Source organism: Cronobacter turicensis (assembly GCF_041222865.1).
Taxonomy (GTDB): domain Bacteria; phylum Pseudomonadota; class Gammaproteobacteria; order Enterobacterales; family Enterobacteriaceae; genus Cronobacter; species Cronobacter turicensis.
In genome coordinates this window covers 1-115,343 of record NZ_CP165997.1, presented here as the reverse complement: position 1 = coordinate 115,343, position 115,343 = coordinate 1, and the positions used below count along the sequence as shown (strand labels likewise).

Below are 115,343 nucleotides of genomic sequence, written 5' to 3'. Positions count from 1 at the left end.
CGTGTAGCGCACGTCAAAGGCGTCGTCGCGCCAGCCGGTCTTTTGTACCGGCAGCACGCTTTGCAGCGTCTGCGTGGAAGGGTGATAACGCAGCCCCGCCGGTTTGCGCTGCGCCAGCGCGTTTAGCACCGCCAGCAGCGGCGTCGCCGCACGTAGCGGATGAATCGCGAGCGTAATGCCGCCGCCGCACGGCAGCACGATATCGAAATAAGGCGAGCCTTCGCCATATTTCACCAGACGGTCTTCGCCGCAGACGATCGCCTCCAGCGCCTCGTAAGCCGCTGCCGCCTCCACGCAACCGCCGGAAACAAAGCCGCAATATGCGCCGTCATCGCGCACGGCCATCTGCGCGCCCAGCGCACGTGACGAGCCGCCGCGGATTTCCACCAGCGTGACCAGCGCCGCCGCCATGCCTGCGCGAAGCGCCTGCGCCGCAAATCGCAAAATCGCGGTGCTGTCGTCGGTCAGGAACGCCGCTTCAGGTCGCGCCTGTTCTGTCAGCAGGGATTGTTGCAGCACCTTTTCTCATCCTTTTGTCAAACTGCGATACGGTTCGGCTGGCGACGCGCGGCCGCCAGCCGTCGCGTCCTCAGGCGAACTCTGGCAGCCCCTCAAGCAGCTTATCCAGCGTGATGGGGTAATCGCGCACGCGCACGCCGGTGGCGTTGTAAATGGCGTTCGCGATAGCGGCGCTGACGCCGCACAGGCCCAGCTCGCCCACGCCTTTGGCTTTCATCGGCGACGACACCGGATCGGTGTCTTCAAGGAAAATCACCTCCTGCGTCGGGATATCGGCATGCACCGGCACCTCATAGAGCGCCATGTCGTGATTAACGAAAAAGCCGCGCCGCGTATCGACGAACAGCTCTTCCATCAGCGCCCCGCCAAGCCCCATCGTCATCGCGCCGATGACCTGGCTGCGCGCGGTTTTCGGGTTGAGAATGCGCCCGGCGGCGCAGACCGCCAGCATCCGGCGCACGCGCACTTCACCGGTGTTGGCCTCAACGGCCACCTCGACAAAATGCCCGGCAAACGTGGACTGCTGAAACAGTTTGTCGAGATCGCCATATTCCATGGTGTCTTCAACGGTCAGCGTGCCGTCAGCAGCCGCTTGTGCAAGCGCCGCGATGCGCCCGTCGCCCTGAATGTTGCCATCGAAAAATTCGGCGCGATTAGGGTCAAAACCAAGCTTGTTGGCTGCGGCTTCGCGCAGTTTGACGCACGCCGCGTACACGCCCGCCGTGGAGCTGTTCGCGCCCCACTGCCCGCCCGAGCCGGAAGAGATGGGATAATCGGAATCACCCAGGCGCACGGTTACGCGCTCCAGCGGCACGCCCATCATTTCGGCGGCGGTTTGCGCGATGATGGTGTAGCTGCCGGTGCCGATATCCGTCATGTCCGTTTCCACGGTCACCTGGCCCTGCGCGTCCAGATGCACGCGCGCGCCCGATGGGGTCACCAGGTTATTACGAAAGCCCGCCGCCATACCGAGCCCAATCAGCCAGTCGCCCTGGCGCACCTGCGCCGGTTGCGGGTTGCGCTGATCCCAGCCAAAGTGCGCCGCGCCGGTACGCAGACACTCCACCAGCTGACGGCGCGAGAAAAAGCGCTCCGGGTGCGCCGGGTCGACTTGCGTGTCGTTGATGATGCGAAACTCCACCGGATCGATGCCGAGTTTTTCGGCCATCTCATCCATGGCGATCTCCAGCACCATCATGCCAGGCGCTTCGCCGGGCGCGCGCATGGAGTTGCCTTCGGGCAGATCCAGCTCCGCCAGCCGCAGGCCGGTATGGCGGTTCGCGCCCGCGTAGAGCAGCTCCGTCTGGTTGGTCGCAGTCTCCGTCGGGCCGCCAGGCAGGTTGCCGGACCAGCTTTCATGAGCGATCGCCGTGATACGCCCGTCGTTGCGCGCGCCGATGCGCACCCGCTGAAGAGTGGCCGGGCGGTGGGTGGTGTTATTGGGGATAAAGGGGCGCGGCAGCATCACTTTCACAGGGCGCTGTGTTGCGCGAGCGCCAAGCGCCGCCAGCACCGCGTCGCTGCGCAGAAAGAGTTTGCTGCCAAAGCCGCCGCCGATAAACGGCGAACGCACGCGGATATTTTCAAGGGGGATATCGAGCGTTTTGGCGAGATCGCCGCGCCACCAGTTAATCATCTGGCTGGACGTCCAGAGCGTGAGTTTATCGCCCTCCCACGCGGCCATGGACGCATGCGGCTCCATCGCCATATGGCTTTGATCCGGCGTGGTGTAGGTGGCATCGAGCTGCACGGCGGCGCTTTCAAAAGCGCTTGCGAAATCGCCGACGATTTTATCAGGCGTATCGTCCGGCGGCGTGGTCACCGACGGTTTTTCCTTCGCGAGATCGTAACGCCCCGGCGCTTCTTCATATTCCACCGTAATCAGCCCGGCGGCCGCGCGCGCCTGTTCGAAGGTTTCCGCCACCACCAGCGCGATAGCCTGGTGATAATGCTCGATTTCCGGGCCGCCCAGCAGCGTGGCGGCGTTCATGTCGCCCTTACCGGGCACGGCGGCGTTTTCCGCCGTCACCACGGCCAGCACGCCGGGGGCCTGTTGCGCCGCCTGGATATCCATCGCGACGATGCGCCCTTTGGCGATGGCCGATCCCACCACGTGGCCGTAGGCGGCGTTCGGCGCTTCATCGTGCCACTCATAGGCGTAAGTGGCCTGGCCCGAGGTTTTCAGCGGGCCGTCGATGCGATCGCGCGGCTGCCCGACCACGTTCTGCTGGTCGATCGGGTTTTCTGTTGCCGGTTTTTCAAATTTCATCAGCCTGCCCTCGCTTGCGTCAGTACCGAGGCGATGGTGCGTTTCGCCAGCACCAGCTTGAATGCGTTTTCCGCCGTCGGCTGCGCATCGGCGAACAGCGCGTCACAGACCGCCTGCGCGCCGTGGGGCACCTGCGCATCCGCGCCCTCAAGCCGCCAGGGTTTATGCGCCACGCCGCCTACCGCCACACGTCCGGTGCCGTCTGGCTGCACAATCGCCGCCACCGACACCAGCGCGAACGCGTAAGAGGCACGGTCGCGCACTTTGCGGTAGATATGCGTCCCGCCCGCGGGCGGCGGCAGGGTGACGGCCGTAATGAATTCGCCGGGCTCAAGCGCCGTTTCCAGATGCGGCGTATCGCCAGGCGCGCGGTAAAATTCCGCGACCGGAATGCGGCGCGCCTGGCCGTTCGGGTTGATGGTTTCCACCACCGCGTCCAGCAGGCGCATGGCGACCGCCATATCGCTCGGGTGCGTGGCGATACAGGCGTCGCTCGCGCCTACTACGGCTAACTGGCGACTGTAACCCTGCATGGCGGCGCAGCCGCTACCGGGCTGGCGCTTATTGCACGGCTGGTTGGTATCGTAGAAATAGGGACAACGGGTGCGCTGTAACAGGTTTCCTGCCGTGGTCGCGCGGTTGCGTAACTGCCCGGACGCCCCGGCCAGCAGCGCGCGTGAGAGCACGGCGTAATCGCGGCGCACGCGTTCATCTGCCGCCAGATCGGTATTGCGCACCAGCGCGCCGATCCGCAGCCCGCCCTCTTGCGTGGGTTCAATCGTGTCCAGCGCGAGATCGTTGACGTCAATAAGATGCACCGGCGTTTCTATCTCCAGTTTCATCAGGTCAAGCAGGTTGGTGCCGCCCGCGATGAATTTTGCGCCCGGCGTGCGCTGCGCGCTGGCCGCCGCCTCTGCGGGCGTCGCGGCGCGTTCGTAAGTGAAAGCTTTCATGAGGATCCGCTCCCGGCGACATCTTCGATCGCAGCAAGAATATTGGCGTACGCGCCGCAGCGGCAGATATTGCCGCTCATCCGCTCGCGGATCTCATCGGCGGTCATTTCCGGGGGCGAGACTAAATCGTGCGTCACATGGCTTGGGATGCCCGCGTCGATTTCTTTAAGCATCGCGACCGAGGAGCAGATCTGCCCCGGCGTGCAATAGCCGCACTGAAAACCGTCATGCTCCACAAACGCCGCCTGCATCGGATGCAGATTCTCCGGCGTTCCCAGGCCCTCAATGGTGGTGACGTCGGCATCCTGGTGCATCACCGCCAGGGTCAGGCACGAGTTCACGCGCCGTCCGTCGATAATGACCGTACATGCGCCGCACTGGCCGTGATCGCACCCTTTTTTGGTGCCGGTGAGCGCCAGATTCTCGCGCAGCGCGTCCAGAAGCGTCGTGCGGGTGTCGACGTCCAGTTGCCGGGTTTCGCCATTCACCTTCAGCCTCAGCGCGACATATTGCGGCGGCGGGCCGCCTGCATCGCGCAGATGCCCGTGGTGTGTTTCATCGCCGTGGTTGCTCATGCCAGGCCTCCAGTATTGTCAAAGTGAAAAGATCGTCGCCGCTGCGATGCCGCGCGGCTTTTTTTATAACGTAGAGTTAATAATAGACGGCGCTGACGCGCTGGCAGGGGCCGCTAAAAAATTGCCGCCCGCCGCCGATACCTCTGGTATCGTGAATTCCCCCGAAGCCGCCTGAACCTGACGCTATGATTTCCATCTGCATGATCGTGAAAAACGAGGCAAAACATCTTGCCGACACACTGGCCACCGTCGCCGCGCATTTTGACGATATCGTGATTGTCGATACCGGCTCGCAGGACGACACCAGAGCCGTCGCGCGGCGCTTTACCGACAAGGTGTATGACTTCGCGTGGGTGGACGATTTCGCGGCGGCGCGCAACGCCTCGCTGGCGTACGCCCGTTATGACTGGGTGCTGGTGATTGATGCCGATGAATCCATAACGGCGGTAGATATTCCAGCGCTACAGGCGCTTATCCATGCGCACCCGGACGGCGTCGGGCGCGTGGAGCGAATTAACTACATTGATGAAGGCGACGGGGTAACCACCCTGCGCGAGCGGGTGTCGCGCCTGTTCCCGAAGGCGCGTTATCACTATCAGGGCGTGATCCACGAGCAGGTGACGCCACGTGAAGGCCACATGCCAGGCGAGAGGTTCCCGGCGCCCTTGACGCTCGATCACGTCGGCTATAAAAAAGCGGTGTTGCAGGAGACGGATAAAATCACCCGCAATATCCGCCTGCTGGAGCGGGCGTTGCAGACGCAGCCGGACGATCCTTATCTCTGGTTTCAGCTTGGCAAAAGTCATTTTCTCAAACGCGACTACGCCCCGGCGACAGACGCGTTTCGCAACGCGCTGAGTTATGAGCCGAATGTGGCGCTGGAGTATGTCGAAGAGCTGGTCGAAACGCTGGGCTATGCGCTGATTAATCAGGGCGACTACGCGGCGGCTCTGAGCATTCTCGATTACGAACGCTGGTATACCTCCGCCGATTTTCTGTTTCTTAAGGCGCTGATTTTGATGAATAACGGCCAGCTACAGGCGGCAGTAGACACCTTTTTACACTGCACCCGTATGCCGGAGGGCAGCAAAGCGGGCGTGACCAGTTTTAAGGCCTGGTACAACATCGGGGTAATTCTTGAAATCTCCGGCATGACGGCGGATGCGCAGACGTTTTATGAGGAGTGCGGCGAGTATCCCCCTGCGCGGGCAGGCCTGGCGCGACTGAGCGCCTGACGCTACGCCTTTTTCGCTTTCCGGCTTCCGGTCTCTTTCAGCGCCTCGACTACCATTGAAAAGGCCGGAGAAGGCTGCTTTCTGCTGGGATAATAGAGGTAATAGCCGGGAAACGGCGCACACCACGTCTCCAGCACGCGCACCAGATTGCCGGCATTAAAATGATCGTCGAATTCCCCTTCCGGCAGAAACGCGATGCCCAGCCCGTCGAGCGCGGCATGAACGATATGCGATGACGTGTTAAATATCAGCTGGCCGTCAACGCGCACATTTACCGGCCCGTCCTTATCGTCGAACTCCCAGACATACAGCCCGCCCGCGCTGGTCATGCGCAGGTTAATACAGTTGTGATGCACCAGATCGTGCGGCGTTTGCGGCACCGGATGCGCGGCAAAGTACGCTGGCGACGCGGCGGCGGCCATCCGCATCGGCGGGCCAATCGGCACCGCAATCATGTCTTTATCGATAGTGCCGCCCAGGCGCACGCCCGCATCGAAACGGTCTGCGACGATATCCCGGAAACCGTGGTTCGCGTCAAATTCCATCTGAATATCCGGATAATCGCGCAATATCGGCGTGAGTTTCGGCAACAAGAGCGCGTGCAGCACATGCGGGTCGCAGGTAATGCGCACCTTTCCGGCAGGCTTATCGCGCAGCGCGCTCAGCATATCGAGCTCCGCTTCGATTTCATCAAACCGGTTGCCGATGGCCTCCAGCAAACGCTCGCCCGCGGCAGTGAGCGAAATACGGCGCGTCGTGCGCGTCAGCAAACGTAACTTCAGCCGGTTTTCCAGCCCGGCAATCGCCTGGCTTAACGCCGACTGCGTCACGCCAAGTTGCGCCGCCGCGCGGGTAAAACTGCCCTCACGCGCCACAGTCACAAATGAAAACAGATCGTTCAGGTTGCGTTTCATCGCCCGTGTTCCTGCCTTGATTTATTAGCCACACTAATAACGGTGTTCAGTATTCATTAGCTAGTCACCCTACCGTACCCGTGTAAAACTTTCAGCAACAATCCGTTCTGACCTTGCGATGCTCGCTTACGCGCCGCTTCTCTTTACGGTGCCAAACATCTGCTGCGCCCGATGTTTGGCACCCAATAACACCACGGTTTTCAGCCATGCGCCGCGTTTTCACGGCGCCTGCGCTGGCGTGCGCCCCATGCAACGCGTCAGACCATTACGTATAACGCTACAGGGCCTGTTGACGATGACGAACACCCCCCATGATGACACCGGGCCGCGCGCTTACTGGAGCGGCGTGCTGGCAATGACGCTGTGCGCCTTTGCGCTGGTGGCCTCGGAATTTATGCCGGTGAGCCTGCTGACGCCGGTATCGCGTGATTTAGGCGTCAGCGAAGGGCTGGCGGGCCAGGGGATCGCGATTTCCGGCGCGCTGGCGGTGCTGACCAGCCTGTTTCTGTCACGGCTCGCCGGCAATCTCAACCGCAAGGCGTTGCTGCTGGGGTTGACGCTGCTGATGGCGCTGTCCGGCGTCATCATCGCGCTTGCGCCCGATTACCGCACCTATATGGCGGGCCGCGCGCTGATCGGCGTGGCGATCGGCGGGTTCTGGTCGCTCAGCGCCGCGACGGCGATTCGGCTGGTGCCGCGTCATCAGGTGCCGCGCGCGCTGGCGATTTTCAACGGCGGCAACGCGCTGGCGACGGTGATTGCCGCCCCGCTCGGCAGCTGGCTCGGCGCAGTTATCGGCTGGCGCGGCGCGTTCTTCTGCCTCACACCGATCGCGCTGTTCGCCTTTATCTGGCAATGGCGAAGCCTGCCTGCGATGCCTGCGCAGGGGCATAACGGGCGCGCTGGCGGCGCGCTGCGCCAGCCGCTGGTGATCGCGGGCATGGCGGCCTGCGGGATTTTCTTCATGGGCCAGTTCGCGCTCTTTACCTACGTGCGGCCGTTTCTGGAGACCGTCACCCGCGTCAATGTCTCCACGCTGTCGCTCATTTTGCTGGCAATCGGCGCCGCCGGGTTTAGCGGCACGCTGCTGATTGGCGGCGCGCTGCGCTCGGGATTCTACCGGACGCTTATCGCTATCCCTTTTTTAATGGCGGTGATTGCCGTCGCGCTGACGGGAGTTGGCCACAACCTGTCGCTGGTCGCGGCGCTGCTGTGCGGCTGGGGGCTTATCGCCACCGCCGCGCCCGTGGGCTGGTGGACCTGGGTCGCCCGGACGCTGCCTGACAACGCCGAGGCGGGCGGCGGCCTGATGGTGGCGGTTGTCCAGCTTTCCATCGCGCTCGGCTCCACGCTTGGCGGGTTCGCCTTCGACCACAGCGGCTGGCGCAGCGCGTTCTTTCTGAGCGCCGGGCTGTTGCTGCTGGCGGCCCTGCTGGCAGCCATCACATCAAAACAGGATGCCCATCCTGACATCTGAACCGTAATCCGGCTGAAAACTGAGGAGTTTCGTTATGCAAATTAACGCTATTGGCGCGCTTTCCGCCACTCAACCACTTGAACCGATGGCGATTACCCGCCGCGAGCCCGGCGAGCACGACGTACAAATCGCCATCGCGTATTGCGGCGTTTGCCACTCGGATATTCACCAGGCGCGCGCCGAATGGGCGGGCACGTTATTTCCCTGCGTACCGGGCCATGAAATCGTCGGCCGCGTCACCGCGATCGGCACGAAAGTAACCGGTTTTACGCCCGGCGATCTGGTGGGTGTGGGCTGCATCGTCGACAGCTGCAAACACTGCGAAGAGTGCGATGAAGGGCTTGAGAACTACTGCGATCATATGATCGGCACCTATAACTTCCCGACGCCGGACGCGCCAGGCCATACGCTCGGCGGTTATTCACAGCAGATTGTCGTTCATGAGCGCTATGTGCTGCGCATCCGTCATCCGGAATCCCAGCTCGCCGCCGTCGCGCCGCTGCTGTGCGCAGGCATCACGACCTATTCTCCGCTGCGTCACTGGCAGGCTGGGCCTGGGAAAAAAGTGGGCATCGTCGGCATCGGCGGGCTCGGGCATATGGGCATCAAACTGGCGCACGCGATGGGCGCGCAGGTCGTCGCGTTTACCACGTCAGAATCCAAACGCGACGCGGCGAAAGCGCTGGGCGCGGATGAGGTGGTGGTATCGCGCAATGCCGATGAAATGCAGGCGCACGCCAAAAGCTTCGATTTCATCCTGAACACCGTGGCAGCGCCGCACAACCTGGACGCCTTCACTGCGCTTTTAAAACGCGACGGCACGATGACGCTGGTGGGCGCGCCCGCGTCGCCGCATCCGTCGCCGGAAGTCTTTAACCTGATTTTCAAACGCCGCGCTATCGCGGGTTCGATGATTGGCGGCATTCCGGAAACTCAGGAGATGCTCGATTTTTGCGCCGAACACCATATCGTCGCCGACATTGAGCTTATCCGCGCCGAGGACATTAACGCGGCATGGGAGCGCATGATCAAAGGCGACGTGAAATACCGCTTTGTCATCGATACCGCCACGCTGGCCTGACGCTAAACCCGCCGGGCGGCGCCATCGCCCGGCCTTTTTGAGGATAACACCATGAAAGCTTTTACTTTGCTGTTAGGTCTGCTGGCCAGCGCGTTTGCCGCGAGCGCCGCCGATATGTCGCGGGGCGCTGATAACTTTTATGAGAGCGACAGCGTCACCCGTCAGAAAGTGACCTTCAAAAACCAGTACCAGATGAAGGTCACCGGCAATCTGTTCATGCCGAAAGAGATGAATCAACACGCCAGAAATCCGGCGATTATTATCGGCCACCCGATGGGCGCGGTGAAAGAACAAAGCTCGAATCTTTACGCCCAGAAGCTGGCGGAGCAGGGCTTTGTCACGCTCGCTATCGATCTCTCCTTCTGGGGCGAAAGCGAAGGCCAGCCGCGCAACGCTGTTTCGCCAGATATCTATGCGGAAGATTTCAGCGCCGCGGTGGATTATCTCGGCACGCGTCCGTTCGTCGATAAAAACCGCATCGGGGTGCTGGGCATCTGCGGCAGCGGCAGCTTCGTCATCAGCGCGGCCAAAATCGACCCGCGCATGAAGGCCATTGCCACGGTCAGCATGTATGACATGGGCTCGGCGAATCGCAACGCGCTTCACCATTCATTAACGCCTGAGCAGCGCCAGAAAATTATTGCCGACGCGGCAGCGCAGCGCGAGGTGGAGTTCACAGGCGGCGAAACACGCTATACCAGCGGCACCGTGCATAAAATTGATGAAAACACTTCGGCTATTGAGAAAGAGTTTTACGATTTCTACCGCACGCCGCGCGGTGAATTTACGCCGAAAGGCTCCACGCCAGCGCTCACCACGCACCCGACGCTTACCAGTAACGTGAAGTTTATGAACTTCTATCCGTTCAACGATATCGAGACGATTTCGCCGCGCCCGATGCTCTTTATTACCGGCGATCAGGCGCATTCGAAGGAGTTTAGCGAAGACGCCTATCGTCGCGCCGCGCAGCCGAAAGAACTCTACATCGTGCCGAACGCGGGCCATGTGGATTTGTACGATCGTACCGATCTCATCCCGTTCGCGAAGCTGACCTCGTTCTTTAAAGCTAACCTGAAATAATCTTGAATAACCACGAACGGGGCGGCTTCACCGCTTTTCGGCGCACAACGCCGCCTCTTCGCCGCAAAAGAGGAGTTAAATGATGACTGATATTTACCATTGTGGTTCACAGGCGTCTTACGCCGGCCCCCAGGACTGGTTTACCGGTACGGTGCGCGTCGATCCGCTCTTCCCGGCGAATGCTCCGGCGCGCGCCAGCGGCGGCAGCGTCACGTTTGAACCGGGCGCGCGAACGGCCTGGCATACGCATCCACTGGGCCAGACGCTTATCGTTACCGCCGGTTTCGGCTATGTGCAGACCTGGGGCGAGCCCGCCCGCGAAATTCGCCCCGGCGATGTGGTCTGGATCCCGCCGCATGAAAAACACTGGCACGGCGCCAGCCCGACCACACCGCTGACGCATATCGCGATTCAGGAAGCGCAGGACGGCAGCGTAGTGGAGTGGCTGGAACACGTGTCCGACGAGCAGTACGGAGAGCGCGGTTAAGCATTGCCAAAGGCCTGCGTTTCTGACGCAGGCCTTTACAAAAAAGCTTATCGGCGGGGAAAGGCCAGGTATAATCCGCCGCAGCGGGAACGGCCCGCTCTCCTTTCCTTTACCACAAGGACGTCTCGATGAACGCGCCCGCCGACAGATTTCAACATACGCTGCTTTGTATTGCCGTCGGGCTGGCCTGGTTTATGCTGCCGATGGTGGTGTCGATGCTGCCGGGTTATATGCGCATTTACCGCGCCGGGTTCGCCACGCCGCTGCTCTATTTCATGTTCTGGCTGCCATTCGCGCTGTTTTGCTGGCAGCGTTACCAGAAGCGCTTCGGCCTGCTGCCTGTGGGCGGGCTGAGCGTGCAGTCGTTGGTATTGCCGGGGCTGGCGCTGCTGGCGCTCTCCATCATTCATGGACTGTTCGGCAGGCAGGAGCCCTGGAGCGCGACGCTTTCGCAGATGTCATCCCTTAACCTTGCGCTCACGGCGGTCTGCATCTGCCTGCTGGCGCCGGTGGTGGAAGAAGTTATCTGCCGCGGCTTTTTGCTGAATGCGGGCATCGGCTGGGGGAAAACCGGCCAGACGATCGCGATGGTCGGCACGTCGCTGTTTTTCGCCATCGGCCACGCGCAGTATCAGATGCCCACCACCTTCGTCTGGCTGTTTGTTTTCTCGATAATTCTCTGCCAGGTGCGCCTTCACACTGGCAGCCTGCTGGCGCCCATCGTGCTGCATTCAGCGACCAATATTATCGGCATGATGGCGGCGCTGAAGCTCTCCTGATCAGGCCGCCGGGAACCGCAGAATAAAGCGGTTCCAGCCCGCCTCATGGTCTACTGTGGTTTCCCCTCCGTGCAGGCGCGCGATCGCCTGCGTGAGCGCCAGCCCAAGCCCGGTGCCGGGCGTGGCGCGCGCGTTATCGCCGCGCCAGAAAGGCAGAAACAGCTTTTCCGCCTCCTCGACTGGCGCGCCCTGGTTGGCGACGCTTAGCACGGTTTCGCCCGCCTCCTGAACGGCCACGATCCGCACCTCGCTGCCCATAGGCGCGTGGCGAAGCGCATTCGTCAGAAGATTAGTAAGCGCTCGCTGGAGGAGCAGACGATCGGCGAAAATCGCCCCGCTCGCCTGCACGCGAAACGTAATGTTCTGCTCCTCCGCCAGGGGCTCCAGAAAATCGGTCAACGGATAGATAAACGGCTCAAGCGCCAGCGACTCGCGCTTCAGCGCGATGTTTTGATGATCGGCGCGGGCGAGAAACAGAATGTTTTCAATAAGCCGGGTCATCTGCTCCAGCTCCTCGATATTCCCGGCAAGCAGGCTCTGATACTCCGTCACGCTGCGCGGGCGTTGCAGCGCGACCTGATTTTGCCCCAGCAGAATGTTGACCGGCGTGCGCAGTTCATGAGCGAGATCGTCGGCAAAACGCGTCAGCCGCGCAAAATCCTCCGCCAGCCGGTGACGCATGGTATTGAGCGCCTCGCCGAGCGGCAGCAGCTCGCGCGGCAGGGTCTCCAGACTGAGCGGCTGTTGCAGCGTCTCGCTGCCGGTGCGGGCGGTGGCCTCGCTGAGGCGGGTAACGGCGCGCAGCCCACGGCGGATAAGCCACGGGCTGAGCAGCGCGGCGGCGAGCGTCGCCAGCAGACACACCATCAGGCTTTCCCGACGATATTGCGCCAGCATTTGCGCGCGCTCCTGCGCCACGCGCGCCACGGTGATGATGAGCGGGCCGCGGTCATCGCTTGCCGTCAGCGCCAGCGCGCTGATAAAAACGCCATCGGGCCGCTGCCAGCGGTGCAGCGCCTGCGCGTTAACGCTCCGTCCTGGCGGCACCGGCGCAAGCGTCGGCAGCGTGACGCCCGCCTGGTTGATATTCACCAGCGTCTCGCCGTCAGCGCGCTTTATCAGCAGCAGATCCTGGCGGGTATCCAGCATCCGGTTGAAAAAGAGCGGCAGCTGGCGCGGCTCGGCGCCGTCCGTCAGCAGTTGCCGCAACTGGGAGGCGCGGTTCAGCAGCGTCTGATCGTCGCGCCAGACAAGCTCGCCGCTTAACGAGCGATAGAGCGACACCCCGGTGAGGCCGCAGGCGAACGCCACCAGCAGCGTAAAGATGAGCGTCAGGCGCAGCGTTAATGAGGGGCTACGCATCGCTCTGCTCCGGCGCGTTGAGGCGGTATCCCATGCCGCGCACGGTTTCAATCAGCTTAAGCGGGAACGGATCGTCGATTTTTTTGCGCAGGCGACGGATGGCGACATCCACCACGTTGGTTTCGCTGTCGAAATTAATACCCCAGACTTCGCTGGCAATCAGCGTGCGCGGCAGAATTTCTCCGACGCGGCTTGCCAGCAGCCACAGCAGGGTAAATTCCTGACGGGTTAACGCGATCCGCTCGCCGCCGCGGCTGGCGGCGTGGCGCGCGGTATCAAGCGTCAGATCCGCCACCTGCAGCGTCGCGGCGGCAGGCGTATGACGACGCAATTGCGCCCGCACGCGCGCCAGCAGTTCGGCGAAAGAAAAGGGCTTCACCAGGTAATCATCGGCCCCCAGCTCCAGCCCTTTCACGCGATCGCTTACCGCATCTCTGGCCGTCAGGCAGAGCACCGGCGTCGCTTTGGCGGTGCGCAGCGCGCGTAATACCTGCCAGCCGTCGAGGCCCGGCAGCATGATATCGAGGATGATCAGCGCGTAGTCGTGCTCCAGCGCCAGATGCAGGCCATCGCGCCCGTCGGCGACGGCGTCCACCACCAGCCCCGCCTCCCGCAACCCTTTTTCGAGCCACGCGCGGGTTTTATCGTTGTCTTCAATCAGCAGCAGTTTCATGGCGACAGTCTCGCAAAGAACACAGGCGCTGCCCAGCGGCGATGCGCCGGATGACAAAACTGTCATCTTCGCGTCAGGCGTTTTCGCCCGCGCGAGTGGCAGGATAAGCGCACAACCACTTAAGGAGGAATGATGATGAACCGTTTTCAAACGCTTGCCGCCGCTGCCCTTTTCGCCCTGCCGGGCCTGGCGCTTGCCGCGCCGGCGAATTTACTGAGCGTGCATGTGCTGAATGAACAGACCGGCAAACCCGCGCCGGGCGTGGTAGTGAAACTGGAGAAAAAACAGGGCAATGCGTGGCAGCCGCTGAACCAGGCGACGACCGATAAAGACGGGCGTATCAAAGCGCTCTGGCCGGATGCGCCTGCCGCCGCGGGCGACTACCGCGTGACGTTTGAAACGGGCGACTATTTTGCCGCGCACAAGCAGTCCAGCTTCTTCCCGGAAGTGCCGGTGGTGTTCCATATCGATAACACCGACGAGCACTACCATGTGCCGCTGCTGCTGAGCCAGTACGGCTACTCCACCTATCGCGGCAGCTGAAAACCGGGCGGCGGGCAGCAGAGAATATTGCCCAGAAAGACGAGCAGCGGCGAGGATTCCGTCTCGCCGTAGTAGTCCACGTCGGGCAGCGCGTACAGAAAGCGAATTTCGCTGATGCCGCGCTCGCACAGCTGTTCTCCCGCCGCGCGGGTTAAAAACGCGAATTGCGGGTCGAGCGCCGGGTTATGCGGGTGAATCGACCCTTTCTCGCCTGGCGTCGTGCCATACCAGAGCGCAATCGCGTCGTCGGCGTACCCCTGCGCGAAGCCGAAATCCTGCAAAAAGTGGCGCCCGCAGCCGGGCGCGGGCAGCGTTTCCCGCAGCGCCTGGACGTCGTCCGTCGTGGAATACCAGACCGCAAAATGCATCGTCGCCATAATGGCCTCCGCGTCGCGTTGCTTCAGAGTTTACCTAACAGCCGGAACCAGCCGTAATCGAGCGGCAACAGGAAAAGAAAGGTGACTATCGCCAGCGCCAGGCAGAGCTTCATCCCGGCGCGCGCCGGGACGTTGCCGAGCGCCATCGCCACGACAATTGGCGACGCCTGGTATGGCAATAGCGGCGTGGAATACCCCAGCACCTGGATCATGATGGTCGAGAGCAGCGGGAAACCGGTGCTGCGCGAAAAGCTCTCCGCAAGCGTGGTATAGAGCGCCGGAACGCCGTTGGCCGTCATGATGAAGTTGAGCGCCGTCGTAATGCCCGTGAGCGCGGCGAAACTGGTAAAGGGGCGCTGCGGATCGAGCGGCATGACGTGTATCAGCGCGGTACCGACCGCGTTGCCGATGCCCGTGTGGGTCACAGTGGTCGCAAGCCCCAGAATACCCGCCACGTAGATGCAGGTGCGCATGTTGACGCCGCTTGCGAATTCATCGCCGGTAATAAACCCGACGCGCGGCAAGAGCGTGATAACCGCCGCCGCCAGCCCCGTCCACGCCGGGCCGATCCCGTGCCAGCTTTCGGTGACCCACAGCGCCAGCACCAGCAGCAGCAGCCAGCCGAGGCGTTTTTCCGCGCGGCTCATTGGCGTCGCGGCGGGCAGCTCGCGCGGCGGCTGCGGCTTGCCGGGAAAGAACCAGCAGATGAGCGCAATCAGCACTGCGCCCTTGAGCAACCCCAGCACCGGCGTATGCAGCAGCAGATAGGGCAGATAGTTGAGGTGAATGCCGAAAGAGCCTTCCGCCGCGCCGCTCATCACCAGATTGGGCACGTTGGCGGGCAGAATAGTGGCGGAGAGCTGGAACGTGCCGAAGCCTACGGCCAGCGCCAGGCCGTACCAGCCGCGGGTATTTTCTTCGATACCGGCGCGTTTCGCCATCGCCGCCACGACGGGCATCAGCAGCGCGATGCGCCCCATGTTCGACGGCATGACGAACGCCAGCGCATAACTGAGCAGCACCACGCTCGCCACCATCTGCCACCAGGAGTCGGTCAGCCGCGCCGAGAGCGCCCGCGCCGCACGATCCGCGAGGCCCGTTTTACGGATAGCCACGCCAAGCACGAAGCCGCTGAAGACCAGCCAGAACGCCGACGACGCAAAGCCGCCGAACAACACCTCCGGCGGCGCGATTTTGGCTATCATCGCCACCGCGAAAAAGAGCAGCGCCGTGATGAATTCCGGCAGCAGGGACGTCGCCCAGAGCACGATGGTCAGCAGAATAATAAGGGAGGGTAAGAGCAGCGGATGCGCAAGCCAGACGGACATACCTGTCTCCTGATGAAATTTTCAGCAAGTCTACGGCGCGCCTGACGTTAAGTAAACGTTATGGCGTGCCCTGGTTAAGCAGCGCGCAGTCGTGATCCTGAAGCTCTTCGCTGTGCGCCAGGTTCAGTTGCAGAAGCTGACGGTGGGTGGCGAGCAGGACAAACGCGCCATCTTTGAGCGGCGCCAGCGCCAGCGAGTAGCGCCCCATATGCTCGCGCGCCTCCGGCACCTCTTCCGCCAGCATCAGGAACGGCGAACGCCGCGACAGCTCTTCGCCTGTGATACGGCGCGCCAGATAGTCGTGACCGCGAAGGTTGCCCGGGAACGGCTGCCAGCGGCTGCCAATGGCGTTCACCGCGGCGTCAAGCTGCGCGCGCACGTCCGGGCGCAGGCAGGAGATGTGAATGTGCAGATGATTCTGGGTGCGGCCCAGCGTGGAGTTGATGGTCAGCGAGACCGCGCTGTCGGGCACCGGGCTGCCGCGCTTTTCGCTCATCCAGCGGCGCGCCTGCCACGCCTGCCAGAAAAAGTTGGGCGTGTTATCTGAAAGCAGGAGCGGGCTTTCAATGCCGTTGATTTTCCACAGGGGCATCAGCAGGTATTGCAGCGGGCCGTTGATATCTTTCAGCACGGCATATCCCGCGGGGAGGTTCACCTGGACGCAGGGCGCCGGATCCTTGCGTTCACGCTCGCCAGGCAGGCACTGCTGCGTCACGATGCGCCTTAACACGTCCGGATCGTCCGGCAGGAAATGACGCCACGCCACCAGCGCGGCCAGCGCCAGTACGGCAATAAGCGCAACGGTAATACACAGCGCTCGCTTCATGCTTCGCCCTTATTAATTCTGAAAACGCAAAGCGTAGCGTAAAACGGGTCGAAGCGGGGGTTTATTACGTGGAGAAGGCGGGCCACATCCTTGTGGCCGGGGTATTTAACGCTGGCTTATCTGATCGAAAGTGCCGCCGTTCGCAAAGTGCGTTTGTTGCGCTTTGGTCCAGCCGCCGAACACGTCATCAATCGTGAAGAGTTTCAGTTTCGGGAAGGTGCTTTCATATTTCGCCGCAACTTGCGCATCGCGCGGGCGGTAGAAGTTTTTCGCGGCAATCGCCTGGCCTTCCGGCGAGTAGAGGTATTTGAGGTAAGCTTCGGCCACGGCCTGTGTGCCTTTCTCCTGCGCGACTTTATCGACGACCGAGACGGTCGGCTCGGCAAGGATAGATTCACTCGGCGTCACGATTTCGAATTTGTCTTTGCCAAGCTCGTTGGCGGCCAGCAGCGCTTCGTTTTCCCAGGCGATCAGCACGTCGCCGATGCCGCGCTCAACGAAGGTATTTGTCGCGCCGCGCGCGCCGGAATCGAGCACTTCGACGTTCTTATACAGCGCTTTGACGAAATCCTGAGCTTTGGCCTGATCGCCGTTGTTGTGATGCAACGCGTAGCCCCAGGCCGCCAGGTAGTTCCAGCGTGCGCCGCCGGAGCTTTTCGGGTTCGGCGTGATGACCGATACGCCCGGCTTCACCAGATCGTTCCAGTCTTTAATTTGCTTCGGGTTGCCCTTACGCACGAGGAACACGATGGTGGAGGTGTACGGCGCGGAGTTGTCCGGCAGGCGTTTGATCCAGTTTTTATCAATGCGCCCACGTTCGGCGATCGCGTCCACATCATAGGCCAGCGCCAGCGTCACGACATCCGCTTTGATGCCGTTAATGACGGAGGTCGCCTGCTTGCCGGAGCCGCCGTGCGACTGACGGACCACGACGTTATCGCCGGTCTCTTTTTTCCAGTGCGCGCTGAATGCTTTGTTGTATTGCTCATAGAATTCGCGCGTCGGATCGTAAGAGACGTTTAACAGCTGCACGTCTTTCGCCAGTACGCTTGCCGAAGCCAACAGTAAAGTAATGCCCACGCCCCACTTATTCATCGCACGCTCTCTTTAAATATTCAGATGTGAATTGCAATAAAAGCAGCGTGCCAGAAAGCGCGGCGCGGATTAAAGAATAAAAAAAAATTGGCTATAACTGCGAGGAATAACGAAGACAAAAGAAACGCCCGGCCGCGTTAGCGTACCGGGCGCATAACGAGCGGCTTAGTAGAGCTTTTTCGCGCAGTCCAGCCAGTCGCCTTTGAACGGACGCTTCATGTTTTCGATAGCGTCGATGATGTCGTGATGCACCATTTTTTCGTTCTGAATGCCGACGCAGCGGCCGCCGTAGCCCTGCAGCAGCAGTTCAATGGCGTAAGCGCCCATGCGGGAGGCCAGGATGCGGTCATAAGGCACCGGCGAGCCGCCGCGCTGGATGTGGCCGAGAACGGTGGCGCGGGTTTCGCGTTTGGTTTCGGTTTCGATGTATTTCGCCAGCTCATTGATGTCGCAGATGTGCTCGGTGATCGCAACGATAGCGTGTTTTTTGCCTTTCGCGATGCCCGCTTTGATTTCAGAGACCAGATCTTCGCGGTTAAATTCAACTTCCGGCAGAACGATAAATTCGCAACCGCCCGCGATGGCTGCCGCCAGGGTCAAGTCGCCGCAGTAACGGCCCATCACTTCGACGATGGAAATACGCTGGTGCGAAGAGGAGGTGTCACGCAGACGGTCGATCGCCTCAACCACAGTGTGCAGCGCGGTGAAATAACCGATGGTGTAATCGGTGCCCGCGACGTCGTTATCGATGGTGCCCGGCAGACCGATGCACGGGAAGCCCATTTCGGTCAGGCGTTTGGCGCCCATGTAGGAGCCGTCGCCGCCGATAACCACCAGCGCATCAAGGCCGCGTTTCTTCATGTTCTCGATAGCCACGGCGCGGATATGTTCTTCGCGGAATTCCGGGAAACGCGCGGAACCCAGGAAGGTGCCGCCGCGGTTGATCATGTCGGAAACGCTGTAGCGGTCGAGCTGGATCATGCGGTCTTCATACAGGCCAAGATAGCCGTCGTAAACGCCGAACACTTCCAGACCTTCTGTCAACGCCGCACGGACTACACCGCGGATGGCGGCGTTCATGCCTGGCGCATCACCGCCACTCGTCAACACACCGATTTTCTTAATCATGACTACCTCTGAACGTAGAATGCAAAAGGAATACTTTCGCCGGAAACCGCCTGCGCAAGTGCGACAGGTGATCGACTATTGCTGCAAATAGTATATCAACAGCTTCCTGCTGAATTGATTCAGGTCAGCCCTCGTGGGGGTGGTATATACAAAAAATGCCTGACCGAACCACGCCTTTACAACGAATGCTTAGCGCTCAAATTGCCCTTGCTGAAAACGCGGGACGACTGAGCATGGGTCCTGATGAATAATGACGTCCGACCCCGGAAACCGGAACAGGATCGCCTGCTCCACCTGTTCGGCGATAAGGTGCGCCTGAACGAGCGGCAAGTTGTCTTCCATTTCGAGATGAAGCTGGATAAAGCGGGTCGGCCCTGACTGCCGCGTGCGTAGATCGTGCGCGCCACGAACGCCTGGCCAGGCGGCGATAATATCGACAATCGCCTGGCGCTCGTCATCGGGGAGAGCCCGGTCGAGCAGCGACTGTACCGCTTCATAGCCCATCCGTAACGCACTGTATAAAATCCAGACGCCAATCCCGAGCGCGAATAACGCGTCGGCGCGGCGCAGGCCATACCATGAGAGGGCCAGCGCCACCAGAATAGCGGTGTTCATCATAACATCAGACTGATAATGAAGCATATCCGCCCGCACTGCCTGGCTGCGTGTTTTACGCACTACCCAGCGCTGGAACGTGACTAACATCAGCGTAGTGACCAGCGCCGCCACCGTCACGACAATCCCGACCAGCGGCGCGCGCATAGGCTCAGGCTGAATGAGATGCTGGATACCGGTCAGGAAGAGAAACAGCGCCGAGCCGGAAATAAACATGCTTTGTGCGAGCGCCGCCAGCGATTCCGCTTTCCCATGCCCAAACGTATGTTCTTCATCGGCAGGCTGAAGCGAATAGCGCACGACGAATAAATTCGTGAGTGACGCAGCGATATCCACGAGCGAATCCACCAGGGCGGCGAGAATACTGACCGACCCGGTATACCACCAGGCGAAGATTTTGATGATCAGCAATAAGGTTGCCACAAGCGTTGCGGCGAGCGCCGCCCGGCTGACCAGGCGAGCATAGTCATGATTCATAACGACTCCTGCAAAGACATGTTGCCAGTATAACTAACCGTTCGCAGGATTTGATGAAATTCGTCTGACGCATGCTGGTAATGAAGGTCACGGCATAGCGAAAAAGGGGCAAAAAAAACCCCCACATCATGTGGGGGAAGACAGGGATGGTGTCTATGGCAAGGAAAACAGGGTTTACTGGTTACTACGGGTACTGCTACTAAAGAGCGGCAGCGCAGACTGGCGCTGCATTTGCGCAACCTCACGGAACTGCTCCATGCGTTGCTGATGTTTCTTGTTCAAAACCGCTTGCTGCTCGGGCGTTAACAGGCGATACATCTGGTTTCTCACCTTCGCCATTTCGACCTGACGAGCCACTTGCTCCTGGGCCATTTTCTCCGCCTGAGCGCGCACTGCGTTTTCATCAAAATTTTCTGCGGTGACCAGCCTGTGCATGGCCTCCATTTCGCTAACATTAACAGGGGGCTGCTCATGTCGCGCTCGTTGCATCAAATCGCGCATTTGCTGGCGCTGATGCTCTGTTAAGTTAATGCCGTCAAACATATGGCTTTGCACACTGTTGCGTTGCGTCAGCATTTCCGCTGGATGCCAGCTTTCGTCCGTCGGGACCTGTGCTGCCTGGCTGGTTAACGCACCGACAGCCAGCGTTGAGGCCATGACGGCGGCGGTAACTTTGCGCATCACTGACTCCTGGAAACTTATGTGCTGCGGTTCAACGAAATCCAGTCTACGATTCGGGCTGCAAACATGCGTCAGGGGGTGTAAAACAACGTAAAGTCATGGATTAGCGCGCCTTGATGACGTAATTTCTGCCTCGGAGGTACTGAAAATGAATAAAATCCTGTTAGTTGATGATGACCGCGAGCTGACTTCCCTGTTAAAGGAATTGCTCGACATGGAAGGGTTTAATGTCCTCGTTGCCCATGATGGCGAACAGGCGCTTGACCTCCTGGACGACAGCATCGACCTGCTTTTGCTCGACGTGATGATGCCGAAGAAAAATGGCATTGATACTTTGAAAGAGCTTCGTCAGACACACCAGACACCCGTTATTATGTTGACCGCGCGCGGCAGCGAGCTGGATCGCGTGCTTGGCCTTGAACTGGGCGCAGATGACTATCTGCCGAAACCGTTTAACGACCGCGAACTTGTGGCCCGTATTCGCGCTATTTTGCGCCGCTCGCACTGGAGCGAGCAGCAGCAGAACAACGACAACGGTTCGCCGACGCTGGAAGTGGACGCGCTGAGCTTAAACCCGGGCCGCCAGGAAGCGAGTTTCGACGGCCAGACGCTGGAGCTCACCGGTACGGAGTTCACCCTGCTCTATTTGCTGGCGCAGCATCTGGGTCAGGTGGTTTCGCGCGAACATTTAAGCCAGGAAGTGCTCGGGAAGCGCCTCACGCCGTTCGATCGCGCCATTGATATGCACATTTCTAATCTTCGTCGCAAATTGCCGGAGCGCAAAGACGGCCATCCGTGGTTTAAAACCTTGCGCGGACGCGGCTATCTGATGGTTTCCGCTTCATGATAGGCAGCCTTACCGCCCGCATTTTCGCCATTTTCTGGCTGACGCTGGCGCTGGTGTTAATGCTGGTGCTGATGCTGCCTAAGCTCGACAGCCGTCAGATGACGGAATTGCTGGAGAGCGAGCAGCGTCAGGGCACGATGATTGAACAGCACGTCGAAGCTGAACTGGCGAGCGACCCGCCCAACGATTTGATGTGGTGGCGGCGGCTGTTTCGCGCTATCGACAAGTGGGCGCCGCCGGGGCAGCGTCTACTGCTGGTCACCAGTGAAGGTCGCGTGATCGGCGCTGAACGCAACGAAATGCAGATCATTCGCAACTTTATCGGCCAGTCTGATAACTCCGATCATCCGCAGAAGAAAAAGTATGGCCGCGTGGAGCTGGTCGGGCCGTTTTCCGTGCGCGACGGCGAGGATAACTACCAGCTTTACCTGATTCGCCCGGCGAGCAATTCGCAGTCCGATTTTATCAACCTGCTGTTTGACCGTCCGCTGTTGTTGCTTATTGTCACGATGCTGGTCAGCTCGCCGCTGCTGCTGTGGCTGGCGTGGAGCCTCGCGCGTCCGGCGCGTAAACTCAAAAACGCCGCCGATGAAGTGGCCCAGGGCAACCTGCGCCAGCACCCGGAGCTGGAAGCCGGGCCGCAGGAGTTTATCGCCGCAGGGGCGAGCTTTAACCAGATGGTGACGGCGCTGGAACGCATGATGACGACTCAGCAACGGCTGCTTTCTGATATCTCTCACGAACTGCGCACGCCGCTCACGCGCCTGCAACTGGGCACCGCGCTGCTGCGCCGCCGTAGCGGAGAGAGCAAAGAGCTTGAGCGCATCGAAACCGAAGCCCACCGGCTCGACAGCATGATTAACGATCTCCTGGTGATGTCGCGTAATCAGCAGAAAAACGCGCTGGTGAGCGAGACCATGAAGGCGAATCAGCTCTGGAGCGAGGTGCTTGATAACGCCGCGTTTGAAGCCGAGCAGATGGGCAAATCGTTTGAAGTGACCTATCCGCCTGGCCCGTGGCTACTTTATGGCAACCCGAACGCGCTGGAAAGCGCGCTGGAGAATATCGTGCGTAACGCGCTGCGCTACTCTCACAGCAAGATTTCCGTAAGCTTCGCGGTGGATAAAGAAGGCATTACGATTAATGTCGATGATGACGGCCCGGGCGTGAGCCAGACCGATCGGGAACAGATTTTCCGCCCGTTTTATCGCACCGATGAGGCGCGTGACCGGGAATCCGGAGGTACGGGGCTGGGCCTCGCTATCGTGGAAACCGCCGTGCAGCAGCATCGCGGCTGGGTGAAGGCAGATGACAGCCCGCTGGGCGGCCTGCGCCTGACCATCTGGCTGCCGCTCTATCACCGCTCCTGACAGAGCCCTCCCCGCGCGGGAGGGCTTTGCTTCTCCTGCGCCCGCTGTTTTTACCCACAGGCAATTCTGGTATTCTGCGCGCCTCTGCACAAGGGGAGCCGTATGCTGAACATCGTCCTGTTTGAACCTGAAATTCCGCCCAATACCGGTAATATCATTCGTCTTTGCGCCAATACGGGCTTTCGCCTGCACATTATCGAGCCGATGGGTTTTACCTGGGATGATAAGCGCCTGCGCCGCGCGGGGCTGGATTATCACGAATTTACCGCCGTGATGCGCCATCGCGACTATGCCGCGTTTCTGGAAGCGGAAACGCCGCAGCGCCTGTTCGCGCTGACGACCAAAGGTACGCCCGCGCACAGCGCGGTCAGCTATCAGGACGGCGACTATCTGATGTTCGGCCCGGAAACGCGCGGGCTGCCCGCCTCGATTCTGGACGTACTGCCGCCTGAGCAGAAGATCCGCATCCCGATGATGCCGGACAGCCGCAGCATGAACCTCTCAAATGCGGTATCCGTCGTGGTGTATGAGGCCTGGCGGCAGCTCGGCTATCCCGGCGCGGTATTGCGCAGCTAAGCGCAACCGCCAGAAACAACAAAGCCGCGCGGTGCGCGGCTTTTTAATGCGAAACCCTGACGGGATCAGATGCCGTCGCCGTACTCAAACCCCTGGTTGATGCCATTGAAGTGTTGATCCATATCCATCGACGGTTTGTCGCTTTCAGGCTTACCGACAATACGCGCCGGCACGCCTGCGGCCGTGGTGTGCGGCGGCACCGGCTGGAGCACCACCGAGCCCGCGCCGATTTTCGCGCCGCGCCCGACTTCGATATTGCCAAGAATTTTAGCGCCTGCGCCAATCATCACGCCTTCGCGGATTTTCGGGTGACGATCGCCGCTGGTTTTACCGGTACCGCCCAGGGTCACCGACTGGAGAATAGAGACGTCATCTTCCACCACGGCGGTTTCGCCGATCACAATGCCGGTCGCATGATCGAGCATGATCCCGCGGCCAATGGTCGCGGCCGGGTGAATATCAACCTGGAAAGAGACCGACACCTGGTTTTGCAGGAAAATCGCCAGCGCCTGACGGCCCTGCTGCCACAGCCAGTGGCCGATGCGGTGGGCCTGCAGAGCATGAAAACCTTTAAGGTAAAGCAGCGGCGTGGAGTATTTATCCACCGCCGGATCGCGGGTGCGGACGGCCTGGATATCGCACGCGGCGGAAGCGATCATTTCCGGGTCCGCCCGATAGGCCTCTTCCACGACTTCACGAATAGCGATCGCCGGCATAATCGGCGACGCCAGCTTGTTTGCCAGCATGTAGCTTAATGCGCTACCCAGATTTTCGTGCTTCAGTAATGTCGCATGGTAAAAACTGGCCAGCATCGGCTCACAATCGGCCAGCTGACGGGCTTCGGCTTTAATATTCTTCCACACCAGATCCAGTTCTTCACACGGCATTGCTTTCTCCAGACAAACAAACAGCGGCCGACAAAACGGTTTGTCGGCTCGTATCAATCATTACGGGCGCTCGTCCTTACTGGCTGCTTCGCTCATCCTTGCGGGTACGGCCCAGCAGCGTTAATGCTGCCTCGCGCGCATTTTTTCCGCAATAGAGTACCTGATAAATTTCCTCGGTTATTGGCATTTCCACGCCAACACGCGCCGCCAGCTCGCGCACCTCTTTGGTGTTGCGATAGCCTTCCACCACCTGACCGATCTTCTCCTGCGCGCTCTGCACGTCCATTCCCTGGCCGAGCATCATGCCGAAACGACGGTTACGCGACTGGTTGTCGGTACAGGTCAGCACCAGATCGCCGAGACCCGCCATTCCCATAAATGTCGTCGGATCAGCGCCCAGCGCCGCGCCCAGACGGGACATCTCGGCAAGGCCTCGTGTAATCAACGCCGTACGGGCATTGGCACCGAAGCCGATGCCATCAGACATCCCTGCGCCGATAGCGATAACGTTTTTCACCGCACCGCCGAGCTGCACACCAATGAAATCCGGGTTGCTGTAGACGCGGAAACTTTTGCCGCAGTGCAGAAGCTGCTGGAGATCGTCTGCGAATTCGTCATCCGTCGCCGCCAGCGCAATCGCCGTCGGCAGGCCTGCCGCCAGCTCTTTGGCGAACGTCGGGCCTGAGATGACCGCGAGCGGGATAGTATCGCCTAACGCCTCGCGCGCCACATCCTGCAACAACCTGCCGGTTTCCGCTTCCAGGCCTTTTGTTGCCCATACCACACGGGCATCCGGACGCATCAGCGGTTTAATCTGGCGCAGCACCTGCCCAAACACATGGCTTGGCACCACCACCAGAATGTTGCGGCTGGCGGCCAGCGCAGTGGCTAAATCGCTCTCAAGGTGAAGCGTGTCGGGGAAAGGCACATCGGGAAGGAAAGCCACATTGCAGCGGTCAGCCTGCAGCGTCGCGATATGCGCGGGATCATGACCCCACAGCACGACGTGATGGCCGTTTCTTGCCAGCGTGATGGCAAGAGCGGTGCCGTAGGAGCCGGCACCGATGACTGTCATTGACGCATTAATGGTGTTCATCAGGCATCCTGATGGTTTGCCGCGCCTTCAGCAGCCTGCTGCTGCAGATAGTTCATGAACAGCGCGTCGAAGTTAACCGGCGCAAGGTTCAGCTGCGGGAAAGTGCCGCGGGAAACCAGGTTGGTGATGCATTCGCGAGCATACGGGAACAGGCTGTTCGGGCAGTAAGCGCCGAGGCAGTGCGCCATCTGAGTGCCTTCAATGCCGGTAATGTTGAAAATACCCGCCTGCTGCACTTCACACAGGAAAGCGGTCTCTTCGCCCAGCGACGCGGTGACCGTCACGCGCAATACCACTTCGTAGACATCGTCAGCAAGCTGGCTGGACGCAGTATCCAGATCCAGTTTCACATCCGGCTGCCAGTCTTTCTGGAACACGTGCGGCGCATTCGGTGCTTCGAAAGAGATATCTTTGGTGTAAATGCGCAGAAGCTGAAAATTCATTTCAGTGTTGTTTTGTTCTGACATGAGCGAAAACCCTTTATATGTAATGTCCTTAAATATGCCTTCACGGCAAAAGCGCACTAGCCCAGCAGAGGATCGAGTCCGCCGCGCGCATCCAGTGCATGCAGGTCGTCGCAGCCGCCGATGTGCTGACCGTCGATAAAGATCTGCGGTACAGTGGTGCGGCCACTACGCTGAATCATCTCTTCCCGTTTGGCGGTATCGCCATCAATGGGCAGCTCGAGGAAAGCGGCGCCTTTGCTGTTCAGCAGGGCCTTCGCACGATGGCAATACGGGCAGGTTGCTTTGGTATACATTTCGATATTAGCCATGTCGTTACCTCTTTATGAAAATTATTTACCACGCACCAGCGGCAGGTTTTCACCACTCCAGCCAGCGACGCCTTCTTTCAGCACAAACACCTGTTGAAACCCGGCGTTGGTCAGCGCAGTCGCTGATTCCTGTGCCGACAGGCCGTTGCCGTCAACCACGATAACCGGCTTCGCTTTATGCTTGTCCAGCTCGCCGACGTTGTTGGCTTTGATATCGGCAGGCAGCACGTTCATCGCGGTGGCGATATGGCCTTTGCGGAAGTCGTCGCGCTGGCGAATATCCACTACCACGGCATCTTCTTTATTAATCAGACGCGTCGCTTCACCACGCGTAATCACCTTCACTTTAGAGGTCAGGCTCTTGAAAGTGGTGTAAATCACCGCCGCGAGTAACGCAATCCACGCGATACTAAGTATGGGGTGGCGGCCAACGAATTGCATAATTTCTTGCATGGGGGGGTCAAACTCCCGACTCAGTAAAAAAACCAGGTGAGGAGTATACCTGCGCGCTGTGTCAATTACAGCCAGTACAAGGAAGGTTGTGCGTTTTCTGCGGCGCGTTACGTAAAAAAGGATGAAATGCGCCGTTGCGCTTACACGCCCCGGCCTGTTCTTTGATCTTCTGCGGCTATTTGCCCTCAGGCGGTGTAGTAAAGTTACGCCAATTTTTTCGTCTTTGACGCATGAGGTTCTGCAATGTCGCTTACTAAAAAACCTGTCGTATTAGTGATTCTGGATGGCTACGGCTACCGTGAAGACAACCAGGATAACGCTATTTCCGCCGCCAAAACGCCCGTGATGGATAGCCTGTGGGCAAGCCGTCCGCACACGTTGATTGATGCTTCTGGTCTTGAGGTCGGCCTGCCTGACCGCCAGATGGGCAACTCGGAAGTGGGCCACGTCAACCTGGGCGCCGGACGCATCGTGTATCAGGATCTCACGCGCCTGGATGTGGAAATCAAAGAACGCACTTTCTTTGAAAACCCGGTACTGACCGCCGCGGTGGATAACGCCGTCGCGGCAGGCAAAGCCGTACATATTATGGGCCTGGCGTCGCCGGGCGGCGTACACAGCCATGAAGATCATATTCTGGCGATGATTGAACTGGCCGCCGCCCGCGGCGCAGAGAAAATCTACCTGCACGCGTTCCTGGATGGCCGCGATACGCCGCCGCGCAGCGCGAAGGCCACGCTTGAGAAATTCGCAGCGAAATTTGCCGAACTGGGCAAAGGCCGCGTCGCTTCCATTATCGGTCGTTATTTCGCCATGGATCGCGACAACCGCTGGGACCGCGTAGAGCAGGCGTACGACTTGCTGACGCTGGCGCAAGGCGAGTATGAAGCGCCAAACGCTGTGGCAGGCCTGGAAGCCGCTTACGCGCGCGATGAAAACGATGAGTTCGTCAAAGCGACGGTGATTCGCGCCGAAGGTGAAGCTTCTGCCGCGATGGAAGATGGCGACGCGCTGATTTTCATGAACTTCCGCGCCGACCGTGCTCGTCAGATCACCCGCGCTTTCGTCAACCGCGATTTCGATGGCTTTAGCCGTAAAAAAGTCGTGAAGTTCGGGGATTTTGTCATGCTGACGGAATATGCGGCAGATATCCGCACCGCCTGCGCTTACCCGCCAGCCTCGCTGCTGAATACCTTCGGCGAGTGGATGGCGAAACATGACAAAACCCAGCTGCGCATCTCCGAAACCGAGAAATACGCGCATGTGACATTCTTCTTTAACGGCGGCGTGGAAGAGCCATTCCCGGGCGAAGACCGTATTCTGATTAATTCGCCGAAAGTCGCGACCTACGATCTGCAGCCGGAAATGAGCTCCGCCGAGCTTACGGAAAAACTGGTCGGCGCCATCAGCAGCGGCAAGTATGATGCCATTATCTGTAACTACCCGAACGGCGATATGGTCGGCCACACCGGCGTATTTGACGCGGCTGTCGCGGCGGTGGAAGCGCTCGATAACTGCATCGCGCAGGTGACCCGCGCCGTTGAGGCCGCAGGCGGTCAGATGCTCATCACCGCCGACCACGGCAACGCCGAACAGATGCGCGACCCGGCAACCGGCCAGGCGCATACCGCGCACACCAACCTGCCGGTGCCGCTGATTTACGTGGGTGATAAAACAGTGAAAGCGGTAGACGGCGGTAAGCTTTCCGACATCGCGCCGACCCTGCTGACGCTGATGGGCATGGAAATCCCGCAAGAGATGACTGGCAAGCCGCTGTTCATCGTGGAATAATCCCTCCCCATGAGGGGAAAGGCGATTTTTTCAATGACATGGGGCAACAGGCCGTTTCGGTTCTCACTCAAGCCCCTGCTTTACGCCAGCGCGCTCAGCGCTGGCGTATTGTTATGCCCGCTTTCCGCCCACGCGGATGACCGCGATCAGCTTAAATCCATTCAGGATGATATCGCCGCCAAAGAGCGCGCCGTGCGCCAGCAACAGCAACAGCGCGCGAAACTGCTCGCCCAGCTGAAAAGCCAGGAGCAGGCGATCGCCGCCGCCAGCCGCAAGCTGCGCGAAACCCAGAACACGCTGGCGGATCTCAATCGCCAGATAGCCCAGATGAACGACTCCATCGCAAAGCTTGAGAAGCAAAAAGCGGCCCAGGAACGCAACCTGGCGGCCCAGCTTGATGCGGCGTTTCGTCAGGGGCAGCACAGCGGTCTTCAGTTGATCCTGAGCGGCGAAGAGAGCCAGCGCGGCCAGCGTTTACAGGCCTATTTCGGTTATCTCAACGAAGCGCGTCAGGAGACCATCGCCCAACTCAAGCAAACGCGCGAAGAAGTCGCCACGCAAAAAGCGGAGCTTGAAGAGAAGCAGACGCAGCAGCAGACGCTGCTGTACGAGCAGCAGGCGCAACAGGCGAAGCTGGAGCAGGCCCGCAACGAACGTAAGAAAACCCTCGGCGCGCTGGACTCTTCCATTCAGGAAGGACAGCAGCAGCTAAGCGAACTGCGCGCCAACGAATCGCGCCTGCGCGATCGCATCGCCCGTGCGGAAGCGGCGGCCAAAGCCCGCGCCGAGCGCGAAGCGCGTGAAGCCGAACAGGTTCGTTCCCGTCAGAAAGAGGCGACGCGCAAAGGCACCACCTATAAACCTTCCGACAGCGAGCGTTCGCTGATGGCGCGTACCGGCGGGCTCGGCTCGCCGAACGGCCAGGCATTCTGGCCGGTACGCGGCCCGATGCTGCACCGTTATGGCGAACAGCTGCAAGGTGAACTACGTTGGAAGGGTATCGTTATCGGCGCCAGCGAAGGCACCGAGGTGAAAGCCATCGCCGACGGGCGCGTTATCTTAGCCGACTGGCTGCAGGGTTATGGTCTGGTGGTCGTGGTGGAGCATGGCAAAGGCGACATGAGCCTTTACGGCTACAACCAGAGCGCGCTGGTGAATGTCGGCGCGCAGGTCCGCGCCGGTCAACCCATCGCGCTGGTGGGCAACAGCGGCGGTCAGGGTCGGCCTTCGCTCTATTTTGAAATTCGCCGTCAGGGTCAGGCGGTCAATCCACAGCCGTGGTTGGGAAGATAAGTTTTGCTTCAGTTGCGTCGTCTTGTTTTTGCTCTCGCCGGTTCGCTGGCGCTCGCCGCTCCCGCCCTCGCCGGCAAACTCGCTATCGTGATTGATGATTTCGGCTATCGCCCCAGTACCGAAAACCAGGTGCTGGCGATGCCCGCAGAAGTCTCCGTCGCCGTACTCCCCAACGCGCCGCACGCCCGCGAAATGGCGACCAAAGCCCACAATCAGGGGCATGACGTACTCATTCACCTGCCGATGGCGCCGCTCAGCAAACAGCCGCTGGAAAAAGATACCCTGCGCCCGGACATGAGCAGCGAGGAAATCGCGCGCATTATTCGCGAAGCGGTAAACGACGTGCCTTACGCCATCGGTATGAATAACCATATGGGCAGCGCGATGACATCGAGCCTGCCAGGCATGCAGAAAGTGATGGCGGCGCTTGCGCACTATAATCTCTTTTTTCTCGACAGCATGACCATCGGCAATAGCCAGGCTATGCGGGCCGCCGCAGGCACCGGCGTGAAGGTCATCAAACGCAAAGTCTTTCTGGACGATATACAGAACGAGGCGGATATCCGTTACCAGTTTAACCGCGCGGTCGCGCTGGCGCGCCGCAACGGCTCGGCGATTGCTATCGGCCATCCGCACCCGTCAACGGTGCGCGTGCTTCAGCAGATGCTCTACAGCCTGCCGGCCGATATCACGCTGGTGCGCGCGAGCAGCCTGCTGAATGAGCCGCAGGTGGATACCTCCAGACCCAACGCCGCTCCGCCTTCGCAGACCGCGCCTGCCGCGCCGCGTAACCCATTCCGCGGCGTGAAGCTCTGCAAGCCGAAACGCCAGCCTGAGCCGGTCTACGCCACGCGTTTCTTTACGGTGATTAGCGAAAGCGTCAGCGAGAGCGCCGTGGTGAGCTATTTCCGGCATCAGTGGCAAGGCTGGGGCAAGCAGTCATAATAAAAAACCCGCCTGAAGGCGGGTTTTTTATTAGCCCGGAAGCGGCGAATCAGAGCGTTTTTTATCGCCGTGAACTTATAAGAGGTTGGCAGACGCTTGCCTTTTAATCATTCATTGCAGCTTAAAATCACCATTAAGGATGATGCTATATAACGTCGGCTTGCCATTATCTGTCATAAGATATTTCTCTTTGTGGGAAAGCTTATAAATACCGACAGGATCATTATTTAACGTGTTCAGCGTGGTTTCTGTTGGAGCCGAATTGATAAACTGGCGAATCAGAAAACGGTTCTCGCCAGTGACTGGCTGTACATTCATCATTTCACGAAATGCTGGCACCTGTTCGCGCGCATACCGGAAGCTGTAATCAATAAGGAAATATTCAATCAGCGCATCATGCTCCTGCCAGTAGCGATAAAGAATATCTCTGACCAGCTTCACCAGCGTATTGCCTTGCTGTGCAGCGAGAAAATAAGCTGTCCAGTAGCCCTGACTGAGCGCATTGTCCTGTGCGCTACGCGTAAAACGCAGCGAAGAGAAGTTATTTTCAAAAAAGGATTCAGGTAACGAGCGGGTCATGAAAACCGTCGCATCCATCCAGATGCCGCCGTACTGGTAAAGCAGTGAGCAACGGACAATATCTGAATACTGCGCTTTGCTAATAAGACCCGCCTGATATTTTGTAGTGATGTGCTCAGGAAGATTTAAGTAGTGCGGAATATTTTCATCAGTTAAAACAATGACATTTGCATCAGGCGTATGACATTTTACCGATTCGACACATCGTTTAACCAGTGCGGGAGCATGTTCCAGCCCCTGAAACCAGCAAATCCAAATCATCCGTGACTGAGCCTGATGAACGGGAGAAACGGGTTCAGCCTGAACATTGAGACGGTCGATAATCGAGAAAATAGCCGCCTTTTTCTTTTCTTCAAAATGCGCTGCCGCACGCTGAAAAAAAGCGAACCCTGTTTTCTTGTACCATCTTCGGCTTTTTCGAATAAGGTTATTGATGGTATTCAGCTTCATCGTTCCACCTGTCAGATGATTCAAAAAAGTTCTTTTAGCGTGCGACGAAACAGCTTCAGCCTTAACTTAATATCTTTCTTACGGCTACGTAGCAAAGCATTCATACGTGTTGAACTGAATCCCCTGAACGACATTAGCTGGAAAAGATTATTACTGCGCGTCGTTTCCGACATATGCTCACGGTATTTAAAATAAAGCTTACGATAAGACGTATATTTCTTGATTTTTTTAGTAATACGATCGCTGCTATGTTCAGCGTCTACCATTGCGGTACTAAAACTATATTTAACGCCGGGGCCATATTGTAGTATCAGCTTAATCCAGGCATCGCGATCCTGCTGCTGCTTAATTTCCGGCGAGAAGCCACCCACGCCCAGCATTTTTTCTCGGGTGGTGAGCACCTGATTGCCCACGACATTTTCACACAGGACATCCTGTAAAGTGATAATGCGTTTACGGTTGCCCTGCGAGTTTGTCCGCTGTTTTTTATCCAGACGGGCAGGTGAATCTGTTACGAAGGCATAACGTTCTTCATAACGTGCGGCCAGCTTTGACAGGCGTTCAGGCAAAAAATAATCGTCGTCATCCAGCCCTGTCACGAAGACACCATGCGAAAGGGCATAACCCCGATTACGGCTGAAGTTTGAACCGCTGTTTTTCTCGTTTCGCTCATAGATAAAATGTACGAATCGCACCTCGCATTCCGGCCGCATTTTTTCTATGAGCTGTGCGGTTTTCTCATTTGAGCAATCGTCAATTACGATCAGCTCAACGGCAGAGTACGTTTGCGCGATGACTGAGCGAATCGCCCGCTCCAGCAGTTCCTCTCTGTTAAAGGTTGTGATGATAACGGAGATCAGTTCATTCATAACACGCTCGTCTGGTAGATATAGCAACGCCAGCGGAGAATACTCTTTTCCCGATGACGTTGCAAAAAAGCCTACTTAACAACATCCTGGTGTCTGTTCTGCTCCAGAAAGACGATAGACATAATAAGCGTCAGCATCCAGGCGATGGGAGTTGTTTTCGAATAAAACATCACGCCGCTGATGCCAAACATAATGATTGAGGCCAGGAACGCACAGAGGATAATACTATTTAGCTTCCTGAAGGCGTAACAGAACAACGCAACAATAAAGGCAAAATAGAGCAACAAACCTGATGGGCCTTTCAGCGATAAAGTTTCTACCACTTCATTATGCAAGTGGCCTTTCATAAAAAGTAAGGCTCCACGCAACCCTGGCTCTTTCTTTACGGTTGCAGCAATAATTTCATTACGCTGATCGGTTGATTGCCACAAAAAGTTATTCTTCGCAGCCTCCAGCCCTGTTTGCCACATAGCCAAACGCGCTCCGACTGAGGTTAGTGTAATATTTCTGTCGTAGGCGGCAATATCGCTATTAAAATCATTATAACGTTTAGCAATGTCTTCCTTCATCATGAAAATACCCACGATTAAGGCAAGAACAAATGCGATGATACCCTTCCAGGGAATATGTTTTTCTTTATAAAGTTTGATAGCTAACAGCACAAGGAAAATAAGAGGATAAGCTATAATTGCCGCACGAGTACCGGTCGCCACCAGCATCAAAAAGGTCACGAAAAAATGCCCTAAAATGAGTGATTCTTTCCACTTATGCTGACTGTGCTGGAGAACATTAATAATATAAAAGGAGAGGAATGCTATTGTATAAGCCGCACCCGTGGCATCGGCGCCACCCGCGAGAGAAAGCGTTACGCGTCCGGTACCAAGGAATATGGCCTGATAACCAACATATACGCCCATCATCAGTTGCAGAAGGATAGCCAGCAGAGCATGAATTTTGTTATTGCCGATACGCAAATTTCGATGATTAACAAAAGCATAGATGCAGAATGCACCCGCCACACATATTTTCCCAACCTCAAGATAAGCGCGGTAGGAGTTAATCGCCGGACTGGTATCTACTTTAAACAGACGGTACCATACCAGATCGCAAATACCGATAATTAACAAAACAGCACAGAGCCAAAAGGCGTCATTTTTTTTGAAATTTTTGATATCGATAATAAATGCGATCAGTGCTATTCCGCCTGCCAGGCTGAAAATTTTTGCAGAAAAATTTGGCGATATAACGACGCAACCAAATGCAATTGCACATAAGCCGAATAACAACTGCATCAAACCAATATGGAGCTTCTCAAATTTATTCGTGGTCATCATCATTCCATTTACTACTGCAAACAAAACACTCTAGCATATGATTAAAAAACCATTAAGGCTGCTGTGTTAATGAAGATGACGCCATTCATACACATTGCCCGTGGTATCCATAACCGCGACATCCTTATTATACTGCGACAGCCAGGACGACAATGAGTTTGTCGCCTCGCCTTCTCGATGGATACCCAGCCACAACTCGGCAAGCGTATTCACATCATCCGTTGACCACATCCTGTTGTAATCCCCTGTCCGCTTATCTTTCTCTGCGACCCGCTGAGCATACCAGATGAACATCGGGACCTGTAGCGCTTCGCGAGGCGGTCTGGCACCGCCATGCGAATACACCACGGCGCGGGATGGATCGCGGATCAGGGCGTGATCGGAGAAATAAAGAACGGAAGAGCGGCTGTCGCCCAGCGCGCGGAAGACCTGGCCCATGATGGCATCGGTAAAACGCACGGAATTATCGTAACAGTCATCGGCTTTATTAGCGCTGTTGAGAAGAGTCTGATTTGCAGGAAAACGCCGACACGCAGGTTCATGGCTACCGTACAAGTGTAAAACAATCAGTTTTTTACCAGGTTTTTTTATTGCCTCGTTCAGGAGCGGCAACAGGGCATCATCATAGCCCTCCTCTACCCACGTGCTCTGATGGGCATTCAGGGCGATGGCAGTAATAATATTATTATGCGCGCCGCCTTTACCCTGACGGCTGAACCAGTAGGTGTCGTAACCCGCTTTGTTGGCGATATTAATCACGTTATCGCCATATTTACGCGGATCCCGCGCCCTTACGGTATCCGCCGTCAATGCCATCGGCACCGCCATAATAGTGACCGGGGCCGGAGCCACCGCGTTGCGAAACAGCAGAAGCTGATTTTTTTGGGCATCCAGTTCCGGGGTGGTATCACGCCCATAGCCGTAAATGCCCATATTTTTCGTGCGTTCAGATTCGCCTACAATGAGCACGTAATTTTCAATCCCGGTGTCTGAAACGGCGATTTTGTAATCAGGAATATTATTACCCACGCTCGCCACCACGGCATTATCTTCCGCCGCCTGCATAAACACTTTGGCGGTGCTGACCGGCGTTGATTGCATAAAACGCTGCGCCAGGCTTTCAACATTACTTTTACGGATTTGATGTAGCCATGCCTGCGTAAAGAAGCCGAAGAGTGTCAGGCAAAGAAGAATCACAGGCCAGCGCCTGAAGCGGGGAGATACTGGCCATGCGCCGCTATTCGCCGTAAAAATAAACAACGCCGAGAGCGCCACAAATAACAGGCCGTCACGCCAGTAAAGGCCGAGCATCGATCTCGCCTCATCCGGCGTGGTATTAAGTACACTTAAGGCAAATCCATAACTGAATGCTGAATTAAAGTTGGTCCATGCATACAGCTGAAGCGTCACGTCCGCCGCGACCGGCACTAAAAAAACCACCGCCAGCAGGTTTCTGAACCCTTTGTTATTAACAGCTTTTATCGCAAACACCAGCAAAACAAAAACCAGCGCCCGGTTAATTACCGTATTATATTTTTCATTTAAAACATTAGCATAGATAACGATTAGCAACGAAATAATCAACGGTACGACGCTCGAAATACGAAAACCGTATTTCGCAGACTTTTGTTCTAACAGAATAGACATGGTAATCCGAACAGTATTTTACATCTTTCCTGACGATACCCTTATCACCGGGCAAAAGAAGACCTTCTCTCTTTCAAATAAAAGAGAACCAGGTATCGGCGTGATACTGGGTGTAAAAAAGAGGCGTTATTAAAATTTGGGCAGACGGTAACAACTCGTCTTTATAAAGTCAAACCACTGAAGATAATAGTGGCGCCCGAATAATCAGGCGCCGCAGTTAACGGTTAATCCCAGCTCAGGATCACCTTCCCGGACTGACCGGAACGCATGGCGTCGAAGCCTTTCTGGAAATCGTCGATGGTAAAGCGATGCGTGATAATCGGCGACAGATCGAGGCCGGACTGGATCAGGGCCGCCATTTTGTACCAGGTTTCAAACATCTCGCGGCCATAAATGCCTTTGATGAAGAGCCCTTTAAAAATGACTTTGTTCCAGTCGATAGACATATCGGATGGCGGAATGCCAAGCATCGCGATACGCCCGCCGTGGTTCATGGTATCCAGCATGGTGCGAAACGCCGGCGGCGCGCCGGACATCTCCAGCCCCACGTCAAAGCCTTCCGTCATGCCCAGCTCGTTCATCACCTCCTGAAGGCTTTCATTCGCGACGTTCACCGCGCGGGTCACGCCCATCTTGCGCGCCAGCGATAAACGATAGTCGTTCACGTCGGTAATCACGACGTTACGCGCGCCGACGTGTTTCGCCACCGCTGCCGCCATGATGCCAATCGGGCCTGCGCCTGAAACCAGCACATCTTCGCCAACCAGATCAAACGAAAGCGCCGTGTGTACGGCATTGCCGAACGGGTCGAAGATAGAAGCCAGATCGTCGGAAATGTTATCCGGGATTTTGAACGCGTTGAAAGCCGGGATCACCAGATATTCGGCGAAACAGCCCGGGCGGTTGACGCCCACACCGACGGTGTTGCGGCACAGATGCGTGCGCCCGCCGCGGCAGTTACGGCAGTGGCCGCAGGTAATGTGGCCTTCGCCGCTGACGCGGTCGCCGATTTTAAAGCCTTTCACTTCCTGGCCGATGCCGACCACTTCGCCGACATATTCATGCCCGACGACCATCGGTACCGGAATGGTCTTCTGCGACCATTCATCCCAGTTATAAATATGCACATCGGTGCCGCAAATCGCGGTTTTGCGAATTTTGATCAGCAGATCGTTATGGCCCACTTCCGGCTCCGGCACATCGGTCATCCAGATGCCTTCTGCCGGTTTCAGTTTTGATAATGCTTTCATTCCACGCCCTCAGGCAATCACGCCTAACTGTTTACCGATGCGGGTAAACGCATCGACCGCACGTTCAATTTGTTCAGGAGTATGCGCCGCCGACATCTGGGTGCGAATACGCGCCTGGCCTTTTGGCACCACCGGATAGAAGAAGCCGGTCACGTAAATGCCCTCTTTTTGCAGCTCGCGGGCGAATGCCTGCGCGACAACCGCATCGCCCAGCATCACCGGGATGATGGCGTGATCGGCGCCTGCCAGCGTAAAGCCCGCCTTTGTCATTTTCTCGCGGAACAGACGCGCGTTGGACCACAGACGCGCGCGCAGCTCAGCACCGGACTCCACCATCTCCAGCACTTTGATGGACGCCGCGACAATGGCCGGCGCCAGCGAGTTAGAGAAGAGATACGGACGCGAACGCTGACGCAGCCACTCGACAACTTCTTTACGCGCTGCGGTATAGCCGCCGGACGCGCCGCCAAGCGCTTTGCCCAGCGTACCGGTGATGATGTCCACGCGGCCCATCACGTCACAATATTCATGCGAACCGCGCCCGTTTTCGCCGACAAAGCCGACCGCGTGGGAGTCATCCACCATCACCAGCGCATCATATTTATCCGCCAGATCGCACACGCCCTTCAGGTTGGCGATCACGCCATCCATGGAGAACACGCCGTCTGTCGCGATAAGAATATGGCGCGCGCCCGCTTCACGGGCTTCTTGCAGGCGCGCTTCCAGCTCCTGCATGTCGTTATTGGCGTAACGGAAACGCTTTGCTTTACACAGGCGCACGCCATCAATGATGGAAGCGTGGTTCAGGGCATCAGAGATAATCGCGTCTTCCGCGCCGAGCAATGTTTCAAACAGCCCGCCGTTGGCGTCAAAGCAGGAAGAGTAAAGAATGGCGTCTTCCATACCGAGGAAGGCGGCCAGCTTGTTTTCAAGCACCTTGTGGCTGTCCTGGGTGCCGCAGATGAAGCGCACTGACGCCATGCCGAAGCCGTGGGTGTCCATGCCCTGCTTCGCCGCGGCGATAAGCTCAGGGTGGTTCGCCAGACCGAGATAGTTGTTGGCGCAAAAGTTGATCACGTGGCTGCCGTCTGCCACCTGGATATCCGCCTGCTGGGCGGAGGTGATGATTCGTTCTTCCTTAAACAAGCCTTCGGCGCGCGCCGTTTCTAAATCGGCGGAAAGCTGTTGGTAAAAATCCCCTCGCATTGCATTTCTCCAGACATGAGCCAGTTCGGCACATATTATTACCCAAAGCTATGGACAGAGACGAGATGACGAAGCACCGATTCTTTATTTTGCAGCATAAATCACGCGAGACGGGCAAACTTGCTGCGGCTGAAACGGCCAATGGCTGTAGGGCAACCAATGTGATGGTATGATTGATACTATTCACGCCGGAGATTTTTCCCGGCTCACATTCTGAAGGACAGGCTTATGATTATCGTTACCGGCGGCGCGGGTTTTATCGGCAGCAACATTGTTAAGGCTCTGAACGACATCGGCTATACCGACATTCTGGTGGTGGACAACCTGAAAGACGGCACCAAATTCGTCAATCTGGTGGATCTGAATATCGCCGATTACATGGATAAAGAAGATTTTCAGGTACAGATCATGTCCGGCGAAGAGTTCGGCGAGATTGAAGCCGTGTTCCACGAAGGCGCTTGCTCCTCCACCACCGAGTGGGATGGCAAGTACATGATGGAAAACAACTATCAGTACTCCAAAGAGCTGCTGCACTACTGCCTGGAGCGTGAAATCCCGTTCCTGTACGCCTCTTCCGCCGCCACCTACGGCGGTCGCACTTCTGACTTCATCGAATCACGCGAATATGAGAAGCCGCTGAACGTGTACGGCTATTCGAAATTCCTGTTCGATGAATATGTTCGCCAGATCCTGCCGGAAGCGAACTCGCAGATCACCGGCTTCCGCTACTTTAACGTCTACGGCCCGCGTGAAGGCCACAAAGGCAGCATGGCGAGCGTGGCGTTCCACCTCAACACCCAGTTGAACGACGGCGAAAGCCCGAAACTGTTTGAAGGCAGCGATAACTTCAAACGCGACTTCATCTACGTGGGCGACGTGGCCGCGGTGAACCTGTGGTTCTGGCAGAACGGCGTATCCGGCATTTTCAACTGCGGCACCGGCCGTGCGGAGTCGTTCCAGGCCGTGGCGGATGCCGCGCTGGCTTTCCATAAAAAAGGCAGCATTGAGTACATCCCGTTCCCGGAAAAACTCAAAGGCCGCTATCAGGCGTTCACCCAGGCCGATCTCACTAACCTGCGCGCGGCGGGCTACGACAAGCCGTTTAAAACCGTTGCCGAAGGGGTTTCAGAGTATATGGCCTGGCTGAACCGCGACGCATAAGCAGGCTGATGCATGAAAATACTGGTGATCGGCCCGTCATGGGTGGGCGACATGATGATGTCGCAAAGTCTCTATCGCACGCTCCGGGCCCGCTATCCGCAGGCGGTGATTGACGTGATGGCGCCCGCGTGGTGCCGTCCGCTGCTGTCGCGCATGCCGGAGGTGAATGAGGCGATCCCCATGCCGCTCGGCCACGGCGCGCTGGGGCTTGGCGAGCGCCGCCGCCTGGGCCACAGCCTGCGCGAGCGTCGCTACGATCGCGCATATGTCCTGCCGAACTCGTTTAAATCGGCGCTGGTGCCGTTTTTTGCGGGCATACCACACCGTACCGGCTGGCGCGGCGAGATGCGCTACGGCCTGTTAAATGATGTTCGCGTGCTGGATAAACAGGCGTGGCCGCTGATGGTCGAGCGCTATGTCGCGCTGGCCTACGATAAGGGCGTGATGCAGTCGGCGAAAGATTTGCCGCAACCCTTACTCTGGCCGCAACTGCTGGTGACGGACGCGGAAAAAAGCCAGACCTGCGCGCAGTTCGCGCTTTCCGCCGAGCGTCCGATAGTCGGATTCTGCCCTGGCGCGGAGTTCGGCCCGGCGAAACGCTGGCCGCATTATCACTATGCAGAGCTTGCAAAACAGCTGATTGACGAAGGTTATCAGGTGGCGCTGTTCGGCTCGGCGAAAGATCACGAAGCGGGCAATGAAATCCTCGCCGCGCTGAATGTTGAACAGCAGGCGTGGTGCCGCAATCTGGCGGGTGAGACCCAGCTTGAGCAGGCCGTGGTGCTGATTGCCGCCTGTAAAGCAGTGGTGACGAATGATTCCGGCCTGATGCACGTGGCCGCCGCGCTTGATCGCCCGCTGGTGGCGCTGTACGGGCCGAGCAGCCCGGATTTCACGCCGCCGCTGTCGCATAAGGCGAAAGTCATTCGTCTTATCACTGGCTACCATAAAGTCCGTAAAGGCGACGCCGCCGAAGGCTATCACCAGAGTCTCATCGACATTACGCCCGCGCGCGTACTGGAAACGCTCAACGAACTGCTGCTGAACGAGGAAGCCTGACGGATGCGGGTGCTTGTTGTGAAAACCTCTTCGATGGGCGACGTGCTTCACACGCTGCCCGCCTTAACCGACGCCATGCAGGCGATGCCGGATATCCGTTTCGACTGGGTGGTGGAAGAAGGCTTCGCGCAGATCCCGTCATGGCACCCGGCGGTTGAGCGCATACTGCCGGTGGCTATCCGCCGCTGGCGTAAGGCGTGGTTTTCCGCGCAGGTCAAAGCCGAGCGGCGCGCGTTTCACGACGCGCTGCGGGCCGTAAATTATGACGCGGTGATCGACGCACAGGGGCTGGTCAAAAGCGCCGCCCTGGTGACGCGTCTGGCGCGCGGCGTTAAGCATGGCATGGACTGGCAGACGGCGCGCGAACCGCTCGCGAGCCTTTTCTATAATCGCCGTCACCATATTGCGAAAGCGCAGCACGCCGTGGAGCGCACCCGCGAACTCTTCGCGAAAAGCCTGGGCTATGCAAAACCCGCCGCGCAGGGCGATTACGCCATCGCACAGCACTTTGTGCGCCAGCCTGCGGATGACACTGGGCGTTATGTGGTATTCCTGCACGCCACCACGCGCGATGAAAAACACTGGCCGGAAGCGCACTGGCGCGAGCTTATCGCGCTGCTGGGCCCGAGCGGGCTGCAGATCCGCCTGCCGTGGGGCGCGCCGCACGAAGAAGCGCGGGCGAAAAGGCTTGCCGACGGTTTCGATTATGTTCAGGTGCTCCCGCGTCTGACGCTGGAACAGGTCGCCCACCAGCTGGCTGGCGCACAGTTTGTGGTGTCAGTAGATACCGGTCTGAGCCATCTGACGGCGGCGCTCGATCGTCCAAACTTCACGCTCTATGGCCCCACGGATCCAGGGCTGATTGGGGGGTATGGGAAGAATCAGGTTGTCTGTCGTCCGACAAATTCTGAAAGCCTCGCCGACCTGCCCGCCGCCACCGTTTTCGAATCATTGCATCCCTGGCTTTACGGGGAAACTTCCGTTTCAGAGAGTGCCCATGCCTGACTTATTCACGCCTGAACGTCCGCCGAAGCGGGTTCTGATTATTAAGTTGCGCCACCATGGCGACGTACTGCTGACCTCACCTTGCTTTACGGTGCTGAAAAAAGCGTACCCGCAGGCGGAGGTGGATGCGCTGGTTTATGACGACACCCAGGCGATGCTGACCAGCCATCCGCATATCGACCAGGTGCATACTATTGGTCGCCACTGGCGCAAGCAGGGCCTGCTTAAACAGTTTCGGCTTTACCGCGGGCTGGTGAAAACCCTTAAAGCCCGCCAGTATGACGTGCTGATTAACCTCACCGAGCACTGGCACGGCGCTCGTCTGGCACGCCTGCTGAAACCACGCGTGTCCGTTGGTTTTCGCCCTGACAAACGCAGCGGTTTCGCGCGCCGCCGCTGGGTAAAATCATTTACCACGCTCTATCCGGCGATTCAGGACAACACGCGTCATATGGTGGAAGTGAACCTCGACGCGCTGCGTCGTATCGGCATTCACCCGGCTACCAGCGATGATAAACGCACCTTGTTCGTACCCGGCGATGAAGCCGAGGCGTTTATTCAGGAGAAACTGGCCGCGTTCGGCCTGAAGAGCGGCGACTACATTCTGGTGCACCCCACTTCGCGCTGGATGTTTAAATCCTGGGATATCCGCGCGCTGGCGGCTACCGTCGATGCGCTCGCGAGCCGTGGACTGCCCGTTATTCTCTCCGCCGCACCTTCACGCGAAGAAACAGAGTATATGGATAAACTCCGCGCTGCGCTGACGCAGCCGGTATTCGATCTGAGCGGCCAGTTGAATCTGAAGCAGCTTGGCGCGCTGATGAAACACGCCAGGATTTACTTCGGCGTGGATTCAATGCCGATGCATCTGGCGAGCGCCGTCGGTACGCCAACCGTGGCGATTTTCGGGCCGACCGGCGCCATCAAATGGTCGCCCTGGGGCGTATCGCATCGCGTTATCACCGCCGGCTTTACCTGTCAGCCCTGCGGTAAAGCAGGCTGCGGCGACAGTGGCGTCTCTGACTGCATCACTGCCATTACACCTCAACAGGTGCTGAGCGCTATTGATACTCTGCTGCTGGAAACGCCCGCATGAAGCTGGCAATCGTGAGGCAGACTTGGAATCCTAACGGCGGTGCGGAGCGTTTTGTCTCGCGCGCGCTGAATGTGCTGTCGCAAAGCGGCGATCTGGATGTCACGCTGATTGCCCGCCAGTGGGAGAGCGGTACGGGCTGGCAAACGCTGACGGTCGATCCGCCTTTTCGCAACCGAAAAGCGCGTGAGGCGGGTTTTGCCGCCGCCGCCGCCGCACAGTTTGCAGCATTTGATATTGTGCAAAGTCACGAGCGCATCCCTGGCGCCACGATTTTCCGCGCCGGCGACGGCGTACACGCCGCCTGGCTTGAGCAGTACCATCGCATCCAGTCGCCCCTTGCGCGTTGGGCGCAGTCTTTCAGCGCATATCACCGCTACATTCTCAAGGCAGAGCGCGAGATGTTTATGCATCCGACGCTGCGCAAAGTGATTTGTAACTCCAGAATGGTGCGCGATGATATTGCCCGCCGCTTCGGGCTGGCGGATCATCAACTGACAGTGATTTATAACGGCGTTGATACGTCTGTTTTCCACCCATCAGTACGTGAGCACTCACTACGCAGCGAGCTTGGTGTTCCGGCCAATGCCCCGGTACTCGCCTATGTCGGTTCTGGCTTTGCCCGTAAAGGCGTCGCAGTGGCGCTGAAAGCGATTGTTGACCATCCGTCCGTCTGGCTGCTGGTGGCCGGGCGTGATAAACACGCGCGGCGTTTCGAAGCGCTGGCGCACAAGCTTGGCGTCGCGGATCGCGTAAAATTTCTCGGCCCGGTCGCAGATATCAAAAGGGTGTACGGTAGCGCCGATGCGCTGATTTTACCGACACTCTACGATCCATTTCCGAATGTGTGTGTGGAAGCGCTCGCCTGCGGCCTGCCGTTATTAACCAGCTACGGCTGCGGGGCGGCGGAATGGGTGCAGGAAGGCGAGAATGGCTGGGTGCGCGATGCGCTTGATGCGCCCGGCTACAGTGAGGCGATTGGCCAGTGGCTGGCAGGGCGCGCCGCCGGGAAAGATTATAGCCGCGCGGCGCGACGCACCGCAGAGCCCTGGACGCTGGAAAGAATGGCCCAGGAGCTCAATGCGCTTTACCGTGAACTGCTGGCCTGACGGCTGGCGTTGCGGAACACGTGTTCCATCGCATCCAGCATACAGTCACGCGTGAAATGGCTGCACAGGTAATCATAACCCTGCTGTGCCAGCCGTTCGCGCAGCGCGGCATTGTCATAGAGCCGCATAATGGCACCCTTCAAAGCCTGAACATCCCGCTGACCGACTAACAGCCCGGTCTGATTATCAATTACGGCATCCGCCGTACCGCCCGCGTCAGTGGCGATAGTCGCAACGCGCGACGCCAGCGACTGCAGCACGCCCTGCGGCACACCTTCCATATCATGCGACGGGCTCAGCGCGACATCGAACGCCGGAAACCACCTCTGCGGATTGCTCTGATGCCCGGCCATTACCACGCGAGTCTCCAGCCCCAGCGTGAGAATCTCCTGCTCCAGCGCGGCGCGGTGCGGCCCTTCGCCAACAATCGCCAGACGGATACGCGGATTATCAATTTGCGCTAGCGCCTGCAACAACACGCTGTGTCCTTTATTCGGGCGCAGATGAGAAACCACGCCAAGCCAGAAATCCTCTTCGCTTAATCCGCAATGCTGGCGCGCCGCGTTTTTATCGCCCGGCTTAAAGCGTGAAGTGTCTACACCGCTTGGCACAGACGTACTGTGAGAAAGCGGTACGCCAATGTCTTCAAGCTGATGGCGCAGCGCTTCGCCCGTCGTCACCACATGCGCGCAGGCGGTGCCGAACAACCAGCGTGTACCGCGGTTGTTGCGCGGCTTACCAGAGGCGTGACGGGTACGTACCAGCGGCGGAGGGTTACGCAGCGTTGCGCAGGCCAGCGCCACAAGCCAGGTATCTACAGAATTATGACTATTGATAACATCAATGTGTCCCGCCTCGTGTTTCAGCCAGGCGCGCAGGCGCAGCAGATTTGGGATTTTTTTGCGCCGGATGGGCAGATTGACCACCTTCAGGCCTGCGTCCCGCGCCAGCGTATTCAGCGGTACGTCTTCCGGGCAGACGATAGTGACCTGATGGCCGCGCGCCAGCATGCCGAGAGATTCGTTAATAATACGCAGCGGCTGACCACCTTTCCCGCCGTCCGCTTCGGTATGAACGATATGCATAATCTTCCTGTTATTGACCGGCCTGTGCGGCGACAATTATACCTTTGGCTTTATTAATGGTTCGCACTTTTTATTCCGCCACTGAAGTCGTTTGCGCCTCGCAATGGCAGCCTGACTGGCTCGCACCTTACACAACCCGGCGCAGCAATGCATCCGCAATTAGGGGGAACGGGCGCACGCTTGTGGCTTTCTTTATTACTTCATAGATAATAAGCACCACTGGAACAACGATCTGGCAAACGGCCAGCGCGGTAAGCTGTCGATAAGCCATAACGTCAGATGATGACGGTTTGCCTGTGCCCCCGGTATCCAACGGAGAAAGCATGTCTGATACCCCTCTTCTGAGTATTATTGTCGCGGTTTATAATGGCGAAAAATTCCTGAGTGCCTTTTTTGACAGCATTAAAAGTCAGCAATTAGACAGCATTGAGCTTATCGTCGTGGACGACGGGTCGACTGACCGCTCCGCTGAAATCACCGAAAGCTACCGCGCACAATTCCCCCGTTTTCAGCATGTAAAACAGGAAAACCAGGGCGTATCCGCCGCCCGTAATACCGGGCTTGCGCTGGCACATGGGCAATACCTGGCGTTTCCGGATATCGATGACGTTATCTATCCGACGCTTTACCCACGCCTGCTGGATATTGCCACGCAAAATAATCTGGATGTCGCGACCTGCAACGGTACTTACATCTATGATGACGGACGCCCCGCGAAGAAAATTTTCCCCTCAGACCGACTCGGTTCGACGGGTGTTCTGGATGGCCCAACATGGCTGCAGATGGCGCTCAGCTCACGCAAATTCCTGCATGTCACCTGGCTCAATATCTATCGCCACGACTTTATCAAACGTCACGGCTTTAGCTTCGAACATGGCCTGCGCCATCAGGATATCCCCTGGACCACAGAAGTATTGCTGACGGCGCAGCGGGTGCAGTATATCGACGAGACACTGTATGACTATCTGATCCACGCCGCATCGGTGTCACATACGCCAGGTACTGATGACACGCGTATGCGCTCAGCTCGCCACTATATGAAAATACTGGAGATGCTGAACGCGATTAATGAACGTTACCCGGAGCAGGTAAAACGCGCTCCGGCGTGTCACTGGCAGATTGCCAAAGAAGGTCTGGGGATCTTGCATAGCATTAATAATATTGAAGATCCCTCAAAGAAACGCGAAATCACGCGTGAGCTTTTCGATCGGGGCATCTGGGAGATGATCTGGAAAAACGCACGCGGCTTTAAGCAGCGCTGGCGCCTGGGTCGTCGTTACTTCCGCCTTAAGAAAATTGCAGGCTAAAAGAGTATGTGCAGGCGCCACCACAGCGCCTGTGTATGTACAGGCGCGTTTTCGGAACGTGTTGCGCATCATTCGGATACCGTAACACCGCCTGCGCGCTGGCGTTTTCCTGATAATTCCTGATGCCGCGGGCGGTCGCCGCCGCCCGCTTCTTCCTCTCTGTGCTTATCTGTATACTGCCGGCAGGCAAAACTCTCCTGTTGGCGCCAAAACAATAGCTTTACCCCGGTGAAATGCTTAGAATTTGCCCGCCGATACAGAAAATAACGGATATTAGCTTGGAATCGTTGTATACCGCTCTGCTCTACCTGATACAGCCTTTTGTCTGGGTGCGGCTTTTGCTCCGCAGCCGTAAAGCCCCTGCCTATCGCAAACGATGGGGGGAACGCTACGGCTTTTGTCAGGGAAAAGTGTTGCCGGACGGTATCCTGCTGCACTCGGTATCCGTGGGCGAAACCCTGGCCGCCATTCCGCTGGTGCGCGCGCTGCGCCACCGCTATCCGTCTCTGCCGATTACCGTCACCACGATGACGCCGACGGGCTCTGAGCGCGTGCAGTCGGCTTTCGGCAAAGATGTGCATCACGTTTACTTGCCTTACGATCTGCCCTGCGCCATGAACCGTTTCCTGGAAACGGTGCGCCCGAAACTGGTGATCGTCATGGAAACCGAGCTGTGGCCGAATATGATTTCCGCGCTGCATCAGCGCAAAATTCCGCTGGTTATCGCGAACGCCCGCCTCTCCGAACGCTCCGCCAAAGGCTATCAAAAGCTCGGCGGGTTTATGCGCCGCCTGCTCGCGAAAATCACGCTGATTGCCGCGCAGAATGATGAAGACGCCAGCCGTTTTACCGCGCTTGGCCTTAAGCGCAACCAGCTGGCGGTCACCGGCAGCCTGAAATTCGATATTTCCGTAACGCCGGAACTGGCCGCGCGCGCGATTACGCTGCGTCGCCAGTGGGCGCCGCGCCGTCAGGTCTGGATTGCCACCAGCACCCATGATGGCGAAGAAGCGATTATTCTGCAGGCGCATCGCCAGCTGCTGGAAACCTTTCCCGATCTGCTGCTGATCCTGGTGCCGCGCCATCCGGAACGTTTCAAAGACGCGCGCGATTTAGTACAGAAAGCGGGCTTTAGCTTTACGCTGCGCAGCACCGGCGAAATTCCGTCCGGCAGCACGCAAGTGGTCATTGGCGATACCATGGGCGAACTGATGCTGTTGTACGGCATCGCCGATCTCGCCTTTGTCGGCGGCAGCCTTGTCGAGCGTGGCGGCCATAACCCTCTTGAGCCTGCCGCGCACGCCATTCCGGTGCTGATGGGCCCGCATACGTTTAACTTCAAAGATATCTGCGCCAAATTGCAGGAAGCCGACGGGCTTATCACCGTCACCGACGCCGATTCACTGGTGAAAGAAATCTCCACGCTTTTGACCGACGAAGATTACCGGCTCTGGTACGGCCGCCATGCGGTAGAAGTGCTGCACCAGAACCAGGGCGCGCTACAGCGCCTGTTGCAGCTGCTGCATCCCTACCTTCCGCAGCGGAGCCACTGATGCGCGCGCGCCTCTCGGTGGTGATGATTGCTAAAAACGCGGCGGCGTTGCTGCCGGACTGCCTCGCTTCTGTGGCCTGGGCCGATGAAATCGTGGTGCTGGATTCCGGCAGCAGCGACGGCACGGTCGCAATCGCCACAGCCGCTGGCGCGAAAGTGTTTACCGAAAGCGACTGGCAAGGCTACGGCGTTCAGCGTCAGCGGGCCCAGCAGTACGCCAGCGGCGACTACATATTGATGATCGATACTGACGAGCGCGTGACGCCGGAGCTGGCGCAGGCGATTCATCAGGTGCTTGAAAACCCCGATCCGCAGACGGTGTACAGTATCGCCCGTCGTAATCTGTTTCTGGGACGCTTTATGCGCCACAGCGGCTGGTATCCGGATCGCGTCACCCGCCTCTATGCGCGCGAGCGCTATCGCTATAATGATAATCAGGTGCATGAATCGCTCGACGCGCCGGGTGCGCGCGTGGCGACACTTTCGGGCGACCTGCTGCATCTGACCTGCCGCGATTTCGCCAGCTTCCAGCGCAAGCAGTTGAATTACGCCACCGCCTGGGCGCAGGAGCGCCACCTGAAAGGCAAGAAGGTGTCGGTGGCGGGGATCTTCGGGCGCACGCTGGCCGCGTTCTGCAAAACGCTGATACTGCGCGCAGGCGTGCTGGATGGTCGACAGGGCTGGCTACTGGCGGTCGTTAACGCCCAGTACACCTTCAACAAATATACCGAGCTGTGGGCGCTGAACCGCGGCTTTACGGAAAAGTAACGCTATGACCACTCGCGCGATTTACCCAGGTACTTTCGACCCGATCACCAACGGTCATCTCGATATCATCACCCGTGCAGCCAGCATGTTTGACGAGCTAATCCTGGCGGTCGCCGCCAGCCCGCATAAAAAAACGATGTTTTCCCTGGATGAGCGTGTAGATCTCGCGCAGCAAGCTGCGGCGCATCTGCCGAACGTCAGCGTGACCGGTTTTAGCGATTTGATGGCGAATTTCGCGCAGGCACAGCAGGCGAATGTTCTGGTACGCGGCCTGCGCACCGCGGGCGATTTCGAATATGAGATGCAGCTGGCGCATATGAACCGGCATCTGATGCCGTCGCTTGAAAGCGTCTTTCTGATGCCGTCGAAAGAGTGGTCGTTTATCTCTTCGAGCCTGGTGAAGGAAGTGGCGCGCCACAAGGGCGACGTCTCCCACTTCATGCCTGCGCACGTTCACCAGGCGCTGCTGGAAAAGCTGCGCTAATCACTTCTGACAGCGTCGGCACCAGTAGGTGCGGCGCTGAGCATGTTTCCCCGCCAGAATCGGCGTGCCGCACACCCGGCACGGTTCGCCTTCCCGCCCATAGACCTGTAACTGTTGCGCAAAATAGCCCGGTTTGCCGTCGCTTTGCAGAAAATCGCGCAGCGTCGTGCCGCCCTGCTCAATCGATCGTAACAGCACCGCTTTGATCGCCTGGGCCAGCAGTTCACACTCTTTTTCCGACAGCGACGAGGCCAGCCGATCGGGATGGATCCCGGCGGCAAACAGCGATTCGCTGGCGTAAATATTACCGACGCCCACCACCAGTTTGTTATCCATCAGCCAGGGTTTGATAGCGACTTTCTTTTTCGCGCATTTATCACGCAGGTACGCGCCGTTAAAGGCGTCGCTTAGCGGCTCCGGCCCCAGATGCGCCAGCACATTGTGACCTTCGAGTTCACGCGTCCACAGCCAGGCGCCGAAACGGCGTGGGTCGGTGTAGCGCAGCACTTTGCCGTTGCTCATCACCAGGTCAACGTGATCGTGCTTCTCAGCCGGGCGCTCTTCCGGCAGGATGCGCAGGCTGCCGGACATGCCAAGGTGGATGATTATCCAGCCATCCGGCAGTTCCAGCAGCAGGTATTTGGCGCGACGCTGCACGCTGAGAACGGGTTTGTCGCTTAACGCATGGATTTCATCAGATACCGGCCAGCGCAGGCGGCCGTTACGTACAACAGCGTGCAGTATCGTTTCGCCAACCAGATGCGGTTCAATCCCGCGACGGCTGGTTTCCACCTCAGGTAATTCAGGCATAGCGTCTCTCGCGTGAGTTCATTAACAGGGAGCGGTAACAGAGGATATGAGGGCGGTTCGGAAAACAAAAAACCCCGCCGGAGCGGGGTTTTTGTACAAATCAGACAAAAATCTTATTTGATTTTAGCTTCTTTGTAGAGAACGTGCTGACGGACAACCGGATCGAATTTCTTCAGTTCCAGTTTTTCCGGCTTAGTACGTTTGTTCTTCGTGGTGGTATAGAAGTGACCAGTACCAGCAGAAGAAACCAGCTTGATTTTCTCGCGAATACCTTTAGCCATGATTTATTTCCTCTAAGTACTTAGTACTTTTCGCCACGGGCACGCAGTTCAGAAAGAACTACATCGATGCCTTTTTTATCAATTACACGCATACCTTTAGCAGATACGCGCAGAGTAACGAAACGCTTTTCGCTCTCAACCCAGAAACGGTGAGAGTGCAGGTTCGGCAGAAAACGGCGTTTAGTCGCGTTCAGTGCGTGGGAACGGTTGTTACCGGTCACCGGACGCTTGCCAGTTACTTGGCAGACTCGGGACATGTCTATTCTCCAAAAATCAAATTAGCTCGAGCTTCGTATAGGGTGTTGGCAGCCTCGTCAGGCCTGATGGCCCAGTCTGGCGGTTCAATGGAACTCGCATTGCCAGGCCCACATGCCAAACCCGAGATTCTCAAAGGTGGCGTAGTATACGCTGCCGGGACCGTCTGCTCAAGTCCCGAACAGATAAAGATCGCTAAGGATCGCCACGTCTGGCTTATATCCACCCACGTTCGGCGAAAGAAACGTATTCTCCACGCCCAATGACCAGATGGTCAAGCACCCGAATGTCCACCAGCTGACAACATTTTACGATACGCTCGGTGACCATTTTATCCGCCCGGCTGGGCTCGGCGTGCCCGGAAGGGTGATTATGCGCAAGGATAATCGCGGCGGCGTTGAGCCGTACCGCCTCGCGAACGATTTCCCGCGGATGCACTTCAACATGGCTGAGCGTGCCGGTGAACAGCGTATTTTGCCTGATAATACGATTCTGGCTATCAAGAAAAATCACCAGAAACATTTCGCGCTCCTGCTCCGCAAGCTGGCTTTCCAGAAATTCGCGCGTAATCGTCGGGCTCAGTAGCGCCGTCTCTTCGTTGGGCCGCGAGCGATAATAGCGCCGCGCCAGTTCGCCGATGGCCCTGAGCTGCACGTATTTCGCCATGCCGACGCCGCCAATTTGTCGAAATGGCGCGATATCCGCCGACAACAGCCCGTACAGCGAGCCAAAATGCGCCAGCAGCCGTTTTGCCAGCTTCATGACATCCATACCCGGCGTCCCGGTACGCAGGAAAATCGCCAGCAATTCTTCATCGCTTAAATCCGCCGCGCCGTATCGCATGAGCTTTTCCCGCGGCCCGTAGTCCATTTTCGCCATCGTCTTCCCTGCCCTTTGTCGTTACGCCATTATCCGCCGGCGGCCAGAGGCTGACGACCGCGGTTTTTTATCCCTGCGCGACGTCTCGCAAAGTTTAAATTTCATACCGCCGCGCAGGTTTGGGGATTGTGATAAAATGCCCACTTTCCAGAAAGTGACAGGAAGAGAAGACCATGGGCCTTGCCGGTAAAAAAATCGTTCTGGGCGTCAGCGGCGGCATTGCGGCGTATAAAACGCCGGAACTGGTGCGCCGTCTGCGCGAGCGCGGCGCGGAAGTACGCGTTGCAATGACCGAGGCAGCGAAAGCGTTTATTACGCCGCTGAGCCTGCAGGCCGTTTCCGGCTACCCTGTGTCAGACAGCCTGCTTGACCCGGCCGCCGAAGCCGCAATGGGTCATATTGAACTCGGCAAATGGGCGGATTTAGTGATTCTCGCGCCCGCCACCGCCGATCTCATTGCGCGCGTCGCCGCGGGCATGGCGAACGATCTGGTGACAACGATTTGTCTCGCCACGCCGTCACCTGTCGCCGTCGTCCCGGCTATGAATCAGCAGATGTACCGTAATATCGCGACGCAGCAGAATATTGAGCAGCTCGCCTCACGTGGTTTACGTATCTGGGGGCCGGACAGCGGCAGTCAGGCCTGCGGCGATGTTGGCCCCGGCCGTATGCTCGATCCGTTAGAGATTGTGGAGCTTGCCGCAAACCACTTCGCGCCTGTCAACGATCTGCAACATCTCAACATCATGATTACCGCGGGTCCGACTCGTGAGCGGCTGGATCCGGTGCGCTATATCACCAACGACAGCTCCGGCAAAATGGGGTTTGCGATTGCGGCGGCGGCGAGCGCCCGCGGCGCGCGCGTTACGCTGGTCGCCGGGCCGGTCGCCCTGGCGACGCCGCCAGGGGTGGAGAGAATCGATGTCGGGAGCGCGCTGGAAATGGAAGCCGCCGTTCAGCAACGCGCGCAGCAGCAGCAGATTTTCATCGGCTGCGCGGCCGTCGCGGACTACCGGGCCGAGACCATTTCTTCTGAAAAAATAAAAAAACAGGGCGATGAGCTGACGCTGAAAATGGTGAAAAATCCCGATATTGTCGCAGGCGTCGCGGCGCTCTCACAAAATCGCCCTTATGTTGTCGGGTTTGCTGCCGAAACAAATAATGTGGAAGAATATGCGCGGCAAAAACGCCTGCGCAAAAACCTTGATCTGATTTGCGCCAACGATGTGTCGCAAGCCGGTCACGGCTTTAACAGCGATACCAACGCTTTGCATCTTTTCTGGCAGGAGGGAGAGAAAGTCTTACCGCTTGAGCGGAAGGCGCTCCTTGGCCAACGTTTACTGGACGAGATTGTTACCCGTTATGATGAAAAAAATCGACGTTAAGATTCTGGACCCGCGCGTGGGCGAGCAATTCCCGCTGCCGACGTATGCCACCTCTGGCTCAGCAGGCCTCGATCTGCGCGCCTGCCTGGACGAGTCCGTTGAACTGGCGCCGGGTGCGACGACGCTCCTGCCAACCGGTCTGGCTATTCATATCGCCGATCCAACGCTTGCCGCCGTTATTCTGCCGCGCTCTGGCCTTGGACATAAACATGGCGTTGTGCTGGGTAACCTGGTCGGGCTTATCGATTCCGACTACCAGGGCCAGCTGATGGTTTCCGTCTGGAACCGCGGCCAGCAGAGCTTCACGATTGAACCGGGCGAGCGCATCGCGCAAATGGTGTTTGTGCCAGTGGTGCAGGCGGAATTTAATCTGGTGGAAGACTTTACCGCCACCGATCGCGGCGAAGGCGGCTTCGGGCACTCCGGGCGTAAATAAGCTGCCCGCGTAACCGCGCATTCCTTAAGTTAAATAAAGCGAACAGATTGCCGCAGGCGAAAGCCTGCGGACGCTTTGTGGATGCTCGCCTGGCAAGTGATTATTTTTCAGGGGTATTTTAAAACATGGCAGAAAAACAAACCGCGAAAAGGAACCGTCGCGAAGAAATACTTCAGTCTCTGGCGCAGATGCTTGAATCCAGCGATGGCAGCCAACGTATTACGACCGCAAAACTGGCGGCTTCCGTTGGCGTTTCCGAAGCGGCGCTTTATCGCCACTTCCCCAGTAAAACCCGCATGTTCGACAGCCTGATTGAATTTATTGAAGACAGTCTGATTACCCGCATTAATCTGATTCTGAAAGATGAAAAAGAGACGCTTAACCGCCTGCGTCTGATTGTGCAGCTCATCCTCGGTTTCGGCGAGCGTAACCCGGGGCTGACCCGTATTCTTACCGGGCATGCGCTGATGTTTGAACAGGATCGTCTGCAGGGGCGTATTAACCAGCTGTTTGAGCGTATTGAAGCGCAGTTGCGTCAGGTGTTGCGCGAGAAGAAAATGCGCGAAGGCGAAGGCTATGCGACTGACGAAGCGCTGCTGGCAAGCCAGCTGCTGGCGTTTTGCGAAGGGATGTTGTCGCGCTTTGTGCGCAGTGAGTTCCGCTACAGCCCGACGGCGGATTTCGAAGCCCGTTGGCCACTGCTGGCCGCGCAGCTGCAATAATGTCAATGCAGGCAGAGAAAAGGCCGGATCTCCGGCCTTTTTTATTTCTGTCAGACGCCGTATTGCTGGCGATAAGCCTCTACCGCAGCCAGATGATTGGCCATCTCCGGTTTTTCCGCCAGATACGCGATAAGCTCGTTAAGCGTAATAATCGCAATTACCTGACAACCGTAATCGCGCTCCACTTCCTGAATGGCGGAAAGCTCGCCGCGTCCGCGCTCCTGCCTGTCGAGCGAAATCATCACCCCCGCAAGCGTTGCGCCGTGCGCCTGGATAATTTCCATGGATTCACGGATCGCGGTACCCGCGGTAATCACATCATCCACCAGCATGACGCGGCCCTGAAGCGGGCTGCCGACCAGGCTGCCGCCTTCGCCGTGGTCTTTCGCCTCTTTACGGTTAAAGCAGTACGGCACGTCGCGATCGTGATGTTCTGAAAGCGCGACGGCGGTCGTGGTGGCGATAGGAATGCCTTTGTAAGCGGGGCCGAACAGCAGATCGAAATCAATGCCGGAATCAACCAGCGCCTCAGCATAAAAACGGCCCAGCAACGCCAGATCGCGACCGGTATTAAACAAACCGGCGTTAAAGAAGTAAGGGCTCTGGCGCCCGGATTTCAGCGTGAACTCACCAAATTTAAGCACCTGTTTGTTAAGGGCGAATTCAATAAACTGGCGCTGATACGGTTTCATGGCTTTGCTCCTCAGATAGCATATTGCAGGCATAAAAAAAGCGACTTTTCAGTCGCCTTAAAAATCAGTTTGCTAACGCCGCCTTCTGCGACGCCACGATCGACTCGATTCCCCCGCGGGCCAGCGCCAGCAAGTCGAGCAACTCCTCATGAGTGAAGGGCTCGCCTTCTGCCGTGCCCTGCACTTCAATCATACGACCGTCTTCCGTCATGACGACGTTCATATCGGTATCGGCGGCGGAATCTTCCACATACTCCAGATCGCATACCGCTTCGCCGTTAACGATACCGACGGATACCGCCGCAACCATTCCTTTCAGCGGATTGGTTTTCAGCTTGCCCGCCGCAACCAGCGCGTTCAGCGCATCAGCAAGCGCAACGCAGGCACCGGTAATGGACGCCGTGCGGGTGCCGCCGTCGGCCTGAATCACATCGCAGTCGAGGGTAATGGTAAATTCGCCTAGCGCTTTAAGATCCACCGCAGCGCGCAGCGCACGGGCAATCAGACGCTGAATTTCGAGTGTACGGCCGCCCTGTTTGCCTTTCGCCGCTTCACGGGCGTTACGGGTATGGGTCGCGCGCGGCAACATGCCATATTCGGCTGTGATCCAGCCTTGTCCCTGGCCTTTCAGGAAGCGCGGCACGCCTTCTTCAATGGAGGCGGTGCAAAGCACTTTGGTATCGCCAAACTCAACCAGCACGGAGCCTTCTGCGTGTTTAGTGTAATGACGGGTCAGGGTAACTGGGCGCACTTCTGATGCGCTACGGCCTGCTGGACGCATGGGCATATCTCCGGCTTGTTAACGAATGTGGCTGCGCATTATACGGGCTGAAAGCGCTTATTCCTATCCTGTAAGACCTGCGGTAGCTATAATCCCCACATTCACATCAGAAAACGGGTACTTCTATGATCCGCAGTATGACCGCCTACGCCCGGCGAGAAATTAAGGGTGACTGGGGCAGCGCCACCTGGGAGCTACGTTCAGTAAACCAGCGCTACCTGGAAACCTATTTCCGTCTGCCGGAGCAGTTCCGCAGCCTTGAGCCCGTGGTGCGCGAGCGCATCCGTACCCGTCTGACACGCGGCAAAATCGAGTGTAGCCTGCGTTTTGAGCCCGATGCCAGCGCGCAGGGCGAGCTTATTCTTAACGAAAAACTGGCGAAGCAGCTGGTTTCCGCCGCTAACTGGGTAAAAATGCAAAGCGACGAGGGCGAAATCAACCCGGTCGATATTCTGCGCTGGCCGGGCGTAATGGCCGCTCAGGAGCAGGATCTTGATGCCATCGCCACCGAGATTCTGGCCGCGCTCGACGGCGCGCTCGACGATTTCATCGTGGCGCGCGAAACCGAAGGCCAGGCGCTCAAAGCGCTTATCGAACAACGCCTCGAAGGCGTCAGCGCCGAAGTCACCAAAGTGCGTGCGCATATGCCGGAAATTCTTCAATGGCAGCGTGAGCGACTGGTGTCAAAACTCGAAGACGCGCAGGTGCAGCTTGAGAATAACCGCCTGGAGCAAGAGCTGGTGATGATGGCGCAGCGCATTGATGTCGCTGAAGAGCTCGACCGCCTGGAAGCGCACGTTAAAGAAACCTATAACATCCTGAAGAAGAAAGAGGCGGTAGGCCGCCGACTGGACTTCATGATGCAGGAATTTAACCGCGAATCGAACACGCTGGCGTCTAAGTCGATTAACGCCGAAGTGACCAATTCCGCTATTGAACTCAAAGTGTTAATTGAGCAGATGCGCGAGCAGATCCAAAATATCGAGTAACTTTTAAAAGGCCCGTCAGGGCCTTTCTTCATGAAAACCCACCCGCCTACATCAGCCTGCCTCTTTCTTTGCCTTAAAAAAACTAATCCGAAACACCTCACCTTAGAAAATCTCAATCGTTGCGTCATACATGAATCGTTACCCTTTGCGGCCTGATTCAGGGGGAACGATGTTACTGCATGTACTTTATTTGATTGGCATTACCGCAGAAGCAATGACAGGCGCTCTGGCGGCTGGCCGTCGCCGCATGGATACTTTCGGCGTCATTATTATCGCGACGGCCACCGCGCTTGGCGGCGGCTCCGTCCGGGACATCTTACTGGGCCATTACCCGCTGGGCTGGGTCAAACACCCGGAGTATGTGGTGATCGTTGCCGCTGCGGCGGTAATCACGACATTTGTCGCCCCGGTGATGCCTCATCTGCGGCGTCTTTTCCTGGTGCTGGACGCGCTGGGGCTTGTGGTTTTCTCCATTATCGGCGCGCAAATCGCGCTGGATATGGGCGAAGGCCCGATCATCGCCTCGATAGCCGCTGTTGTAACGGGCGTCTTTGGCGGCGTATTACGAGACATGTTCTGTAAACGCATCCCGCTCGTCTTTCAGAAAGAACTTTATGCAGGCATCTCTTTCGCCGCCGCGGTGCTGTATATCGCTCTGGAGCATTACGTCTCAAGCCATGATGTGGTAGTGATAGCAACGCTCCTGTTCGGTTTTACGGCGCGTCTGCTGGCGCTGCGCTTTCGGCTCGGGCTGCCGGTTTTTCATTACCGCGCCGGAATGCACTGACGCGTTATACATAGCGTTACGCCCAATGGTTATGGCAGCGCAAATCCGTCGATTTTTTGCTCTACCAGCCACTGCGCAAGCGCAGCGACATCCGGATGATGAATGTAGTTGACCAGCTGTCGCGCACGTTCGGCGCCTACGCCAGGAAGCGTCTGCCAGCTACGTTCATCACGCATCTGTAACTGATGCCATGTGTCATCTGCCAGCGCCTGCCATGCTCGCGCAGGCAAAGGCAGGCCCAGCGCTTTTACCCAGCGCTGGAAAGGCAGCTGGCGCGTCAGGTTGAACTGATGCCAGAGCCGTGTCGCGCGTGGGGCGCTAAACCCCGGCGTTTGTTTTAATGCGTCAACGCTGAGCGCAAGCCAGGAAAAGAGATGTTCAAAACGATGGCGGCTCGATAACTGACGCCACGTGGCCTCTCCCATTCCCGCAAGATCGAATACGGGCTTGCCGCTAAGCCAGACCAGACGCGAGATAAACTGCTCTTCACACGCACCCGTTGCAAACAAGCAGCTCAGCGCATCGAAACGTGCGGCTGGCGGCGCAGGCTTACTGCGTTTTGCAGGCCGCCAGACAACCGCATCCAGCCGCGGAATACCCTGACCTGCAAGACTCACCTCCACTTCATCGCCTTCGGCCAAATCGAGCTTTTCCCAGCGCGTCAGCGAACCAATACTGACTTTCGATACCTGTTTATCATCAAGCGTTATCGGCTCCAGTTGCGCCACGACGCTTATCTTGCCGGTCCGGCCAACAGCGAAACGCAGCGCGTTTACTTCCGTTACCTGCTTCACTGGCGGGTATTTCCATGCGGCGACCCACGAGCCTTCACCCGGACGCCAGCTTTTTCCGGGCGGCTCTCTGGCCTCACGGATCACGACGCCATCTGTCACAAAGGGAAGCGGTTCGCGGAACCATTGCTTGCGCCAACGCGTGACGTCTGCAACGGAACTCACCGGCTGACTCCAGGCTCGCGCTAAGGGGAAACCCCCTTGCGCCAGGATGGTCAAACGCGTTTCCATCTCTTTCGGCCCGTCCGGCCATGCCCAGATAAACAGGTCCAGATCGTTAAGCAGAGGGGATGCCGTGTTGCGCATCATCGCGCCCGCTACCTGTGCTCGTGCATTAATCCCGCCGTCTTGCTGTTGATGGTGCCCTTCCCGGCGCAGAAAAAGCTCGCCCTGCAACACGCTGTCAGCGAGCTCACCTTTCACTTGCAAAGGAATTGCCGGGATATGGCGTGCGCGCGCTGTCCAGTCTTCCCCCTGCAAACCATCGCCACGGCTGATGACCTGTCGTAGCTCGCCCTTCCGGTAAACCAGCGAAACCGCCACTCCATCCACCTTCGGTTGCACCCACAGATCCGTTTTTCCGTGCATCCATTGCGAGAGCGATGCGGCATCTTTGAGTTTTTGTACCCCCGTATGCGCAACAGGGTGATGTGTGCGCCCGGCGGCAACCGGCGGCGGCGCGGCGCTCACCGTAGCGAGCGAAAAACAGGTTTTCCACACGTTAAGCCTTTGGCGCATGCCGTCATAGACGGCGTCGCTGACGTTATTTTCGCCGCGAAGCCAGTATGCTTCATCCCAGCGCGCCAACTGGCTTTCCAGCGCCGCAACCTCCTGTCGCGCCTGCTCAGACGTCCAGCCAGGACAGGACGCATAAGCGCTTTCGCAGGCCAGACTGGCCAGCAATAAAAGAATAATAATGCGCACGTTTCACCCCCTTCGCTTTCCTGACGAGACGGTAATACATGACGACGTCTGGCGGCGATGCGAGTTGTTACGTTTTACGAGGGGTTTTCCAGGGTTTTTCGCTGATTGCATAAACGAGACAATTTTTCTGGATAATGTCTCGCAAAATGACGCAAAGCGACGCGAACTCTGCGACAAAGACTGCGCCAGCGTAGCGCGACGTGTATAATAAGGCGGTATACGCTCCTCTTTTCGCATACCAACAGACGTAAAACCACATGGCTCAAGGCACGCTTTATATTGTTTCCGCTCCCAGTGGCGCGGGTAAATCCAGCCTTATTCAGGCTTTTTTAAAGACGCAACCGCTCTATGATTCCCAGGTGTCGGTGTCGCATACCACGCGTAACCCGCGCCCTGGCGAAGTCCACGGCGAGCACTACTACTTCGTTAGTCACGACCAGTTTCGGTCGATGATTGCTGAAGACGCGTTTCTTGAGCATGCGGAAGTGTTTGGCAACTACTACGGTACGTCACGCGCGGCGATTGAGCAGGTGCTGGCGACTGGGGTAGATGTTTTCCTTGATATTGACTGGCAGGGCGCGCGGCAAATCCGCGAAAAAATGCCGCAGGCGCGCAGTATCTTTATTCTGCCGCCGTCTAAGGAAGAACTGGACCGCCGCCTGCGCGGCCGTGGTCAGGATAGCGAAGAGGTGATTGCTAAACGTATGGCGCAGGCCGTGGCGGAAATGAGCCACTATGCGGAGTACGATTACCTTATCGTCAATGACGATTTTGATGCCGCGCTGGCTGACTTAAAAATCATCCTGCGCGCCGAACGTCTGCGTATGAGCCGCCAGAAGCAGCGACATGACGCTTTAATCACCAAACTATTGGCAGACTGAACGTAGTTTCAGTATCATGCCCAGTCATTTCTTCACCTGTGGAGCTTTTTAAATATGGCACGCGTAACTGTTCAGGACGCTGTAGAGAAAATTGGTAACCGTTTTGACCTGGTACTGGTCGCCGCGCGTCGCGCTCGTCAGATGCAGGTGGGCGGCAAAGATCCGCTGGTACCGGAAGAAAACGATAAAACCACTGTTATTGCGCTGCGTGAAATCGAAGAAGGTCTGATCAACAACCAGATCCTCGACGTGCGTGAGCGCCAGGAGCAGCAGGAGCAGGAAGCCGCAGAACTGCAGGCCGTTACCGCTATCGCTGAAGGCCGTCGTTAATCACTAGTGCGGGTAGCCCTTGTATCTGTTTGAAAGCCTGAATCAACTGATTCAACAATACCTGCCTGCGGACCAGATTAAGCGTCTGCAGCAGGCTTATCTCGTTGCACGTGATGCTCACGAGGGACAGACACGTTCAAGTGGCGAACCCTACATCACTCATCCAGTAGCTGTGGCTTGTATCTTGGCCGAGATGAAGCTCGACTATGAAACGCTCATGGCTGCGCTACTGCATGATGTGATTGAAGATACACCTGCCACCTACCAGGACATGGAACAGCTGTTTGGTAAAAGCGTTGCCGAACTGGTGGAAGGCGTATCGAAGCTTGATAAGCTGAAATTCCGCGATAAGAAAGAGGCGCAGGCCGAAAACTTTCGCAAAATGATTATGGCGATGGTGCAGGATATCCGCGTCATCCTGATTAAACTCGCCGACCGCACGCATAACATGCGCACGCTGGGCTCTTTGCGCCCCGATAAGCGTCGCCGCATCGCCCGCGAAACCCTTGAAATCTATAGCCCTCTGGCTCACCGCCTCGGTATTCATCACCTTAAAACCGAACTGGAAGAACTGGGGTTCGAGGCGCTGCATCCGAACCGTTACCGCGTCATTAAAGAGGTCGTTAAGGCCGCGCGTGGCAACCGTAAGGAGATGATTCAGAAGATCCTTTCTGAAATCGAGGGGCGCTTGCAGGAGGCGGGCATTCCCTGTCGCGTCAGCGGTCGCGAAAAACATCTTTACTCCATCTACTGCAAGATGGTGCTCAAAGAGCAGCGTTTTCACTCGATCATGGACATCTACGCGTTTCGCGTGATCGTAAAAGATGTCGACACCTGTTATCGCGTGCTTGGTCAGATGCACAGCCTTTACAAGCCGCGTCCCGGCCGCATGAAAGATTACATCGCGATCCCCAAGGCGAACGGCTATCAGTCGCTCCATACTTCAATGATTGGCCCGCACGGCGTGCCGGTCGAAGTGCAGATCCGCACGGAAGATATGGACCAGATGGCGGAAATGGGCGTCGCGGCGCACTGGGCTTATAAAGAGCACGGCGAAAGTAGCACGACCGCGCAGATCCGCGCCCAGCGCTGGATGCAAAGCCTGCTGGAACTTCAGCAGAGCGCGGGCAGTTCTTTTGAATTTATCGAGAGCGTTAAATCCGATCTCTTCCCGGATGAGATTTACGTTTTCACGCCGGAAGGGCGCATTGTCGAGCTACCTGCGGGCGCGACGCCGGTCGATTTCGCCTATGCGGTGCATACGGATATCGGCCACGCCTGCGTTGGCGCACGTGTCGATCGCCAGCCCTATCCGCTGTCTCAGTCGCTTGCCAGCGGCCAGACCGTAGAAATTATTACCGCGCCGGGCGCGCGCCCGAACGCCGCCTGGCTCAATTTTGTCGTCAGCTCCAAAGCACGCGCCAAAATTCGCCAGATGCTGAAAAACCTCAAGCGTGATGACTCGGTGAGCCTTGGCCGCCGTCTTCTGAATCACGCGCTGGGTGGCAGCCGTAAACTGGCAGAAATCCCGCCGGAGCATATCCAGCGTGAGCTTGAGCGTATGAAGCTCGCCACGCTTGACGATCTGCTGGCGGAAATCGGCCTCGGCAACGCCATGAGCGTGGTGGTCGCGAAAAACCTGCTACAGGGCGAGGCGACCGCAGGCAACCAGCCGAGCGTGCCGGCGTCTGGCCACAGCCATCTGCCGATCAAAGGCGCCGACGGCGTGTTGATTACCTTCGCCAAATGCTGTCGCCCGATTCCCGGCGATCCGATCGTCGCGCACGTCAGTCCTGGCAAAGGTCTTGTTATCCATCATGAATCCTGCCGGAACATCCGCGGCTATCAGAAAGAGCCCGAGAAGTTTATGGCGGTCGAGTGGGATAAAGAGACCGAGCAGGAATTTATCACCGAGATCAAGGTGGATATGTTTAACCACCAGGGTGCGCTGGCGAACCTGACGGCGGCAATCAATACCGCCGGTTCGAATATTCAGAGCCTGAATACCGAAGAGAAAGATGGCCGCGTGTACAGCGCCTTCATTCGCCTTACGGCGCGCGATCGCGTACATCTGGCGAATATCATGCGTAAAATTCGCGTGATGCCGGACGTGATTAAAGTCACCCGTAACAGAAATTAACCGTATGAATTCTCAGCGTTACGCGCGTATCTGCGAGATGCTGGCCCGGCGTCAGCCCGATCTCACGGTCTGCATGGAGCAGGTGCACAAGCCTCATAATGTCTCGGCGATCATCCGCACCGCAGATGCCGTGGGCGTGCATGAAGTCCACGCCGTCTGGCCGGGAAACCGCATGCGTACCATGGCCTCTTCCGCCGCAGGCAGTAACAGCTGGGTGGAAGTAAAAACCCATCGCAACATCGGCGATGCGGTGGGCCATCTGAAAGCGCGCGGCATGCAAATCCTCGCAACCCATCTGTCTGACAAGGCCGTCGATTTTCGTGAAATCGATTATACGCGCCCAACCTGCATCCTGATGGGACAGGAAAAAACAGGGATTACCGAAGAGGCGTTACGCCTCGCAGACCAGGACATCATCATTCCGATGATCGGCATGGTGCAGTCCCTTAACGTTTCCGTCGCCTCAGCGCTTATCCTTTATGAAGCGCAGCGCCAGCGGCAAAATGCGGGAATGTATCGACGCGCCAACAGTACTCTGCCTGAAGAGGAACAGCAGCGCCTGCTGTTTGAAGGCGGCTACCCGGTGCTGGCGAGAGTCGCAAAACGTAAAGGTTTGCCCTATCCGCGCGTGAATGAGCTGGGCGAAATCGACGCGCCGCAGGTCTGGTGGGCCACCATGCAGGCTGCGGAGTAAACGATGCGCGGCCGTTTGCTGGATGCCGTACCGCTAAGCTCGCTGACCGGCGTGGGCGCCAGCCAGAGCGCGAAGCTCGCTAAAATCGGCCTGCATACTATCCAGGATCTGCTGCTGCATTTTCCCCTGCGCTACGAAGACCGCACCCATCTTTATCCCATCAACGACCTTCTGCCTGGCGTTTACGCCACGGTGGAAGGCGAAGTCCTGAACTGCAATATCACGTTTGGCGGCCGCCGTATGATGACCTGCCAGATAAGCGACGGCACCGGCATCCTGACGATGCGCTTTTTCAACTTCAACGCCGCGATGAAAAACAGCCTCGCGACGGGCCGTCGCGTACTGGCGTATGGCGAAGCGAAACGCGGTAAATACGGCGCGGAAATGATCCACCCTGAGTACCGTATTCAGGGCGATGTCAGCGCGCCGGAAATGCAGGAAACCCTGACGCCCGTTTATCCGACCACCGAAGGCGTCCGTCAGGCGACGTTGCGTAAGCTTACCGATCAGGCGCTGGAACTGCTGGAAACCTGCGCCATTACCGAGCTGTTGCCGCCGGAGTTGTCACAGGGGTTGATGAGTCTTCCGGAGGCGTTGCGCACGTTGCATCGCCCGCCGCCGGATATGAAGCTGGAAGATTTAGAGAGCGGACAGCACCCTGCGCAGCGTCGATTAATTCTGGAAGAATTACTGGCTCACAACCTCAGCATGCTGGCGCTACGCGCCGGTGCCCAGCGTTACCACGCGCTGTCTCTTGCCGCCCGTGATGAGCTAAAAGAGCAACTGCTCGCCTCGCTGCCTTTCAAACCCACCGGCGCGCAGGCGCGCGTAGTGGCGGAAATCGAGCGCGACATGGCGCTGGATATCCCGATGATGCGCCTTGTGCAAGGGGATGTCGGCTCCGGCAAAACGCTGGTGGCAGCGCTTGCCGCGCTGCGCGCAATCGCCAACGGAAAACAGGTCGCGCTGATGGCGCCAACGGAACTACTGGCCGAACAACACGCCAACAATTTCCGCAACTGGTTCTCCCCGCTCGGCATTGAAGTGGGCTGGCTGGCGGGCAAGCAAAAAGGCAAAGCGCGCCAGGCGCAGCAGGACGCTATCGCCAGCGGCCAGGTCTCGATGATCGTCGGCACGCACGCGATTTTCCAGGAACAGGTGCAGTTTAATGGCCTGGCGCTGGTCATCATTGATGAACAGCACCGGTTTGGCGTACATCAGCGTCTGGCGCTCTGGGAAAAGGGCCAGCAGCAGGGCTTTCATCCGCATCAGCTGATCATGACCGCCACGCCAATTCCCCGCACGCTGGCGATGACGGCGTATGCCGATCTGGATACCTCGGTTATCTACGAACTGCCGCCTGGCCGTACGCCCGTCACCACCGTCGCCATTCCCGATACACGTCGCAGCGATATTATTGAGCGTGTGCGCAGCGCCTGCCTTGAAGAGGGCCGTCAGGCGTACTGGGTGTGTACGCTGATTGAAGAGTCGGAACTGCTGGAAGCGCAGGCGGCGGAAGCGACCTGGGAAGAGTTGAAAATCACGCTGCCTGAACTCAACGTCGGGCTGGTGCATGGGCGCATGAAACCCGCGGAAAAGCAGGCGGTGATGCAGGCGTTTAAGCAGGGCGAAATGCACCTTCTGGTGGCGACTACCGTTATTGAAGTGGGTGTAGATGTTCCTAACGCCAGCTTAATGATTATCGAAAACCCGGAGCGGCTGGGCCTTGCGCAACTGCATCAGCTGCGCGGACGCGTCGGGCGCGGCGCGGTTGCATCCCATTGCGTGCTACTCTACAAATCTCCACTCTCCAGAACGGCGCAGATTCGCCTGCAGGTCCTGCGCGACAGCAACGACGGCTTTGTGATTGCTCAGAAAGATCTCGAGATTCGCGGGCCGGGAGAATTACTCGGTACCCGTCAGACGGGGAACGCCGAATTCAAGGTGGCGGATCTGCTGCGCGATCAGTCACTCATTCCAGAAGTGCAACGTATTGCACGCCACATTCATGAGCGTTATCCCGAGCAGGCAGCGGCATTAATTGAGCGCTGGATGCCGGAAACCGAGCGTTACTCCAACGCATAGCGCAGCGATGTGTCTCTATCGCCACCTTCTTGATATTTTTCTTACGGGCAGTCTGACAAACTTGCGCCGTCCCTGTCGGCTTTTTTCGCTGAAGACTGTCTGCCTGCTGTGATTTTTTGATAAATCATTCTTTTTTATTTAGCATAATAATAAATTCAATATTTGAATTATACAATTTAACAGGTAAAACGCACTTACAACCACAATAAAAAAATATAGCGTTCCATTTAGATAAATTATCTTATTAGAGCCCCCTCAACGCCAGTGAAAACAAGAATAATGCCCGATTTTTAAATAAAAACAAGATTCCTGCATAAATTTCAGATTAACTACTGCAATACAAATCATTCATGAAACATATGAAAAACACCTCGATCTCCTATTTCCATTCGGAAGCACAATTAATCAAGAAATAAAACCTGTTCACCCCCAATAATTTAAGAAAGAAAGTTATGCAGCGATCATTACCGCTGCGTTATGAGCTGGCGTTGCCCAGCGCGGGACCATTTACGCATACCCTTATAGCGTGGATGTGAATAGATTCAGTCTATTAATACAATGGAGTAGTTATAATGAAAAAAATCATCTGTGCGCTGGCGCTGAGTACAATCCCAGTCATGGGCTTTGCTCAGACTGCCGGAAATGATATTCCGGCAACGCTTTATATATCCGGCAACGTCAACGACGCGTCCGCTGGATGTACGATTGAGTTTACCGAACCGACAGTGGATATTGGAAGCCGAGAAATTAGCACCCTGCCGGCGCAGGGTACCCATGTTGTAGGTGGACAGCTTAAACCAGTCAACGCCAGTCTGATTGGCAAATGCACTAAAGACGGACAGTTAACGCCAAATATCTCATTTACTGGCGTGGTTGATAGCGCTGCCGGTAACTCACTGGTGAATACGGCAACCGGCGAAGGCGCAGCAACAGGCATTGGTGTCAGTATTTATTCTGACGCGGGTTATGTTATTACCCCGAACGGTCCTGCAGTAAAAAGTAACAGTACTGATCACATGATGTTCTACGTTGGTATAGTTAAGCTCAATGGCTCTACCCCCACCGCGGGCCAGGTACAGTCCTCATTAACCATGCAGATTGAAACGCTGTAGTAAATACAGCTTTGTAATAAGGCCCAATAGAAATTATTGCCTATTGGGTCTGTTATTTCTTTTTAGAATTACTAGGTTTTTTGAAAAAAATGAAGAAATTAATCCTGACAACAATCCTTGCCGCAAGTTGCTGGTCAGGAATAGCGGAAGCTGCGCTGACGTTGAATGCAGACCGTCTGGTTTATAATGAAAAAGATGGCGACGCATCGATAAAGGTTCACAGCAATGAAGATCGTGCCTATTTGATTCAGTCCTGGCTTGATGCTGGTAACAGTGCGGTAAAAAAAGATCTGCCTTTTGTGGTTACGCCGCCTTTATTTCGCCTTGCTCCTAAAAGCGACAATGTGATTCGCGTTGTATACCTCGGCAATGGTTTGCCCGCCGATCGCGAAAGCCTGTTCTGGCTGGACGTCAAAGGTGTTCCTGGATTAAACGATGAAGAATCAAAAGTTGAGAACCGCATGGTGCTGGCGATCAATAACCGAATTAAATTTTTCTTTCGTCCGGCAGGTTTGAAAGGTGACCCGGGAGAAGGCGTCAAAAATGCCCACTGGAGCCACAATGGAAATAATTTAACCGTTGAAAATTCTTCACCTTATTATCTCGTATTAAGCAAGATTATTGCAGATAAAGAATCTATTCAGGTTTCTGTCGTAGACAACAATACGGTCATCCCGCCGTTTGGCAAAAAGTCATACAAGCTTAAGCATTCGCCTGCGAATGGTACAAGCGTCGAATGGGCTGCCATCAACGACTTTGGCGTAACCTCTCAGACGTTTACTCAGCATCTTGAATAAGTAACAGGGCGTTATGCGTGGTACCAAACTGAAGTGGCTTGCCTCCTTTGTGATGTCAGCAATTTTTTGTCGCACTGTCGCAGCTGGCGAATACTTCGACCCTGGTTTACTACAGGCAGTAGATGGGAAAGCCGCATTAAGCGACACCAGTTTATTAAGTCAGGGTTATCAGCCTGCAGGCACATACCGGGTTCACATTAACGTGAACGAAAAGCCAGTAATGATAAGCAGCGTGCGGTTTGAACTGAACAAGGATAAGCAGCTTGTCGCGTGCCTTTCTTTTAAGGCCTATCAAAAGCTGGGAGTGGATATGAGCAAGATTAGTTCCGATGCAAAGGATAACGAACTCAAAAACACTTGTGTCCCTATGGAAGAACAAGTTCCGGGTACCAAACTCGCTTTTGATTTCTCCAAACTGCAGCTAGATATCATCATTCCACAAACGGTACTGCGTGATGAAAACCTGCAGGGAGTGCCTGAAGAAGAGTGGGACGACGGTATCCCGGCGCTGATCAGTAATTATCAGCTCTCCGGCCAGCAATATCTGAATAAAAGTAAAGATACCTCAGATACCGCCTACGCGAACCTGACTAACGGTATTAACATCGGCGCGTGGCGTTACCGTAATAATTCGACGGTAAGCAACAGCGAGGGCTGGCACAGCATTACTAACTATGTGGAAACCGCTATCCACTCGCTGAAAAGCGAGTTGACAATCGGTGATTCCAGCACGCCTGGCGATGTCTTTGACACTCTGCTGGTTCGCGGTGTTCAGCTCTCGTCAGACGACGATATGCTGCCAGACCAGCTCAATGGCTTTGCACCTATTATTCGCGGTATTGCCAAAAGTAATGCTCGAGTCACCGTACGCGAAAATGGCTATGTGATTTACCAGCGCACGGTGCCGCCGGGGCCTTTCATGATTAATGACCTCTCGTCGGTATCCAGTGGCGGCAAAATGGAGGTCACGGTAACCGAAGCGGATGGTTCAGAAACACACAATACGATTGCCTATTCCAGCGTGCCTCAACTGCTGCGTAGCGGGCAAATAAAATACAATCTCACGATGGGACGTTATCTGTCTGGTAACAGTTCAGTGGAAGACAGGCCCGAGATTTTTCAGGCGGTAATAAGCCGGGGTTTGCCGCTCAACACTACGCTCTATGGTGGGAGTCAGTATCACCAACGCTACCAGGCGTTTAGCCTGGGGCTAGGTATGGATATGAAAAGCCTCGGGGGTATTGCTGCGGATATTACCCATAGCAAAGGCCGTCGCGGTAACGAGCTGGAAGGCAGCGGGAAAATGGTGCGCCTGACGTATCGTAATTATATTCCTGCCACGGATACCCAAATACAGTTGGATAATCGTTATTACAACGGCGATTACCTGTCATTTAGTGACTGGGCAACGGCGGAAGACTTGTTTACCGATACTCGTAAGCGCCGCGAATATAACCTGTCGGTTAATCAGTCGCTGGATGATTCAAACAGTTTTTATACCACGCTCAGCCGCAGCGAAAACGTGGATGACTCCGTTTCACGCATGTGGCAGGTCGGCTGGAATGGAGCGATTAAAAGTATCAGTCTGTCACTCTCTTATAGCATGAGTCGGAGCGAAGGCGATCCAGTGTGGGACAAACAGCTGGCGCTGACTTTGTCGATTCCGCTTAGCGACACCTTCCCGACGGCGCAGCCGATGGTGAATTACACAGCGACGTCAGGCCTTGAGAGTGACATCAATAACCAGTTAGGTATCAACGGCAAGTTGAGCGAAAGCCAGAGTACAACCTGGAATACTCAGCTTTCATATGACGCGAAACATGGCGAACCAAGCACGAAATCTGGATCTGCAGGCCTGGATTATCAGGGTAACTACGGTGATATGAACGTAACCTTTAACGCCGACCACAATAAATATCTGTCGTGGAACGCCTCAGGGAGCATTGTGGGCCATCGTCATGGCATTACATTTGGTCGCAATACATCAGGCAGCATGGCGCTGGTCTCTATCCCCGGCATTGCCGACGTGCCGCTGAATGGTGGAGAAGATATGACCACGGACTCACGCGGGTATGCACTGATAACGGACTTACGGCCTTACCATCGCAACAGCCTGGGTATTGATACCCAAAGCGCAAGTAAAGATCTCGATTTCGTGAGCACCTCAGCGCAGATTGTACCGACTAAAGACGCCGTGGCGCTGGCTGAGTTTAAGGCTATCCGTGGACGTAAAGCTGTCATCACGGTGAATCATAACGGCGAGGTGCTGCCTTTCGGCGCGCTGGCGCGTATTGAAGGCATGGATAGTGTGTTTTACGTGGGTGATAAAGGGCAGGTTTATCTCAATTCTTTACCTGATAAAGGCATGTTGAACTTCAAATGGGGCGAAAACCAAACCTGCTCCACGCCGTTTGAAATGCCATCAGAGCAAACACCTAAATTGCCTATTGTCCTGTTAACGCTGAGCTGTCAATGAATGCGATGAAAACCTGTTTCCGAGTAGTTCAAGCGGCTGTCATTGTTATGATGGCAAAAGGGGTTATTGCGCCGGTGTACGCGGGCGACTGCACAATTAAGCAAAACCCATCGAATATGACGGTACCTGTAACGGTTCAATTACCGGATAACATCACCATGCTACCGGTGGGTAGCGTCGTTTATAAAAAGGAAGCGACGCTTGCTCAGCTCAGCGGTAAACATGATGTGATTAGTGCAGAGTGCCGGGCGAAAATCAGTAAACTCCTGAACGGAAAAATGCCAACCCAACAAAAGGGGCAGGACACTTACGCCACTAACCTGCCTGGCCTTGGTATTCGGATCACGCTGATTTATGACAAAGCGGGTTCAGCACATAAAGAATGGGTGCTGCCATTCTCAACACAGACACGGGATCTGAGCGATAAAACCATTACTTCGGATGATGTGAAATTACGCGTTGAGGCCATCAAGACCGGGGTGATAACCCAGGGCGGCGTATTGAATTTCCTTATTCCCTCACTGGTTTCACTCAGTGATAACTCCCTGGTGGTGAACCTTGCCATGACGCTGATTGCGCCGAAGGCGCACTGCATGATTCAGATGGTTACGCCGCAGATAGAACTGCCTCCAGTAAAAATCAGCGAGTTGAAAAATAATGGCGGCAAAAACGCCCAGCCAGTCAGTGTCAATCTGCTGTGTATGAATACCAGTAAAGCCAGCCTCAGTATTGAAGGGCTAAACGAAAATAGCTACCCGACGGTATTTAAAAACGTGGCACCCGAGAGCGAGAGCCCAGCGAAAAATGTCGGTATTGAAATGTTATTCAGCGGAACGGTAATGAAGATTGACACCCCGTTAGAGCTGTCATTACCAGACCAGAACAGTTATGCCTTGCCCCTTTCTGTGCGTTATGCGAAGACCGGTGATGATTTAACTGGGGGAAAAGTGAAAGCGCAAATTACATTACGAATAGATTATTTATAAGTTAAATCTCCCAGAAGACACATCCAGGAAATATGGAAAAGTATTTTTACCATCTCTGGTACGATTGCTTTTCACCTATTTTATTTTAAAATTTTAAAGGACATAAAATTATGAAAAAATCAATTTTAGGATTAACGGTTTCTGCACTGTTTATGGTTGGTTCTGCACAAGCCACAACTAATCCGAACGACGTTTCCGCAAGCCTGATGATAACCGGTAACGTGGTACAAGATATTGCTGACAGTTGCTCTGTGACGCTGGACAAAACTTCACTGCATCTGTCAGATACCGATGTCAACGCACTGATCAACCAAGGGGAAGATGCAACGACACCGGTGCAGGTGAAACTTAATATTGCTGGCGGTGATGATTGCACAAACAAAGTTGCCGAGGGCACGATGGCGTTTAAATTTACTGGCTTATCCGATAATGCGGACGGGACGGTAATCGGCAACAAGGATAACAGTAATACTGGGGCTAAAGGAGTAGGCATAGGCGTTTTTGACACTCAAAATAAAATGGTCCGCTTAAATAGTGAAGACAACATCGTCGCATCTACTACTGATACGACTATTGGTCTGCAGATGGTAAAACTTAATGGACAAACGCCGACCGCGGGTGCCGTAAGCGCCACACTGACTGTTGAAATCCAACGCCTGTAGTAACCTTTGCGCGCCTTTTTACGCGTGCAGAGTATATTCTGAGTCATAGAAATGCAGACACCCTTCACAGGGTGTCTGCGCATTTTTCCTGGCCTCAGAGGATAACTACACATGAAAACATCGTCTTTCTCTTTTAGCCTGATAACCGGTTCATCTTTATATCTGCCCACACTGAGCCTGCCGCCAGCGATTATGCTGCTACGCTTAACGGATACACCCTAAAACATCAATTTTTATGGTGATGCTGAATCAGGATACACTGCGTTCAATATATTCGGTTTTATCACCGGGTGAACCAGTAATTATCCGCTTTACGGTGTGGCTATTACGGTTAACCGCGCAGCAAGAGCTAAGATGATGTGCAGCAGACATTACCCTCTGAACAGTACACTAGTGATAACAATTGAGCATAAGGAAATACTCTGCTCTTGGTTTGCGTCATGTATAGGATAAAAATATGAAAAAAACAATTTTGGGTTCTGCGCTCTGTGCTCTCATGATGATGAGCGCAGTCCATGCAGAGTCTACGGACTCGTTAATAACGTCTACAGATATCACTATTGATGGTGCTATTTCTGGTGGTGATGGCGCTTGCACGGTTACGACTAACAAGAGTGCGATCAGCCTGCTTGCAAGCAAAACTAACATCCTTTCGCAAAGCGATCATAAAACCCATACTTTCGCTCCGCTGCTATCCATTACATTGAGCGGAGATGATATCTGCAACCGACGCATTGAAGAGGGAAAAATTGCTGTCAGATTTACAGGCCCCGTTGACAGTGTAGAAGGCACTCTGCTCGCCAATGTGGCCACCGGCGAGAATGCTGCAAAAGGCGTGGGCGTTGGCATATTCATGAGTAATTTTGCCAGGTTAGATGCTAACATGACGGGTGCCGTCCCCGTGACAAGTAAACCGCTCCCAATAGATTTGCAGGTTGTTAAGCTTAATGGTCAGGATGACATTACAGAAGGCACCGTCGAAGCCTCTCTGGTTATAGAGATCGTGCGCCTTTAACGCGTTTTACAACGTGATGAATATGGTGATATTGCTGCCAGAAAAAGATTGCATGTCTGGCTGGCCGCTCTTAAAGGAGTATTCATATTTATGGTGAATAATTCATATCACTAATTACCTTTTTTAAATCATGTCAGAGAACATAAACATGAAAAAAAAGCTTACTTGCCTGGTTTTCCCTGCCTTATTGCTGGCTTCTTCATTCTGTGCTGAAGCGTCGACCGAAGATCAATCCGCTACGCTCTCAATTAGCGGCGCTGTAGTAGCCGATGCCGATGCTTTATGTAATATTAGCGCCAAGGCAAGCGCAATTTATCTTCGCGGTGATATCTCAAACCTCATTAATCTGGGTGAGGTAGCCAATAACATGACATTCGTTCCTTTAACCATTCAAGGCAATGAAGCGTGCGTCTCTCAGCTGAAAGAGGGTCGATTCTCTTATAAGTTTGTTGGCGTCGCGGATAGTATAGAAGGTAAAGCCCTGGCAAACGCCAGTGAAGGTGACAGTGCTGCACAAGGTGTGGCCATTGGTCTTTTCGATGACGAGGGACGTCCCATTGATATTAATCATACCGTCGTTTTAGCTTCACAAAATCGTGCTCAGGGTATTGGTTTTCAGGTGGTAAAACTGAATGGCAAAGTTGCGACCGCTGGGACCGTACATGGCGTGCTTACCATTGATGTTGAGCGCCTTTAACGAAAAGATACCTCTACCCGCTTTCTGCGTAAATCCGGGTAAATCATAGCTGAATGACAAGGGAGTGTTTAAACTCCCTATTTGTAATACCCTATATAAAACCATAAGTAACATATCTATTTATAATAAACGGTAGCTCTGCGCTTTGAAATATAGTGGCGACACGGACAGCCTGCCAACTCAGGCAGATGAAGAGGCCATTGATCAGATATAACCAACCCAACTCCCAGAGTAATATTGGCACGCTATTATCATAAAAGTCTAAAACCATACATTATGATAATAAAATGAGTTAATGAAACACAACTACGATTATAAACACAAAACCATCATTGTATTAATGGAACTTTTTACATTATTCTTATGCAGGCATATTGCATTTTCTCAATTGCATCCTTCATTGAAGTATAATCGCAGGCCAATAAAGAGAAGGCAATTCGCCAAAAGCATCTAAACACGCCTGATAATTTCTCGTTAAGCACGTCATTCAATGCGTAAGGAAATATTATGAAAAGTAATTTAGTAAGCATAGCTGTAGCGAGTTGCTTCATAACCAGTATGGCGCACGCTGCAATGGTAACTCCAGATATACCCGCAACGCTTAATATTGAAGGAACCGTCAACAATAGCGGAAGCCAGTTTTGTCAGATTTCCATTCTCAATAATGTCATTAGCCTTAATACCTCTGAGAATGATCTGGTTGAACAGGGTTCAAATGCAACGTCAGCTGTCCCCGTAAGGTTTGACGTTTCAAGCATTAGCCAGGCCAACGGTGGTTCAATGAGCCAATGTGACAAAGAGATTTATGAAGGTAAAATCGCTGTAAGATTTGTCGGCATTTATGACAATGCGGAAGGCACTTCATTTGCTAATACTCTGGCAGGTGAAGATGCAGCAGAAGGTGTGGGCATCGGCTTTTTTAATGTCAATGCGACGCCTTTAGACGTTAGCGATATTTACAACCTGCCAGGAAAATCCAATTCAGCCGCTGAAACCATTGGGTTACAACTGGTTAAGTTAAAAGGCCAGAAGGTTAAAGCCGGTTCGGTAGCAGGTAATGTTACGTTCCAGATTGAACGTTTATAACTGCTCCACACAACACCTGTTCTCTGGCTGTCATTATTCTCCTGTAAAGATTAACGAATAACGACCAGAGAAGATGCCGGTGTCAATGTCCTGTAAAAGGATGTAACGACAAAAAGAGGCCCAAGTGGAGGAGTCCCGTAACCGGCGGCTTCTTCACTTTTTGCAATCGTTTGCTTTTGATTTTCACTTCGCTAGAATGTCCGCTTTTCCACCGTGGGAATCTGTCGATGTCCGTTAACACCCTTGAGTCTGAAAATGCGCAAACGGTTGCGCCCGCGCAGAATAGCGAACTGATTTACCGTCTGGAAGACCGGCCGCCCCTGCCGCAAACGCTGTTTGCCGCCTGCCAGCATCTTCTGGCGATGTTCGTGGCGGTGATTACGCCTGCGCTGCTGATTTGTCAGGCTCTGGGGCTGCCCGCGCAGGACACGCAGCACATTATCAGCATGTCGCTGTTTGCTTCCGGCGTGGCATCGATTATTCAGATTAAAGCCTGGGGGCCGGTCGGCTCCGGGCTGCTGTCTATTCAGGGCACCAGCTTTAACTTCGTGGCGCCGCTTATTATGGGCGGTACCGCGCTGAAAACCGGCGGCGCGGACGTGCCCACCATGATGGCCGCGCTGTTCGGCACGCTGATGCTGGCAAGCTGCACTGAAATGGTCATTTCACGCGTTCTGCACCTGGCGCGCCGCATTATCACGCCGCTGGTCTCTGGCGTGGTAGTGATGATCATCGGCCTGTCGCTGATTCAGGTCGGGTTGACGTCGATTGGCGGCGGCTATGCCGCGATGAGCGATCACACTTTCGGCGCGCCGAAAAACCTGCTGCTGGCAGGCGCAGTGCTGGCGGTAATTATTCTGCTTAACCGCCAGCGTAACCCGTACCTGCGCGTCGCCTCGCTGGTGATTGCGATGGCGGTGGGTTATCTGCTGGCCTGGGCGATGGACATGCTGCCGCACGCCGCGGCGCCTGCGCAAAGTGCGCTGATCATGATCCCGACGCCGCTGCATTACGGGCTTGGCATCGACTGGAACCTGCTGTTGCCGCTGATGCTGGTCTTTATGATCACGTCGCTGGAAACCATCGGCGATATCACCGCCACTTCTGACGTCTCCGAACAGCCGGTCTCCGGCCCGCTGTATATGAAACGCCTGAAAGGCGGCGTGCTGGCGAACGGCCTGAACTCGTTTGTCTCCGCCGTGTTTAACACTTTCCCGAACTCCTGCTTCGGACAAAACAACGGCGTGATCCAGCTGACCGGCGTCGCCAGCCGCTATGTGGGTTTTGTGGTGGCGCTGATGCTGATTGCGCTCGGCCTGTTCCCGGCCGTGAGCGGTTTTGTTCAGCATATTCCTGAGCCGGTGCTGGGCGGGGCGACAATTGTAATGTTTGGCACCATCGCCGCCTCCGGCGTGCGTATTGTCTCCCGCGAGCCGTTAAACCGCCGCGCGATCATGATCATCGCGCTCTCGCTGGCGGTGGGCCTCGGCGTCTCGCAGCAGCCGCTGATCCTGCAATTCGCGCCGGACTGGGTAAAAAACCTGCTCTCCTCCGGCATCGCCGCGGGCGGCATTACCGCCATTGTGCTGAATCTGATTTTCCCGCCGGAAAAACAGTCCAACGACTGATCCCCTGCCGATGGCGGCGCCGCGCCGCCATCGCTGACACCTCCGTTGACAATCCCCGCCTTGAGCAATTCGCCCGAATAGTGCATAAATCCATCATCGGAAGTTCACAGGATGGAAGACAATGAAATTTCTCGGAAAGCTCATCATTGCGCTGATCGCCGCCGTTCTGCTGATTCTGCTCGCGCTCTATGTGTTATTACAGACGCGCTGGGGCGCAGGCTGGCTCACCGGCTGGGTAAACCAGCACAGCGGTTACCACATCACCTTTGATGAAATGGACCATAGCTTCTCCGCGCCTTCGCATCTGGTGCTAAAAAACGTCACGTTCGGGCGCAGCGGCCAGCCCGCCACGCTGGTGGCGCAAAAGGTGGAGATCGGCCTGAGCAGCCGCCAGGTCACCGAGCCGATGCACGTCGATACCATTTTGCTCTACAAGGGCACGCTGAATTTATCCCCTTCCACCGCCCCGCTGCCGTTTCGCGCCGACCGGCTTCAGTTAAGCGATATGGCGTTTAACAGCCCGAAAACCGGCTGGGATCTCAGCGCGCAGCGCGTTAATGGTGGTATCAGCCCGTGGCTGCCGGAAGCCGGGAAAATCCTTGGCAGCAAGGCAGATATCGCCCTGAGCGCAGGCTCGTTGACGCTAAACGGGATGCCTGCCAGCAACGTTCTGGTGCAGGGCGAAATCAATAATAACGAGGTGACCATCACCAATCTCGGGGCAGATATCGCCCGCGGCGCGCTCACCGGCAACGCGCGTCGGTTAGCGAACGGCGGCTGGGTGGTGGATAACCTGCGCCTGAGCGATATCCGTCTGCAAACCGCGAAATCCGTGAGCGACCTGCTGCAACCGCTGACGACGCTGCCCTCGCTGGCGCTCGGGCGCGTTGACGTCACCGACGCGCGGCTCGAAGGGCCGGGCTGGGCGGCGACCGATCTGGATATCAGCCTGCGCAATCTGACGCTGGTGAACGGCAGCTGGCAGAGCGATGACGGCAAGGTGTCGATGAACGCCAGCGAGGTGGTCTACGGCTCGCTGCATTTTCTCGACCCTATCGTGAACGCCGATCTCTCAACGCAGGGCGTAGCGCTGCGTCAGTTTAGCTCGCGCTGGGAGGGCGGTATGGTGAGAACCTCCGGCGACTGGCAGCGGGCAGGCAACGCGTTGACGCTTGATGAGCTGGCGCTGGCGGGGCTTGAGTACACGCTGCCTGCCGACTGGAAAAAGCGCTGGCAGGAGAAACTGCCCGCGTGGCTGCAAACCGTGACGGTGAAAAAGCTCTCCGGCAGCCGCAACCTGATTATCGATATCGATCCTGAATGGCCATTCCAGCTCACCGCGCTGGACGCATGGGGCAATAATCTGGAGCTGGCGCGTAACGGCGAATGGGGCATCTGGGGCGGCAACGCCACGTTGAACGCCGCTGCCGCGACGTTTAACCGCGTCGATGTTCGTCGCCCGTCGCTGACCCTGAATGCGAACCCTTCCACCATCGCGATTAGCGAGCTGAGCGCGTTTGCGGGCCAGGGGATGTTACAGGCCACCGCGACGATTTCCCAGTTGCCGCAGAGAATGACGACGGTGAGCCTGAATGGGCGCGCAGTGCCGGTCAATGTTTTGCATGACTGGGGATGGCCACAGGTGCCGCTGGAGGGCGACGGTAATTTACAGCTCACCGTAAGCGGCAGTCTGGCGGCAGAGGCGCCGCTGCGCCCGAGCGTTAACGGGCAGTTGCAGGCGACAGGGAAAAACGGGCAGCAGATACAGCAAACCATGCAGAACGGCGTTGTGCCGGGGGCATGATGGCCGGGTAGTGAGGGCATGCAGAAAGAGACGGCAGGCGCGCTTCGCTTACCTGCCCTACGTTATCGCGTTAACGTCACGGTTCCGTAGCCCCGTAGGGTGGGTAAGCGCAGCGCCCCCACCAAACTCATCAGCGCCAAAACCCACCGGATCAAACAACGCCCGGCCCTGATACCTACTCCTCCTCGTTGCCGCCCTCTTCCAGCGGCCCGAAGGGGGTAGCGGGCAACACGATATAGATCCCTTCAAACACCGCGCCGGGCGTCTCGTCGCCCGAAATCTCAACCTGCAACTGCACGCGCGCTTTGCGCCCGCGCGCCAGACGGTCGAGATCGCCGCTCAGCGACCCTAAATCGGCCACGGCGCCCGGTTTGCCCGTAATCGGTCGGCTATAGCGAATATGCGCGTCGGCCAGAATAATCGTGCCGCCAAGGTGCCGCTCGCGCAGCATCAGCCAGATAAGCCCCCAGCCCGTCAGGGTCGCCAGCGAAAACAGGCTCCCCGCGAACAGCGTCTGGTGTGGATTCTGGTTGCCGGCCTCCGGCATCGTGGTGATGAATTTCTGCCCGGTATATTGCAGGATCCGCACGCCCATCTTTTCACTGAGCGGAATATGCTGATACCACGCCTGCTGCAACTGCGCGCACCAGTCGGCGCGGTGAAGAATGTCATCCAGCGAGGCTATCGGTTTGATCATCAGATAGTGGCGCAGCGGCGTGGTTTGCGGCGTGGTGATCTCCCCCTCATTCACAAACCCCAGCTTGGCGAAAAACGCCACGGCGTCCTCGCGCGCGCTACAGACCACGCGCTTCACGCCCTCCTGGCGTGCAACTGACTCCAGCGTCATCGCCACCAGCGTGCCGAGGCCTTTCTCCTGCACCGCCGGGTCGACCGCCATAAAGCGGATCGAGCCTTCGTTATCGGCGTTAATATACAGCCGCCCGATGGCGACGGGGTTGCCCTCTTCATCCACCACCATCTGATGATGGGCCATCGCATCGTAGCCGTCCCGCTCGGAGCCTTTCGGCTGATGCAACGGCTTACGCAACATCTCCCAGCGGAACTGGTAGTAGCGCTCAAGTTCTTCTTCTGTTTCGGGTACACGAAGGTGATACATAGCGGTACTCTCTCTTGTTGTCCGCGACCACGATGGCATCTGGTTCATATCTGCAACCAGAACGTCACGGGGCCGTCATTCGTTAGTGAGACCTGCATATCAGCGGCGAAACGTCCTGTTTCTGTGGTGATGCCCGCGGCCCGGCAACGGCTGACAAAATAGTCATAAAGGGCTTGCGCCTGCTCAGGCGGCGCGCCGCGCGAAAAGCTTGGGCGCAGGCCTTTCTCGGTATCCGCCGGCAGCGTAAATTGCGACACCACCAGCACGCTGCCGCCAGCCTGCTGCACGTTCAGGTTCATTTTGCCCTGCTCGTCGCTAAAGATGCGATAGCCCAGCACGCGCTCGCACAGTCGGTTCGCTTTCTGCTCGTCGTCTTCTTTTTCGACACCCAGCAGGACTAAAAGTCCCGGCCCGATCTCACCCGTCACTTCTTCTCCCACGCGCACGCTGGCGTGAGTCACACGTTGAATTAATGCAATCATACGGATTCAGCTTCTTCTCTGGCGGCCTGTCTTAACTGGCGATAATCCCCGAGAGTGACAGTAATTTCCGCGCCAAGCAAGACGATGCACCAGGTCCAGTAGACCCAGAGAAACAGGATAGGGATCACCGCCAGCACGCCGTAAATCAGCTGATACGAAGGGAACATCGTGATGTAAAGGGCGAAGCCTTTTTTGCCAAGCTCAAACAGCAGCGCGGCCACCAGCGACCCAATCAACGCATCACGAGCCGGCACGCGCGTGGTAGGCACCACGCTGTAGAGCAGCCAGAACGAAAGCCACGACAGCAGCAACGGAAAAATACGCAGCACTTCGTCAATCATGGTCGTAAAGCCGCTCGCCCAGCGCAGCGACAGCAGATAAGAACTAATCACCAGGCTTGCGCCCGCGAGCAGGGGGCCAAGCGTCAGGATCATCCAGTACACCGCGAAGGAGTAAACCTTTGGGCGTTTACGGGTGCTGCGCCAGATCGTGTTCAGCGCGCTGTCGATGGCGTACATCAATAGCAGCGAGGTGACAATCAGCCCCAGTGCGCCAACGGCCGTCATCTTGCTGGAATTGGCAACGAACTGCTCAATATAGCGCTGAATAATGTCGCCCGTGGCGGGCATAAAGTTGGCGAAAACAAAATGGCGTAGCTGAAGACTGACGTCGGAAAACATCGGGAACGCGGCGAACAGCGCGAAAATCACCGCCACAAACGGCACGAGCGAGAGCAACGACACATACGCCAGGTTTCCGGCAAGCGTCGTCATATTATCTTCATCGATCCGCGCCCATAGCAGCTTAAGCCAGGCGAGCAGCGGCCCGGTACGACGGGCCGCTTTTTGATGAACGGATTTTAACATGCAGGATTCGAGAAATAGTTAGGCACGGTTTTACGGTCAGTCACCAGCACGCTGGTAATGCCCGCCTTGCGCGCGCCGTCGATATTCGCTTCGTTATCGTCGAAAAACACGGCGTCGCGAGCGCTAAAGCCTTCCTGCTCCAGCACCTTCTGGTAGATTTCCGGCGCCGGCTTGCGCATCCCCATCTCCTGAGAGAGATAGATAGCGTCGGCGGCGGCCTGCACTTGCGGATACTGTTCCGGCCAGTACGTGGTATGCAGCCGGTTGGTGTTGGACAGCACCACCACGCGATGCCCCTGCTCGCGCAACTGCTGCATGATAGTAATCACTTCGGGGCGCAGCCCGACGAATACCGCCTGCCAGCCCGCGGAGAACTGTTCAAAGCTCAGCGGCAATGCCATCTCCTCGCATAACGCCTTCGCGAAATCCTCATCGCTCAGCTCGCCGCGCTCGTGCTGATGAAACGCCTCGCCCATGGAGAAACTTTGCCGCAGATTCGCCAGCGGCACGCGGCTGTAATCACTCCAGACGCCCAGCACGCGGTTAAAGTCGATATCGACAATGACATTACCTAAATCAAAGATATAGAGCATGACTCACTCTCCTTTCGGGCCATGTGAAAGTTAACTGTAGCGAGAAAGCCGAACTTTGACTATGTGCTAACGCGCGGGTTTTGCATCGCCCGCGCGTAGAGGGAAGAAATTAGCGGTCGGTGTTGTCGTCGCCAGACGGCGATTCCGCCTGCACCAGCTCGACCTGATGGGCTTTCAAAATACCGCTCAGCGATGCGCCAGGCTGCCGGTCGGTAAAGAGCGCCGTGGCCTGCGAAAGGTTGCCAATACTGACGGCGGCCGAGGCGTGGTATTTCGTATGATCGGCCGCCAGTAAGATGTGCCGCGCGTGGGCCATCATGGCTTTCACCACGTTCGCCTCGTTCACATCAAACTCCAGCAGCTCGCCATCGCTCTCAATCGCGCCGACGCTCGTTATCAGATAATCCGCACGAAACCCTTCCACAAAGGCCGCCGCACCAGGGCCGATAATACCGCCGTTGTGCGGGCGCAGCGTCCCGCCGGGCACCATCACCTCAAAGCGGCTATTTTTATAGAGAATATGCGCCACGCGCAGGCTGTTGGTGATAATGCGCAGATGACTATGATTCAGCAGCGCGCGCGCAATCTGCTCCACCGTCGTGCCGATAGTGATAAACAGCGTTGAGCCATCCGGCACATAATCGGCGATCGCCTGGGCTATGGCGATTTTCTCGTCGGTCATGGAGATTTCGCGCTGCTCAAAGGCGGTATTCACGACGCTTGAAGCGCGCCCCGCGCCGCCGTGATGCCGGGTAATTAGTCCCTGTTCGCTTAGCTTGCGAATATCGCGCCGCACCGTCTGGGTGGAAACGTCCAGCAGTTGCGCCAGCTCGTCGATATTCATATATCCCCGCTCGGCGATAAGCCCGATCAGCTGATCGTGGCGCGGGTTGCCCGTCACTCCGGTAAGGCTCATGAACGATCCCCTTAAAATCATTGCTCGCCGGGCATTTTATACAAAAAGTGACAGGAAAGAGCGGGTTTGATCACAGTCGGGGATCCCGGCGCGCCCGCCAGGACGGGTGCATTTCAGCGCGGCGACGGCGCTGGCAAAGCGCACCGCCTCCTGCGGCGACTCGCCGCGAGCCAGCATCACCGCCAGCGCGCCGTGAAAAACGTCGCCCGCGCCGGTGGTATCCACCGCCTCGACCGTGAACCCCTGCTGGCGGCGCAGCGTGTCGTCATCTTCCAGCCACAGACACCCTTCTTTGCCGAGCGTGACGTAAACATGACCGCGCGTGAGCGTTTTTGTCGATTTGAGTCCGTCTTCTGGCGACATGCCGGGCGCCAGACGCGCCAGCCCCGGCGCCGAGAATGCGGCATGATCGCTCAACGCCACCAGCGAGCGGATATCCTGCGGCGTGACGTCGCCATCGAGCAGCGTCATCACCCCAGCCCGGCGCGCCAGCGTTAGCGCGCGCGTCGCGCCTTCATGCCAGCGCACATCCGCCAGCACCGCGTCGTAGCCGCTGAAATCGATGCTATCGAGCCAGGCGGCGTCATCGGGCAAATCGGGGCTTGGGTAGTTAACAATTACCCTTTCGCCCGCGGCATCCACAAGGATGGCCGACTGCGACGAACGCGCCCCTTTTACCTGCCGCGCCCGCGTCGTGTTCACGCCCAGCGATTCCAGCTCCGCCAGCAGTTGCGCGCCCGTCGCGTCATCGCCGACGCGCCCGATAAAATCAACCTGCGCACCCAGCCGCGCCGCCGCCACGGCCGCCGTTGCCGCCGGGCCGCCGCCCACTTCGCGGTACTGTTGCGCCACATATTTGCCGCCCTCATGGGGCAGGGCTTCCAGTGTATAAATGCGATCCTGTACGGCAATACCCACACACGCGATGCGAACCATAGCTTCCTCTCTGTTTGCGCTGAGGGCGGGCCTGCGCCCGCCACTGTTCCTGTCAATCAACATAGCGGCATTTTAATTTCCCCGGATCGTAAAAAAGTGACACCTGTCAATTTTTTGACTTTAAATTACAAATACGCTCATAAACAGACAGAAATAATCCATGTCGTATGACAAAAATGACATTCCGCTTTTACGCTGACAGGAGCAAGTTATGGCGACGATTGCATTTATCGGGCTGGGGCAGATGGGCGCGCCGATGGCGGCAAACCTGCTGCGCCACGGACACCGGTTGCAGGTTTGCGATGTGAATACCGGGGCTGTGCAAACGCTGGCCGCCCAGGGCGCGGTGGCGTGCGCAACGCCACAGGCCGCCGCCCAAAACGCGGAATTCGTGATAACCATGCTGCCGAATGGCGATCTGGTGCGCGAGGTGCTGCTTGGCGATAACGGCGTCTGCCAGTCGCTCTCCCGCGAAGCGCTGGTTGTCGACATGTCCACCATTCACCCGCTGCAAACCGACAAGCTGATTCACGATCTCGCCGCGCGCGGCTTCGGCATGATGGATGTGCCGGTGGGCCGCACCTCCGATCACGCGAAATCCGGCACGCTACTGCTGCTGGCGGGCGGTACGCCGGAGCAGGTGACGCGTGCCGAGCCGGTGCTGATGGCGATGGGCTCGGAGCTCATTCGCGCAGGCGGGCCGGGGATGGGCATTCGCGTCAAGCTTATCAATAACTACATGAGCATTGCGCTCAATGCGCTCTCCGCCGAAGCCGCCGTGCTGTGCGAAGCGCTGGGGCTTTCATTCGACGTGGCGCTCCAGGTGATGAACGGCACGCCCGCCGGCAAAGGCCACTTCACCACCTCGTGGCCCAACAAAGTGCTCAAAGGCGATCTCTCGCCCGCTTTCATGATTGATCTTGCCCATAAAGATTTAGGCATCGCGCTGGACGTGGCGAATCAGCTGCACGTGCCGATGCCGCTTGGCGCCGCCTCGCGCGAAGTGTACAGCCAGGCGCGCGCCAGCGGGCGTGGTCGCCAGGACTGGTCCGCGATTTTAGAACAGGTGCGCATCAGCGCCGGGCTGACGCCGCGCCAGGCCACGCTTTGACATTACCCCTGAAGGAAAACGTTAATGGAAAAATATACCCTGAAAGAGATTGCCCGCCCGTCCGGCGGTTTCGCCATGCTGGCGGTGGATCAGCGCGAAGCGATGCGCCTGATGTTTGCCGCCGCAGGCGCGGCGACGCCGGTCGCCGATGCCGTACTGACCGATTTTAAACTCAACGCGGCGCGCATTCTCTCGCCATACGCGTCCGCCATTCTGGTGGACCGCCAGTTCTGCTATCCGCAGGTGGTGGAGCAAAAGGCCATCGCAGACAGTTGCGCGATGATTGTCGCCGCCGACCAGTTTATCCCGGGCAACGGTATTCCCGTCGACAGCGTGACGCTGGATGACGCCATCGACGCGCAGGCGGTGCGCCAGCACGGCGGCAAGGCGCTCAAGCTGCTGGTGCTCTGGCGCAGCGATGAAGATCCGCAGCAACGCCTCGCCATGGTGAAAGCCTTCAATGAGAAATGCCACGCGCAGGGGCTGCTTAGCATCATCGAGCCGGTGGTGCGCCCGCCGCGCCGCGGCGACAAGTTCGACCGCGAACAGGCGATTATCGCGGCGGCGAAAGAGCTCGGCGACAGCGGAGCGGATCTCTACAAAGTCGAGATGCCGCTTTCCGGACGCGGCGACGCGCAGGCGCTGTTAAGCGCGTCGCAGAAACTCCATGACCAGATCAATATGCCGTGGGTGATCCTCTCCTCCGGCGTCGATGAAAAGCTCTTTCCGCGTGCCGTGCGCATCGCGATGAGCGCGGGCGCCAGCGGTTTTCTTGCCGGGCGCGCCGTCTGGTCGTCGGTTATCGGGCTACCGGATACCGACATGATGTTGCGCGACGTGGCGCTGCCGAAGCTACGTCGCTTAGGGGAAGTTGTGGACGACATGATGGCTCGCCGCTGAAAGGAGAACAAACAATGAAATGGTTTAACACACTGAGTCACCACCGCTGGCTGGAACAGGAAACCGACCGTATTTTCGCGTTTGGCCGCAACGCCGCCGTACCCACTGGCTTTGGCTGGCTGGGGAATAACGGTCAGGTGAAAGAGGAGATGGGCACGCATCTGTGGATCACCGCCCGTATGCTGCATGTCTACGCCGTCGCCGCGCTGATGGGCCGCCCTGGCGCTTACGCGCTGGTGGAGCATGGCATTAACGCCCTCAACGGCCCGCTGCGCGACAAGCAGTATGGCGGCTGGTACGCCTGCGTGAATGACAAGGGCGTGATGGATGCCTCCAAACAGGGCTATCAGCATTTCTTCGTACTGCTCGGCGCAGCCAGCGCCGTCACCACCGGCCATCCCGCCGCTCGCGCGCTGCTGGATGACGCCATTGCGGTGATCGAGAAACATTTCTGGAGCGAAGAAGAGCAAATGTGCCTGGAGTCGTGGGACGAGGCGTTCACCGAGACGGAAAACTACCGGGGCGGCAACGCCAATATGCATGCCGTCGAAGCATTCCTCATCGTCTACGACGTCACTCAGGAGAAGAAATGGCTGGATCGCGCGCTGCGCGTCGCCTCGGTCATCATTCACGATGTCGCCCGCAAAGGCGATTACCGCGTCAATGAGCATTTCGACACCCGCTGGAACCCCATCCGCGATTACAACAAAGAGAACCCGGCTCACCGGTTCCGTGCTTATGGCGGCACGCCAGGCCACTGGATCGAATGGGGGCGCCTGATGCTACATCTGCGCGCCGCCCTGCTGGCGCGCGGCGATGCGGCCCCGGAATGGCTGCTTGAGGACGCGAAAGGCCTGTTTAACGCCACGATCCGCGACGCCTGGGCGCCCGACGGCGCAGACGGATTTGTCTATTCCGTGGGCTGGGACGGCAAACCGATTGTTCGCGAACGCGTGCGCTGGCCGATCGTCGAGGCGATGGGCACCGCCTGGGCGCTCTACAACGTCACCGGCGATCCGCAGTATGAAGCCTGGTATCAGAAATGGTGGGACTACTGCATGCAATACCTGATGGATTACGAAAACGGCTCATGGTGGCAGGAGCTGGACGAAAACAATCAGGTGACCACCAAAGTCTGGGACGGCAAACAGGATATTTACCATCTCCTGCACTGCCTGGTGATCCCTCGTCTGCCGCTCGCGCCGGGTCTTGCGCCTGCGGTCGCGGCCGGGTTGCTTGACAGCCTCGTGAAATAACGCGGCGACACCACGCGAGGAGACGAGAATGCATAAAAGCGGCACCACCATTGCGTTAACGGCAGGTGAATGGCAGGCAGAGATCGTGACGGTCGGAGCGGGGTTGGCCTCGCTGACGCGGCGTCAGCGCCACGTCGTGATCCCGCACCCACCTGAGGCGATGCCGCTCGCGCATCTGGGTAAAGTGCTGATGCCCTGGCCGAATCGTATCGCCGACGGGCGCTTTACCTTTGAGGGCCAGACGCTGACGCCCGCGATTAACGATCGCGTCGGCAATACGGCCATTCACGGGCTGCTGGCGTGGCATAACTGGGCTATCCGCGAGCAAAGCCCCACGCACGTGGTGCTGAGCGCCTTTTTGCCGCCGACCTATGGTTACCCTTTTATGCTGACGGCGGACGTCACGTATCAGCTTGATGAGGATGCGGGCCTGCGCGTGCGTATCGCAGGCACCAACGCGGGCGATGCCCCGGCGCCCTACGGCGTCGGGCTTCACCCTTACCTGACCTGCAATCTGCATGACATCGGCGCGTGCGAACTCACGCTGCCTGCCGCAAAGACGCTGGAGGTCGACGCCGCGCGGCTTCGCCCCGCCGGGGACGAAGGGCTCGATTTCCGTACCCCGCGTCTCATTGCCGACACGCCAATCGACCACACCTTCAAAGCGCCGTCTCGCGCCCGCTGGGAGGCAAGGTTGTCGCACGCCACGATGTCGGTCTGGCTGCGGGCCGAAGCGCCGTGGATACAGGTCTATTCCGGCGAAAAGCTGGGCCGTGTCGGGGTCGCCATCGAGCCGATGAGCTGTCCGCCCAATGCGTTTAATTCAGGCATTGATCTGGTCAGGCTAACGCCTGGCCAGACGCACACCCTGAACATAGAGATCGGCGGCGAATAAGCAAAACAACACCGCCTTACTGACTGATTACCCTACACCGGAGGTCTTCATGGCTTCGTCACACATTCAACTGATTTCCCGCGACGACGGGTTTACGTTGTCGTACCAGCAAAGAACGATCCTGCGCCATACCCCTCAGACGCCGTGCCTGTGGGCAGGCGCGGGCGAAGCGGATATCGAGATGTTCCGCGGCAATTTCAGCATCCAGGACCGGCTCAACGAAAAAATCGCCCTGACGCAGGCGACCGTCAGCGAGCGACCTTCCGGCTGGCTCATTCGCTTTACTCGCGGCGATGCGGTCGGCGCCACGCTTGAGGTGAGCACCGACGACCACCAGCGCCTGGTGCTTAAACTCAACAACGACGCTCCCGCTCACAACCGGCTCTGGCTACGGCTGGCGGCGCAGCCGGACGATCATATTTACGGCTGCGGCGAGCAGTTCTCTTACTTTGACCTGCGCGGCAAGCCGTTCCCGCTGTGGACCAGCGAACAGGGCGTCGGCCGCAACAAACAGAGCCACGTCACCTGGCTTGCCGACTGTAAAGAGAACGCCGGCGGCGACTATTACTGGACTTTCTTCCCGCAACCGACCTTTGTCAGCACCCAGAAGTACTACTGCCACGTCGATAACAGCGGCTATATGAATTTCGATTTCAGCGCGCCGCACTACCATGAGCTGGCGTTCTGGGAAAACCAGGCGACGTTGCGCTTCGAATGCGCGCCGACTTACATCGAACTGCTGGAAAAGCTCACCGCGCTGCTGGGCCGCCAGCCGGCGCTGCCGGACTGGATTTATGATGGCGTGATGCTCGGCATTCAGGGCGGCACCGAGGTTTGCCAGCAGAAACTCGACGTAATGCGCCGCGGCGGCGTGAAGGTGAACGGTATCTGGGCGCAGGACTGGTCCGGCATCCGGATGACCTCTTTCGGCAAACGCGTGATGTGGAACTGGAAGTGGAACCGCGACCTCTACCCGCAACTGGACGCGCGCATTCAGGAATGGCAGCGCGAAGGCGTGCGGTTTCTTGCCTATATCAACCCGTATGTGGCAAGCGATCGCGACCTGTGTGAAGAGGCCGCGGCGCGTGGTTTTCTGACAAAAGATGCCGCAGGCAAGGATTATCACGTCGAGTTTGGCGAGTTCTACGCAGGCGTCGTCGATCTGACCAACCCGGAGGCATACGCCTGGTATAAAGAGGTCATCAAAAAACAGCTTATTGAGCTGGGCTGCGGCGGCTGGATGGCCGACTTCGGCGAATATCTGCCGACCGACACACACCTGCATAACGGCGTCAGCGCGGAGATTATGCATAACGCCTGGCCTGCGCTGTGGGCGCAGTGCAACTACGAAGCGCTTGAGGAGACCGGCAAACTCGGCGAGGTGCTCTTCTTTATGCGCGCCGGTTATACCGGCAGCCAGAAATATTCAACGATGATGTGGGCAGGCGATCAGAACGTCGACTGGAGTCTCGATGACGGGCTCGCCTCAGTGGTCCCCGCCGCGCTGTCGCTGGCGATGTCCGGGCACGGTCTGCACCACAGCGATATCGGCGGTTACACCACGCTGTTTGAGATGAAGCGCAGCAAAGAGTTGCTGCTGCGCTGGTGCGATTTTAGCGCCTTTACGCCGATGATGCGCACGCATGAAGGTAATCGTCCCGGCGATAACTGGCAGTTCGACGGCGACGCTGAAACCATCGCGCATTTCGCCCGCATGACGACGATTTTCACCACGCTCAAACCCTATATCAAACAGGCGGTGGCGCAAAACGCCCGAACCGGGCTGCCGGTGATGCGTCCGCTGTTTTTGCACTATGAGGACGAGCCCCGCGCCTACACGCTGAAATATCAGTACCTGTTTGGCCGCGATCTGCTGGTCGCGCCAGTGTATGAAGAGGGCCGTCAGGACTGGACGCTGTGGCTGCCTGACGATCGCTGGGTGAACGTCTGGACGGGCGAAACGCACGGCGGCGGCGACCTCACCGTAGACGCGCCGCTCGGCAAACCGCCCGTGTTCTACCGGGAGGGCAGCGAATGGCAGTCTCTTTTCGCCACGCTGCGTCAGATAAACCCCATGTAAAAAGGAAAAATCATGGGCTTCTTTACCCTTTTCACCCCGGATGGCCTTGCGCTCGGCAACGGTACGGTCATCGCAATTATCGGCATCATGTTTTTGTATACCTTCGTTGGGATCTGCGCCGGCTTTGGCGGCGCACTCACCACGATGCCGCTGATAACGCTGCTGCTGCCGTTAAAAATGGCGGCGCCTATGTCGGTTATCGTGGGCACGGCCACCGCGCTGTACGCGACCTGGCTTTCACGCAAGGAGACGCAATGGAAGTCGGCGCTGGTGCTCATTGTCTTCTCATTTGTCGGCGTGCCGGTGGGCCTTTATGCCCTTGCGAGTCTGCCCGATCAGATAATGAAGCTCGGGCTCGGCGGCTTTTTGATTCTCTACTCTTTCTACAGCCTGTTTATTCCCAGGCTGCCGGTGTATGACAAAAACTGGATTGCCATGCCGACGGGCGTTATCGCCGGCGCGTTAGGCTCGGCATTCTCTACCAACGGGCCGCCGGTGGTGGTCTACGGGATGTTGCGAAACCTGGCGCCCGCCGCGTTTCGCGGTACGCTCAACGCCTTTTTCACGGCGAATAATGCCGCTATTGTCGGCGGGCTCGCCACCAGCGGCATCTTAACGCTCTCCACCCTCAAGCTGGTGCTGTTTTGCATTCCCACCATGATCCTCGGCTCGTTTGTGGGTCAGTACGTTCATCAACGTATTTCCGTCAGGGTATTCCGGGTGATGGTCTTTCTGCTGCTTATCGCCTCCGGGGCGATGCTCATCAAAGGCGCGCTGGGGATTTCCACGCTGAGCGCGCTGGCGCCGCCCTTCGGGGTCCTCGCGGTTTTACAGCTTCTGTTTGGCAAGAAGGTCGCGGCCATCCGGGCCGCGGATCAGACATAACGCGTCGCCTGCGTGTGCGATGGAGAAAAACAATGTCTCAGACGAATACCGTTCAGAATCACGACGTAGCCACGCTGCGTTTGCCTTTTAAAGAAAAACTCGCCTATGGAATGGGCGATCTGGGCTCCAATATCCTGCTGGATATTGGCACGCTGTATCTGCTGAAGTTCTATACCGATGTGCTGGGGCTGCCAGGCACTTATGGCGGCATTATTTTCCTGATTGCCAAGTTCTTTACGGCGTTTACCGATATGGGCACCGGCATCATGCTCGATTCGCGCCGTCGGATCGGGCCAAAGGGCAAGTTCCGGCCCTTTGTGCTGTACGCCGCGTTTCCGGTAACCCTGCTCGCTATCGCGAATTTCGTCGGCACGCCGTTTGAGATAACCGGTAAAGCCGTGATGGCGACGGTGCTGTTCATGCTCTACGGGCTGTTCTTTAGCATGATGAACTGCTCGTATGGCGCGATGGTGCCTGCCATTACGAAAAACCCGGACGAGCGCGCGTCGCTTGCCGCGTGGCGTCAGGGCGGCGCGACGCTCGGGTTACTGCTCTGTACCGTCGGGTTTGTGCCGGTAATGAATCTCATCGACGGCAATCCGCAGCTGAGTTATATCTTCGCCGCCACGCTGTTTTCGCTCTTCGGCCTGCTCTTTATGTGGTGGTGCTACGCGGGCACGCGCGAGCGGTATGTGGAAGCCGCAGCCACCAGCCCGGCGCACAAGCCGGGGCTGCTGGCGTCGTTTCGCGCCATCGCGGGCAACCGGCCGCTGTTCGTACTGTGCATCGCCAATCTCTGCACGCTCGGCGCGTTTAACATCAAACTCGCTATTCAGGTCTATTACACCCAGTACGTGCTCAACGATCCGATTCTGCTGTCGTACATGGGCTTCTTCAGCATGGGCTGCATTTTTATCGGCGTTTTCCTGATGCCGGGCGCGGTGCGGCGCTTTGGTAAGAAGAAAGTCTATATCGGCGGACTGCTGATCTGGGCCGTGGGCGATGTGCTTAATTACGCCTTCGGCAGCGGTTCAGTGAGCTTTGTGACGTTCTCCTGCCTCGCGTTTTTCGGCTCGGCGTTTGTGAACAGCCTGAACTGGGCGCTGGTTTCCGACACGGTGGAGTATGGCGAGTGGCGCACCGGCGTGCGCTCGGAAGGCACGGTCTATACCGGCTTCACGTTCTTTCGAAAAGTCTCCCAGGCGCTGGCCGGGTTTTTCCCTGGCCTGATGCTGACGCAAATCGGCTATGTGCCGAACGCCGTACAGTCGGCCGCCACGACCGAAGGCCTGCGCGAGCTGATTTTCATCTGGCCGTGCGTGCTGGCGGTGGTGACGATTGTCGCCATGGGCTTTTTCTACAACCTTAACGAGAAGATGTACGTGCGGATTGTGGATGAACTGGAAAACCGTAAGCGGGCGTTTTCGCCCGGCGCGTAACCATCACGGCGCCCGCGCCAGGCGCGGGCCCTCGCTTTGAGGAACGGCTATGACGGCATTCACGAATCAGGACCCGCTGACGCTCCGGCTGAGCCTGCGGGAGAAGTTTTCTTACGGCATGGGCGATTTCGGCTCCAACCTGATGCTGTGCATCGGGACGCTTTATCTCCTGAAATTTTATACCGATGAGCTTCACCTGCCCGCGTTTTACGGCGGCGTGATTTTTCTGGTGGCGAAGTTTTTCACGGCGCTGACCGATATGCTGACCGGCGTGCTGGTGGATTCCCGTCGAGCGCCCGGCCCACGCGGTAAATTCCGGCCTTTTATTCTTTTTGCGTCGTTCCCGGTGGCGCTGGTGGCGACGGCGCAGTTTATCGCCAACGATCTGCCGCTGACCATGAAAACCGCGTTCGCCACGGTGTTGTTTATGCTGTTTGGCCTGTTTTACAGCCTGATGAACTGCTCGTATGGCGCGATGGTGCCCGCCATCACTAAAAACCCGCAGGAGCGCGCGCATCTCGCTGCATGGCGCCAGGGCGGCGCGACGCTCGGGCTGTTGCTGTGCACCGTCGGCTTTATGCCGATTCAGTCGCTGTTCGCCGCGCGCCCGTCGCTGGGCTACCTGACGGCGGCGCTGATTTTCGCCAGCGTCGGGCTTATCAGCATGCTGTGCTGCTACCGCGGCGTGCGCGAGCGCTACGTGGAAGTGGTGCCCGCCGGGCATAAGCCAGGGATGCTGAAATCGTTCTGCGCGATTTTCCAGAACCCGCCTCTCCTGGTGCTGTGCATCGCGAATCTCTGCACGCTGGCGGCGTTTAATATCAAGCTCGCGATCCAGGTCTATTACACCCAGTACGTGCTTAACGACCTGCATTTACTGTCGTGGATGGGCTTTTTCAGTATGGGCTGCATTCTGGTCGGCGTGTTTATGGTACCGGGCGCGGTGAAGCGTTTTGGCAAAAAGCAGGTCTATCTCGGAGGGCTGGCGCTCTGGGCGCTGGGCGATATTTTCAATTACGTCTGGGGCACGACGTCGCTGAGCTTTGTGCTATTTTCCTGCATGGCGTTTTTCGGCACCGCGTTTGTGAACAGCCTGAACTGGGCGCTGGTGCCGGACACGGTGGATTACGGCGAATGGAAAACCGGCATTCGCGCCGAAGGCTCGGTCTATACCGGCTATACGTTCTCGCGCAAGATTTCCGCCGCGCTGGCGGGGTTTCTGCCCGGTATTATGCTCACGGAGATTGGCTATGTGCCGAATGCGCTGCAAACGCCCGGGACGCTTGATGGCCTGCGCCAGCTAATTTTCCTCTGGCCCTGCGGGCTGGCGCTGGCTGCCGCCGTTATCATGGGTCTGTTTTATAAGCTCAATGAACAGCGCTTCGCCTTTATTATTGAGGAAATCGCCAGGCGGAAGAAATATGTCGCCGCCGCCCCGGAAGTCAACACCGACAATAAAGCGTCAGCCGTCACTTTATAACGATAAACATTTACGCTCCTCCCCTTCTGTTTACAGAGGGGGCGGCTTTTCTGTACGTGTTATAGGGAAATACTATGAAGAGAATCGCAACCGCACTGCTCTGTTCGTCTGTGCCCTGCGCGGCTTTCGCGGGAGCTTATGTCGAAACTCGTGAAGCGTATAACACCGCCTCGGAATTGCACGAGGTTATCCTGCGCGTGGGCTATAACTTTGATATGGGTGCCGGTCTGATGGCCACCAATGCCTACAATGTAGGGAAATGGGACGAGATCAAGCACAGCTATAATGAAATCGAAGGCTGGTATCCGTTATTTAAACCCACGGAAAACCTGACGTTCCAGCCCGGTGGGCTGATTAATGACAGTATCGACGGCTCTGGCGGCGCGCTCTATTTAGACACCAACTATAAATTTACGCCCTGGTTTAATCTGACCGTCCGCTATCGTTATAACCACAATAATTACGATACGCCGGACTTTAATGGCCAAATGGATAAAAACGACACGCATGAATTCGCCAATTACTGGAATTTTAACGTCACGGATAAGCTCGCGTATACATTCGAGCCGCACTTCTTTCAGCGGGTGAATGATTACCACAGTAAAAACGGCAAAGATCACCACTGGGAAATCACCAACGGCTTTCGCTATAAACTCGATCAGCACTGGCTGCCCTACCTTGAGTTGCAGTGGCTGGACCGCTGGAATGACTATCACCGTGAACAGTACCGGCTCCGCCTGGGGTTACGGTATTCGTTCTGACATAAAAAAAGCCGCTGAAGATTCAGCGGCTTTTTATTCATACCGGGCGGCGCGAACGCCTGCCCGGTTTACGGATGCGCCGTATTACTCTTCTTTCGCACCGCGCATGGCACGCTTACGATCGTTTTCCGTCAGGTGACGTTTACGGATACGCACAGACAGCGGAGTCACTTCAACCAGTTCATCGTCATCGATGAATTCCAGCGCCTGCTCCAGCGTCATTTTGATCGGCGGAACCAGAACCGTCGCTTCGTCCGTACCGGACGCGCGCATGTTGGTCAGTTTCTTACCGGTCAGGCAGTTTACCGTCAGGTCGTTAGAACGGCTGTGAATACCGATGATCTGGCCTTCATAGACTTCAGCACCGTGACCCAGGAACAGCTTGCCGCGATCCTGCAGACCGAACAGCGCGAACGCTACCGCTTTACCCTGACCGTTGGAGATCAGTACGCCGTTGTTACGCTGGCCCACTTCGCCCGGACGGATATCGTCGTAGTGGCTGAAGGTGGAGTACAGCAGACCAGTACCGGAGGTCATGGTCATGAACTCAGAACGGAAGCCGATCAGGCCACGGCTTGGGATCACGTAGTCGAGACGTACGCGGCCTTTGCCGTCCGGATTCATGTTTTTCAGGTCGCCTTTACGCTCGCCCAGCGCCTGCATCACAGAACCCTGGTGCTGTTCTTCAACGTCCAGCGTCACGTTCTCGAACGGCTCTTGTTTACGGCCGTCGATTTCACGGAAGATAACTTTCGGACGGGAAACCGCCAGTTCGAAACCTTCACGACGCATGTTCTCGATAAGAACAGACAGGTGCAGTTCGCCACGACCCGACACGCGGAACGCGTCAGCATCTTCGGTCTCTTCAACGCGCAGCGCCACGTTGTGCACCAGCTCTTTGTTCAGACGGTCAAGGATCTGACGAGAGGTAACGTATTTACCTTCTTTACCGCAGAACGGAGAGGTGTTGACGTTGAAGTACATAGAAACGGTCGGTTCATCAACGGACAGCGCCGGCAGCGCTTCGACATTCTGCGGATCGCAGATGGTGTCGGAGATGTTCAGCTCGCCAAGACCGGTAATCGCGATGATATCGCCAGCTTCCGCCAGATCGGTATCGATACGCTCCAGACCCAGGTGGCCCAGCACTTTACCGACTTTACCGTTACGGGTTTTGCCTTCGCTATCAATGATAGTGACCTGCTGGTTCGGCTTCACTTTACCGCGTTTGATGCGGCCGATGCCAATGACGCCAACGTAGTTGTTGTAGTCCAGCTGGGAGATCTGCATCTGCAGCGGGCCGTCGAGATCGACGTCCGGTGCCGGTACATGGTCAACAATCGCCTGATACAACGGGGTCATGTCTTCAGCCATGTCGCTGTGGTCCAGACCTGCGATACCGTTCAGCGCGGATGCGTAAACGATAGGGAAGTCCAGCTGTTCGTCGGTCGCGTCGAGGTTAACGAACAGGTCAAAGACCTGATCCACAACCCAGTCAGGACGCGCGCCCGGACGGTCAACCTTGTTGATAACCACGATAGGTTTCAGGCCATGGGCAAATGCTTTCTTGGTCACGAAGCGCGTTTGCGGCATGGGGCCGTCAAATGCGTCAACCACCAGCAGCACGGAATCAACCATGGACATTACACGTTCAACTTCACCACCGAAGTCGGCGTGCCCTGGGGTATCAACGATATTGATACGGTAATCATTCCATTTGATCGCGGTGTTTTTCGCGAGGATGGTAATCCCACGCTCTTTCTCCAAATCGTTGGAGTCCATCACGCGCTCTTGAGTTTCAGCACGTTCGTCGAACGTACCGGATTGCTGCAGCAGCTTGTCAACCAGGGTCGTTTTACCATGGTCAACGTGCGCAATGATGGCGATGTTACGCAATTTTTCGATCACAACTTTGCCTCAGGCATTAGAAATAGCGCGTTATTGTACACGTATTAATCGAAGGACTAAACAGGATCACAATCATCTGACGCAAACAAGTGTTGTCGCCAGGCTTTGTGATCCTTTTCACGCAGCGGTAAAAGGGCTATTAAACGTAAATTGCACCAACACAGTGCTTGTTTTTACACACAGGCACTATATTGGTGCAATCTCTCCATCGTGGTGCAGCCCTTTTGCACTATGACACGCATCATAGCGCCTTTTTGGGGGAATTTGAAAGTTGGCACAGATTTCGCTTTAAAGAATTCAGGGCGGCAACGCCAATTTTAATAAGTACTGAAGACCTCGTTACCACGACGACAATGACAAATCCGGGAGAGTTAAGTATGTCCGCTGAACACGTTCTGACGATGCTGAATGAACATGAAGTGAAGTTTGTGGATCTGCGCTTCACTGATACTAAAGGTAAAGAACAGCACGTCACCATCCCAGCCCACCAGGTAAACGCCGACTTCTTCGAAGAAGGTAAAATGTTCGATGGTTCCTCCATCGGTGGCTGGAAAGGCATCAATGAGTCTGACATGGTGCTGATGCCGGACGCCTCCACCGCTGTCATTGACCCGTTCTACGAAGAACCGACCCTGATTATTCGTTGCGATATCCTCGAGCCGGGCACCATGCAGGGCTACGATCGCGACCCGCGTTCTATCGCCAAGCGCGCGGAAGAGTACCTGCGCTCTACCGGCATCGCGGACACCGTTCTGTTCGGGCCGGAACCTGAGTTCTTCCTGTTTGACGACATCCGCTTCGGCAGCTCCATCTCCGGCTCTCATGTCGCTATCGACGACATCGAAGGCGCGTGGAACTCCTCCACCAAATACGAAGGCGGCAACAAAGGCCACCGTCCGGGCGTGAAAGGCGGTTACTTCCCGGTTCCGCCGGTAGATTCCGCGCAGGATCTGCGTTCCACCATGTGTCTGGTGATGGAAGAGATGGGCCTGGTCGTTGAAGCGCACCACCACGAAGTGGCCACCGCTGGTCAGAACGAAGTGGCGACCCGCTTCAACACCATGACCAAGAAAGCGGACGAAATTCAGATCTACAAATATGTCGTGCATAACGTCGCGCACCGCTTCGGCAAAACCGCGACCTTTATGCCGAAACCGATGTTCGGCGATAACGGCTCCGGTATGCACTGCCACATGTCGCTGTCAAAAAACGGCACCAACCTGTTCTCTGGCGACAAATACGCTGGTCTCTCTGAGCAGGCGCTGTACTACATCGGCGGCGTAATCAAACACGCTAAAGCGATTAACGCCCTGTCTAACCCGACCACCAACTCTTACAAGCGTCTGGTCCCGGGCTACGAAGCGCCGGTGATGCTGGCTTACTCCGCGCGTAACCGCTCTGCGTCTATCCGTATCCCGGTCGTGGCGTCTCCGAAAGCGCGTCGTATCGAAGTGCGCTTCCCGGACCCGGCCGCTAACCCGTACCTGTGCTTCGCTGCCCTGCTGATGGCTGGTCTTGACGGCATCAAGAACAAGATCCACCCGGGCGAAGCGATGGATAAAAACCTGTATGACCTGCCGCCGGAAGAAGCCAAAGAGATCCCGCAGGTTGCCGGCTCTCTGGAAGAAGCCCTCCATGCGCTGGATCAGGACCGCGAGTTCCTGACCGCAGGCGGCGTGTTCACCGACGATGCGATTGATGCTTACATCGCGCTGCGTATCGAAGAGAACGACCGCGTTCGCATGACGCCGCACCCGGTAGAGTTCGAACTCTACTACAGCGTGTAATAATTTTTTGATGTTGATAGCCAGCGGATTTCAGGTTGTCGCCACTGCGTGAAATCCGCGAATGTTTTTTGTTGCCGTGGAAACTTTAGCCCATCTTCGGATGGGCTTTTTTCACCACCCGATACCGGTTTTAACGCCCTTTTTAGCGTTAAAACGCTATAATGCACTAAAATGGTGCAAACCCTGGGGGACTGCTGAATGGCAACAGGCACGCTGCCCGATGCTGGGCAGATCCTTAACGCATTAATCAATAGCATTTTACTGGTCGACGACGAACTGGCGGTGCATTACGCCAACCCGGCGGCGCAGCAGCTGCTCGCGCAAAGCTCACGTAAGCTTTATGGCACGCCCTTACCGGAGCTGCTGAGTTATTTTTCTCTGAATATCAGCCTGATGCAGGAGAGCCTGAACGCAGGGCAGGGATTTACCGATAACGAAGTGACGCTGGTGATCGACGGTCGTTCACACATTCTTTCCCTGACGGCGCAACGTCTGCCGGACGGCCTGATCCTGCTGGAGATGGCCCCGATGGATAATCAGCGGCGTCTCAGCCAGGAACAGCTCCAGCATGCCCAGCAAGTCGCCGCGCGCGACCTGGTACGCGGCCTGGCGCATGAAATCAAAAATCCGCTCGGCGGCCTGCGAGGCGCAGCGCAACTGCTAAGCCGCGCCCTGCCCGATCCGTCGCTGACGGAATACACCAAAGTCATTATCGAACAGGCCGACCGCCTGCGTAATCTGGTAGACCGTCTGTTAGGGCCGCAGCAGCCGGGCATGCACGTGACCGAAAGCATCCATAAAGTGGCCGAGCGGGTCGTGAAGCTGGTCTCTATGGAGCTGCCGGAAAACGTCACCCTGGTACGCGACTACGATCCGAGCCTGCCGGAATTTACCCATGACCCGGACCAGATAGAGCAGGTCTTACTGAATATCGTGCGTAACGCGCTCCAGGCGCTGGGCGAAAGCGGCGGCGAAATCACGCTGCGCACCCGCACCGCGTTTCAGTTGACGTTGCACGGCGTGCGCTACCGTCTGGCGGCCCGCATCGACGTGGAAGACAACGGGCCGGGCATCCCGGCGCATCTGCAGGATACGCTGTTTTACCCGATGGTCAGCGGCCGCGAAGGCGGCACCGGGCTGGGGCTTTCCATCGCCCGCAACCTTATCGATCAGCATTCGGGAAAAATCGAATTTAACAGTTGGCCAGGCCATACCGAATTCTCGGTCTTCCTGCCTATTCGGAAATAGAGGTGATTATGCAACGAGGGATTGTCTGGATCGTCGATGACGATAGCTCCATTCGCTGGGTGCTTGAGCGCGCGCTCACCGGAGCAGGCTTAAGCTGCACCACCTTTGAGAGCGGTAACGAGGTGCTGGACGCGCTGAGCACCAAAACCCCGGACGTACTGCTGTCAGATATTCGTATGCCGGGCATGGATGGCCTGACGCTGTTAAAACAGATAAAACAGCGCCATCCGATGCTTCCGGTCATCATTATGACCGCGCATTCCGATCTCGACGCCGCCGTCAGCGCCTATCAACAGGGCGCGTTTGATTATCTGCCGAAACCGTTTGATATCGACGAGGCGGTGGCGCTGGTGGAACGCGCTATCAGCCACTATCAGGAACAGCAGCAGCCGCGCAGCGCGCAGGTTTTCGGCCCTACCACCGATATCATCGGCGAAGCGCCGGCGATGCAGGATGTGTTTCGCATTATCGGGCGTCTCTCCCGCTCCTCTATCAGCGTGCTGATTAACGGCGAATCGGGCACCGGTAAAGAGCTGGTGGCGCATGCGCTGCACCGCCATAGCCCGCGCGTTAAAGCGCCGTTTATCGCGCTGAATATGGCGGCCATTCCCAAAGACCTTATCGAATCGGAACTGTTCGGCCACGAGAAAGGCGCGTTCACCGGCGCGAACCAGATTCGCCAGGGTCGTTTCGAACAGGCTGACGGCGGCACGCTGTTTCTTGATGAAATCGGCGATATGCCGCTGGATGTGCAGACCCGTCTGCTGCGCGTGCTGGCCGATGGCCAGTTTTACCGCGTCGGCGGCTATGCGCCGGTGAAAGTGGATGTGCGCATTATCGCGGCGACGCACCAGAACCTGGAACTGCGCGTCCAGGAAGGGAAATTCCGCGAAGATTTATTCCACCGCCTGAACGTGATCCGCGTGCACCTGCCGCCGCTGCGCGAGCGCCGTGAGGATATCCCGCGTCTGGCACGCCATTTCCTGCAGGTGGCGGCGCGCGAGCTGGGCGTGGAAGCCAAACTGCTGCACCCGGAGACGGAAGCCGCGCTGACCCGTCTCGCGTGGCCCGGTAACGTGCGCCAGCTGGAAAACACCTGTCGCTGGCTCACCGTCATGGCCGCAGGCCAGGAAGTGCTGATTCAGGATCTGCCCGCCGAGCTGTTTGAAACCAGCGTGCCGGACGCGCCGTCGCAGGCGCTCCCGGAGAGCTGGGCGACGCTGCTCGCGCAGTGGGCCGACAGGGCGCTGCGTTCCGGTCATCAAAACTTGCTTTCCGAAGCGCAGCCGGAGATGGAGCGTACGCTTTTAACCACGGCGCTGCGGCACACGCAGGGGCATAAACAGGAGGCCGCGCGCCTGCTGGGCTGGGGTCGGAACACCCTGACGCGCAAGTTAAAAGAGCTGGGAATGGAGTAGCTGGCAGCACTGTGTAAAAAAGCGCTGTCGCCTGCTAATTGCTCTAATTTTATACTTTACTGTCCGCCAGGCTTGAGTATGATCGGGCGCGGTTATGGGGGAGAGTTGTTATGCTTGAATCACTGATCCACATCGCCACGCAAAGCGCAGAGGCGGGCGCCGCCGCGGGTCATACGCCCCAGACGGCCATTGCCGCCCTGCTGTGCGCAGCGCTGGTCACCTTCTTTAGTTAAAAAAAGCGGGCGTTATGCCCGCTTTTTTTATATCACGCGTGAGAACTGTTGCAGCCGCGCTTTGCGGCGCAGATAAACGTCAAAGCACATGCAGACGTTGCGGATAAGCAGCCGCCCTTTCGCCGTCACGGTAATTCCCCGTTCGTTCACGTCCACCAGCCCGTCTTTCGCCAGCGGGGCCAGTAGTTGCAGATCCTCGGCAAAATAGTCAGCGAAACGGAGCGACCACGCTTTTTCTATCTCAGCGAAATCGAGCCGGAAATTGCAGATCAGCGCCTTGATGACATCGCGGCGGATGCAGTCGTCGCGCGTCAGCTCAAGCCCGCGCCACAGGGCGTTGCCCTGCTCATCCACCGCCTGATAGTAGCGCTTCAGCTCTTTCTGGTTCTGCGCGTAACCGTCGCCGATCATACTAATCGCCGATACGCCTAAACCGAGCAGATCGGTGTCGCCCTGCGTGGTGTAGCCCTGGAAGTTACGATGCAGTACACCCTCGCGCTGGGCAATGGCCAGTTCGTCATTCGGCTTCGCAAAATGATCCATCCCGATGAACTGATAACCCGCGTGGGTCAGCGACTGGATGGTCTGCTGAAGGATATCGAGCTTCTGCTGCGCCGACGGCAGATCCGCCTCTTTGATTTTGCGCTGCGCGGCGAACAGCGTCGGCAGGTGCGCATAGTTAAAAACGCTCAGGCGGTCCGGGTTAAGCTCCGCCACGCGTTGCAGCGTAAAGGCGAAGCTTTCCGGCGTCTGCTTCGGCAGACCGTAGATTAAATCGATATTGGCCGAGGTGAAGCCCACTTCCCGCGCGCGTTTGATAAGCGCAAAGATGAAGTCTTCATCCTGCTCGCGGTTCACGAGGCGCTGCACCTCTTTATTGAAATCCTGGACGCCCATGCTGAGACGGCGGAAGCCTTCGGCGTGCAGGTGATCCAGCACATCGAGTTCGATTTCGCGCGGGTCGACTTCAATGGAGATTTCCGCGTCGTCGTTGAACTCGAAATTCGCACGCAGCAAACCCATCAGGCGGCTGATTTGCGCTTTGCTGAGGTAGGTCGGCGTACCGCCGCCCCAGTGCAGCTGGCTGACGTGACGCCCGGCAAACAGCGGCGCGCGATGAATAATTTCCTGCTCCAGCACGTCGAGGTACTGGTCGGCTTTATGCTGCTGACGGGTGACGATTTTATTGCAGCCGCAGAAGTAACAGAGCTTGTGGCAGAAAGGGATGTGAACGTAGAGCGAAAGCGGCCTGTCGGGATAACGCGCGACCGCGCGTGCGAAATCGGCTTCGCCAAACGCTTCAGAAAACTCAAGAGCCGTGGGATACGAGGTATAGCGCGGCCCGGAATAGTTATATTTCTGGATGAGGGCCAGATCCCAGTCGATTACCTGCTCAGACATGCTTACTCCTTCCGACGGTTTCGCCGACGCGTTCGGCGAACTGGCCCACCCGGATGGCGGGTGACAAGCCGGCTGCGCAGCCACTTCTGGCGCTGCGACAGCCGGTGTAGTTTAACGAATAACCACACCAGATAACATACTATCGGAAGGAGTATAAGCAGGACGGTCGGCCCCATCGGAAGGGTTAGTTTCCGCCCTTGAGCAGGCGCATCATATCTTCCTGCTGTTCTTCTTCTTCGTCTTCATCATCGTCATAAGAAAGACCGAGCTGCTGCATCAGTTCGTCAATACGATCGAGACGGGAATCGACCCACGCCTGATCTTCAGCACTCAGGGTTTCCCCTTCTTCAAGGCGCTCCAGCAGCGCGTCCAGGCGCTCGTCGTTCTCCAGCATGTCCAGCTCTTCCTGCGGTGACAACATAGGTTTCTCACTTTTAGGTTGTGGTTGGTGCTTCTGAGGTCGGGTGTCCTGAGCGTCGCTCACCCCAAGCGGAATCGGTTTTTTACTGCCGATGCGCGGATCTTTCTGCTTAGACTGGCCGGAGGATTTTCCGGACGCGTCGGCACCTGTCGCGCGGCTGCCCGGCGCAAGGCCGCGGTGTTTTTTATCGCGCTTACGATCGCGGGCTTCCTGATTTAATTCTTCACGCGTTTTACGGCGAGCTTTAGCTTTGGCGGGGCCTTTGCCACGCACAGAGGATAAGGGTTGCTTCATAATTTTTCGTCTTAGGCCGTTTTAAACAGTATAGAATTGCGGCGGAATCTAGCAGAAAGCAAGTAAAGAAAAAAGGCGACAGGTAAACCTGTCGCCTTTTTTCCTGACTTTTTAACCGGTCATCGGTATTCACCGTCCTGGTGCGCTTACAACCAACCCTGTTTTTCCTTCAGCCGACAACGCTCCGTGTCGTGTTCCTTTATCCTTGTTAACGTCTCCGACGTTTACCGTCCTGGTATGCTGTGTGCTTCGTCACCCTGACGCTCCAGACCCCTCATCCTGAGTTATTATCCGTTGCAACACTCCGTTGTCTGTGAGGCTTACTTTACCAGCCTGAACGACAGGCTCAAGCCGTTAACGGCCTCAAAAGTCCATTTTCGGACATTTCTGCAAGGTTAACTACCTGTTTTTACTTAAGTAAAACTTAAAGAGCGGCGCTTTAAGCCAGCAAAGTCTCAATATAAAAAGGGCAGATCTCTTACATAACCCGGAGGCGTTTTGTAAGCCTCTGGAGAGAACAACAGCCTTTTATCCCTGTTCAGGTATAATCGCGGCTATTGCTTATGCTCATCCTGACGGAGACGACCGTTTTGACTCAGTTGAACTATCAACAGACGCACTTTGTGACCAGTGCGCCAGATATTCGCCACCTGCCTTCCGATACCGGCATTGAAGTGGCTTTCGCAGGCCGCTCCAACGCCGGAAAATCCAGCGCCCTGAATACGCTGACTAACCAGAAAAGCCTGGCGCGCACCAGTAAAACACCGGGACGCACGCAGCTGATTAACCTGTTTGAAGTTGCCGACGGTAAGCGCCTGGTGGATCTGCCCGGCTATGGCTACGCCGAAGTACCGGAAGAGATGAAGCGCAAATGGCAGCGCGCGCTGGGTGAATACCTGGAAAAACGCCTGTGCCTGAAAGGCCTGGTGGTGCTGATGGATATTCGTCACCCGCTGAAAGATCTCGACCAGCAGATGATCGAGTGGGCCGTAGACAGCGATATTCCCGTTCTGGTGCTGCTGACCAAAGCCGACAAACTGGCGAGCGGCGCGCGTAAAGCGCAGCTGAATATGGTGCGTGAAGCGGCTCTGGCTTTTAACGGCGATGTACAGGTCGAAGCGTTTTCTTCTCTGAAGAAGAGCGGCGTGGATAAACTGCGCATCAAGCTGGACACCTGGTTTAACGACCTGCCGCCTGCCGTCGAAGACGCCGCCCCGCAAGAATAATCCTTTCCCGGCGCGAGCCTGGCTCGCGCGTCCGCTTCTTTTGACGCAATAAAAAACGCCCCAGTCATTTCTGACTGGGGCGGCTAAAATATTCAGCCAAATCCGATTACGTGAAGTAAAAGGTCTGAAAGATAGAACATCTTACCTCTGTACCCTACGTCGATAACTCTACCCTTTTTTTATGACGGGAAAAAGCACTTTTTGTAATTTCTTTTCATCCTTTACATAGCAATTTCTAATGACTATCACAAAAATCTATTAGTTATGTTGCTAAGTTACAAAAGCGTCTGCGCGCATTTTGAGGATTAATGCGCCAGATCCCAGTTCACGCCGCTACCCACTTCCACCAGCAGCGGCACATCCAGCTGCATGCTGTTTTCCATCAGTTCATGGATTTTCTGCGACACCGCTTCCACGTCATCTTTGTGCACTTCGAACACCAGTTCATCGTGCACCTGCATGATCATTTTCACGCGGGGCTGCTCTTTCTCCAGCCAGCCATCAACCGCGATCATGGCGCGTTTGATGATGTCCGCCGCGGTGCCCTGCATCGGGGCGTTGATCGCCGCGCGCTCAGCGCCTGCGCGCCGCGCCGCATTGCTGGCGTTAATGTCCGGCAGATAGAGACGACGCCCGTCCAGGGTTTCCACATAGCCCTGTTCTTTCGCCTGCTTGCGGGTGCGCTCCATATACTCCAGCACGCCAGGATAACGCTCGAAGTAGAGATCCATATACTTCTGCGACTCTTTACGCGGGATATTGAGCTGGCGCGACAGGCCGAACGCGCTCATGCCGTAAATAAGACCAAAGTTAATCGCCTTGGCGCTGCGGCGCTGCTCGTTAGAGACACTCTCCAGCGGCAGGCCGAATACTTCCGCCGCCGTTGCGCGATGGATGTCTTTGCCTTCAGCAAACGCGCTGAGCAGCCCTTTATCGCGCGACAGATGCGCCATGATGCGCAGTTCAATCTGCGAGTAGTCCGCCGAGACAATCACATAATCCTCCGGCGCGATGAACGCCTGGCGGATGCGGCGGCCTTCGTCGTTACGCACCGGAATGTTTTGCAGGTTCGGATCGGTGGACGACAGACGCCCGGTGGCCGTGACCGCCTGGTGGTAAGAGGTATGCACGCGGCCGGTTTTCGGGTTAATCATCTGCGGCAGTTTATCGGTGTAGGTCGATTTCAGCTTCGCAAGGCCGCGGTATTGCAGAATGACTTTCGGCAGCGGGTAATCGAGCGCCAGCTCTTCCAATACTTCTTCCGAGGTGGACGGCGCGCCGCCCGGCGTTTTCTTCAGCGGCTTGATGCCCTGCTTTTCAAACAGGATGGTTTGCAGCTGTTTGGTGGAAGAGAGGTTAAACGGCTCGCCCGCGATTTCATGCGCTTTTTGCTCAAGCTCGGCAAGCTTAAGGGCAATCTCCTGCGAATGCGCGTGCAACACCGCCGGATCGATTTTCACGCCGTTGCGCTCGATACGCGACAGCACCGGCACCAGCGGCATTTCAATATGTTCGAAGATATTCAGCGGGCCTTTGTGCTGCTGCAGCTTCGGCCACATTTTCAGGTGCAGCTGGAGCGTCACGTCGGCATCTTCCGCCGCGTAGCGTCCGGCCTGTTCGAGATCGATCTGGTTAAACGTGAGCTGATTTTTGCCTTTGCCGGCAATCTGCTCAAACGTGATGGTGGTGTGTTTAAGCCAACGGCTGGATAGGCTGTCCATATCGTGGCGGCCGGAGACGCTGTCCAGAATGTAAGATTCCAGCATGGTGTCGAAGACAATGCCGCGCAGCTCAATGCCGTAGTTCTGCAAAATGCCGCGGTCGAATTTGAGGTTCTGGCCTACTTTCACCAGCGATTCGTCTTCCAGCAGCGGTTTTAATAATTCCAGCACGCGATCGCGCGGAAGCTGATCCGGCGCGTCGAGGTAATCGTGCGCGACAGGAATATACGCCGCAAGGCCAGGTTCGGTGGCAAACGAGATGCCTACCAGATTGGCCGTCAGGTTATCGAGGCTGTCGGTTTCTGTATCAACAGCCACCACCGGCGCGGTTTTAATGCGCTCGATCCACGCCTGAAGCATCTCTTCATCAAGAATAGTCACGTAGCGTTCCGAGGAGAGCGCGACGGCCTCTTCTTCCGGCTCCGCCTCGACGACTATTGTTTCACTCGGCTTCGCGGCAGGTTTGCCACGGGACTGGAGCCATTTGCCGGCTTCGAGATCGGACGTCCAGCGCTTAAATTCGTACTGCCGGAAGAGCGCGAGCAGTTCATCGGCCAGCGGTTGCTGCACTTCAAGGCGATCGTGGCTCAGCTCCAGCTCTACATCAGTTTTAATAGTCGCCAGCTGGTAAGAGAGGTACGCCACGTCTTTGTTCTGCTCAAGCTTCGCCGCCATAGTTTTGGCGCCGCGGAAAGAGAGCTCAGCGATTTTCTCCGGGTTGGCGTAAAGCGCGTCCAGACCGCCGAGGCCCTGCAACAGCGCCTGGGCGGTTTTCTCGCCGACACCCGGCACGCCCGGAATGTTATCGGACGAATCACCCATCAGCGCCAGGAAGTCGATGATAAGCTCCGGCGGCACGCCATACTTCGCGCAGACTTCTTCCGGCCCCAGCACGGTGTTGGTCATGGTGTTGATAAGCGTGACGTCTGGCGTGACAAGCTGCGCCATGTCTTTATCGCCGGTGCTGATGAGCACCGCGCGGCCAGCGGCGGCGGCTTCTTTCGCGAGCGTGCCGATAACGTCATCCGCCTCCACGCCAGAAACCGCCAGTAACGGCAGGCCCATCGCTTTGACCATCGCATGCAGCGGCTCAATTTGCGCACGTAGATCGTCAGGCATCGGCGGACGGTGAGATTTGTAGTGCTCGAACAGTTCATCACGAAAGGTTTTGCCTTTCGCGTCAAACACCACGGCCGCGTGGGTAGGCTGGTACTGCAGTATCAGGCTGCGCAGCATATTCAGCACGCCATACATCGCGCCGGTGGGCTCGCCAGCGCTGTTGGTCAGCGGCGGAAACGCGTGATACGCCCGATACAGGTAAGAAGAACCATCGACGAGAATAAGGGGATTTTCTGGGATCTGAACCATAATGTCCGTGCCTGATAATGAAGTTATGGATAAAGGATGCCATAGCCTGGCGCAAAACATGAAACCCAAAGGGCCGATCGCAGGGAAAGTTTTGTCGATCCGCGCGATCGCTCGCAACGCAACCTGTGGATAAGTTTGTGCACAAAAACCTAAGCCATTAATAACGTAAGATAAAAATATAGCGAAGCGCTGTAAATAGCTCACTAAATCATGAACTTATAAAAACCCTGACGCCGCTAATTATTTTTTGGCGGGAAAGTTTTATTGTGGATATAAAAAACCGCCTTTGCCGTTTCGCTTGAATGACGCTTAAAAACAGACGGGTATTCATCGCAGGTTACGTTTAGGCTCATTACGCCAGAATGTTTTCTGTTAGAATCTGCGTCCTCTGCCGTCCCCGGCATTTTATCGAATCGCCTGAAAACTATTATGTCGAGATTACTCGCCGCGATGACGCTTATGATCAGCGTCGTGCTGACTATTGTGGTCACTATTTTATGTTCCGTGCCGATTATCCTTGCCGGAATAATTAAACTGCTGCTGCCTTTACCGGCGGTCTGGCGGACGGTTTCCCGCTTTTGTAATTTCATGATGTATTGCTGGTGTGAAGGGCTGGCATTACTGCTGCACCTGAACCCGTATCTTAAATGGGAAGTCCAGGGGCTCAGCGGGTTAAATAAAAAGAGCTGGTATTTACTTATCTGCAATCACCATAGCTGGGCGGATATTGTGGTGCTGTGTGTGCTGTTTCGTAAGCATATTCCGATGAATAAATATTTTCTGAAACAGCAGCTTGCCTGGGTGCCCTTTATTGGGCTCGCATGTTGGGCGCTGGATATGCCCTTTATGCGCCGTTATTCCCGTAACTATCTGTTGCGCCACCCGGAACGACGCGGCAAAGATGTGGAAACCACGCGCCGCTCCTGCGAGAAGTTCCGCCATCAGCCGACGACGATCGTGAATTTCGTCGAAGGTTCGCGTTTTACTGAAGAAAAACAGCGCCAGTTGCATTCACCGTTTATGCACCTGCTTCCGCCGAAAGCGGCAGGCATTGCAATGACATTAAATGTGCTGGGGAAACAGTTCGATAAGATGTTAGACGTAACGCTGTGTTATCCGGAAAATAACCGTACGCCGTTTTACGATATGCTAAGCGGAAAGTTAACACGCATTGTGGTGCAGATTGATTTACTGCCGGTAGAGGCCTCACTGTACGGCGATTACGTTAACGATAAAAACTTTAAGCGTCGTTTTCAGCAGTGGCTGAATGGATTGTGGAACGAGAAAGACGCCAGACTTGAAGCCCTTTATCAGCACTATAAAAAAGCCGGTCAGTGACCGGCTTTTTTGTTTACGTCGTATAATTACTTTTTACCGAGCAGGTAGTTAACGGTATCCGCATATTGCTGGACGAAGACGTCCATATTGCTGGTATCCATGCCCTGCGGGTTAAGCTGGTATTTACCGTTGACATACATGGCCGGTACGCCCTGCAGGCCGACGTCCGCCGCCGCTTTTTCCTGCTGAGCCACAAGCGATTTCACGACAAAGCTGTTCCACGCAGCGTCATATTCTTCCGGCTTTACACCCGCGTCGATAAAGACTTTACGGATATCGGCTGGCGTTTGTACGGTCTGGGTTTTCTGCACCGCTTCAAACATCGGGGCCGTAATTTTATCTTCGATGCCCATCGCCATCGCGACCGCCCACGCCTGCGTCAGATCTTTACCCAACGGGCCCAGGAATTCGACGTGGTATTTCGTCATTTTGGTGCCTGCCGGCAGCTTTTTCTTCACGCCGTCGGAAATATGCAGCACTTCTTCAAACTGGTAGCAGTGCGGGCAGTAGAAGGAGAAGAACTCCATCACCTGCGGAGCGCCAGCAACGGGTTTTTCCAGCGTGTTGTACTGTTTCCCGTCAGCGTAGTCGGCGGCGGAAACGCTGAATGCCATCACCATACCGGCCAGCGCCAGCCAAATCTTCTTCATCATTTACTCTCTCCTGAATATTACAGATCAATACATTGGCGTTAGTTGTAAAGGAGGCTCATTGAGCGCCCGAATTTGCTCGTTAAAAGTCGCCGTCTGACGGCGCCAGAAATCTTCTTCAGTAAGCCAGGGGAAGTTGCGTGGAAATGCAGGATCTTCCCAACGGCGAATCAGCCAGGCCAGATAGTAGACCTGCCGCATCGCGCGCAGCGGCTCTATCAGCTCAAGCTCTTTGATATTGAATGTAGTGAACTCTTCGTAGGCTTCCAGAATAGTTTCCATCTGCATGCGCTGTTCAGCGGCATCGCCGTTCAGCAACATCCAGAGATCCTGAATGGCCGGGCCGTTGCGGGCATCATCAAGATCGACAAACAACGGGCCGTCGCGCCAGAGAATATTGCCTGGATGGCAGTCGCCATGCAGACGCAGCGCGTCATAACCTGGCTGCCAGCGGGCAGTTACTGCGTTCGACAGCGCATCGGTCGCCTGCAGAAACGCTGTCTTGAGCGACGCAGGAATAAGCGTACATGCCTCATAGACCGCGCGAGGCTCAAGCAGATATTCATTGATGCCGATGGTCGGACGATGGGAGAAGAGCCGCTGTTTGCCGGTCTGATGAATACGACCCAGATAACGGCCAACCCATTCCATCTGGTCAAGGTTATCCGTTTCATACTGACGACCGCCGAGGCCCGGGAAGACGGCAAACATAAAGCCATCGTGCGTTAACAGGGTGTCGCCATGAAGGCGCAGCGGCGCGGCAACCGGGACTTCGTCGGTTTCCAGCTCAAGCGCGAAATGATGCTCTTCGCGGATTTGATCGGCGCTCCAGCGATGGGGGCGGTAAAACTTCACAACAAAACGCTTACGATCTTCATCCTGAAAAAGATAAACGCGGTTTTCAAAACTATTAAGCGCGGTTAAGCCAGAATCCACACGAATGCCGTGTTCAAACAGGGCGTCCATGATGGTGTCTGGCTGTAGCGTCTGGAAATTAAAAGCGTTATCTGTCATCCCGATATCCGGAAAACACAAGCAATGGTTCAGGATATCATCTCAAAGCCGCAGCGAGAGCTTCTCTTACAAGCTTTTACTCTTTTATCACGCCGCGTGCGCGCAACAGGGCGGTTTTAAAATCGTCTTCGTAATCTTTCTGGATGCCAGGGATCACGGCGTCTTTATCAGCGTCACGCATTTTTAACTGATAAATCAGGATATCATCGGTAAGATCGGCCAGTTCGCCGGTAAAACCGGATTCAGCGGCCAGCTTTTGCAGGAACTCCAGCAGGTTGAGATCGGGCTCTTTTTCCCAGGCTGGCTGAAGCAGTTCGATAACTTCATTAAGACGTTTGCATTTCATCATGGTCTCCTTTTATCTGGCTGACACGTTAGCAGGGACAAAACCGTATGAAAAGAGGTGATATTCTTGGATAAGCTTAGCGCGATTACCGGCGTAGTGCTGGCAGGCGGCCGGGCAACGCGAATGGGCGGGCAAAACAAAGGACTGATGCAGCTGAATGGCAAAGCGCTGTGGAGGCATGTGGCAGAGCGCCTGACGGCGCAGGTAGCGCACGTTGCAGTGAGCGCTAACCGGGATCTGGACGCCTATCGCGCGTGCGGTTATCCGGTCATCACCGATACCCTCCCGGATTTTCCGGGGCCGCTGGCAGGGATGCTTTCTGGCATGCAGTATCTTCACAGCGAATGGTATCTCTTTTGCCCGTGCGACACGCCGCATATCCCGGCCGATCTCGCGCAACGCCTGTGGGCCGCGAAAGACGCACGCTCTGCCGTATGGGTTAATGATGGCGAACGCGATCACCCTGCCATTGCGCTGATGCATCATTCCGTTAAGGCGCCTTTGGCCGATTATCTTGCACGCGGAGAACGCCGTGTGATGGTTTTCTTGCGTGAGGTTAATGGCTGCGCAGTGAAGTTTGCTAATAAAGATGACTTTGCCAATGTAAATACCTTGGCCGAGCTTGAACGCTGGCAGGAGAAATAATGGTTCCGTTACTGGGTATTGCCGCATGGAGCGGTACGGGAAAAACAACGCTGCTTAAGGCTCTGATACCGCTATTGCGCGAACGAGGACTCCGGCCAGGGCTTATCAAACATACCCATCATGATATGGATGTGGATACGCCTGGAAAAGATAGCTATGAACTCCGCAAAGCGGGCGCGGCGCAGACGCTGGTCGCGAGCGCAAAACGCTGGGCGCTGATGACGGAGACACCAGACGAGGCTGAGCCGGACCTGCATTATCTGGCAAGCCGGATGAACAGCTCGCAGCTGGATCTGATTCTGGTCGAAGGGTTCAAACACGATGCTATAGCGAAAATTATGTTATTTCGGGAGGGTGCCGGACGGGAAGCCGCAGAACTGACGCCGGACGACTATGTTATCGCTATCGCCAGTGATACGCCTTTGCCGCAGTTCGCCTTACCGATAGTCGATATTAACGATCCGGCGCAGATCGCTGAGTTTATCGCTGACTGGCTGGCGGAGCAGCACTGAGTAAGGGGGGCAAAGAGTGAAGAGCGAATAGAGAAGTCTATGGAAAAGGATGAAAGGCCAGGTAGCCGTATCTGTTTTCTCCTGAGCGCTAAAAAGCAAAAACCCCTCAGCAGCGCTGAGGGGTTCTTTAATTGATGCCTGGCAGTTCCCTACTCTCGCATGGGGAGGCCCCACACTACCATCGGCGCTACGGCGTTTCACTTCTGAGTTCGGCATGGGGTCAGGTGGGACCACCGCGCTACAGCCGCCAGGCAAATTCTGTCTGTTCACCGCTTTCGCCATGAACATTATCCGTCACAAGCTGAATCTCTCTCTCAACACGCCAGACTTCTTTGGCGTTGTAAGGTTAAGCCTCACGGTTCATTAGTACCGGTTAGCTCAACGCATCGCTGCGCTTACACACCCGGCCTATCAACGTCGTCGTCTTCAACGTTCCTTCAGGAGACTTATAGTCTCAGGGAGAACTCATCTCGGGGCAAGTTTCGTGCTTAGATGCTTTCAGCACTTATCTCTTCCGCATTTAGCTACCGGGCAGTGCCATTGGCATGACAACCCGAACACCAGTGATGCGTCCACTCCGGTCCTCTCGTACTGGGAGCAGCCCCCCTCAATTCTCCAGCGCCCACGGCAGATAGGGACCGAACTGTCTCACGACGTTCTAAACCCAGCTCGCGTACCACTTTAAATGGCGAACAGCCATACCCTTGGGACCTACTTCAGCCCCAGGATGTGATGAGCCGACATCGAGGTGCCAAACACCGCCGTCGATATGAACTCTTGGGCGGTATCAGCCTGTTATCCCCGGAGTACCTTTTATCCGTTGAGCGATGGCCCTTCCATACAGAACCACCGGATCACTATGACCTGCTTTCGCACCTGCTCGAGCCGTCACTCTCGCAGTCAAGCCAGCTTATGCCATTGCACTAACCTCCTGATGTCCGACCAGGATTAGCTGACCTTCGTGCTCCTCCGTTACACTTTGGGAGGAGACCGCCCCAGTCAAACTACCCACCAGACACTGTCCCCACGCCGGATCACGGCGCCAGGTTAGAACATCAAACATTAAAGGGTGGTATTTCAAGGTTGGCTCCACGCAGACTGGCGTCCACGCTTCAAAGCCTCCCACCTATCCTACACATCAAGGCTCAATGTTCAGTGTCAAGCTGTAGTAAAGGTTCACGGGGTCTTTCCGTCTTGCCGCGGGTACACTGCATCTTCACAGCGAGTTCAATTTCACTGAGTCTCGGGTGGAGACAGCCTGGCCATCATTACGCCATTCGTGCAGGTCGGAACTTACCCGACAAGGAATTTCGCTACCTTAGGACCGTTATAGTTACGGCCGCCGTTTACCGGGGCTTCGATCAGGAGCTTCTCTTGCGATAACCCCATCAATTAACCTTCCGGCACCGGGCAGGCGTCACACCGTATACGTCCACTTTCGTGTTTGCACAGTGCTGTGTTTTTAATAAACAGTTGCAGCCAGCTGGTATCTTCGACTGACTTCAGCTCCACCCGCAGGGGCTTCACTTACATGTCAGCGTGCCTTCTCCCGAAGTTACGGCACCATTTTGCCTAGTTCCTTCACCCGAGTTCTCTCAAGCGCCTTGGTATTCTCTACCTGACCACCTGTGTCGGTTTGGGGTACGATTTAATGTTACCTGATGCTTAGAGGCTTTTCCTGGAAGCAGGGCATTTGTCACTTCAGCACCGTAGTGCCTCGTCATCACGCCTCAGCCTTAACTTTCCGGATTTGCCTGGAAAGTCAGCCTACACGCTTAAACCGGGACAACCGTCGCCCGGCCAACATAGCCTTCTCCGTCCCCCCTTCGCAGTAACACCAAGTACAGGAATATTAACCTGTTTCCCATCGACTACGCCTTTCGGCCTCGCCTTAGGGGTCGACTCACCCTGCCCCGATTAACGTTGGACAGGAACCCTTGGTCTTCCGGCGAGCGGGCTTTTCACCCGCTTTATCGTTACTTATGTCAGCATTCGCACTTCTGATACCTCCAGCATGCCTCACAGCACACCTTCGACGGCTTACAGAACGCTCCCCTACCCAACAACACATAGTGTCGCTGCCGCAGCTTCGGTGCATGGTTTAGCCCCGTTACATCTTCCGCGCAGGCCGACTCGACCAGTGAGCTATTACGCTTTCTTTAAATGATGGCTGCTTCTAAGCCAACATCCTGGCTGTCTGGGCCTTCCCACATCGTTTCCCACTTAACCATGACTTTGGGACCTTAGCTGGCGGTCTGGGTTGTTTCCCTCTTCACGACGGACGTTAGCACCCGCCGTGTGTCTCCCGTGATAACATTCTCCGGTATTCGCAGTTTGCATCGGGTTGGTAAGCCGGGATGGCCCCCTAGCCGAAACAGTGCTCTACCCCCGGAGATGAATTCACGAGGCGCTACCTAAATAGCTTTCGGGGAGAACCAGCTATCTCCCGGTTTGATTGGCCTTTCACCCCCAGCCACAGGTCATCCGCTAATTTTTCAACATTAGTCGGTTCGGTCCTCCAGTTAGTGTTACCCAACCTTCAACCTGCCCATGGCTAGATCACCGGGTTTCGGGTCTATACCCTGCAACTTAACGCCCAATTAAGACTCGGTTTCCCTTCGGCTCCCCTATACGGTTAACCTTGCTACAGAATATAAGTCGCTGACCCATTATACAAAAGGTACGCAGTCACCCTCTTACGAAGGCTCCCACTGCTTGTACGTACACGGTTTCAGGTTCTGTTTCACTCCCCTCGCCGGGGTTCTTTTCGCCTTTCCCTCACGGTACTGGTTCACTATCGGTCAGTCAGGAGTATTTAGCCTTGGAGGATGGTCCCCCCATCTTCAGACAGGATATCACGTGTCCCGCCCTACTCATCGAGCTCACAACCTGTGTGCTTTCATGTACGGGACTTTCACCCTGTATCGTGCGACTTTCCAGACGCTTCCATTAACACACAAGCTGATTCAGGCTCTGGGCTGTTCCCCGTTCGCTCGCCGCTACTGGGGGAATCTCGGTTGATTTCTTTTCCTCGGGGTACTTAGATGTTTCAGTTCCCCCGGTTCGCCTCGTTTGACTATGTATTCATCAAACGATGATGCACCAGAGTGCACCGGGTTTCCCCATTCGGACATCGTCGGTTATAACGGTTCATATCACCTTACCGACGCTTTTCGCAGATTAGCACGTCCTTCATCGCCTCTGACTGCCAGGGCATCCACCGTGTACGCTTGTTCGCTTAACCTCACAACCCGAAGAAGTCTTCGTGCTGCGAGTTTGAGAGACTCTGACACACCGCGCATTCCTTATTACGGAGAAATGCAACAGCATGTCTGTTTCAATTTTCAGCTTGTTCCGGATTGTTAAAGAGCAAATACTTCGCAGTATACTCAGTGAGTACACTCTGAAGTGATGGTGGAGCTATGCGGGATCGAACCGCAGACCTCCTGCGTGCAAAGCAGGCGCTCTCCCAGCTGAGCTATAGCCCCATCGTAGTTAAACCTCTTCAACTCCTGCGGAGTTGGTAGGCCTGAGTGGACTTGAACCACCGACCTCACCCTTATCAGGGGTGCGCTCTAACCACCTGAGCTACAAGCCTGTAGAGGTTTTGCTTCTTTACTTTCTATCAGACAATCTGTGTGAGCACGCGAGGTTGTATCTTTCAGGTAAGGAGGTGATCCAACCGCAGGTTCCCCTACGGTTACCTTGTTACGACTTCACCCCAGTCATGAATCACAAAGTGGTAAGCGCCCTCCCGAAGGTTAAGCTACCTACTTCTTTTGCAACCCACTCCCATGGTGTGACGGGCGGTGTGTACAAGGCCCGGGAACGTATTCACCGTGGCATTCTGATCCACGATTACTAGCGATTCCGACTTCATGGAGTCGAGTTGCAGACTCCAATCCGGACTACGACGCACTTTATGAGGTCCGCTTGCTCTCGCGAGTTCGCTTCTCTTTGTATGCGCCATTGTAGCACGTGTGTAGCCCTGGTCGTAAGGGCCATGATGACTTGACGTCATCCCCACCTTCCTCCGGTTTATCACCGGCAGTCTCCTTTGAGTTCCCACCATTACGTGCTGGCAACAAAGGATAAGGGTTGCGCTCGTTGCGGGACTTAACCCAACATTTCACAACACGAGCTGACGACAGCCATGCAGCACCTGTCTCAGAGTTCCCGAAGGCACTCCCGCATCTCTGCAGGATTCTCTGGATGTCAAGACCAGGTAAGGTTCTTCGCGTTGCATCGAATTAAACCACATGCTCCACCGCTTGTGCGGGCCCCCGTCAATTCATTTGAGTTTTAACCTTGCGGCCGTACTCCCCAGGCGGTCGACTTAACGCGTTAGCTCCGGAAGCCACGCCTCAAGGGCACAACCTCCAAGTCGACATCGTTTACGGCGTGGACTACCAGGGTATCTAATCCTGTTTGCTCCCCACGCTTTCGCACCTGAGCGTCAGTCTTCGTCCAGGGGGCCGCCTTCGCCACCGGTATTCCTCCAGATCTCTACGCATTTCACCGCTACACCTGGAATTCTACCCCCCTCTACGAGACTCAAGCTTGCCAGTTTCAAATGCAGTTCCCAGGTTGAGCCCGGGGATTTCACATCTGACTTAACAAACCGCCTGCGTGCGCTTTACGCCCAGTAATTCCGATTAACGCTTGCACCCTCCGTATTACCGCGGCTGCTGGCACGGAGTTAGCCGGTGCTTCTTCTGCGAGTAACGTCAATGACTGCGGTTATTAACCACAACCCCTTCCTCCTCGCTGAAAGTACTTTACAACCCGAAGGCCTTCTTCATACACGCGGCATGGCTGCATCAGGCTTGCGCCCATTGTGCAATATTCCCCACTGCTGCCTCCCGTAGGAGTCTGGACCGTGTCTCAGTTCCAGTGTGGCTGGTCATCCTCTCAGACCAGCTAGGGATCGTCGCCTAGGTGAGCCTTTACCCCACCTACTAGCTAATCCCATCTGGGCACATCTGATGGCATGAGGCCCGAAGGTCCCCCACTTTGGTCCGAAGACGTTATGCGGTATTAGCTACCGTTTCCAGTAGTTATCCCCCTCCATCAGGCAGTTTCCCAGACATTACTCACCCGTCCGCCACTCGTCAGCAGAGCAGCAAGCTGCTCTCTGTTACCGTTCGACTTGCATGTGTTAGGCCTGCCGCCAGCGTTCAATCTGAGCCATGATCAAACTCTTCAATTAAAAGTCTGATGCTCAAAGAATTAAACTGTTAGTTCGTAATGAATTAACTGTTGTTCACTTGAGACTTGATATTCATTTATCGTCCGAAGACGTTAAGATATCAGTGCCCCGAGTGCCCACACAGATTGTCTGATAAATTGTTAAAGAGCGGTGCGACAAGGCTTTCAGCCTGTTGTCGCGAGGTGGCGTATATTACGCTTTCCTCTTTCAGAGTCAAGCGTTTATTTTCGCTTTCGTCTGCCTGACGGGCCGGCTCATTCGCCGTTGTGCCGTGTCAGTGGAGGCGCATTATAGGGA

At 56.5% G+C, this 115,343-nt stretch carries 105 protein-coding genes, 2 tRNA genes and 3 rRNA genes (1 of these 110 running past the window's edge); 59 read left to right on the top strand and 51 right to left on the bottom strand.

Features of this window, described 5'->3' with window-relative positions:
- From AB8W27_RS00550 to paoA, 4 genes are all read right to left on the bottom strand, one after another.
- Nucleotides 1-519, bottom strand: partial view of an XdhC family protein gene (locus AB8W27_RS00550; RefSeq protein WP_015742907.1) — the 5' portion only. The gene continues 417 nt to the left of window position 1, outside the view; 519 of the gene's 936 nt are visible here — the first part of the coding sequence; the start codon lies at nt 517-519; the stop codon falls past the left edge of the window.
- Nucleotides 520-589: 70 nt separating this feature from the next.
- The gene (gene paoC, locus AB8W27_RS00545) at nt 590-2,788 is read right to left on the bottom strand and encodes an aldehyde oxidoreductase molybdenum-binding subunit PaoC (protein WP_015742908.1); all 2,199 of its coding nucleotides are present in this window, start codon (nt 2,786-2,788) and stop codon (nt 590-592) included.
- Nucleotides 2,788-3,741, bottom strand: a complete 954-nt coding sequence (locus AB8W27_RS00540; RefSeq protein WP_041924053.1) for a xanthine dehydrogenase family protein subunit M — start codon at nt 3,739-3,741, stop codon at nt 2,788-2,790. Before AB8W27_RS00540 ends, paoC begins: the two co-directional genes overlap by 1 nt.
- On the bottom strand, nt 3,738-4,316 hold the full coding sequence (gene paoA / locus AB8W27_RS00535) for an aldehyde dehydrogenase iron-sulfur subunit PaoA (protein WP_015742910.1): 579 nt from the start codon (nt 4,314-4,316) through the stop codon (nt 3,738-3,740). Before paoA ends, AB8W27_RS00540 begins: the two co-directional genes overlap by 4 nt.
- A 185-nt stretch (nt 4,317-4,501) precedes the next feature.
- Between paoA and AB8W27_RS00530 the strand changes: the two genes are divergently transcribed.
- Nucleotides 4,502-5,551 carry a glycosyltransferase gene (locus AB8W27_RS00530; RefSeq protein WP_041924054.1) on the top strand — a complete coding sequence of 350 codons (1,050 nt, stop codon included), beginning with the start codon at nt 4,502-4,504 and terminating at the stop codon, nt 5,549-5,551.
- Nucleotides 5,552-5,553: 2 nt separating this feature from the next.
- On the opposite strand, the gene AB8W27_RS00525 is transcribed toward AB8W27_RS00530, so the two are convergent.
- Entirely contained in the window at nt 5,554-6,465 is a 912-nt protein-coding gene (locus AB8W27_RS00525; RefSeq protein ID WP_015742913.1) for a LysR family transcriptional regulator, read from the bottom strand.
- 247 nt (nt 6,466-6,712) lie between these two features.
- Between AB8W27_RS00525 and AB8W27_RS00520 the strand changes: the two genes are divergently transcribed.
- The 5 genes from AB8W27_RS00520 (at nt 6,713) to AB8W27_RS00500 (ending at nt 11,369) form a co-directional block, all read left to right on the top strand.
- Nucleotides 6,713-7,942, top strand: a complete 1,230-nt coding sequence (locus AB8W27_RS00520; RefSeq protein WP_049787179.1) for an MFS transporter — start codon at nt 6,713-6,715, stop codon at nt 7,940-7,942.
- 34 nt (nt 7,943-7,976) lie between these two features.
- On the top strand, nt 7,977-9,023 hold the full coding sequence (locus AB8W27_RS00515; protein WP_041924055.1) for an NAD(P)-dependent alcohol dehydrogenase: 1,047 nt from the start codon (nt 7,977-7,979) through the stop codon (nt 9,021-9,023).
- Between the two features lie 51 nt (nt 9,024-9,074).
- Nucleotides 9,075-10,103, top strand: coding sequence for an alpha/beta hydrolase (locus tag AB8W27_RS00510; protein WP_041924056.1), 1,029 nt, complete (start codon nt 9,075-9,077; stop codon nt 10,101-10,103).
- Between the two features lie 82 nt (nt 10,104-10,185).
- Nucleotides 10,186-10,590, top strand: a complete 405-nt coding sequence (locus AB8W27_RS00505) for a cupin domain-containing protein (RefSeq protein WP_015742917.1) — start codon at nt 10,186-10,188, stop codon at nt 10,588-10,590.
- Between the two features lie 128 nt (nt 10,591-10,718).
- On the top strand, nt 10,719-11,369 hold the full coding sequence (locus AB8W27_RS00500) for a CPBP family intramembrane glutamic endopeptidase (protein WP_015742918.1): 651 nt from the start codon (nt 10,719-10,721) through the stop codon (nt 11,367-11,369).
- On the opposite strand, the gene AB8W27_RS00495 is transcribed toward AB8W27_RS00500, so the two are convergent.
- Nucleotides 11,370-12,731: a heavy metal sensor histidine kinase gene (locus tag AB8W27_RS00495; RefSeq protein ID WP_041924057.1), complete on the bottom strand. Its 1,362-nt coding sequence runs from the start codon at nt 12,729-12,731 to the stop codon at nt 11,370-11,372.
- Nucleotides 12,724-13,404: a response regulator transcription factor HprR gene (hprR, locus tag AB8W27_RS00490; protein WP_015742920.1), complete on the bottom strand. Its 681-nt coding sequence runs from the start codon at nt 13,402-13,404 to the stop codon at nt 12,724-12,726. The genes AB8W27_RS00495 and hprR overlap by 8 nt, the downstream gene beginning before the upstream one ends.
- A gap of 132 nt (nt 13,405-13,536) precedes the next feature.
- Here hprR and uraH point away from each other — a divergent pair, with 132 nt between their 5' ends.
- Nucleotides 13,537-13,947 (top strand): hydroxyisourate hydrolase, encoded by a 411-nt coding sequence (uraH, locus tag AB8W27_RS00485; protein ID WP_007765427.1) that lies wholly within the window; start codon nt 13,537-13,539, stop codon nt 13,945-13,947.
- On the opposite strand, the gene AB8W27_RS00480 is transcribed toward uraH, so the two are convergent.
- From AB8W27_RS00480 to cpxP, 7 genes are all read right to left on the bottom strand, one after another.
- Nucleotides 13,932-14,324: a hypothetical protein gene (locus AB8W27_RS00480; RefSeq protein WP_015742923.1), complete on the bottom strand. Its 393-nt coding sequence runs from the start codon at nt 14,322-14,324 to the stop codon at nt 13,932-13,934. The two genes, uraH and AB8W27_RS00480, sit on opposite strands and share 16 nt — an antisense overlap.
- 23 nt (nt 14,325-14,347) lie before the next feature.
- Nucleotides 14,348-15,652 carry an SLC13 family permease gene (locus AB8W27_RS00475; RefSeq protein ID WP_015742924.1) on the bottom strand — a complete coding sequence of 435 codons (1,305 nt, stop codon included), beginning with the start codon at nt 15,650-15,652 and terminating at the stop codon, nt 14,348-14,350.
- Between the two features lie 58 nt (nt 15,653-15,710).
- Entirely contained in the window at nt 15,711-16,478 is a 768-nt protein-coding gene (locus tag AB8W27_RS00470) for a CDP-diacylglycerol diphosphatase (protein WP_041924058.1), read from the bottom strand.
- A 105-nt stretch (nt 16,479-16,583) separates the two neighbouring features.
- The gene (locus AB8W27_RS00465) at nt 16,584-17,573 is read right to left on the bottom strand and encodes a sulfate ABC transporter substrate-binding protein (protein WP_015742926.1); all 990 of its coding nucleotides are present in this window, start codon (nt 17,571-17,573) and stop codon (nt 16,584-16,586) included.
- Between the two features lie 165 nt (nt 17,574-17,738).
- Nucleotides 17,739-18,701 (bottom strand): 6-phosphofructokinase, encoded by a 963-nt coding sequence (gene pfkA, locus AB8W27_RS00460; RefSeq protein ID WP_041924059.1) that lies wholly within the window; start codon nt 18,699-18,701, stop codon nt 17,739-17,741.
- A 189-nt stretch (nt 18,702-18,890) separates the two neighbouring features.
- On the bottom strand, nt 18,891-19,793 hold the full coding sequence (gene fieF / locus AB8W27_RS00455; RefSeq protein WP_015742928.1) for a CDF family cation-efflux transporter FieF: 903 nt from the start codon (nt 19,791-19,793) through the stop codon (nt 18,891-18,893).
- A 174-nt stretch (nt 19,794-19,967) separates the two neighbouring features.
- Complete coding sequence (gene cpxP / locus AB8W27_RS00450; protein WP_007765474.1) at nt 19,968-20,474, bottom strand: cell-envelope stress modulator CpxP; 507 nt, start codon at nt 20,472-20,474, stop codon at nt 19,968-19,970.
- A gap of 148 nt (nt 20,475-20,622) precedes the next feature.
- On the opposite strand from cpxP, the gene cpxR reads away from it, so the two are divergent.
- The 3 genes from cpxR to trmL all read left to right on the top strand — a co-directional run bounded on the left by cpxR (nt 20,623) and on the right by trmL (nt 23,267).
- The gene (gene cpxR / locus AB8W27_RS00445; RefSeq protein ID WP_015742929.1) at nt 20,623-21,321 is read left to right on the top strand and encodes an envelope stress response regulator transcription factor CpxR; all 699 of its coding nucleotides are present in this window, start codon (nt 20,623-20,625) and stop codon (nt 21,319-21,321) included.
- Entirely contained in the window at nt 21,318-22,691 is a 1,374-nt protein-coding gene (gene cpxA, locus AB8W27_RS00440; protein ID WP_007765479.1) for an envelope stress sensor histidine kinase CpxA, read from the top strand. Before cpxR ends, cpxA begins: the two co-directional genes overlap by 4 nt.
- Nucleotides 22,692-22,793: 102 nt before the next feature.
- Nucleotides 22,794-23,267 carry a tRNA (uridine(34)/cytosine(34)/5-carboxymethylaminomethyluridine(34)-2'-O)-methyltransferase TrmL gene (trmL, locus tag AB8W27_RS00435; RefSeq protein WP_015742930.1) on the top strand — a complete coding sequence of 158 codons (474 nt, stop codon included), beginning with the start codon at nt 22,794-22,796 and terminating at the stop codon, nt 23,265-23,267.
- A 65-nt stretch (nt 23,268-23,332) separates the two neighbouring features.
- On the opposite strand, the gene cysE is transcribed toward trmL, so the two are convergent.
- The 5 genes from cysE to AB8W27_RS00410 all read right to left on the bottom strand — a co-directional run bounded on the left by cysE (nt 23,333) and on the right by AB8W27_RS00410 (nt 26,478).
- Nucleotides 23,333-24,154 (bottom strand): serine O-acetyltransferase, encoded by an 822-nt coding sequence (gene cysE / locus AB8W27_RS00430; RefSeq protein WP_015742931.1) that lies wholly within the window; start codon nt 24,152-24,154, stop codon nt 23,333-23,335.
- 76 nt (nt 24,155-24,230) lie between these two features.
- Complete coding sequence (gpsA, locus tag AB8W27_RS00425; protein WP_007765489.1) at nt 24,231-25,250, bottom strand: NAD(P)H-dependent glycerol-3-phosphate dehydrogenase; 1,020 nt, start codon at nt 25,248-25,250, stop codon at nt 24,231-24,233.
- The gene (secB, locus tag AB8W27_RS00420) at nt 25,250-25,717 is read right to left on the bottom strand and encodes a protein-export chaperone SecB (RefSeq protein WP_007765492.1); all 468 of its coding nucleotides are present in this window, start codon (nt 25,715-25,717) and stop codon (nt 25,250-25,252) included. Before secB ends, gpsA begins: the two co-directional genes overlap by 1 nt.
- Before the next feature lie 56 nt (nt 25,718-25,773).
- Nucleotides 25,774-26,025: a glutaredoxin 3 gene (grxC, locus tag AB8W27_RS00415; RefSeq protein WP_015742933.1), complete on the bottom strand. Its 252-nt coding sequence runs from the start codon at nt 26,023-26,025 to the stop codon at nt 25,774-25,776.
- Nucleotides 26,026-26,046: 21 nt separating this feature from the next.
- On the bottom strand, nt 26,047-26,478 hold the full coding sequence (locus AB8W27_RS00410) for a rhodanese-like domain-containing protein (RefSeq protein WP_041924060.1): 432 nt from the start codon (nt 26,476-26,478) through the stop codon (nt 26,047-26,049).
- A 243-nt stretch (nt 26,479-26,721) separates the two neighbouring features.
- Here AB8W27_RS00410 and gpmM point away from each other — a divergent pair, with 243 nt between their 5' ends.
- The 3 genes from gpmM to AB8W27_RS00395 are packed head-to-tail and all read left to right on the top strand — an operon-like array spanning nt 26,722 to nt 30,507.
- Complete coding sequence (gpmM, locus tag AB8W27_RS00405; protein ID WP_015742935.1) at nt 26,722-28,269, top strand: 2,3-bisphosphoglycerate-independent phosphoglycerate mutase; 1,548 nt, start codon at nt 26,722-26,724, stop codon at nt 28,267-28,269.
- A 33-nt stretch (nt 28,270-28,302) separates the two neighbouring features.
- Nucleotides 28,303-29,562, top strand: coding sequence for a murein hydrolase activator EnvC (gene envC, locus AB8W27_RS00400; protein ID WP_234004999.1), 1,260 nt, complete (start codon nt 28,303-28,305; stop codon nt 29,560-29,562).
- Nucleotides 29,563-29,565: 3 nt separating this feature from the next.
- The gene (locus AB8W27_RS00395) at nt 29,566-30,507 is read left to right on the top strand and encodes a divergent polysaccharide deacetylase family protein (RefSeq protein WP_041924061.1); all 942 of its coding nucleotides are present in this window, start codon (nt 29,566-29,568) and stop codon (nt 30,505-30,507) included.
- A 111-nt stretch (nt 30,508-30,618) separates the two neighbouring features.
- Here AB8W27_RS00395 and AB8W27_RS00390 read toward each other — a convergent pair whose 3' ends face one another.
- The 6 genes from AB8W27_RS00390 to kbl form a co-directional block, all read right to left on the bottom strand.
- Nucleotides 30,619-31,536 carry a capsular polysaccharide synthesis protein gene (locus AB8W27_RS00390; protein ID WP_015742938.1) on the bottom strand — a complete coding sequence of 306 codons (918 nt, stop codon included), beginning with the start codon at nt 31,534-31,536 and terminating at the stop codon, nt 30,619-30,621.
- Between the two features lie 20 nt (nt 31,537-31,556).
- On the bottom strand, nt 31,557-32,405 hold the full coding sequence (locus AB8W27_RS00385; protein ID WP_041924062.1) for a glycosyltransferase: 849 nt from the start codon (nt 32,403-32,405) through the stop codon (nt 31,557-31,559).
- A 71-nt stretch (nt 32,406-32,476) separates the two neighbouring features.
- Nucleotides 32,477-33,736, bottom strand: a complete 1,260-nt coding sequence (locus tag AB8W27_RS00380) for an O-antigen ligase (RefSeq protein ID WP_041924063.1) — start codon at nt 33,734-33,736, stop codon at nt 32,477-32,479.
- A gap of 69 nt (nt 33,737-33,805) precedes the next feature.
- Nucleotides 33,806-35,386: a phosphoethanolamine transferase gene (locus AB8W27_RS00375; RefSeq protein WP_041924064.1), complete on the bottom strand. Its 1,581-nt coding sequence runs from the start codon at nt 35,384-35,386 to the stop codon at nt 33,806-33,808.
- Between the two features lie 224 nt (nt 35,387-35,610).
- Nucleotides 35,611-36,636: an L-threonine 3-dehydrogenase gene (tdh, locus tag AB8W27_RS00370; protein ID WP_015742942.1), complete on the bottom strand. Its 1,026-nt coding sequence runs from the start codon at nt 36,634-36,636 to the stop codon at nt 35,611-35,613.
- Between the two features lie 9 nt (nt 36,637-36,645).
- Nucleotides 36,646-37,842: a glycine C-acetyltransferase gene (gene kbl / locus AB8W27_RS00365; protein WP_015742943.1), complete on the bottom strand. Its 1,197-nt coding sequence runs from the start codon at nt 37,840-37,842 to the stop codon at nt 36,646-36,648.
- Nucleotides 37,843-38,070: 228 nt separating this feature from the next.
- Between kbl and rfaD the strand changes: the two genes are divergently transcribed.
- From rfaD to AB8W27_RS00340, 5 genes are read left to right on the top strand one after another with little or no spacing between them, the layout of a single operon-like run.
- Complete coding sequence (gene rfaD / locus AB8W27_RS00360; protein ID WP_015742944.1) at nt 38,071-39,003, top strand: ADP-glyceromanno-heptose 6-epimerase; 933 nt, start codon at nt 38,071-38,073, stop codon at nt 39,001-39,003.
- A 12-nt stretch (nt 39,004-39,015) separates the two neighbouring features.
- Nucleotides 39,016-40,062, top strand: a complete 1,047-nt coding sequence (rfaF, locus tag AB8W27_RS00355) for an ADP-heptose--LPS heptosyltransferase RfaF (RefSeq protein WP_015742945.1) — start codon at nt 39,016-39,018, stop codon at nt 40,060-40,062.
- A gap of 3 nt (nt 40,063-40,065) precedes the next feature.
- Complete coding sequence (rfaC, locus tag AB8W27_RS00350; protein ID WP_015742946.1) at nt 40,066-41,067, top strand: lipopolysaccharide heptosyltransferase RfaC; 1,002 nt, start codon at nt 40,066-40,068, stop codon at nt 41,065-41,067.
- Nucleotides 41,060-42,163, top strand: a complete 1,104-nt coding sequence (rfaQ, locus tag AB8W27_RS00345; RefSeq protein WP_041924065.1) for a putative lipopolysaccharide heptosyltransferase III — start codon at nt 41,060-41,062, stop codon at nt 42,161-42,163. The genes rfaC and rfaQ overlap by 8 nt, the downstream gene beginning before the upstream one ends.
- Complete coding sequence (locus AB8W27_RS00340; RefSeq protein ID WP_015742948.1) at nt 42,160-43,269, top strand: glycosyltransferase family 4 protein; 1,110 nt, start codon at nt 42,160-42,162, stop codon at nt 43,267-43,269. The genes rfaQ and AB8W27_RS00340 overlap by 4 nt, the downstream gene beginning before the upstream one ends.
- Here the strand turns inward: AB8W27_RS00340 and AB8W27_RS00335 are convergent.
- A complete protein-coding gene (locus tag AB8W27_RS00335; protein WP_041924066.1) occupies nt 43,248-44,354 on the bottom strand; it encodes a glycosyltransferase family 4 protein in 1,107 nt (368 codons plus the stop codon). The genes AB8W27_RS00340 and AB8W27_RS00335 overlap by 22 nt on opposite strands.
- Before the next feature lie 323 nt (nt 44,355-44,677).
- Between AB8W27_RS00335 and AB8W27_RS00330 the strand changes: the two genes are divergently transcribed.
- From AB8W27_RS00330 to coaD, 4 genes are all read left to right on the top strand, one after another.
- Entirely contained in the window at nt 44,678-45,661 is a 984-nt protein-coding gene (locus tag AB8W27_RS00330; protein WP_041924068.1) for a glycosyltransferase, read from the top strand.
- A gap of 278 nt (nt 45,662-45,939) precedes the next feature.
- Nucleotides 45,940-47,214: a lipid IV(A) 3-deoxy-D-manno-octulosonic acid transferase gene (gene waaA / locus AB8W27_RS00325; RefSeq protein ID WP_041924069.1), complete on the top strand. Its 1,275-nt coding sequence runs from the start codon at nt 45,940-45,942 to the stop codon at nt 47,212-47,214.
- Nucleotides 47,214-47,981 carry a glycosyltransferase family 2 protein gene (locus tag AB8W27_RS00320; RefSeq protein WP_015742952.1) on the top strand — a complete coding sequence of 256 codons (768 nt, stop codon included), beginning with the start codon at nt 47,214-47,216 and terminating at the stop codon, nt 47,979-47,981. Before waaA ends, AB8W27_RS00320 begins: the two co-directional genes overlap by 1 nt.
- A 4-nt stretch (nt 47,982-47,985) precedes the next feature.
- The gene (gene coaD, locus AB8W27_RS00315) at nt 47,986-48,465 is read left to right on the top strand and encodes a pantetheine-phosphate adenylyltransferase (protein WP_015742953.1); all 480 of its coding nucleotides are present in this window, start codon (nt 47,986-47,988) and stop codon (nt 48,463-48,465) included.
- On the opposite strand, the gene mutM is transcribed toward coaD, so the two are convergent.
- The 4 genes from mutM to radC form a co-directional block, all read right to left on the bottom strand.
- Nucleotides 48,466-49,275: a bifunctional DNA-formamidopyrimidine glycosylase/DNA-(apurinic or apyrimidinic site) lyase gene (mutM, locus tag AB8W27_RS00310; RefSeq protein ID WP_007765542.1), complete on the bottom strand. Its 810-nt coding sequence runs from the start codon at nt 49,273-49,275 to the stop codon at nt 48,466-48,468.
- Nucleotides 49,276-49,388: 113 nt separating this feature from the next.
- Complete coding sequence (gene rpmG / locus AB8W27_RS00305; RefSeq protein WP_003024094.1) at nt 49,389-49,556, bottom strand: 50S ribosomal protein L33; 168 nt, start codon at nt 49,554-49,556, stop codon at nt 49,389-49,391.
- Nucleotides 49,557-49,576: 20 nt separating this feature from the next.
- Entirely contained in the window at nt 49,577-49,813 is a 237-nt protein-coding gene (rpmB, locus tag AB8W27_RS00300; protein ID WP_004388471.1) for a 50S ribosomal protein L28, read from the bottom strand.
- Nucleotides 49,814-50,027: 214 nt separating this feature from the next.
- Nucleotides 50,028-50,690, bottom strand: coding sequence for a DNA repair protein RadC (gene radC, locus AB8W27_RS00295; RefSeq protein ID WP_015742955.1), 663 nt, complete (start codon nt 50,688-50,690; stop codon nt 50,028-50,030).
- Between the two features lie 173 nt (nt 50,691-50,863).
- Here radC and coaBC point away from each other — a divergent pair, with 173 nt between their 5' ends.
- The 3 genes from coaBC to slmA all read left to right on the top strand — a co-directional run bounded on the left by coaBC (nt 50,864) and on the right by slmA (nt 53,233).
- Nucleotides 50,864-52,075, top strand: coding sequence for a bifunctional phosphopantothenoylcysteine decarboxylase/phosphopantothenate--cysteine ligase CoaBC (gene coaBC, locus AB8W27_RS00290; RefSeq protein WP_015742956.1), 1,212 nt, complete (start codon nt 50,864-50,866; stop codon nt 52,073-52,075).
- Nucleotides 52,053-52,511, top strand: a complete 459-nt coding sequence (dut, locus tag AB8W27_RS00285; RefSeq protein WP_015742957.1) for a dUTP diphosphatase — start codon at nt 52,053-52,055, stop codon at nt 52,509-52,511. Before coaBC ends, dut begins: the two co-directional genes overlap by 23 nt.
- Before the next feature lie 125 nt (nt 52,512-52,636).
- Complete coding sequence (gene slmA, locus AB8W27_RS00280) at nt 52,637-53,233, top strand: nucleoid occlusion factor SlmA (RefSeq protein WP_007703339.1); 597 nt, start codon at nt 52,637-52,639, stop codon at nt 53,231-53,233.
- 50 nt (nt 53,234-53,283) lie between these two features.
- Here the strand turns inward: slmA and pyrE are convergent, their stop codons facing one another.
- Nucleotides 53,284-53,925, bottom strand: a complete 642-nt coding sequence (gene pyrE, locus AB8W27_RS00275) for an orotate phosphoribosyltransferase (RefSeq protein ID WP_015742958.1) — start codon at nt 53,923-53,925, stop codon at nt 53,284-53,286.
- Between the two features lie 64 nt (nt 53,926-53,989).
- Nucleotides 53,990-54,706: a ribonuclease PH gene (gene rph, locus AB8W27_RS00270; protein WP_007765560.1), complete on the bottom strand. Its 717-nt coding sequence runs from the start codon at nt 54,704-54,706 to the stop codon at nt 53,990-53,992.
- A gap of 125 nt (nt 54,707-54,831) precedes the next feature.
- Between rph and AB8W27_RS00265 the strand changes: the two genes are divergently transcribed.
- Nucleotides 54,832-55,695: a YicC/YloC family endoribonuclease gene (locus AB8W27_RS00265; RefSeq protein WP_015742960.1), complete on the top strand. Its 864-nt coding sequence runs from the start codon at nt 54,832-54,834 to the stop codon at nt 55,693-55,695.
- A gap of 169 nt (nt 55,696-55,864) precedes the next feature.
- Nucleotides 55,865-56,482 (top strand): trimeric intracellular cation channel family protein, encoded by a 618-nt coding sequence (locus AB8W27_RS00260; RefSeq protein ID WP_015742961.1) that lies wholly within the window; start codon nt 55,865-55,867, stop codon nt 56,480-56,482.
- 29 nt (nt 56,483-56,511) lie between these two features.
- Here AB8W27_RS00260 and ligB read toward each other — a convergent pair whose 3' ends face one another.
- The gene (ligB, locus tag AB8W27_RS00255; protein WP_041924070.1) at nt 56,512-58,197 is read right to left on the bottom strand and encodes an NAD-dependent DNA ligase LigB; all 1,686 of its coding nucleotides are present in this window, start codon (nt 58,195-58,197) and stop codon (nt 56,512-56,514) included.
- Between the two features lie 257 nt (nt 58,198-58,454).
- Between ligB and gmk the strand changes: the two genes are divergently transcribed.
- From gmk to AB8W27_RS00180, 15 genes are all read left to right on the top strand, one after another.
- Nucleotides 58,455-59,078 (top strand): guanylate kinase, encoded by a 624-nt coding sequence (gmk, locus tag AB8W27_RS00250; RefSeq protein WP_015742963.1) that lies wholly within the window; start codon nt 58,455-58,457, stop codon nt 59,076-59,078.
- A 54-nt stretch (nt 59,079-59,132) separates the two neighbouring features.
- On the top strand, nt 59,133-59,408 hold the full coding sequence (gene rpoZ / locus AB8W27_RS00245) for a DNA-directed RNA polymerase subunit omega (protein WP_000135058.1): 276 nt from the start codon (nt 59,133-59,135) through the stop codon (nt 59,406-59,408).
- Between the two features lie 19 nt (nt 59,409-59,427).
- Complete coding sequence (spoT, locus tag AB8W27_RS00240) at nt 59,428-61,548, top strand: bifunctional GTP diphosphokinase/guanosine-3',5'-bis pyrophosphate 3'-pyrophosphohydrolase (protein WP_015742964.1); 2,121 nt, start codon at nt 59,428-59,430, stop codon at nt 61,546-61,548.
- 4 nt (nt 61,549-61,552) lie between these two features.
- Nucleotides 61,553-62,242 carry a tRNA (guanosine(18)-2'-O)-methyltransferase TrmH gene (trmH, locus tag AB8W27_RS00235; RefSeq protein WP_015742965.1) on the top strand — a complete coding sequence of 230 codons (690 nt, stop codon included), beginning with the start codon at nt 61,553-61,555 and terminating at the stop codon, nt 62,240-62,242.
- Between the two features lie 3 nt (nt 62,243-62,245).
- Nucleotides 62,246-64,327 carry an ATP-dependent DNA helicase RecG gene (recG, locus tag AB8W27_RS00230; protein WP_015742966.1) on the top strand — a complete coding sequence of 694 codons (2,082 nt, stop codon included), beginning with the start codon at nt 62,246-62,248 and terminating at the stop codon, nt 64,325-64,327.
- A gap of 572 nt (nt 64,328-64,899) precedes the next feature.
- Nucleotides 64,900-65,439: a fimbrial protein gene (locus AB8W27_RS00225; RefSeq protein ID WP_015742967.1), complete on the top strand. Its 540-nt coding sequence runs from the start codon at nt 64,900-64,902 to the stop codon at nt 65,437-65,439.
- A gap of 89 nt (nt 65,440-65,528) precedes the next feature.
- Complete coding sequence (locus tag AB8W27_RS00220; RefSeq protein ID WP_049787180.1) at nt 65,529-66,236, top strand: molecular chaperone; 708 nt, start codon at nt 65,529-65,531, stop codon at nt 66,234-66,236.
- Nucleotides 66,237-66,249: 13 nt separating this feature from the next.
- Nucleotides 66,250-68,712: a fimbria/pilus outer membrane usher protein gene (locus AB8W27_RS00215; RefSeq protein ID WP_015742969.1), complete on the top strand. Its 2,463-nt coding sequence runs from the start codon at nt 66,250-66,252 to the stop codon at nt 68,710-68,712.
- A gap of 5 nt (nt 68,713-68,717) precedes the next feature.
- On the top strand, nt 68,718-69,698 hold the full coding sequence (locus AB8W27_RS00210; RefSeq protein WP_041924223.1) for a fimbrial protein: 981 nt from the start codon (nt 68,718-68,720) through the stop codon (nt 69,696-69,698).
- Nucleotides 69,699-69,808: 110 nt separating this feature from the next.
- Nucleotides 69,809-70,360 (top strand): fimbrial protein, encoded by a 552-nt coding sequence (locus tag AB8W27_RS00205; protein WP_015742971.1) that lies wholly within the window; start codon nt 69,809-69,811, stop codon nt 70,358-70,360.
- Nucleotides 70,361-70,817: 457 nt separating this feature from the next.
- The gene (locus AB8W27_RS00200; RefSeq protein ID WP_015742972.1) at nt 70,818-71,375 is read left to right on the top strand and encodes a fimbrial protein; all 558 of its coding nucleotides are present in this window, start codon (nt 70,818-70,820) and stop codon (nt 71,373-71,375) included.
- A gap of 148 nt (nt 71,376-71,523) precedes the next feature.
- Nucleotides 71,524-72,072 carry a fimbrial protein gene (locus AB8W27_RS00195; protein WP_015742973.1) on the top strand — a complete coding sequence of 183 codons (549 nt, stop codon included), beginning with the start codon at nt 71,524-71,526 and terminating at the stop codon, nt 72,070-72,072.
- Between the two features lie 507 nt (nt 72,073-72,579).
- Nucleotides 72,580-73,158: a fimbrial protein gene (locus AB8W27_RS00190; RefSeq protein WP_015742974.1), complete on the top strand. Its 579-nt coding sequence runs from the start codon at nt 72,580-72,582 to the stop codon at nt 73,156-73,158.
- A gap of 227 nt (nt 73,159-73,385) precedes the next feature.
- Nucleotides 73,386-74,786, top strand: coding sequence for an NCS2 family protein (locus AB8W27_RS00185; RefSeq protein WP_015742975.1), 1,401 nt, complete (start codon nt 73,386-73,388; stop codon nt 74,784-74,786).
- 121 nt (nt 74,787-74,907) lie between these two features.
- Complete coding sequence (locus AB8W27_RS00180; RefSeq protein ID WP_041924072.1) at nt 74,908-76,590, top strand: AsmA family protein; 1,683 nt, start codon at nt 74,908-74,910, stop codon at nt 76,588-76,590.
- A 175-nt stretch (nt 76,591-76,765) separates the two neighbouring features.
- Here the strand turns inward: AB8W27_RS00180 and fabY are convergent, their stop codons facing one another.
- From fabY to AB8W27_RS00150, 6 genes are all read right to left on the bottom strand, one after another.
- Nucleotides 76,766-77,707 (bottom strand): fatty acid biosynthesis protein FabY, encoded by a 942-nt coding sequence (fabY, locus tag AB8W27_RS00175; RefSeq protein ID WP_015742977.1) that lies wholly within the window; start codon nt 77,705-77,707, stop codon nt 76,766-76,768.
- A gap of 44 nt (nt 77,708-77,751) precedes the next feature.
- Complete coding sequence (dtd, locus tag AB8W27_RS00170) at nt 77,752-78,189, bottom strand: D-aminoacyl-tRNA deacylase (protein ID WP_015742978.1); 438 nt, start codon at nt 78,187-78,189, stop codon at nt 77,752-77,754.
- Entirely contained in the window at nt 78,186-79,055 is an 870-nt protein-coding gene (locus tag AB8W27_RS00165) for a virulence factor BrkB family protein (RefSeq protein WP_015742979.1), read from the bottom strand. The genes dtd and AB8W27_RS00165 overlap by 4 nt, the downstream gene beginning before the upstream one ends.
- Nucleotides 79,049-79,648, bottom strand: a complete 600-nt coding sequence (yihX, locus tag AB8W27_RS00160; protein ID WP_015742980.1) for a glucose-1-phosphatase — start codon at nt 79,646-79,648, stop codon at nt 79,049-79,051. Before yihX ends, AB8W27_RS00165 begins: the two co-directional genes overlap by 7 nt.
- A gap of 109 nt (nt 79,649-79,757) precedes the next feature.
- A complete protein-coding gene (locus AB8W27_RS00155) occupies nt 79,758-80,564 on the bottom strand; it encodes a DeoR/GlpR family DNA-binding transcription regulator (protein ID WP_041924073.1) in 807 nt (268 codons plus the stop codon).
- A 36-nt stretch (nt 80,565-80,600) separates the two neighbouring features.
- A complete protein-coding gene (locus AB8W27_RS00150) occupies nt 80,601-81,500 on the bottom strand; it encodes a sugar kinase (protein ID WP_041924074.1) in 900 nt (299 codons plus the stop codon).
- 211 nt (nt 81,501-81,711) lie between these two features.
- On the opposite strand from AB8W27_RS00150, the gene yihU reads away from it, so the two are divergent.
- From yihU to ompL, 9 genes are all read left to right on the top strand, one after another.
- Nucleotides 81,712-82,611, top strand: coding sequence for a sulfolactaldehyde 3-reductase (gene yihU, locus AB8W27_RS00145; protein ID WP_015742983.1), 900 nt, complete (start codon nt 81,712-81,714; stop codon nt 82,609-82,611).
- Nucleotides 82,612-82,635: 24 nt separating this feature from the next.
- Complete coding sequence (gene yihT / locus AB8W27_RS00140; protein WP_015742984.1) at nt 82,636-83,511, top strand: sulfofructosephosphate aldolase; 876 nt, start codon at nt 82,636-82,638, stop codon at nt 83,509-83,511.
- Nucleotides 83,512-83,525: 14 nt separating this feature from the next.
- Complete coding sequence (gene yihS, locus AB8W27_RS00135; RefSeq protein WP_041924075.1) at nt 83,526-84,767, top strand: sulfoquinovose isomerase; 1,242 nt, start codon at nt 83,526-83,528, stop codon at nt 84,765-84,767.
- Nucleotides 84,768-84,795: 28 nt separating this feature from the next.
- On the top strand, nt 84,796-85,662 hold the full coding sequence (locus tag AB8W27_RS00130) for an aldose-1-epimerase (RefSeq protein ID WP_015742986.1): 867 nt from the start codon (nt 84,796-84,798) through the stop codon (nt 85,660-85,662).
- A 49-nt stretch (nt 85,663-85,711) separates the two neighbouring features.
- Nucleotides 85,712-87,742: an alpha-glucosidase gene (locus AB8W27_RS00125; protein ID WP_041924076.1), complete on the top strand. Its 2,031-nt coding sequence runs from the start codon at nt 85,712-85,714 to the stop codon at nt 87,740-87,742.
- Nucleotides 87,743-87,754: 12 nt separating this feature from the next.
- Nucleotides 87,755-88,627: a sulfite exporter TauE/SafE family protein gene (locus AB8W27_RS00120; protein WP_041924077.1), complete on the top strand. Its 873-nt coding sequence runs from the start codon at nt 87,755-87,757 to the stop codon at nt 88,625-88,627.
- 32 nt (nt 88,628-88,659) lie between these two features.
- Nucleotides 88,660-90,066 (top strand): MFS transporter, encoded by a 1,407-nt coding sequence (locus tag AB8W27_RS00115; protein ID WP_041924078.1) that lies wholly within the window; start codon nt 88,660-88,662, stop codon nt 90,064-90,066.
- Between the two features lie 49 nt (nt 90,067-90,115).
- On the top strand, nt 90,116-91,546 hold the full coding sequence (locus AB8W27_RS00110) for an MFS transporter (RefSeq protein WP_015742990.1): 1,431 nt from the start codon (nt 90,116-90,118) through the stop codon (nt 91,544-91,546).
- Nucleotides 91,547-91,620: 74 nt separating this feature from the next.
- A complete protein-coding gene (gene ompL / locus AB8W27_RS00105) occupies nt 91,621-92,307 on the top strand; it encodes a porin OmpL (RefSeq protein WP_015742991.1) in 687 nt (228 codons plus the stop codon).
- Between the two features lie 84 nt (nt 92,308-92,391).
- On the opposite strand, the gene typA is transcribed toward ompL, so the two are convergent.
- Entirely contained in the window at nt 92,392-94,215 is a 1,824-nt protein-coding gene (gene typA / locus AB8W27_RS00100; protein WP_007729500.1) for a ribosome-dependent GTPase TypA, read from the bottom strand.
- Between the two features lie 377 nt (nt 94,216-94,592).
- Here typA and glnA point away from each other — a divergent pair, with 377 nt between their 5' ends.
- The 4 genes from glnA (at nt 94,593) to AB8W27_RS00080 (ending at nt 98,901) form a co-directional block, all read left to right on the top strand.
- Nucleotides 94,593-96,002 carry a glutamate--ammonia ligase gene (glnA, locus tag AB8W27_RS00095; protein ID WP_015742992.1) on the top strand — a complete coding sequence of 470 codons (1,410 nt, stop codon included), beginning with the start codon at nt 94,593-94,595 and terminating at the stop codon, nt 96,000-96,002.
- A gap of 198 nt (nt 96,003-96,200) precedes the next feature.
- A complete protein-coding gene (gene glnL / locus AB8W27_RS00090) occupies nt 96,201-97,250 on the top strand; it encodes a nitrogen regulation protein NR(II) (RefSeq protein ID WP_015742993.1) in 1,050 nt (349 codons plus the stop codon).
- Between the two features lie 8 nt (nt 97,251-97,258).
- On the top strand, nt 97,259-98,668 hold the full coding sequence (gene glnG / locus AB8W27_RS00085) for a nitrogen regulation protein NR(I) (RefSeq protein WP_032983554.1): 1,410 nt from the start codon (nt 97,259-97,261) through the stop codon (nt 98,666-98,668).
- Between the two features lie 110 nt (nt 98,669-98,778).
- Nucleotides 98,779-98,901: a YshB family small membrane protein gene (locus tag AB8W27_RS00080; protein WP_015742995.1), complete on the top strand. Its 123-nt coding sequence runs from the start codon at nt 98,779-98,781 to the stop codon at nt 98,899-98,901.
- A 27-nt stretch (nt 98,902-98,928) separates the two neighbouring features.
- Here AB8W27_RS00080 and hemN read toward each other — a convergent pair whose 3' ends face one another.
- Both hemN and yihI read right to left on the bottom strand, forming a co-directional pair.
- On the bottom strand, nt 98,929-100,302 hold the full coding sequence (gene hemN / locus AB8W27_RS00075) for an oxygen-independent coproporphyrinogen III oxidase (protein WP_041924079.1): 1,374 nt from the start codon (nt 100,300-100,302) through the stop codon (nt 98,929-98,931).
- Between the two features lie 184 nt (nt 100,303-100,486).
- Nucleotides 100,487-101,017, bottom strand: a complete 531-nt coding sequence (yihI, locus tag AB8W27_RS00070) for a Der GTPase-activating protein YihI (RefSeq protein ID WP_015742997.1) — start codon at nt 101,015-101,017, stop codon at nt 100,487-100,489.
- Between the two features lie 590 nt (nt 101,018-101,607).
- Between yihI and yihA the strand changes: the two genes are divergently transcribed.
- On the top strand, nt 101,608-102,243 hold the full coding sequence (yihA, locus tag AB8W27_RS00065; protein ID WP_041924225.1) for a ribosome biogenesis GTP-binding protein YihA/YsxC: 636 nt from the start codon (nt 101,608-101,610) through the stop codon (nt 102,241-102,243).
- Nucleotides 102,244-102,548: 305 nt separating this feature from the next.
- Here yihA and polA read toward each other — a convergent pair whose 3' ends face one another.
- The gene (gene polA, locus AB8W27_RS00060; protein ID WP_041924080.1) at nt 102,549-105,332 is read right to left on the bottom strand and encodes a DNA polymerase I; all 2,784 of its coding nucleotides are present in this window, start codon (nt 105,330-105,332) and stop codon (nt 102,549-102,551) included.
- A 429-nt stretch (nt 105,333-105,761) separates the two neighbouring features.
- Here polA and AB8W27_RS00055 point away from each other — a divergent pair, with 429 nt between their 5' ends.
- Nucleotides 105,762-106,670, top strand: coding sequence for an acyltransferase (locus AB8W27_RS00055; protein ID WP_041924081.1), 909 nt, complete (start codon nt 105,762-105,764; stop codon nt 106,668-106,670).
- A 26-nt stretch (nt 106,671-106,696) separates the two neighbouring features.
- Here AB8W27_RS00055 and dsbA read toward each other — a convergent pair whose 3' ends face one another.
- From dsbA to AB8W27_RS00040, 3 genes are all read right to left on the bottom strand, one after another.
- Nucleotides 106,697-107,320: a thiol:disulfide interchange protein DsbA gene (gene dsbA / locus AB8W27_RS00050; RefSeq protein ID WP_041924226.1), complete on the bottom strand. Its 624-nt coding sequence runs from the start codon at nt 107,318-107,320 to the stop codon at nt 106,697-106,699.
- A 27-nt stretch (nt 107,321-107,347) separates the two neighbouring features.
- Nucleotides 107,348-108,334, bottom strand: coding sequence for a serine/threonine protein kinase (locus AB8W27_RS00045; protein WP_041924082.1), 987 nt, complete (start codon nt 108,332-108,334; stop codon nt 107,348-107,350).
- Between the two features lie 76 nt (nt 108,335-108,410).
- The gene (locus AB8W27_RS00040; RefSeq protein WP_007703566.1) at nt 108,411-108,680 is read right to left on the bottom strand and encodes a YihD family protein; all 270 of its coding nucleotides are present in this window, start codon (nt 108,678-108,680) and stop codon (nt 108,411-108,413) included.
- A 66-nt stretch (nt 108,681-108,746) separates the two neighbouring features.
- On the opposite strand from AB8W27_RS00040, the gene mobA reads away from it, so the two are divergent.
- Both mobA and mobB read left to right on the top strand, forming a co-directional pair.
- The gene (gene mobA / locus AB8W27_RS00035) at nt 108,747-109,325 is read left to right on the top strand and encodes a molybdenum cofactor guanylyltransferase MobA (RefSeq protein WP_015743004.1); all 579 of its coding nucleotides are present in this window, start codon (nt 108,747-108,749) and stop codon (nt 109,323-109,325) included.
- Complete coding sequence (gene mobB, locus AB8W27_RS00030; protein ID WP_041924083.1) at nt 109,325-109,837, top strand: molybdopterin-guanine dinucleotide biosynthesis protein MobB; 513 nt, start codon at nt 109,325-109,327, stop codon at nt 109,835-109,837. Before mobA ends, mobB begins: the two co-directional genes overlap by 1 nt.
- Nucleotides 109,838-109,973: 136 nt before the next feature.
- Here the strand turns inward: mobB and rrf are convergent.
- The 5 genes from rrf to AB8W27_RS00005 all read right to left on the bottom strand — a co-directional run bounded on the left by rrf (nt 109,974) and on the right by AB8W27_RS00005 (nt 115,046).
- Nucleotides 109,974-110,089 (bottom strand): 5S ribosomal RNA (gene rrf / locus AB8W27_RS00025).
- 90 nt (nt 110,090-110,179) lie between these two features.
- A 23S ribosomal RNA gene (locus AB8W27_RS00020) occupies nt 110,180-113,081 on the bottom strand.
- Between the two features lie 168 nt (nt 113,082-113,249).
- Nucleotides 113,250-113,325: transfer RNA gene (locus AB8W27_RS00015), tRNA-Ala, on the bottom strand.
- Between the two features lie 33 nt (nt 113,326-113,358).
- A tRNA-Ile gene (locus AB8W27_RS00010) sits at nt 113,359-113,435 on the bottom strand.
- Nucleotides 113,436-113,503: 68 nt separating this feature from the next.
- A 16S ribosomal RNA gene (locus AB8W27_RS00005) occupies nt 113,504-115,046 on the bottom strand.
- The 16S, 23S and 5S rRNA genes sit together here with 2 tRNA genes alongside, the layout of an rRNA operon.
- Nucleotides 115,047-115,343: the final 297 nt, after the last annotated feature.

Bases quoted from the DNA above. Each gene is read 5' to 3' on its own strand.
- paoC (WP_015742908.1), bottom strand. From the start codon at position 2,788: ATGAAATTTGAAAAACCGGCAACAGAAAACCCGATCGACCAGCAGAAC.
- AB8W27_RS00540 (WP_041924053.1), bottom strand. From the start codon at position 3,741: ATGAAAGCTTTCACTTACGAACGCGCCGCGACGCCCGCAGAGGCGGCG.
- paoA (WP_015742910.1), bottom strand. From the start codon at position 4,316: ATGAGCAACCACGGCGATGAAACACACCACGGGCATCTGCGCGATGCA.
- AB8W27_RS00530 (WP_041924054.1), top strand. From the start codon at position 4,502: ATGATTTCCATCTGCATGATCGTGAAAAACGAGGCAAAACATCTTGCC.
- AB8W27_RS00525 (WP_015742913.1), bottom strand. From the start codon at position 6,465: ATGAAACGCAACCTGAACGATCTGTTTTCATTTGTGACTGTGGCGCGT.
- AB8W27_RS00520 (WP_049787179.1), top strand. From the start codon at position 6,713: ATGCAACGCGTCAGACCATTACGTATAACGCTACAGGGCCTGTTGACG.
- AB8W27_RS00515 (WP_041924055.1), top strand. From the start codon at position 7,977: ATGCAAATTAACGCTATTGGCGCGCTTTCCGCCACTCAACCACTTGAA.
- AB8W27_RS00510 (WP_041924056.1), top strand. From the start codon at position 9,075: ATGAAAGCTTTTACTTTGCTGTTAGGTCTGCTGGCCAGCGCGTTTGCC.
- AB8W27_RS00505 (WP_015742917.1), top strand. From the start codon at position 10,186: ATGACTGATATTTACCATTGTGGTTCACAGGCGTCTTACGCCGGCCCC.
- AB8W27_RS00500 (WP_015742918.1), top strand. From the start codon at position 10,719: ATGAACGCGCCCGCCGACAGATTTCAACATACGCTGCTTTGTATTGCC.
- AB8W27_RS00495 (WP_041924057.1), bottom strand. From the start codon at position 12,731: ATGCGTAGCCCCTCATTAACGCTGCGCCTGACGCTCATCTTTACGCTG.
- hprR (WP_015742920.1), bottom strand. From the start codon at position 13,404: ATGAAACTGCTGCTGATTGAAGACAACGATAAAACCCGCGCGTGGCTC.
- uraH (WP_007765427.1), top strand. From the start codon at position 13,537: ATGATGAACCGTTTTCAAACGCTTGCCGCCGCTGCCCTTTTCGCCCTG.
- AB8W27_RS00480 (WP_015742923.1), bottom strand. From the start codon at position 14,324: ATGGCGACGATGCATTTTGCGGTCTGGTATTCCACGACGGACGACGTC.
- AB8W27_RS00475 (WP_015742924.1), bottom strand. From the start codon at position 15,652: ATGTCCGTCTGGCTTGCGCATCCGCTGCTCTTACCCTCCCTTATTATT.
- AB8W27_RS00470 (WP_041924058.1), bottom strand. From the start codon at position 16,478: ATGAAGCGAGCGCTGTGTATTACCGTTGCGCTTATTGCCGTACTGGCG.
- AB8W27_RS00465 (WP_015742926.1), bottom strand. From the start codon at position 17,573: ATGAATAAGTGGGGCGTGGGCATTACTTTACTGTTGGCTTCGGCAAGC.
- pfkA (WP_041924059.1), bottom strand. From the start codon at position 18,701: ATGATTAAGAAAATCGGTGTGTTGACGAGTGGCGGTGATGCGCCAGGC.
- fieF (WP_015742928.1), bottom strand. From the start codon at position 19,793: ATGAATCATGACTATGCTCGCCTGGTCAGCCGGGCGGCGCTCGCCGCA.
- cpxP (WP_007765474.1), bottom strand. From the start codon at position 20,474: ATGCGCAAAGTTACCGCCGCCGTCATGGCCTCAACGCTGGCTGTCGGT.
- cpxR (WP_015742929.1), top strand. From the start codon at position 20,623: ATGAATAAAATCCTGTTAGTTGATGATGACCGCGAGCTGACTTCCCTG.
- cpxA (WP_007765479.1), top strand. From the start codon at position 21,318: ATGATAGGCAGCCTTACCGCCCGCATTTTCGCCATTTTCTGGCTGACG.
- trmL (WP_015742930.1), top strand. From the start codon at position 22,794: ATGCTGAACATCGTCCTGTTTGAACCTGAAATTCCGCCCAATACCGGT.
- cysE (WP_015742931.1), bottom strand. From the start codon at position 24,154: ATGCCGTGTGAAGAACTGGATCTGGTGTGGAAGAATATTAAAGCCGAA.
- gpsA (WP_007765489.1), bottom strand. From the start codon at position 25,250: ATGAACACCATTAATGCGTCAATGACAGTCATCGGTGCCGGCTCCTAC.
- secB (WP_007765492.1), bottom strand. From the start codon at position 25,717: ATGTCAGAACAAAACAACACTGAAATGAATTTTCAGCTTCTGCGCATT.
- grxC (WP_015742933.1), bottom strand. From the start codon at position 26,025: ATGGCTAATATCGAAATGTATACCAAAGCAACCTGCCCGTATTGCCAT.
- AB8W27_RS00410 (WP_041924060.1), bottom strand. From the start codon at position 26,478: ATGCAAGAAATTATGCAATTCGTTGGCCGCCACCCCATACTTAGTATC.
- gpmM (WP_015742935.1), top strand. From the start codon at position 26,722: ATGTCGCTTACTAAAAAACCTGTCGTATTAGTGATTCTGGATGGCTAC.
- envC (WP_234004999.1), top strand. From the start codon at position 28,303: ATGACATGGGGCAACAGGCCGTTTCGGTTCTCACTCAAGCCCCTGCTT.
- AB8W27_RS00390 (WP_015742938.1), bottom strand. From the start codon at position 31,536: ATGAAGCTGAATACCATCAATAACCTTATTCGAAAAAGCCGAAGATGG.
- AB8W27_RS00385 (WP_041924062.1), bottom strand. From the start codon at position 32,405: ATGAATGAACTGATCTCCGTTATCATCACAACCTTTAACAGAGAGGAA.
- AB8W27_RS00380 (WP_041924063.1), bottom strand. From the start codon at position 33,736: ATGACCACGAATAAATTTGAGAAGCTCCATATTGGTTTGATGCAGTTG.
- AB8W27_RS00375 (WP_041924064.1), bottom strand. From the start codon at position 35,386: ATGTCTATTCTGTTAGAACAAAAGTCTGCGAAATACGGTTTTCGTATT.
- tdh (WP_015742942.1), bottom strand. From the start codon at position 36,636: ATGAAAGCATTATCAAAACTGAAACCGGCAGAAGGCATCTGGATGACC.
- kbl (WP_015742943.1), bottom strand. From the start codon at position 37,842: ATGCGAGGGGATTTTTACCAACAGCTTTCCGCCGATTTAGAAACGGCG.
- rfaD (WP_015742944.1), top strand. From the start codon at position 38,071: ATGATTATCGTTACCGGCGGCGCGGGTTTTATCGGCAGCAACATTGTT.
- rfaF (WP_015742945.1), top strand. From the start codon at position 39,016: ATGAAAATACTGGTGATCGGCCCGTCATGGGTGGGCGACATGATGATG.
- rfaC (WP_015742946.1), top strand. From the start codon at position 40,066: ATGCGGGTGCTTGTTGTGAAAACCTCTTCGATGGGCGACGTGCTTCAC.
- rfaQ (WP_041924065.1), top strand. From the start codon at position 41,060: ATGCCTGACTTATTCACGCCTGAACGTCCGCCGAAGCGGGTTCTGATT.
- AB8W27_RS00340 (WP_015742948.1), top strand. From the start codon at position 42,160: ATGAAGCTGGCAATCGTGAGGCAGACTTGGAATCCTAACGGCGGTGCG.
- AB8W27_RS00335 (WP_041924066.1), bottom strand. From the start codon at position 44,354: ATGCATATCGTTCATACCGAAGCGGACGGCGGGAAAGGTGGTCAGCCG.
- AB8W27_RS00330 (WP_041924068.1), top strand. From the start codon at position 44,678: ATGTCTGATACCCCTCTTCTGAGTATTATTGTCGCGGTTTATAATGGC.
- AB8W27_RS00320 (WP_015742952.1), top strand. From the start codon at position 47,214: ATGCGCGCGCGCCTCTCGGTGGTGATGATTGCTAAAAACGCGGCGGCG.
- coaD (WP_015742953.1), top strand. From the start codon at position 47,986: ATGACCACTCGCGCGATTTACCCAGGTACTTTCGACCCGATCACCAAC.
- mutM (WP_007765542.1), bottom strand. From the start codon at position 49,275: ATGCCTGAATTACCTGAGGTGGAAACCAGCCGTCGCGGGATTGAACCG.
- rpmG (WP_003024094.1), bottom strand. From the start codon at position 49,556: ATGGCTAAAGGTATTCGCGAGAAAATCAAGCTGGTTTCTTCTGCTGGT.
- rpmB (WP_004388471.1), bottom strand. From the start codon at position 49,813: ATGTCCCGAGTCTGCCAAGTAACTGGCAAGCGTCCGGTGACCGGTAAC.
- radC (WP_015742955.1), bottom strand. From the start codon at position 50,690: ATGGCGAAAATGGACTACGGGCCGCGGGAAAAGCTCATGCGATACGGC.
- coaBC (WP_015742956.1), top strand. From the start codon at position 50,864: ATGGGCCTTGCCGGTAAAAAAATCGTTCTGGGCGTCAGCGGCGGCATT.
- dut (WP_015742957.1), top strand. From the start codon at position 52,053: ATGATGAAAAAAATCGACGTTAAGATTCTGGACCCGCGCGTGGGCGAG.
- slmA (WP_007703339.1), top strand. From the start codon at position 52,637: ATGGCAGAAAAACAAACCGCGAAAAGGAACCGTCGCGAAGAAATACTT.
- pyrE (WP_015742958.1), bottom strand. From the start codon at position 53,925: ATGAAACCGTATCAGCGCCAGTTTATTGAATTCGCCCTTAACAAACAG.
- rph (WP_007765560.1), bottom strand. From the start codon at position 54,706: ATGCGTCCAGCAGGCCGTAGCGCATCAGAAGTGCGCCCAGTTACCCTG.
- AB8W27_RS00265 (WP_015742960.1), top strand. From the start codon at position 54,832: ATGATCCGCAGTATGACCGCCTACGCCCGGCGAGAAATTAAGGGTGAC.
- AB8W27_RS00260 (WP_015742961.1), top strand. From the start codon at position 55,865: ATGTTACTGCATGTACTTTATTTGATTGGCATTACCGCAGAAGCAATG.
- gmk (WP_015742963.1), top strand. From the start codon at position 58,455: ATGGCTCAAGGCACGCTTTATATTGTTTCCGCTCCCAGTGGCGCGGGT.
- rpoZ (WP_000135058.1), top strand. From the start codon at position 59,133: ATGGCACGCGTAACTGTTCAGGACGCTGTAGAGAAAATTGGTAACCGT.
- trmH (WP_015742965.1), top strand. From the start codon at position 61,553: ATGAATTCTCAGCGTTACGCGCGTATCTGCGAGATGCTGGCCCGGCGT.
- recG (WP_015742966.1), top strand. From the start codon at position 62,246: ATGCGCGGCCGTTTGCTGGATGCCGTACCGCTAAGCTCGCTGACCGGC.
- AB8W27_RS00225 (WP_015742967.1), top strand. From the start codon at position 64,900: ATGAAAAAAATCATCTGTGCGCTGGCGCTGAGTACAATCCCAGTCATG.
- AB8W27_RS00220 (WP_049787180.1), top strand. From the start codon at position 65,529: ATGAAGAAATTAATCCTGACAACAATCCTTGCCGCAAGTTGCTGGTCA.
- AB8W27_RS00215 (WP_015742969.1), top strand. From the start codon at position 66,250: ATGCGTGGTACCAAACTGAAGTGGCTTGCCTCCTTTGTGATGTCAGCA.
- AB8W27_RS00210 (WP_041924223.1), top strand. From the start codon at position 68,718: ATGAAAACCTGTTTCCGAGTAGTTCAAGCGGCTGTCATTGTTATGATG.
- AB8W27_RS00205 (WP_015742971.1), top strand. From the start codon at position 69,809: ATGAAAAAATCAATTTTAGGATTAACGGTTTCTGCACTGTTTATGGTT.
- AB8W27_RS00200 (WP_015742972.1), top strand. From the start codon at position 70,818: ATGAAAAAAACAATTTTGGGTTCTGCGCTCTGTGCTCTCATGATGATG.
- AB8W27_RS00195 (WP_015742973.1), top strand. From the start codon at position 71,524: ATGAAAAAAAAGCTTACTTGCCTGGTTTTCCCTGCCTTATTGCTGGCT.
- AB8W27_RS00190 (WP_015742974.1), top strand. From the start codon at position 72,580: ATGAAAAGTAATTTAGTAAGCATAGCTGTAGCGAGTTGCTTCATAACC.
- AB8W27_RS00185 (WP_015742975.1), top strand. From the start codon at position 73,386: ATGTCCGTTAACACCCTTGAGTCTGAAAATGCGCAAACGGTTGCGCCC.
- AB8W27_RS00180 (WP_041924072.1), top strand. From the start codon at position 74,908: ATGAAATTTCTCGGAAAGCTCATCATTGCGCTGATCGCCGCCGTTCTG.
- fabY (WP_015742977.1), bottom strand. From the start codon at position 77,707: ATGTATCACCTTCGTGTACCCGAAACAGAAGAAGAACTTGAGCGCTAC.
- dtd (WP_015742978.1), bottom strand. From the start codon at position 78,189: ATGATTGCATTAATTCAACGTGTGACTCACGCCAGCGTGCGCGTGGGA.
- AB8W27_RS00165 (WP_015742979.1), bottom strand. From the start codon at position 79,055: ATGTTAAAATCCGTTCATCAAAAAGCGGCCCGTCGTACCGGGCCGCTG.
- yihX (WP_015742980.1), bottom strand. From the start codon at position 79,648: ATGCTCTATATCTTTGATTTAGGTAATGTCATTGTCGATATCGACTTT.
- AB8W27_RS00155 (WP_041924073.1), bottom strand. From the start codon at position 80,564: ATGAGCCTTACCGGAGTGACGGGCAACCCGCGCCACGATCAGCTGATC.
- AB8W27_RS00150 (WP_041924074.1), bottom strand. From the start codon at position 81,500: ATGGTTCGCATCGCGTGTGTGGGTATTGCCGTACAGGATCGCATTTAT.
- yihU (WP_015742983.1), top strand. From the start codon at position 81,712: ATGGCGACGATTGCATTTATCGGGCTGGGGCAGATGGGCGCGCCGATG.
- yihT (WP_015742984.1), top strand. From the start codon at position 82,636: ATGGAAAAATATACCCTGAAAGAGATTGCCCGCCCGTCCGGCGGTTTC.
- yihS (WP_041924075.1), top strand. From the start codon at position 83,526: ATGAAATGGTTTAACACACTGAGTCACCACCGCTGGCTGGAACAGGAA.
- AB8W27_RS00130 (WP_015742986.1), top strand. From the start codon at position 84,796: ATGCATAAAAGCGGCACCACCATTGCGTTAACGGCAGGTGAATGGCAG.
- AB8W27_RS00125 (WP_041924076.1), top strand. From the start codon at position 85,712: ATGGCTTCGTCACACATTCAACTGATTTCCCGCGACGACGGGTTTACG.
- AB8W27_RS00120 (WP_041924077.1), top strand. From the start codon at position 87,755: ATGGGCTTCTTTACCCTTTTCACCCCGGATGGCCTTGCGCTCGGCAAC.
- AB8W27_RS00115 (WP_041924078.1), top strand. From the start codon at position 88,660: ATGTCTCAGACGAATACCGTTCAGAATCACGACGTAGCCACGCTGCGT.
- AB8W27_RS00110 (WP_015742990.1), top strand. From the start codon at position 90,116: ATGACGGCATTCACGAATCAGGACCCGCTGACGCTCCGGCTGAGCCTG.
- ompL (WP_015742991.1), top strand. From the start codon at position 91,621: ATGAAGAGAATCGCAACCGCACTGCTCTGTTCGTCTGTGCCCTGCGCG.
- glnA (WP_015742992.1), top strand. From the start codon at position 94,593: ATGTCCGCTGAACACGTTCTGACGATGCTGAATGAACATGAAGTGAAG.
- glnL (WP_015742993.1), top strand. From the start codon at position 96,201: ATGGCAACAGGCACGCTGCCCGATGCTGGGCAGATCCTTAACGCATTA.
- glnG (WP_032983554.1), top strand. From the start codon at position 97,259: ATGCAACGAGGGATTGTCTGGATCGTCGATGACGATAGCTCCATTCGC.
- AB8W27_RS00080 (WP_015742995.1), top strand. From the start codon at position 98,779: ATGCTTGAATCACTGATCCACATCGCCACGCAAAGCGCAGAGGCGGGC.
- hemN (WP_041924079.1), bottom strand. From the start codon at position 100,302: ATGTCTGAGCAGGTAATCGACTGGGATCTGGCCCTCATCCAGAAATAT.
- yihI (WP_015742997.1), bottom strand. From the start codon at position 101,017: ATGAAGCAACCCTTATCCTCTGTGCGTGGCAAAGGCCCCGCCAAAGCT.
- polA (WP_041924080.1), bottom strand. From the start codon at position 105,332: ATGGTTCAGATCCCAGAAAATCCCCTTATTCTCGTCGATGGTTCTTCT.
- AB8W27_RS00055 (WP_041924081.1), top strand. From the start codon at position 105,762: ATGTCGAGATTACTCGCCGCGATGACGCTTATGATCAGCGTCGTGCTG.
- dsbA (WP_041924226.1), bottom strand. From the start codon at position 107,320: ATGAAGAAGATTTGGCTGGCGCTGGCCGGTATGGTGATGGCATTCAGC.
- AB8W27_RS00045 (WP_041924082.1), bottom strand. From the start codon at position 108,334: ATGACAGATAACGCTTTTAATTTCCAGACGCTACAGCCAGACACCATC.
- AB8W27_RS00040 (WP_007703566.1), bottom strand. From the start codon at position 108,680: ATGAAATGCAAACGTCTTAATGAAGTTATCGAACTGCTTCAGCCAGCC.
- mobB (WP_041924083.1), top strand. From the start codon at position 109,325: ATGGTTCCGTTACTGGGTATTGCCGCATGGAGCGGTACGGGAAAAACA.